General features: G+C 56.2%; 100 protein-coding genes and 5 tRNA genes (1 of these 105 only partly in view). 45 read left to right on the forward strand and 60 right to left on the reverse strand.

What is annotated here, in order from left to right; genetic code table 11:
- Positions 1-107 precede the first annotated feature (107 nt).
- A complete protein-coding gene (locus tag DBY66_RS02965) occupies positions 108-683 on the forward strand; it encodes a cytochrome b (RefSeq protein ID WP_108569232.1) in 576 nt (191 codons plus the stop codon).
- A complete protein-coding gene (locus DBY66_RS02970; protein ID WP_039383760.1) occupies positions 680-1,255 on the forward strand; it encodes a YceI family protein in 576 nt (191 codons plus the stop codon). Before DBY66_RS02965 ends, DBY66_RS02970 begins: the two co-directional genes overlap by 4 nt.
- A 43-nt stretch (positions 1,256-1,298) precedes the next feature.
- Here the strand turns inward: DBY66_RS02970 and DBY66_RS02975 are convergent, their stop codons facing one another.
- Positions 1,299-2,354 carry a rhodanese-related sulfurtransferase gene (locus DBY66_RS02975; protein ID WP_039383757.1) on the reverse strand — a complete coding sequence of 352 codons (1,056 nt, stop codon included), beginning with the start codon at positions 2,352-2,354 and terminating at the stop codon, positions 1,299-1,301.
- Between the two features lie 260 nt (positions 2,355-2,614).
- On the opposite strand from DBY66_RS02975, the gene DBY66_RS02980 reads away from it, so the two are divergent.
- The 3 genes from DBY66_RS02980 to DBY66_RS02990 all read left to right on the forward strand — a co-directional run bounded on the left by DBY66_RS02980 (position 2,615) and on the right by DBY66_RS02990 (position 4,822).
- Positions 2,615-3,538, forward strand: a complete 924-nt coding sequence (locus tag DBY66_RS02980) for a Kdo(2)-lipid IV(A) acyltransferase (RefSeq protein ID WP_039383756.1) — start codon at positions 2,615-2,617, stop codon at positions 3,536-3,538.
- Between the two features lie 499 nt (positions 3,539-4,037).
- Entirely contained in the window at positions 4,038-4,304 is a 267-nt protein-coding gene (locus DBY66_RS02985; protein WP_065649626.1) for a hypothetical protein, read from the forward strand.
- Positions 4,305-4,423: 119 nt separating this feature from the next.
- Positions 4,424-4,822: a MysB family protein gene (locus DBY66_RS02990; RefSeq protein WP_071668723.1), complete on the forward strand. Its 399-nt coding sequence runs from the start codon at positions 4,424-4,426 to the stop codon at positions 4,820-4,822.
- 2 nt (positions 4,823-4,824) lie between these two features.
- Here the strand turns inward: DBY66_RS02990 and DBY66_RS02995 are convergent, their stop codons facing one another.
- From DBY66_RS02995 to DBY66_RS03005, 3 genes are all read right to left on the reverse strand, one after another.
- On the reverse strand, positions 4,825-5,061 hold the full coding sequence (locus tag DBY66_RS02995; protein ID WP_039383751.1) for a YceK/YidQ family lipoprotein: 237 nt from the start codon (positions 5,059-5,061) through the stop codon (positions 4,825-4,827).
- Between the two features lie 106 nt (positions 5,062-5,167).
- Positions 5,168-7,720: a glucans biosynthesis glucosyltransferase MdoH gene (mdoH, locus tag DBY66_RS03000; RefSeq protein WP_108569231.1), complete on the reverse strand. Its 2,553-nt coding sequence runs from the start codon at positions 7,718-7,720 to the stop codon at positions 5,168-5,170.
- Positions 7,713-9,248: a glucan biosynthesis protein G gene (locus DBY66_RS03005; RefSeq protein ID WP_186368979.1), complete on the reverse strand. Its 1,536-nt coding sequence runs from the start codon at positions 9,246-9,248 to the stop codon at positions 7,713-7,715. The genes mdoH and DBY66_RS03005 overlap by 8 nt, the downstream gene beginning before the upstream one ends.
- Before the next feature lie 277 nt (positions 9,249-9,525).
- Between DBY66_RS03005 and mdoC the strand changes: the two genes are divergently transcribed.
- Complete coding sequence (mdoC, locus tag DBY66_RS03010; protein WP_108569412.1) at positions 9,526-10,656, forward strand: glucans biosynthesis protein MdoC; 1,131 nt, start codon at positions 9,526-9,528, stop codon at positions 10,654-10,656.
- A gap of 31 nt (positions 10,657-10,687) precedes the next feature.
- Here mdoC and DBY66_RS03015 read toward each other — a convergent pair whose 3' ends face one another.
- On the reverse strand, positions 10,688-12,148 hold the full coding sequence (locus tag DBY66_RS03015) for a phospholipase D family protein (protein ID WP_039383744.1): 1,461 nt from the start codon (positions 12,146-12,148) through the stop codon (positions 10,688-10,690).
- 148 nt (positions 12,149-12,296) lie between these two features.
- Between DBY66_RS03015 and DBY66_RS03020 the strand changes: the two genes are divergently transcribed.
- A complete protein-coding gene (locus DBY66_RS03020) occupies positions 12,297-13,439 on the forward strand; it encodes a beta-glucosidase (protein ID WP_108569229.1) in 1,143 nt (380 codons plus the stop codon).
- On the opposite strand, the gene DBY66_RS17900 is transcribed toward DBY66_RS03020, so the two are convergent.
- The 5 genes from DBY66_RS17900 to DBY66_RS03040 all read right to left on the reverse strand — a co-directional run bounded on the left by DBY66_RS17900 (position 13,427) and on the right by DBY66_RS03040 (position 18,504).
- Entirely contained in the window at positions 13,427-13,600 is a 174-nt protein-coding gene (locus DBY66_RS17900; RefSeq protein ID WP_158086437.1) for a hypothetical protein, read from the reverse strand. The genes DBY66_RS03020 and DBY66_RS17900 overlap by 13 nt on opposite strands.
- A 326-nt stretch (positions 13,601-13,926) precedes the next feature.
- Positions 13,927-15,300 carry an efflux transporter outer membrane subunit gene (locus DBY66_RS03025; RefSeq protein ID WP_039383739.1) on the reverse strand — a complete coding sequence of 458 codons (1,374 nt, stop codon included), beginning with the start codon at positions 15,298-15,300 and terminating at the stop codon, positions 13,927-13,929.
- Positions 15,297-16,388, reverse strand: a complete 1,092-nt coding sequence (locus DBY66_RS03030; protein ID WP_039383736.1) for an HlyD family secretion protein — start codon at positions 16,386-16,388, stop codon at positions 15,297-15,299. The genes DBY66_RS03025 and DBY66_RS03030 overlap by 4 nt, the downstream gene beginning before the upstream one ends.
- Positions 16,389-16,399: 11 nt before the next feature.
- Positions 16,400-18,070 carry an MFS transporter gene (locus DBY66_RS03035; RefSeq protein WP_108569228.1) on the reverse strand — a complete coding sequence of 557 codons (1,671 nt, stop codon included), beginning with the start codon at positions 18,068-18,070 and terminating at the stop codon, positions 16,400-16,402.
- Positions 18,071-18,072: 2 nt separating this feature from the next.
- Entirely contained in the window at positions 18,073-18,504 is a 432-nt protein-coding gene (locus DBY66_RS03040) for a MarR family transcriptional regulator (protein WP_039383731.1), read from the reverse strand.
- 430 nt (positions 18,505-18,934) lie between these two features.
- On the opposite strand from DBY66_RS03040, the gene DBY66_RS03045 reads away from it, so the two are divergent.
- Positions 18,935-20,434, forward strand: coding sequence for a SulP family inorganic anion transporter (locus DBY66_RS03045; protein ID WP_039383728.1), 1,500 nt, complete (start codon positions 18,935-18,937; stop codon positions 20,432-20,434).
- Between the two features lie 176 nt (positions 20,435-20,610).
- Entirely contained in the window at positions 20,611-20,781 is a 171-nt protein-coding gene (locus tag DBY66_RS17905) for a hypothetical protein (RefSeq protein WP_039383726.1), read from the forward strand.
- A gap of 102 nt (positions 20,782-20,883) precedes the next feature.
- On the opposite strand, the gene DBY66_RS03050 is transcribed toward DBY66_RS17905, so the two are convergent.
- From DBY66_RS03050 to uvrY, 7 genes are all read right to left on the reverse strand, one after another.
- Positions 20,884-23,679: a hypothetical protein gene (locus DBY66_RS03050; RefSeq protein ID WP_146745170.1), complete on the reverse strand. Its 2,796-nt coding sequence runs from the start codon at positions 23,677-23,679 to the stop codon at positions 20,884-20,886.
- A 461-nt stretch (positions 23,680-24,140) separates the two neighbouring features.
- Positions 24,141-24,226, reverse strand: a tRNA-Leu gene (locus DBY66_RS03055).
- An 11-nt stretch (positions 24,227-24,237) separates the two neighbouring features.
- A tRNA-Cys gene (locus DBY66_RS03060) sits at positions 24,238-24,311 on the reverse strand.
- A gap of 42 nt (positions 24,312-24,353) precedes the next feature.
- Positions 24,354-24,429 (reverse strand) — tRNA-Gly (locus tag DBY66_RS03065).
- Between the two features lie 149 nt (positions 24,430-24,578).
- Positions 24,579-25,127, reverse strand: a complete 549-nt coding sequence (gene pgsA / locus DBY66_RS03070; protein ID WP_039383718.1) for a CDP-diacylglycerol--glycerol-3-phosphate 3-phosphatidyltransferase — start codon at positions 25,125-25,127, stop codon at positions 24,579-24,581.
- A gap of 68 nt (positions 25,128-25,195) precedes the next feature.
- Complete coding sequence (gene uvrC / locus DBY66_RS03075) at positions 25,196-27,028, reverse strand: excinuclease ABC subunit UvrC (protein WP_108569226.1); 1,833 nt, start codon at positions 27,026-27,028, stop codon at positions 25,196-25,198.
- Positions 27,021-27,680 (reverse strand): UvrY/SirA/GacA family response regulator transcription factor, encoded by a 660-nt coding sequence (gene uvrY / locus DBY66_RS03080; RefSeq protein WP_039383715.1) that lies wholly within the window; start codon positions 27,678-27,680, stop codon positions 27,021-27,023. Before uvrY ends, uvrC begins: the two co-directional genes overlap by 8 nt.
- 401 nt (positions 27,681-28,081) lie before the next feature.
- Between uvrY and DBY66_RS03085 the strand changes: the two genes are divergently transcribed.
- On the forward strand, positions 28,082-28,309 hold the full coding sequence (locus tag DBY66_RS03085) for a DUF2594 family protein (protein ID WP_039383713.1): 228 nt from the start codon (positions 28,082-28,084) through the stop codon (positions 28,307-28,309).
- Positions 28,310-28,338: 29 nt separating this feature from the next.
- Here the strand turns inward: DBY66_RS03085 and DBY66_RS03090 are convergent, their stop codons facing one another.
- The 3 genes from DBY66_RS03090 to DBY66_RS03100 form a co-directional block, all read right to left on the reverse strand.
- Entirely contained in the window at positions 28,339-28,950 is a 612-nt protein-coding gene (locus DBY66_RS03090; protein WP_071668718.1) for an acyl-homoserine-lactone synthase, read from the reverse strand.
- A gap of 123 nt (positions 28,951-29,073) precedes the next feature.
- Positions 29,074-29,796 (reverse strand): transcriptional regulator SdiA, encoded by a 723-nt coding sequence (gene sdiA, locus DBY66_RS03095; RefSeq protein ID WP_104084758.1) that lies wholly within the window; start codon positions 29,794-29,796, stop codon positions 29,074-29,076.
- Positions 29,797-30,621: 825 nt separating this feature from the next.
- On the reverse strand, positions 30,622-31,320 hold the full coding sequence (locus DBY66_RS03100; protein ID WP_039385784.1) for an extensin family protein: 699 nt from the start codon (positions 31,318-31,320) through the stop codon (positions 30,622-30,624).
- Between the two features lie 286 nt (positions 31,321-31,606).
- Between DBY66_RS03100 and cycA the strand changes: the two genes are divergently transcribed.
- Positions 31,607-32,998 carry a D-serine/D-alanine/glycine transporter gene (gene cycA, locus DBY66_RS03105; RefSeq protein WP_108569225.1) on the forward strand — a complete coding sequence of 464 codons (1,392 nt, stop codon included), beginning with the start codon at positions 31,607-31,609 and terminating at the stop codon, positions 32,996-32,998.
- Between the two features lie 41 nt (positions 32,999-33,039).
- Here the strand turns inward: cycA and DBY66_RS03110 are convergent, their stop codons facing one another.
- Positions 33,040-34,014 (reverse strand): metal-dependent hydrolase, encoded by a 975-nt coding sequence (locus tag DBY66_RS03110; RefSeq protein ID WP_108569224.1) that lies wholly within the window; start codon positions 34,012-34,014, stop codon positions 33,040-33,042.
- Between the two features lie 19 nt (positions 34,015-34,033).
- On the reverse strand, positions 34,034-34,669 hold the full coding sequence (gene rutR / locus DBY66_RS03115) for an HTH-type transcriptional regulator RutR (RefSeq protein WP_108569223.1): 636 nt from the start codon (positions 34,667-34,669) through the stop codon (positions 34,034-34,036).
- Positions 34,670-34,961: 292 nt separating this feature from the next.
- On the opposite strand from rutR, the gene rutA reads away from it, so the two are divergent.
- From rutA to rutG, 6 genes are read left to right on the forward strand one after another with little or no spacing between them, the layout of a single operon-like run.
- On the forward strand, positions 34,962-36,053 hold the full coding sequence (rutA, locus tag DBY66_RS03120) for a pyrimidine utilization protein A (protein WP_094111354.1): 1,092 nt from the start codon (positions 34,962-34,964) through the stop codon (positions 36,051-36,053).
- A complete protein-coding gene (gene rutB / locus DBY66_RS03125; protein ID WP_039383697.1) occupies positions 36,053-36,766 on the forward strand; it encodes a pyrimidine utilization protein B in 714 nt (237 codons plus the stop codon). The genes rutA and rutB overlap by 1 nt, the downstream gene beginning before the upstream one ends.
- 25 nt (positions 36,767-36,791) lie before the next feature.
- Positions 36,792-37,187 (forward strand): pyrimidine utilization protein C, encoded by a 396-nt coding sequence (gene rutC / locus DBY66_RS03130; RefSeq protein ID WP_039383696.1) that lies wholly within the window; start codon positions 36,792-36,794, stop codon positions 37,185-37,187.
- The gene (gene rutD, locus DBY66_RS03135; RefSeq protein ID WP_104084753.1) at positions 37,187-37,990 is read left to right on the forward strand and encodes a pyrimidine utilization protein D; all 804 of its coding nucleotides are present in this window, start codon (positions 37,187-37,189) and stop codon (positions 37,988-37,990) included. The genes rutC and rutD overlap by 1 nt, the downstream gene beginning before the upstream one ends.
- A gap of 16 nt (positions 37,991-38,006) precedes the next feature.
- Positions 38,007-38,528, forward strand: coding sequence for an NADH-dependent FMN reductase RutF (rutF, locus tag DBY66_RS03140; RefSeq protein WP_104084752.1), 522 nt, complete (start codon positions 38,007-38,009; stop codon positions 38,526-38,528).
- A gap of 45 nt (positions 38,529-38,573) precedes the next feature.
- Complete coding sequence (gene rutG / locus DBY66_RS03145) at positions 38,574-39,899, forward strand: pyrimidine utilization transport protein G (RefSeq protein WP_104084751.1); 1,326 nt, start codon at positions 38,574-38,576, stop codon at positions 39,897-39,899.
- On the opposite strand, the gene DBY66_RS03150 is transcribed toward rutG, so the two are convergent.
- Positions 39,896-40,810 carry a DMT family transporter gene (locus tag DBY66_RS03150; RefSeq protein WP_104084750.1) on the reverse strand — a complete coding sequence of 305 codons (915 nt, stop codon included), beginning with the start codon at positions 40,808-40,810 and terminating at the stop codon, positions 39,896-39,898. The genes rutG and DBY66_RS03150 overlap by 4 nt on opposite strands.
- A gap of 269 nt (positions 40,811-41,079) precedes the next feature.
- Here DBY66_RS03150 and wrbA point away from each other — a divergent pair, with 269 nt between their 5' ends.
- Genes wrbA through DBY66_RS03165 form a run of 3 tightly spaced genes read left to right on the forward strand, consistent with a single transcriptional unit; the run spans position 41,080 to position 43,355 of the window.
- A complete protein-coding gene (gene wrbA, locus DBY66_RS03155) occupies positions 41,080-41,679 on the forward strand; it encodes an NAD(P)H:quinone oxidoreductase (protein WP_065649652.1) in 600 nt (199 codons plus the stop codon).
- A gap of 18 nt (positions 41,680-41,697) precedes the next feature.
- Positions 41,698-41,928, forward strand: a complete 231-nt coding sequence (locus DBY66_RS03160; RefSeq protein ID WP_039383674.1) for a YccJ family protein — start codon at positions 41,698-41,700, stop codon at positions 41,926-41,928.
- Between the two features lie 53 nt (positions 41,929-41,981).
- Positions 41,982-43,355: an NAD-dependent succinate-semialdehyde dehydrogenase gene (locus DBY66_RS03165; protein ID WP_071668715.1), complete on the forward strand. Its 1,374-nt coding sequence runs from the start codon at positions 41,982-41,984 to the stop codon at positions 43,353-43,355.
- A gap of 50 nt (positions 43,356-43,405) precedes the next feature.
- Here the strand turns inward: DBY66_RS03165 and agp are convergent, their stop codons facing one another.
- The 3 genes from agp to DBY66_RS03180 all read right to left on the reverse strand — a co-directional run bounded on the left by agp (position 43,406) and on the right by DBY66_RS03180 (position 45,476).
- Entirely contained in the window at positions 43,406-45,043 is a 1,638-nt protein-coding gene (gene agp / locus DBY66_RS03170) for a bifunctional glucose-1-phosphatase/inositol phosphatase (RefSeq protein WP_082032653.1), read from the reverse strand.
- Positions 45,044-45,266: 223 nt separating this feature from the next.
- A tRNA-Ser gene (locus DBY66_RS03175) sits at positions 45,267-45,354 on the reverse strand.
- A gap of 34 nt (positions 45,355-45,388) precedes the next feature.
- A tRNA-Ser gene (locus tag DBY66_RS03180) sits at positions 45,389-45,476 on the reverse strand.
- Between the two features lie 223 nt (positions 45,477-45,699).
- Here DBY66_RS03180 and yccA point away from each other — a divergent pair.
- Together yccA and DBY66_RS03190 are read left to right on the forward strand one after the other, a co-directional pair.
- On the forward strand, positions 45,700-46,356 hold the full coding sequence (yccA, locus tag DBY66_RS03185) for an FtsH protease modulator YccA (RefSeq protein ID WP_108569222.1): 657 nt from the start codon (positions 45,700-45,702) through the stop codon (positions 46,354-46,356).
- Between the two features lie 100 nt (positions 46,357-46,456).
- Positions 46,457-46,783 (forward strand): TusE/DsrC/DsvC family sulfur relay protein, encoded by a 327-nt coding sequence (locus tag DBY66_RS03190; protein WP_094111453.1) that lies wholly within the window; start codon positions 46,457-46,459, stop codon positions 46,781-46,783.
- On the opposite strand, the gene yccX is transcribed toward DBY66_RS03190, so the two are convergent.
- Positions 46,784-47,062, reverse strand: a complete 279-nt coding sequence (gene yccX / locus DBY66_RS03195) for an acylphosphatase (RefSeq protein WP_104084748.1) — start codon at positions 47,060-47,062, stop codon at positions 46,784-46,786. It abuts the gene before it with no gap.
- An 85-nt stretch (positions 47,063-47,147) separates the two neighbouring features.
- On the opposite strand from yccX, the gene rlmI reads away from it, so the two are divergent.
- Both rlmI and hspQ read left to right on the forward strand, forming a co-directional pair.
- Positions 47,148-48,338, forward strand: a complete 1,191-nt coding sequence (gene rlmI, locus DBY66_RS03200) for a 23S rRNA (cytosine(1962)-C(5))-methyltransferase RlmI (protein WP_039383665.1) — start codon at positions 47,148-47,150, stop codon at positions 48,336-48,338.
- 59 nt (positions 48,339-48,397) lie between these two features.
- Positions 48,398-48,715 carry a heat shock protein HspQ gene (hspQ, locus tag DBY66_RS03205; protein WP_039383664.1) on the forward strand — a complete coding sequence of 106 codons (318 nt, stop codon included), beginning with the start codon at positions 48,398-48,400 and terminating at the stop codon, positions 48,713-48,715.
- Between the two features lie 38 nt (positions 48,716-48,753).
- Here the strand turns inward: hspQ and DBY66_RS03210 are convergent, their stop codons facing one another.
- Positions 48,754-49,170 carry a CoA-binding protein gene (locus DBY66_RS03210; RefSeq protein ID WP_039383662.1) on the reverse strand — a complete coding sequence of 139 codons (417 nt, stop codon included), beginning with the start codon at positions 49,168-49,170 and terminating at the stop codon, positions 48,754-48,756.
- Positions 49,171-49,347: 177 nt separating this feature from the next.
- Here DBY66_RS03210 and DBY66_RS03215 point away from each other — a divergent pair, with 177 nt between their 5' ends.
- Entirely contained in the window at positions 49,348-49,968 is a 621-nt protein-coding gene (locus DBY66_RS03215) for a DUF2057 family protein (protein WP_039383659.1), read from the forward strand.
- A gap of 28 nt (positions 49,969-49,996) precedes the next feature.
- Here the strand turns inward: DBY66_RS03215 and helD are convergent, their stop codons facing one another.
- Positions 49,997-52,051 (reverse strand): DNA helicase IV, encoded by a 2,055-nt coding sequence (helD, locus tag DBY66_RS03220; RefSeq protein WP_108569221.1) that lies wholly within the window; start codon positions 52,049-52,051, stop codon positions 49,997-49,999.
- A gap of 123 nt (positions 52,052-52,174) precedes the next feature.
- On the opposite strand from helD, the gene DBY66_RS03225 reads away from it, so the two are divergent.
- Positions 52,175-52,618 (forward strand): YccF domain-containing protein, encoded by a 444-nt coding sequence (locus DBY66_RS03225; protein WP_094111457.1) that lies wholly within the window; start codon positions 52,175-52,177, stop codon positions 52,616-52,618.
- 11 nt (positions 52,619-52,629) lie between these two features.
- Complete coding sequence (gene yccS / locus DBY66_RS03230; protein WP_108569220.1) at positions 52,630-54,765, forward strand: YccS family putative transporter; 2,136 nt, start codon at positions 52,630-52,632, stop codon at positions 54,763-54,765.
- A gap of 23 nt (positions 54,766-54,788) precedes the next feature.
- Here yccS and DBY66_RS03235 read toward each other — a convergent pair whose 3' ends face one another.
- On the reverse strand, positions 54,789-55,391 hold the full coding sequence (locus DBY66_RS03235) for a TfoX/Sxy family DNA transformation protein (RefSeq protein WP_094111488.1): 603 nt from the start codon (positions 55,389-55,391) through the stop codon (positions 54,789-54,791).
- Between the two features lie 221 nt (positions 55,392-55,612).
- Between DBY66_RS03235 and sulA the strand changes: the two genes are divergently transcribed.
- Together sulA and ompA are read left to right on the forward strand one after the other, a co-directional pair.
- Positions 55,613-56,104, forward strand: coding sequence for an SOS-induced cell division inhibitor SulA (gene sulA / locus DBY66_RS03240; protein ID WP_108569219.1), 492 nt, complete (start codon positions 55,613-55,615; stop codon positions 56,102-56,104).
- Between the two features lie 349 nt (positions 56,105-56,453).
- On the forward strand, positions 56,454-57,527 hold the full coding sequence (ompA, locus tag DBY66_RS03245) for a porin OmpA (protein ID WP_039383647.1): 1,074 nt from the start codon (positions 56,454-56,456) through the stop codon (positions 57,525-57,527).
- A gap of 55 nt (positions 57,528-57,582) precedes the next feature.
- On the opposite strand, the gene matP is transcribed toward ompA, so the two are convergent.
- Positions 57,583-58,047 (reverse strand): macrodomain Ter protein MatP, encoded by a 465-nt coding sequence (gene matP, locus DBY66_RS03250; RefSeq protein ID WP_139074201.1) that lies wholly within the window; start codon positions 58,045-58,047, stop codon positions 57,583-57,585.
- 70 nt (positions 58,048-58,117) lie between these two features.
- Here matP and DBY66_RS03255 point away from each other — a divergent pair, with 70 nt between their 5' ends.
- Together DBY66_RS03255 and fabA are read left to right on the forward strand one after the other, a co-directional pair.
- Positions 58,118-59,962, forward strand: coding sequence for a Lon protease family protein (locus tag DBY66_RS03255; protein ID WP_108569218.1), 1,845 nt, complete (start codon positions 58,118-58,120; stop codon positions 59,960-59,962).
- A gap of 67 nt (positions 59,963-60,029) precedes the next feature.
- Positions 60,030-60,548 carry a bifunctional 3-hydroxydecanoyl-ACP dehydratase/trans-2-decenoyl-ACP isomerase gene (gene fabA, locus DBY66_RS03260; RefSeq protein WP_039383641.1) on the forward strand — a complete coding sequence of 173 codons (519 nt, stop codon included), beginning with the start codon at positions 60,030-60,032 and terminating at the stop codon, positions 60,546-60,548.
- Positions 60,549-60,608: 60 nt separating this feature from the next.
- Here the strand turns inward: fabA and rmf are convergent, their stop codons facing one another.
- From rmf to rlmKL, 6 genes are all read right to left on the reverse strand, one after another.
- Positions 60,609-60,776, reverse strand: a complete 168-nt coding sequence (gene rmf, locus DBY66_RS03265; RefSeq protein ID WP_071668711.1) for a ribosome modulation factor — start codon at positions 60,774-60,776, stop codon at positions 60,609-60,611.
- Between the two features lie 267 nt (positions 60,777-61,043).
- Positions 61,044-61,610 carry a membrane integrity-associated transporter subunit PqiC gene (pqiC, locus tag DBY66_RS03270; RefSeq protein WP_094111461.1) on the reverse strand — a complete coding sequence of 189 codons (567 nt, stop codon included), beginning with the start codon at positions 61,608-61,610 and terminating at the stop codon, positions 61,044-61,046.
- Positions 61,607-63,250 (reverse strand): intermembrane transport protein PqiB, encoded by a 1,644-nt coding sequence (gene pqiB, locus DBY66_RS03275; protein ID WP_039383639.1) that lies wholly within the window; start codon positions 63,248-63,250, stop codon positions 61,607-61,609. Before pqiB ends, pqiC begins: the two co-directional genes overlap by 4 nt.
- Positions 63,222-64,508 (reverse strand): membrane integrity-associated transporter subunit PqiA, encoded by a 1,287-nt coding sequence (gene pqiA, locus DBY66_RS03280; protein ID WP_108569217.1) that lies wholly within the window; start codon positions 64,506-64,508, stop codon positions 63,222-63,224. The genes pqiB and pqiA overlap by 29 nt, the downstream gene beginning before the upstream one ends.
- A gap of 16 nt (positions 64,509-64,524) precedes the next feature.
- Positions 64,525-66,432: an ABC transporter ATP-binding protein gene (locus DBY66_RS03285; protein WP_108569216.1), complete on the reverse strand. Its 1,908-nt coding sequence runs from the start codon at positions 66,430-66,432 to the stop codon at positions 64,525-64,527.
- A gap of 5 nt (positions 66,433-66,437) precedes the next feature.
- Positions 66,438-68,555, reverse strand: a complete 2,118-nt coding sequence (gene rlmKL / locus DBY66_RS03290; protein ID WP_108569215.1) for a bifunctional 23S rRNA (guanine(2069)-N(7))-methyltransferase RlmK/23S rRNA (guanine(2445)-N(2))-methyltransferase RlmL — start codon at positions 68,553-68,555, stop codon at positions 66,438-66,440.
- Positions 68,556-68,651: 96 nt separating this feature from the next.
- Between rlmKL and DBY66_RS03295 the strand changes: the two genes are divergently transcribed.
- A complete protein-coding gene (locus DBY66_RS03295) occupies positions 68,652-69,761 on the forward strand; it encodes a YcbX family protein (RefSeq protein WP_108569214.1) in 1,110 nt (369 codons plus the stop codon).
- A gap of 3 nt (positions 69,762-69,764) precedes the next feature.
- On the opposite strand, the gene DBY66_RS03300 is transcribed toward DBY66_RS03295, so the two are convergent.
- The 4 genes from DBY66_RS03300 to DBY66_RS03315 form a co-directional block, all read right to left on the reverse strand.
- Entirely contained in the window at positions 69,765-70,301 is a 537-nt protein-coding gene (locus DBY66_RS03300; protein WP_039383627.1) for a cell division protein ZapC, read from the reverse strand.
- Between the two features lie 151 nt (positions 70,302-70,452).
- The gene (gene pyrD, locus DBY66_RS03305; protein WP_108569213.1) at positions 70,453-71,463 is read right to left on the reverse strand and encodes a quinone-dependent dihydroorotate dehydrogenase; all 1,011 of its coding nucleotides are present in this window, start codon (positions 71,461-71,463) and stop codon (positions 70,453-70,455) included.
- A 120-nt stretch (positions 71,464-71,583) separates the two neighbouring features.
- Complete coding sequence (locus DBY66_RS03310; protein ID WP_108569212.1) at positions 71,584-72,582, reverse strand: glycosyltransferase; 999 nt, start codon at positions 72,580-72,582, stop codon at positions 71,584-71,586.
- Positions 72,583-72,584: 2 nt separating this feature from the next.
- A complete protein-coding gene (locus DBY66_RS03315; RefSeq protein WP_039383621.1) occupies positions 72,585-74,105 on the reverse strand; it encodes an oligosaccharide flippase family protein in 1,521 nt (506 codons plus the stop codon).
- Positions 74,106-74,462: 357 nt separating this feature from the next.
- On the opposite strand from DBY66_RS03315, the gene ssuE reads away from it, so the two are divergent.
- Genes ssuE through ssuB form a run of 5 tightly spaced genes read left to right on the forward strand, consistent with a single transcriptional unit; the run spans position 74,463 to position 78,726 of the window.
- Positions 74,463-75,014, forward strand: coding sequence for an NADPH-dependent FMN reductase (gene ssuE / locus DBY66_RS03320; protein WP_104084736.1), 552 nt, complete (start codon positions 74,463-74,465; stop codon positions 75,012-75,014).
- 12 nt (positions 75,015-75,026) lie between these two features.
- The gene (locus DBY66_RS03325; RefSeq protein ID WP_108569210.1) at positions 75,027-75,977 is read left to right on the forward strand and encodes a sulfonate ABC transporter substrate-binding protein; all 951 of its coding nucleotides are present in this window, start codon (positions 75,027-75,029) and stop codon (positions 75,975-75,977) included.
- A 14-nt stretch (positions 75,978-75,991) separates the two neighbouring features.
- The gene (ssuD, locus tag DBY66_RS03330; protein ID WP_071668708.1) at positions 75,992-77,137 is read left to right on the forward strand and encodes an FMNH2-dependent alkanesulfonate monooxygenase; all 1,146 of its coding nucleotides are present in this window, start codon (positions 75,992-75,994) and stop codon (positions 77,135-77,137) included.
- Between the two features lie 9 nt (positions 77,138-77,146).
- Positions 77,147-77,938 (forward strand): aliphatic sulfonate ABC transporter permease SsuC, encoded by a 792-nt coding sequence (gene ssuC / locus DBY66_RS03335; RefSeq protein ID WP_094111471.1) that lies wholly within the window; start codon positions 77,147-77,149, stop codon positions 77,936-77,938.
- Complete coding sequence (ssuB, locus tag DBY66_RS03340) at positions 77,935-78,726, forward strand: aliphatic sulfonates ABC transporter ATP-binding protein (RefSeq protein WP_104084734.1); 792 nt, start codon at positions 77,935-77,937, stop codon at positions 78,724-78,726. The genes ssuC and ssuB overlap by 4 nt, the downstream gene beginning before the upstream one ends.
- Positions 78,727-78,769: 43 nt before the next feature.
- Here ssuB and zinT read toward each other — a convergent pair whose 3' ends face one another.
- Positions 78,770-79,411, reverse strand: coding sequence for a metal-binding protein ZinT (gene zinT, locus DBY66_RS03345; RefSeq protein ID WP_108569209.1), 642 nt, complete (start codon positions 79,409-79,411; stop codon positions 78,770-78,772).
- A 181-nt stretch (positions 79,412-79,592) separates the two neighbouring features.
- Positions 79,593-82,208 (reverse strand): aminopeptidase N, encoded by a 2,616-nt coding sequence (gene pepN, locus DBY66_RS03350; RefSeq protein WP_039383602.1) that lies wholly within the window; start codon positions 82,206-82,208, stop codon positions 79,593-79,595.
- A 270-nt stretch (positions 82,209-82,478) separates the two neighbouring features.
- Between pepN and pncB the strand changes: the two genes are divergently transcribed.
- From pncB to DBY66_RS03370, 4 genes are all read left to right on the forward strand, one after another.
- Positions 82,479-83,684: a nicotinate phosphoribosyltransferase gene (gene pncB, locus DBY66_RS03355; protein WP_039385774.1), complete on the forward strand. Its 1,206-nt coding sequence runs from the start codon at positions 82,479-82,481 to the stop codon at positions 83,682-83,684.
- Between the two features lie 212 nt (positions 83,685-83,896).
- Entirely contained in the window at positions 83,897-85,297 is a 1,401-nt protein-coding gene (asnS, locus tag DBY66_RS03360; RefSeq protein WP_104084732.1) for an asparagine--tRNA ligase, read from the forward strand.
- Between the two features lie 300 nt (positions 85,298-85,597).
- Entirely contained in the window at positions 85,598-86,713 is a 1,116-nt protein-coding gene (gene ompC, locus DBY66_RS03365) for a porin OmpC (RefSeq protein ID WP_108569208.1), read from the forward strand.
- A gap of 200 nt (positions 86,714-86,913) precedes the next feature.
- Positions 86,914-88,104 carry an amino acid aminotransferase gene (locus tag DBY66_RS03370; RefSeq protein WP_094111475.1) on the forward strand — a complete coding sequence of 397 codons (1,191 nt, stop codon included), beginning with the start codon at positions 86,914-86,916 and terminating at the stop codon, positions 88,102-88,104.
- Between the two features lie 55 nt (positions 88,105-88,159).
- Here the strand turns inward: DBY66_RS03370 and DBY66_RS03375 are convergent, their stop codons facing one another.
- The 7 genes from DBY66_RS03375 to cmoM all read right to left on the reverse strand — a co-directional run bounded on the left by DBY66_RS03375 (position 88,160) and on the right by cmoM (position 98,810).
- Positions 88,160-88,789 carry an MBL fold metallo-hydrolase gene (locus DBY66_RS03375; RefSeq protein ID WP_108569207.1) on the reverse strand — a complete coding sequence of 210 codons (630 nt, stop codon included), beginning with the start codon at positions 88,787-88,789 and terminating at the stop codon, positions 88,160-88,162.
- Between the two features lie 36 nt (positions 88,790-88,825).
- Positions 88,826-89,377 carry a YcbK family protein gene (locus DBY66_RS03380; protein WP_108569206.1) on the reverse strand — a complete coding sequence of 184 codons (552 nt, stop codon included), beginning with the start codon at positions 89,375-89,377 and terminating at the stop codon, positions 88,826-88,828.
- A gap of 187 nt (positions 89,378-89,564) precedes the next feature.
- Entirely contained in the window at positions 89,565-91,367 is a 1,803-nt protein-coding gene (gene ldtD / locus DBY66_RS03385; protein ID WP_108569205.1) for a L,D-transpeptidase, read from the reverse strand.
- A gap of 154 nt (positions 91,368-91,521) precedes the next feature.
- Complete coding sequence (mukB, locus tag DBY66_RS03390; RefSeq protein ID WP_108569204.1) at positions 91,522-95,988, reverse strand: chromosome partition protein MukB; 4,467 nt, start codon at positions 95,986-95,988, stop codon at positions 91,522-91,524.
- Entirely contained in the window at positions 95,985-96,725 is a 741-nt protein-coding gene (gene mukE / locus DBY66_RS03395; protein WP_108569203.1) for a chromosome partition protein MukE, read from the reverse strand. The genes mukB and mukE overlap by 4 nt, the downstream gene beginning before the upstream one ends.
- On the reverse strand, positions 96,706-98,028 hold the full coding sequence (mukF, locus tag DBY66_RS03400; protein ID WP_039383581.1) for a chromosome partition protein MukF: 1,323 nt from the start codon (positions 98,026-98,028) through the stop codon (positions 96,706-96,708). Before mukF ends, mukE begins: the two co-directional genes overlap by 20 nt.
- Positions 98,029-98,039: 11 nt before the next feature.
- Positions 98,040-98,810, reverse strand: coding sequence for a tRNA uridine 5-oxyacetic acid(34) methyltransferase CmoM (gene cmoM, locus DBY66_RS03405; protein ID WP_039383578.1), 771 nt, complete (start codon positions 98,808-98,810; stop codon positions 98,040-98,042).
- A 124-nt stretch (positions 98,811-98,934) separates the two neighbouring features.
- Here cmoM and elyC point away from each other — a divergent pair, with 124 nt between their 5' ends.
- The gene (elyC, locus tag DBY66_RS03410) at positions 98,935-99,720 is read left to right on the forward strand and encodes an envelope biogenesis factor ElyC (RefSeq protein ID WP_071668702.1); all 786 of its coding nucleotides are present in this window, start codon (positions 98,935-98,937) and stop codon (positions 99,718-99,720) included.
- Between the two features lie 64 nt (positions 99,721-99,784).
- On the opposite strand, the gene kdsB is transcribed toward elyC, so the two are convergent.
- The 10 genes from kdsB to serC all read right to left on the reverse strand — a co-directional run bounded on the left by kdsB (position 99,785) and on the right by serC (position 111,498).
- Complete coding sequence (kdsB, locus tag DBY66_RS03415) at positions 99,785-100,534, reverse strand: 3-deoxy-manno-octulosonate cytidylyltransferase (protein ID WP_104084729.1); 750 nt, start codon at positions 100,532-100,534, stop codon at positions 99,785-99,787.
- The gene (locus DBY66_RS03420) at positions 100,531-100,713 is read right to left on the reverse strand and encodes a Trm112 family protein (protein ID WP_039383570.1); all 183 of its coding nucleotides are present in this window, start codon (positions 100,711-100,713) and stop codon (positions 100,531-100,533) included. Before DBY66_RS03420 ends, kdsB begins: the two co-directional genes overlap by 4 nt.
- 62 nt (positions 100,714-100,775) lie before the next feature.
- On the reverse strand, positions 100,776-101,759 hold the full coding sequence (gene lpxK / locus DBY66_RS03425; RefSeq protein WP_039383567.1) for a tetraacyldisaccharide 4'-kinase: 984 nt from the start codon (positions 101,757-101,759) through the stop codon (positions 100,776-100,778).
- Positions 101,756-103,504: a lipid A ABC transporter ATP-binding protein/permease MsbA gene (msbA, locus tag DBY66_RS03430; RefSeq protein WP_039383565.1), complete on the reverse strand. Its 1,749-nt coding sequence runs from the start codon at positions 103,502-103,504 to the stop codon at positions 101,756-101,758. The genes lpxK and msbA overlap by 4 nt, the downstream gene beginning before the upstream one ends.
- A gap of 34 nt (positions 103,505-103,538) precedes the next feature.
- Positions 103,539-105,797 (reverse strand): DNA internalization-related competence protein ComEC/Rec2, encoded by a 2,259-nt coding sequence (locus tag DBY66_RS03435; RefSeq protein WP_108569202.1) that lies wholly within the window; start codon positions 105,795-105,797, stop codon positions 103,539-103,541.
- Between the two features lie 202 nt (positions 105,798-105,999).
- Entirely contained in the window at positions 106,000-106,284 is a 285-nt protein-coding gene (gene ihfB, locus DBY66_RS03440; protein WP_010618275.1) for an integration host factor subunit beta, read from the reverse strand.
- 88 nt (positions 106,285-106,372) lie between these two features.
- A complete protein-coding gene (gene rpsA, locus DBY66_RS03445) occupies positions 106,373-108,046 on the reverse strand; it encodes a 30S ribosomal protein S1 (protein ID WP_052246478.1) in 1,674 nt (557 codons plus the stop codon).
- Positions 108,047-108,167: 121 nt separating this feature from the next.
- Complete coding sequence (gene cmk, locus DBY66_RS03450) at positions 108,168-108,848, reverse strand: (d)CMP kinase (RefSeq protein ID WP_071668700.1); 681 nt, start codon at positions 108,846-108,848, stop codon at positions 108,168-108,170.
- Positions 108,849-109,046: 198 nt separating this feature from the next.
- Positions 109,047-110,333, reverse strand: coding sequence for a 3-phosphoshikimate 1-carboxyvinyltransferase (gene aroA, locus DBY66_RS03455; RefSeq protein WP_094111481.1), 1,287 nt, complete (start codon positions 110,331-110,333; stop codon positions 109,047-109,049).
- A 79-nt stretch (positions 110,334-110,412) separates the two neighbouring features.
- Positions 110,413-111,498, reverse strand: a complete 1,086-nt coding sequence (serC, locus tag DBY66_RS03460) for a 3-phosphoserine/phosphohydroxythreonine transaminase (RefSeq protein ID WP_039383552.1) — start codon at positions 111,496-111,498, stop codon at positions 110,413-110,415.
- Positions 111,499-111,810: 312 nt separating this feature from the next.
- Between serC and ycaO the strand changes: the two genes are divergently transcribed.
- The 3 genes from ycaO to pflB all read left to right on the forward strand — a co-directional run.
- Complete coding sequence (gene ycaO / locus DBY66_RS03465; protein ID WP_108569201.1) at positions 111,811-113,574, forward strand: 30S ribosomal protein S12 methylthiotransferase accessory factor YcaO; 1,764 nt, start codon at positions 111,811-111,813, stop codon at positions 113,572-113,574.
- 256 nt (positions 113,575-113,830) lie between these two features.
- A complete protein-coding gene (gene focA / locus DBY66_RS03470; RefSeq protein WP_039383550.1) occupies positions 113,831-114,691 on the forward strand; it encodes a formate transporter FocA in 861 nt (286 codons plus the stop codon).
- Positions 114,692-114,752: 61 nt separating this feature from the next.
- Positions 114,753-115,343: the beginning of a formate C-acetyltransferase gene (gene pflB, locus DBY66_RS03475; RefSeq protein WP_108569200.1), read on the forward strand. It continues 1,692 nt past the right edge of the window; the window shows 591 of its 2,283 coding nt (coding positions 1-591); its start codon is at positions 114,753-114,755; the stop codon falls past the right edge of the window.

Raw genomic sequence — 115,343 nt, forward strand, 5'->3', positions numbered from 1 at the left:
AAATTTTGACAACGATCCGCTTTTTTATAGAAAAGTAAGGCTCATTGCTTTTAGTTAATGAATTAAGGATGCTTGCAGCACTTATTTCATGGACAGGAATAAAGGCTATGTGGCGCAACACTGCAGATCGATTCGGCCTGCTCTCAATTATTATCCACTGGAGCATGGCGGTTGCCCTCTATGCGATGTTTGCCCTGGGATTATGGATGACAGGCCTGGGCTATTATGACAGCTGGTATCATACTGCACCGGACATTCATAAAAGCGTCGGGATAATACTGTTTATTCTGCTGTTGCTGCGCCTGCTCTGGCGCTGGCACTCCCCTGTACCCGCCCCGCTCGCCAGCTATTCTGCCACGGTGCGCCGTACCGCCCGGGGTGTGCATGCCCTGCTTTATCTGCTTTTCCTCCTGCTGCTCGTTAGCGGCTATCTGATTTCGACCGCTGACGGTAAACCGGTCTCTGTATTTGGCTGGTTTAACCTGCCGGTAGTCGTTGCTGGCGGACCACAGCAGGCGGACCTGGCAGGCACGCTGCATTTGTGGCTGGCCTGGAGCCTGGTTCTGCTTTCAGCGCTGCATGCGCTGGGGGCGGTTAAACATCATATTATCGATCGGGACGCGACGCTCAGGCGCATGCTCGGTTTACGCTCACGTTCACTCTCTCAAAAGGATGTATCATGATCAGAAAAACGCTTCTGGCCGTCAGTGCCGCCGCGCTGTTTGCCACCAGCCTTAATGCCAGCGCCGCAGAGTATAAAATTGATAAAGAGGGGCAGCACGCATTTGTACAGTTTCGTATTCAGCACCTCGGCTATAGCTGGTTATATGGCACATTCAAAGATTTTGACGGCGGATTCACCTTTGACGATGCTAATCCGGCAGCCGATAAAGTGAATGTCACCATTAATACCGGAAGTCTGGATACCAATCATGCTGAGCGCGACAAACACCTGCGCAGCGCAGATTTCCTTAATACCAGCAAATATCCTCAGGCAACGTTCACCTCAACAGAGGTTAAAAAAGAGGGAGAGCGTTATAAAGTCACCGGCAATCTGACGCTGAACGGCGTAACAAAACCCATTACGCTGGATGCGCGCCTGATGGGTGAAGGTAAAGATCCGTGGGGCGGTTACCGGGCAGGTTTTGAAGCCAGCGGCGAGGTCGTTCTGAAAGAGTTTAATATCAGCAAGGATCTGGGCCCTGCCTCTCAAAAGGCTGAGCTGATTATCTCTGTAGAGGGAGTACGTCAGTAAGCGGCAAGCCGCCTGAGATCACTTCCTCAGGCGGCACCCGTCATTATGACTTATCGGGCGCGGGAATGGTCATCGTCATATTCAGCAGACCACGCGATTTGTTAAACACCTTATTGCCGTTTTCGCGTCCGGCACGACGTGCGCGCTGCTCTTCAGGCGACAGTTTTGCCTCTTCCATGCAGATTGGGCTGCAGCAGTTCTGATATTTTTCAGCGCAGGCGGGACACTGAATAAACAGCAGATGGCAACCGTCATTAACACAGTTAGTATGGCTGTCGCATGGCGTACCGCACTGATGGCAGCTGGAGAGAATATCATCAGAAATACGCTCGCCCATACGCTCATCAAAGACAAAATTTTTGCCTTTGAAACGCACCGGTAATCCCTGCTCGCGCGCGCGGCGCGTATATTCAATAATGCCGCCTTCAATGTGATAAACATCATCAAAGCCGTTATGCTTCATCCAGGCGCTCGCTTTTTCGCAGCGAATACCGCCGGTGCAGTACATCACAATTTTTTTATCTTTCTTATCCTGCAGCATATCGACTGCCATGGGCAGCTGATCGCGGAAGGTATCCGCAGGCACTTCCAGCGCATTATCAAAATGGCCCACTTCAAACTCATAGTGGTTACGCATGTCGACAAATACGGCATCAGGATCATCCAGCATCGCATTAACGTCTGCTGCCTTCAGGTAGCTGCCCACATCGCTGGCGTCAAAACTGCCATCGTCGATGCCATCGGCAACAATACGGTCGCGCACTTTCAGGCGCAGCACCCAGAATGATTTACCGTCATCGTCCAGCGCAATATTCATGCGCAGATTATTCAGCGCCGGATCAAAAGCGTACAGCATCGCTTTCATCGCTTCATATTTCCCGGCCGGCACGCTGATCTGCGCGTTAATCCCTTCCCGGGCCACATAGACACGACCAAATACGCTAAGCTGCGTCAGCGCAATATAGAGGCGATCGCGGAACGCTTTGGGATCGGCAATCTGGAAATATTTATAAAAAGAGACTGTCGTACGCGGCTCTGTTTCCGCCAGCATGCGATCTTTCAGCTCTTTATTGGAAACGAGGTTATGTAACACTGGCATGGTGAACACCTGTTAGCAATGAGAGAATTTCAGGGCGCACATGATACCTGAATTCACAGCTGTGCCTAGCCCCCGAACCGAATTGGTGGTGATACACGCGTGCCGATTTTCTGCGCTGTTCGTCTGTTAATGCGGCAAACACCAGCCTGACGGGTGTTGTGAACGCGGTGTGATTACAGTTAACGACAAAAAATGGCATAATTGCGTTAAATAACAGAAACCGGACTCTCTGGTACAGAACGCAGGATACTGATTCTTCCATGACCCAACTTCCGCAATTTACCCGTGAACTGCTTCATCCGCGCTACTGGCTCACCTGGCTGGGCATTGGATTTTTATACGTGCTGGTTTTACTTCCCTACCCGCTTCTGTATGCATTTGGTTGCGGCCTGGGGCGTATTGCCATGCGTTTTATGAAGCGCCGCACAGAGGTTGCGCGACGCAATCTGGAGCTCTGCTTTCCTGATATGCCCGTCAGCGACCGCGAGGCGATGGTTAAACACAACTTTGAATCAGTCGGAATGGGACTGATTGAAACCGGCATGGCCTGGTTCTGGCCCGACTGGCGTATCCGTAAATGGGTTAAGCCGGAAGGACTGGAGAATGTGACTCAGGCGCTGGCAGAAAAGCGCGGAATTCTGCTGATCGGTATGCATTTTCTGACGCTTGAGCTGGGCGCTCGCGTTTTCGGCATGTACAACCCGGGTATTGGTGTGTATCGCCCGAACGATAACAGACTGCTCGACTGGCTGCAGACCTGGGGCCGGATGCGCTCAAATAAAAGTATGCTGGATCGCAAAGATCTCAAAGGCATGATCCGGGCACTGAAGAGTAATGACATCATCTGGTACGCGCCGGATCACGACTACGGCCCGCGCAGCAGCGTGTTTGCCCCTTTCTTTGCCGTTAAGGAAGCAGCCACCACAACCGGAACCCATATGCTGATTCGGCTGGCTAATCCCAGCGTGGTGCCTTTCCTGGCACGTCGTCTGCCGGACGGACGCGGCTACGAGCTGAAACTGATGCCGGATATTCGCCATCAGTTCTCACTGGAGAGTGAGCTTGATACGGCAACGGTGATGAACCGCGTTGTTGAAGAGACGGTGTTACTCGCGCCTGAGCAATATATGTGGCTGCACCGCCGCTTTAAAACCCGTCCGGAAGGCCAGCCGTCGCGCTACTGATGCAGCACAGCGTTCAGGCTATCAGCGATATCTGATAGCCTGAACCGCACCTGATATGTCCATCAGATCCAGCATTATTTCTGGTTTCGTCTGAAAATCATTAGCTCCGGTAACAGGTTATGTTACCGGATTTGCCTGCACAGACGCTCTGCAGCAGGCAATCAGCCGTCTGACACCGGCTTTCTGGGCCACACTTATCAATTAAAAGAGTGCAATCTGGTCCTGATCATCTATAATTCCAGGCCTAATCCTATTTATTTTTTTCAAAATCGTTTGACTTACTTATCAATGCAGAAAAATTGACTTATTTTACAATGCGTTGTCGATAAAACAGGCTGCTTATTCCATATTGTCATTTTAAAAATTTTTTTAATTACTTTATTACACTGGTTCACTCTGCTGATTCCGGTTAATTTCAGTTGCAACAGTTAACCAATTAACTGTTCTCAGAAAAATAAAAAAGATTACACACAGCAAATCTCATGCAGGACAAAATAATATGAACAAAGGTCATTATTATTACGTTACGATCGGTACCGATCAGGAAGGCTATCATCTGCTGCATCGTAAAGAGTGCAAACGGATGCCGCTTAAAGAAGATATGGTGTTTATTGGCACCCTCTATAACCTGAATCAGGCGCTGGCCACCGCGCGTATTAACTTCAAAAAAGTAAAGCCGTGTATCAAATGCTGTATTCGCTACTCTGCACCGGTAATGCGCGAAACTGTCCGTCCGGTTCTGCACTTTCCGCAAAAAATGCTCTGATGCGTATGGGCGGGTGATTTTTTCCTCACCCGCCCGTACTGCTCGCCTGCCCGCCTGCGTTCTGCAAATTTTCGTCTATCCTTCTGTAAAATCCCCTTTTTACAGTCAAGGAGTCATCAATGGATCTGTTCAGCACCTTAGAAGAAGCAATTGAAGCCGCACGTGAAGAGTTTATGACCAGCCAGCAGGGCGTATCCGAAGAAGATGTCAACGTCAGCCAGTTTGGCCTGCAAAAATATGTCATGCAGGATGGCGACATCATGTGGCAGGCGGAGTTCTTTGCCAGTGAAGATGAACAGGGTGATTGCCTGCCGCTGCTTAGCGGTGAGGCGGCGCAGGCGGTATTTGACGGCGATTTCGACGAAATTGAGATGCGTCAGGAGTGGCAGTCTGAAAATACCCTGCACGAATGGGATGATGGCGAATTTCAGCTGGCGCCACAGCGCGATCTTGAAGAGGGTGAAGTGGCTGCTGAAGAGTGGGAAGATGACAACACGGATTCAGATAATCTGGCGTAATCTCACTCATAAGGCCCATGCTGCGCGTCAACCGGCAGCAGCAGCGTGTCCACTATCAGCGACAGCGGCAGATCGAGGATGGTGACGATGCGCCACGGGCCGTCGCGCACATCCCACTGCACGCCGGGATAATAGTGGTTACCGTGCCCCTGTCCGGGCACGGTACGGCTGATAATGCTGCCGCACCCGCTCAGCATCAGCACACTGCCTGCCAGTATGACCGCCAGAACGCTTTTCACATCGCTTATCCTCACTGATTGACCTGCTACTATACCTGCCCTGCCCGGCTTTAGCACCGGCAATAAAAAAGCGGCATCGCTGCCGCTTTTACTGTTTTACTGCTGCTCAGGCACGCGGTGGCAGTGCCTGCGGATTCAGCGTCAGCTTCTGATAGCTCTCCAGCCACTGATGATACTTATCCGCGTTTTCCCACAGCCGGGTATGCACGCGCGCCAGAACCACAGGATCGCTGATCAGCTGCAGACGCTGTTCGCGATTCAGTTTTTCCGGTGCATCGCTCAGCGCCTGATCGACATGCCGGTCACGGGCGTGATCCAGCAGCGTGCTCTGTTTATGACGCGACGTAGCCAGTGCGGTTGCCAGCGCATTGAACGCCGGGTTAAACAGCGCATGCATAAAGCCATGCTTCAGCGCCCGCTCGCGGTTGATCTGCAGATAGTGATCTGTATCAACCAGCTCTTTTGGCGGCTCATACTCTTCCGGGATCAGGAACAGTTTCGCCCGCCGGCTTTTCAGACCCACGGTCGCGCGGCTCGACATCACCGACACAAACGGCGACAGGATCAGCGAGAAGACAATAGGTGCCAGCCACCACAGGAAGTTGAGGTCCAGCACGCCCATGCCCACGGCCCAGACGATGCCAAGCAGCATCTGCGAACCGTGACGGCGGAACGCTTCGCTCCACGGAGTGGCATCATCATCACGCTGCGGTGAATTCCAGACCACCTCCCAGCCGAGGAAGGCGCTGACCACAAACACGGTGTGGAACAGCATGCGCACCGGCGCCAGCAGCACCGAGAACAGCATCTCCAGCATCAGCGAGATGAACAGACGCAGCGCGCCGCCATAAGCTTTAGCCCCTTTGCACCAAATCAGCACCACGCTCAGCAGCTTCGGCAGGAACAGCAGCACCAGCGTGGTGGAAAAGAGCGCAATAGCCAGATCGGGACGCCATTGCGGCCAGACCGGGAAGAGCTGACGCGGCTGCAGGAAGTAGGTCGGCTCCATCAGGGTATGGACCACCTGCAACGCCGTGGAAAGCGCAAGGAACATAAACCAGAGCGGCGCCGAGAGATAGGACATAACGCCGGTCAGGAAGACGGCACGGTGCACCGGATGCATCCCTTTTACCAGGAACAGGCGGAAGTTCATCAGGTTACCGTGACACCAGCGACGGTCGCGCTTTAGCTCATCCAGCAGGTTAGGCGGCAGCTCCTCATAAGAACCCGGCAAATCGTACGCGATCCAGACGCCCCAGCCGGCGCGGCGCATCAGCGCAGCTTCAACAAAGTCGTGCGAAAGAATTGAACCGGCAAATGAGCCTTCACCCGGCAGCGGCGCCAGCGCACAGTGCTCAATAAAGGGCTGTACGCGAATAATGGCGTTATGTCCCCAGTAGTGCGACTCGCCCAGCTGCCAGAAGTGCAGCCCTGCGGTAAACAGCGGCCCGTAAACGCGGGTGGCAAACTGCTGGCAGCGCGCATAGAGCGTATCCATACCGGAGGCTTTTGGCGAAGACTGGATAATCCCGGCATTCGGGTTCGCTTCCATCATACGTACCAGACCGGTCAGGCACTCACCGCTCATCACGCTGTCAGCGTCCAGCACCACCATGTAGCTGTAGTTGCTGCCCCAGCGGCGACAGAAGTCATCGATGTTACCGCTTTTACGCTTCACGCGGCGGCGGCGGCGGCGGTAAAAAATCTTGCCCGCTCCGCCCACGTCGCGTACCAGCTCCATCCACGCTTTTTGCTCGGCAATCGCGATATCCGCATCGTAGCTGTCGCTGAGAATGTAGACATCAAAATGCTCAGCATTCCCGGTGCGCTTTACCGACTCCCAGGTAGCGCGCAGTCCGGCAAAAACACGCTCCACATCTTCGTTACAGATGGGCATGATCAGCGCGGTGCGGTGCTCCGGGTTCAGCGGCTCATCACCCGTGGTTGAGTAAGAGATACTGTATTTATCGCGTCCAATCAGCAGCTGCAGGAACCCCATCAGCGCCGTCCAGAAGCCCGCCGATACCCAGCAGAACAGAATAGCGAACAGGAACAGAATGCCGGTCTGCAGAATATAAGGCAGGATCAGCTTCACCGACTCGATCCAGTTCTGCTGAAACAGCCCGACAGGATCGAGCAGCGTCCAGCCCTGATAAGGCAGAATGGTTTTCATATACCAGGTCGCGACCACGGTCTGCGCGATGGTCAGAATCAGCAGCGTATAGCGGCGCATTGAACCGACATGACGCCACTTATCCTCCGCGCGCTGCTCCTCTGCCGTTGCATAACGCGGATGCACTTTCTGCCCGCGCAGCGAGTTCCAGGCACGCGCCAGCGGATTGGTACGCCAGGCTTCCGGGAACATCAGCGAGCGTTTAACCGGCGGCATCGCTTTTAACGTCGTGCGATCGAGATAATCTTTACTGAACTGCTGGCCATCCGCTATCGCATCCGGCCACGTCATCGCTATACGTGATGAGACGGATTTCAGCGGCGCATCGTCAGGCCGATCGCTGGCTGCGTTATCCTGCCCCAGCACCGTATGGATGGCGTGGAAGGCGGGCGCATTTTGCAGCGATGTGCTGAGCCGCGCGCGACCTGCCGCATCAAGCGGCAGCGCCTCCACGTAAGATTGAGGTAAAAAAGTCGATTTATTCATTGGCAGGTAACTGATAGCTCCAGGTTTCCGTCAATGTCTTGTCACCGCTTACCAGCGCGGCGCGCATTTCGGTTGATTGCTTGCTGTCTTTCACGCGCAGACGCAGCACCAGACGCCAGCCTTTGGTCACCGGATTGTAGCGTACGCTCTGCTCAACCACTTCAGCGTTATCGCCAACGCTGACCTGCGGTGCTACCTGCGTATCCTCCGGCAGCATGCTCATCGCTTTACCGGTGAAGTCGAGGGTAAAGGCGACAGAACCGTCAGGCTGGCGGACCAGATTAGACTGTTTCACATCACCCGCAGAACGCAGAGTATCTTTGACCCAGGCAACATCATCCTGATGCAGCTGATTCTCATCGCGGGTGAAGTGCAGACGATAGTTGAAATTCATCTCTTTGCCCGCGTCAGGCAGTTTTTCCGGCGTCCAGAAGGCGACAATGTTGTCATTGGTCTCATCCGCAGTCGGGATCTCAACCAGCTCAACGCGCCCTTTACCCCAGTCACCCTGCGGCTCAACCCAGGCGCTTGGACGCTTATCATAGCGATCGTCCAGATCCTGATAGTGGCTGAAGTCGCGTCCGCGCTGCAGCAGGCCAAAACCTTTCGGATTCTCAATCGTAAAGGTGCTGACCGCCAGATGGCGTGGATTGTTCAGCGGGCGCCAGATCCATTCACCGTTACCGGCGTGAATCGAGAGGCCGTTGGAGTCGTGCAGCTCCTGACGGAAGTTGCTGACCGGCGAAGGCTGATTAGCACCAAACAGGAACATACTGGTCAGCGGTGCCACGCCCAGTTTACCCACGTTATCACGCAGATAGACTTTAGACTGCACATCCACCACCGAGGCTTTACCTGGCTTCAGCACAAAGCGGTAGGCTCCCGCAGCGCGAGGTGAATCAAGCAGCGCGTAAATAACCAGCTGCTTCGCCTGAGGTTTCGGGCGCTCGATCCAGAACTCTTTGAAGCGCGGGAACTCTTCACCAGAGGGCAGCGCGGTGTCAATTGCCAGACCGCGCGCGGAAAGACCATAGACCTGGTCTTCCCCGATTACGCGGAAGTAGCTGGCACCAAGGAAGCTGCTGATCTCATCCTGCTTGCCTTTGTTATTCAGCGGATAGAGCACTTTGAATCCGGCAAAACCGAGATTTTTTACCGCATCAGCGTCATGTTTGACGTTGCCGAAATTGAAATAAGCCGGATCGTATTTAATTTCACGCACCGATGAGGCGGTGACTTCATTAATCTTTACCGGCGTGTCGAAGTACATCCCCTGATGGTAAAACTCGAGCTTAAACGGCGTGCGCAGCTTGCCCCAGTATGCTTTGTCGTGGTTAAACTGGATCTGCTGATAATCCGCAAATTTCATTTCACGAAATTGAGAGGGTAAATTACTTTTTGGCGCTTCGAAACCTTTTCCTGCCAGTGCCTTAGCCTGTTTTGCCACATCATCAATGTTAAACGCCCAGCTATTATTTGCGTACAGCGCCAGCAGTACTGCTGCGCTGGTCCAGCGCATCTTCACCAGCCCGCTATTATTTTTCACTTTATTTAGCACATCCCCCCCTTTCGTGTGCTCAGATCAAACCCACTCATCTTAATGGATTATTCGGTTTTCCGACAGCTTATGTAAAACATTGTTCCGCGCAGCGCCAAGCCTCCAGAGCACTTTTCGGAATATTAAACCCGGCGGTTTAAGAAACAGAATCAACTGATAGTATAGGCTGTTAACCGGCAACAGAATGTTCTGCTGCACGATCTGGTTTCAGGGTGAAACCAGCCTGTATAGGATGAACCGGAAGCTTATGAGCGCTGTAAAACCTGAACGCGAATATTTTCTCGACTCGATTCGAGCTTATCTGATGCTGCTGGGGGTGCCGTTTCACGTCTCGCTGATCTACTCGACACAGCGCTGGTCCGTAAACAGCCAGGATGCCACGCTGTGGCTGACCATTTTTAACGATTTCATCCATGCATTTCGCATGCAGGTGTTTTTTGTTATCTCCGGCTATTTTTCCTACATGCTCTATCTGCGCTACCAGCCGGCACGCTGGCTGAAAGTCAGGCTGGAGCGCGTGGGTATTCCGCTGCTCGCCGCTATCCCGCTGATTACGCTGCCGCAGTTCTTTCTGCTGAAATATCTCACTCACAAGCTTGATGGCTGGGATCGCTTTTCAGCGTATGACAAATACAATGCTCTGGCGTGGGATCTGATCTCGCACCTCTGGTTTCTGCTGGTCCTGGTGATCCTGACGGCGCTGGGTATGCTGACATTTCGCTGGCTGCACAACCAGCAAAGCAGGCGTAACTATCAGCAGACAGGCTGGGGTAGCGTAACGCTGGCCCTGCTGGGCTACGCGCTACTATGGTGCCTGCTGCGTCGCACGCTGCTGCTGCTGACGCCGGGCATCATGATGGATGGACTCTTTACCATTGCGGTCATGCAGACGCTGACGTATCTGCCGTTCTTTATGCTGGGCGCGCTGAGCTGGAAACATCCGCCGCTGAAAGCGCTGTTTGTGCGGTTCAACCCGCTGATCTGCTTTGGCACCGTGCCGGTCTTTATCGCCTACTACCTGAATCAGCGCTATGGCAACGGCGACGGCTGGCTCTATGAGACCGATATGCTGCTCTCAACGCTGATGGGCGTGTGCATGCTGAACGTCTGCTATAGCGTCGGGCACCGCCTGCTGAACAGCCACTCTCCGCGTATCGTTTATCTGGTGAACGCCTCGCTGTTTATCTATCTCGTCCATCATCCGCTCACTATCCTGTATGGGATATATGTGACGCCGCACATCAGCAATAACACGCTGGGTTTCTTTGTTGGGCTGATAACGGTATTTGCCGCAGCGTTTGCGCTTTATGAGATCCACCTGCGTATCCCGCTGCTGCGCTTTCTGTTTTCCGGCAAAAAGGCGGCGCAGAAAGGGTGAGGCTGCACCGGCGGCGCGTTTCAGCGCGCCGCTACAGCAGCCACTCTACCGGCAGGCGCCACACCAGCCGCACCAGCAGGCGCTGCAGCAGCGTTGACTGCGGTTCATGTTTATGTACCACTTCTGCGCCCTGCTCATCCTGTTCTATCCAGTTCACCCGGCCCCACTTGTCCAGCCGCAGCGTCCAGGCCCGATGTTGCATACCGCGACTGAAGCGATCATGCGTCTGGCGCGCCAGGGCTTCACTCTCAATGACCAGTCCCATTTCAGTGTTCAGCACCGCAGAGCGGGGGTCAAAATTAAATGAACCCACAAAGACTTTGCGATTATCAACGGTAAACGTTTTTGCATGCAGGCTGGAACCAGAGTTACCCGTTAACCCGCGATCGTGCGGAGGTTCGCCGGCGTGTGCCTGAGGTTTCAGCTCATATAGCGCAATACCGTGGCGCAGCAACTTTTTTCGCCAGCGCGCATACCCGGCATGCACCACGGTGACATCATTGGCCGCCAGTGAGTTGGTCAGCACGGCGATACGCACGCCGCGCCGGCGCAGTGACAATAGCTGCGCCACCCCGGCGCGGGTCGGGACAAAATAGGCTGAGATAATATCGAACTGCTGCTGTGGCGTGCCGATGACCTCCAGCATCCGCTGCGGCAGCAGGCTGCTGCGTCTGGCTTTGCCCAGCCCTTTGCGCGGATCGTCGCTCAGCAGGCGCGCCTCAGCCCAGGTCATCGCCAGCGCGCCCTGCTCCAGCTGGCTGACAAAATCGGAGTGGTTAAGACGCGCCAGATAACGCTGCACCGCCTCGCTCTGCTGCCACTCCGGCGGCAGGCGCACCGCTTCGCCCTCATCGCTGCGCACGTCCACTACGCTGCGCAGCGGCGATACCGCCTGGCTATGCCAGTAGCGCTCGAAATCTGCGGTAACCTCATCGACAACCGGCCCGATGGCCAGCACGTCGAGATCGGTAAACAGGGGCTCATTGCCGGTACCAAAATATTCATCCCCGACGTTGCGCCCCCCCACCAGCGTTGCGGCGCCATCTACCGTCAGACTTTTATTATGCATCCGGCGATTGAGGCGCGCGAAGTCAGTCAGGTAGCCCAGCGCGCGCAGCGTGCGGAATGAAAAGGGGTTAAACAGCCTGACCGAAATGTTCGGATGACGCTCCAGCTCCGCCAGCGTGTTATCCAGCCCCGGCGTATTGTTATCATCCAGCAGTAAGCGCACCCTGATACCGCGCCCGGCAGCGTCCAGCAGCGCGCTGAACAGCAGGCGTCCGGACATGTCGTTATGCCAGATGTAGTACTGTACATCGATAGTGTGCCGCGCCATGCTCATCAGCAGGTAACGCGCAGCAAACGCGTCAAGCCCGTCGTTAAGCGGATGGATGCCACTCAGGCCGGGATGCTGCGCGCACTGCTGCGCCACGCTTTGCCGTAATTCATCGCCCGCGGCTAACTGGCCGGGCAGCGCTGCTGCTTCGCTCATACTGGATCCCTGAATACGTAATCACGCTTATTATTGGCATTGTCGCTGTGGCAGGCAACCTGCACGCCTGACCGGCAGAGCCGGCTGCTAATTTAGTCTAGACTTAGCCCGTGGTTCTGCATCGGGCGATTACCCTGAGGAGTGAAATATGACCGCGTTACTGCCTCATTATCAACCCCGGCTTTTTCGCAGTTTTTTTCAGGGCAGCTTTCCCTGCTCTACCGCCTGTCGCAGCGGCGGCCGCCGTCTGGATATGGTTGTCAGTAGCGGACACGATATGCTGCTGGATAAAGATTACGCCGCGCTGGTGCGGGAAGGTTTGCTCACGGCGCGCGACGGTGCGCGCTGGCATCTGATTGAAGCGACGCCTGACCACTACGACTGGCGCTCCTTTCTGCCGATGATCCATGCGGCCGCACGCCACAATATGCAGATTATCTGGGAGCTGGCGCATTTTGGCTATCCGGCGCACCTCAATATCTGGAAACCGGCGTTCGTTGAGCACTTTGCCCGCTATGCACGCGCTATGGCACAGCTGATGCGCGATGAGGGCGTGGAGCAGCCGTTTTTTACCCCGATTAATCAAATCTCATTCTGGGCCTGGGCCGGGGCGGATGTCTCATGGCTCGATCCTTACGCCAGCGAACGCGGACGCGATCTGAAGCGCCAGCTGGTGCGCGCCTCGCTGGCCGCGATGCATGCGATCCGCGATGTCTATCCTGAAGCTCGCTTTGTGCTGACCGATCCGCTGGTGCAGATCGCTGCGGACCCGGATAAGCCAGAGAGTGCCGGGCATGCTGCCCGGCAGCATGAGATGCAGTTTGAAGCGTGGGACTGGCTGGCCGGGCGCGCTGAACCGGGACTCGGCGGACAGGCGGACTTTCTCGATATTCTGGGCCTGAACTACTATCCCGACAACCACTGGTTCTGGTCAGGCGATACCCTGCCACCCGATCATCCGCAGCGTCAGCCCCTGCACCAGCTGCTGCTGGCGTGCTGGCAGCGCTATCAGCGTCCGCTGCTGCTGGCGGAAACGGGGGCTGAAGGCGATGCGCGCGCGCCATGGCTGCGGCACGTCAGTGCGGAAGCGCGGCTGGCGCTGGCTCAGGGCGTTGCGCTGGAGGGAATTTCACTCTATCCGGTGGTGGAGTATCCCGCCTGGGCGGACGATCGCCGCTCTCCCGGCGCCCTGTTCGGGCTGGGCGATCCTAACGGTAATCGTACTCTGCATGAGGGACTGGCCCTGGAGCTGCGCGGTCAGCAGATCAAATGGCAGCGTCAGGAGCGCTGAGCGTGACGGGAAGCGGGCGCACAGCTTCTGGCGTCCTGCAGCGTATCGGCAGGACGGCGCACATCGGTAAGCCAGGTCATGGTAACAAGAAAAATCACGCCAATCAGACAGGCACAGAGTAAGGCGATGATAGCGATCAGTTTATCGTCGCGAGCGTCCATTTAGCTCTCCTTGCAGGCGTTGATACTGCGTTGCAGGCGTTAGCTCATCCACAGAGTGAGCATCAGGACAAAGATTATAAGCGTTACCGAAGTGACCGCAAGAACCACGATAGCGAAGTGCGCATCATCAAGCGGTTGACGGTGAGACTCGTCGTTATCGTCAGGTGGGGCCGGCAAACTCATGAAAACTCAATAGCGTAAGCAGAATTAGGGCAAAATTGCGCGCTGAGTGTAATGGAAAGTGATAAATATTTCACGACTATTTCTGTGCGAAACAGATACCGCGCGTGACTTTATCACTTTCCTGCTACCGCCAGGATCCCGCTTCAGGCGGCGTGCCAGCCGCCACCCAGTGCCCGATAGAGATCGATTTGCGCCTGCAGCAGATTATTTTTCACCGAGACAATATTAAGCTGCGTGCTGAACAGCGTACGCTGTGCATCAAGCTCATCAAGATACGAAGCATAACCATTCTGATAGCGATTGCGGGCAATCCGGTACGCTTCCGCTACAAACTGCTCCTGCTTTTGCAGTTCCGCCAGCTGCTCCTGATTACGGCGGATCGCATCCAGCGCATCCTCTGTTTCTGAGAAAGCGTTACGCACCGTTTTTTCATAGCTGTAGAGCGCCTGATTGCGCGTAGCCATCTGCACGTCAACCTGTGCCGTCAGCGCTTCGCGATTAAGCAGCGGTGCCAGGATACTGCCCCCCAGACTCCAGAGACGAAACGGATTATCCAGTAGCGTGTGCAGCTCGCTGCTCTGCAGCGTGCCGCTGGCGGTGAGGTTAAGTGAAGGCAGCAGTCTGGCGCGTGCGGACGCCAGAGAAGCATCTGCCGCCAGCAGCTCACGCTGCGCCTGAACAATGTCGGGACGCCGGTTCAGCAGCTGCGACGGCAGCAGCGCGGGCAGAGCGTGCGGCCGGATGTTGTCAAAGCGATGGCTGCGTGCGATTTCACGCGGGTTCATGCCCGCCAGGACGCTTAATGCGTTCTCCTGCTGCGCGATCTGATGCTGCAGCTGCGGAATTTGCGCGCTGGCCGTCTGGTACTCTGACTCCGCCTGCATCCACTCCAGTCGCGACGTATAGCCGGTTTCAAACTGGCGCCGGGCAAGCTGGCGGGAGTTTTCGCGCGTTGCCAGCGTCGCCTGCGTCACGCGCAGCTGTTCATCCAGCGAGGCAAGCGTAACGTAGCCCGATGCCACTGAGCTGGCAACGGTAAGCTCAGCCGCCGCCGCCGCAGCGCGCTGCGCCTCCAGCGTCGCCTCCGCCGCGCGTATGCTGTTACTGCGGCTGCCCCAGAGATCGACCTCATAATTAGCCTGCAGTAAACCCTGAAACACTGCGCTTTCATAAGGCTGGCCGGTTGCCGCCGAGAGCGAACGCTGACGGCTGGCAGCCACACCGGCAGAGAGCGCCGGAAAGTTATCGCCCTGCGCTGCGCGCACCTGCGCCCGGTACTGATCGACCCGCGCCCGGGCAAGAAGAATATCGCTATTATATTTCAGTGCCTGACTGACCAGACGATTCAGATCGCTGTCGCCAAAGGTGCGCCACCATGCGGCTTCCGGCGGCGCCTGCGGTCCGGTCCGATCGCGCCACTGCTCCGGGATGGGCAGCGAAGCGGGCGCTTTTTCAACCTGGGTCGCACAGCCGCTGAGCAGCAACAGCGCAAGTGATAAAGGTAGCAGCGGCTTCACGGCGTCTCCTTCGCCGGCTCTGCGGCAGTATCGATGCTGACCTCCACTGACATGCCCGGACGCAGCAGCTGCTGCGCATCGGGATCAAGGCCGATCCGTACCGGAATGCGCTGCGCAATCTTCACAAAGTTTCCGGTGGCATTGTCGGGGGAGATGGCGCTGAACTCTGAGCCAGCCGCAGGAGAGATAAACTCTACTCTGCCGCTGAAGCGCCGGCCGTTAAGCGCATCAACGCTAAACGTCACCGGTAAGCCCGGGCGAATATGTGCCAGCTGCGTCTCTTTAAAATTGGCAATCACCCACTTTTTATCCGGCACCACCGAAGTGAGACGCGTACCGGCGGTAACATAGGTTCCTTTACGCACGGAGAGCTGTCCCAGCTGACCACTATCAGGCGCCACAATCCGGGTGTTAGCAAGGTCGATATTCGCCAGCTCCAGCGCCGCACGGGCGTTAGCCACGTCAGCTTCCAGCGAAGCGCGGTTTACTACCACCGTTTGCAGATTCTGTTGCGCTACGGCAACCTGCGCTTCGGCCTGCCGCATCTGCGCCTGCGCCTGCGCATCCGCGGCACGCGACGCATCACGCTCGCGCACCGAAAGCGACCCATCCGACGCCAGATTTTCCACCCGTTTCAGGTCGAGCCCGCTTTTCTGCCTCTGTGCCCGGGCATTCTCCAGCGCGGCTTTATTGCTGAGAATGGTCGCTTCAGCGCTTTTTCGCTGCTGCTGATTATTTTTCAGTGCCGCCACTTTCATCTCCAGCTGCGCCTGAGCCTGATGCACGCGCTGACGATAGATACGATCGTCAATGGTCATCAGCAGCTCGCCCTGCTTCACCGGCTGCAGATCCACAACTTCAACGCCGGTCAGATAGCCGCTGACCTGCGGACTGATAAAGGTGATCTGACCGCGCACATAGGCGTTTTCCGTGGTCTGTACGCTGCTGGTAAACGGCCAGAGCTGCCAGGCATAAAGAATTACCAGCACACCCACAATCACAATTCCCGCGCCAGCGGCGATAGAAAGCGTGCGGCGGCGATGCGCACGTTCGCGCTCAGCCACCTGCAGATCATCCTGTTGACTCATCTCTTCTCCGTTTAGTTCGCTGAGGGCGCTGTCTGACGCGGCTCATCATGATGATTTTTCGCCTGCCGCCACGCAAGATAACGCTGACGCGACAGCCGCCATAATACCCACAGCAGCGTGCACATCGCCAGGGCTGCCGTGAGCAGATAAGTGTCATTATACGCAAGGACGTTCGCCTGCAGCGTGGCGACGGTCTGCAGCTGGATGCTGCTCTGGGCGCCCAGCAGCACGCTATCGGTCAGCTGACTGCGAAACAGCGCGCTGTACTGATCCAGCCGTTCCGTCACGTTAGGATCGAGCTGCGAGAGTTTGTCGGCCAGCAGGCTGGAGTGATACTTCTCCCGCCAGGTCTGAAACGTTCCGAGAATGGCTGAACCAATCAGCCCGCCCAGATTCTGGCTCATACCAAACAGCACCACAAAGCTGACCAGGTTTTTCGGCTGCGTCACCACGCTGCCGATCCCCAGCAGCATCGCTGGCGCCAGGAAAAAGGCGCTGCTGAAGCCCAGCAGGAACTGGCTAAAATAGAGGTTGTGCGCGCGCGTCAGCGGATTTGACTGCGCGTCCATCAGCGAAGCCACAATCATAATCGCCAGCGAGGTCACAATTGGCCAGTTAAGCTGGCCAGGCTTGATGGTCAGCGCACTGGCGATGATGCCGCAGATGACGCCGGCAATAATGGCCAGCGCCAGGCCATGCAGCTGATCGTTAAGCAGCCCCAGCTGCTGCAAAAAGCCGATCGCCCCGGTGTTCTGCTCAGCCAGCACAATACGGATCATGATCAAGGCGATACCCAGCCGGACAATCATGCCGCTACTCAGCCAGCGGGTGTTGATCAGTGGATTGGTCCGGTTATGCTCCACCACAACGGCTGAAACAATCAGCACCAGCGCCAGCACCAGACAGACGCCCAGCCACGGCGTGGTAAACCACCATTCGATGCGTCCCAGTGACAGCACACCGCACAGCAGCGCCATACCCGGTGCCAGCAGCAGAAACGTGACAAAATCGAGTTTTTCAAACGCTTTAATGCGGTCTCCCGGGGGCAGCCTGACCACCAGCACGCAGCCGAGCGCAATCAGCGCCAGCCCAAGCTCAAACAGATAGAGACCACGCCACTCCTCCAGCTGCAGCAGCTCGGTAGAAAAGAGTCGCGCCAGCGGGATCGCCAGCTGGGAAGCCGTGATACCGATCACCAGCGCTTTCAGCCGGTGTTTTGCCGGCCACGCCTGTACCTGATAGTAGATCCCCAGCGAACTGAGCGCGGCAGCCACCATTCCGTGTGCGGTGCGCACAATGATGGCGGAACTGAGATCGTTGGCGAACAGATGAAAAAACGCCACGATGACATACAGCACCAGAAACGCTTCGGTAAACAGCCGCAGGCCAAACTGCTGGCGAAATTTTACCAGCAGCAGGTTAATTGAAATGTTTCCCATCACATAAACCGCCGGCAGCCAGGCGATCTCATTGCTGTAAGCGGCAAACGTCCCCTGCAGATTGGTCAGGTTTGCCGTGACCAGCGCGTTGCTGAGCGCGCCGGTCAGCGTGATCAGCAAGCCAATCAGGCCAAACGCGACGCGCTTGCCTGGCGAATGCAGCGGCGTGGAGGGGGAGCCTGGCAGCATCGGCTTTTCATGCGGCAGCCATTCCCGCTGCGCGTAGGGATTACGTCTGGCCATGCTCAGGCGCTACCCAGACGATCGAGCAGCTGCTGCAGCACCGTCTCCGTGACAGCCAGCGCAGCGGGATCGATATCAGCCAGCAGCTGACTGCGCAGATCGTCTGCCTGCGCTTTGACCTGAGTAAACGCCTGCTCGCCCTGCGTCGTCAGCACCAGCAGACGTTTACGCCGATCTTCGGGCGTTTGCAGACGAGCCAGCAGCTGCTGCTTCACAAGCCGATCCACCAGTGGCACCACGCTCGCGTCCTCCAGACCCAGCTGCTGCGCCAGCGCTTTCTGCGTCAGCGGCTGACTGGCGGTGGCGACGCTGGCAATCGCCATCCAGCTGCTCATACTCAAATCGCTCTCTTTCAGCCGGCGATCGACCGCCAGCCGCCATGCATGAGCCGTCTGATGTAAAAGCCGGGAAAAGGGCTGCGGGTAGTCGGTCAAGATTAGCCACCTAATGGTTAGATACCTAACTAAAAGAAGGCGTAATTATAATTCACGCCGCTATAAAAGGGAAAAGGTTGTATCGATTTGAGATAAAAACCTGTACATGTCAGACCACAGCCTGCCGTAACCCCCGCTAACCGGCTAATATCGCACAAAATGCTTAAGAAATTAGTTGTACACAAACCCTTTTTTTGTATAACTTTAGCGCCATGAATCGGCTGACGATTCAGTAACGAATGATGCTTTTGCGTCGCCTCTGCAGGTGTTTTTGGATTTCCACCTGCAGAGGTTATTTTTTTACCCTGCTGCTCTCTCTCTTTCGCTGGTCTGGGCCACCAATGACCGGTAACATTCGCACGCTAAACATCCTGTTTTTCTGCTGCCTCGCTGCCGCATACGCTTTATAACTTAAGAGTCCGCACACGTTATGAATTCACAAACCGATCGCAATAGTGCTGACGCGGGCGATTTAACGGTCGCCCGCGTTCTGCGTTCACCCGCCCTGCTTACCCGCGAATGCCTGGCCGGGGTGATCACCGCGCTGGCACTCATTCCTGAAGTTATCTCTTTCTCTGTTATTGCGGGCGTTGATCCTAAAGTCAGCCTGATCGCTTCGGTCGTGCTCTGTCTGACGCTCTCACTGCTGGGCGGGCGTCCGGCGATGGTGACCGCGGCGGCCGGTTCAGTGGCGCTGGTTATTGGCCCGATGGTTCATGCGCACGGCGTGGCCTATATTCTGCCTGCCGTGATTCTGGCGGGCATTATTCAGATTGTGTTTGGCGTCACCGGCCTTTCGCGCATGATGCGTTATATCCCGCGTTCGGTGATGCTGGGCTTTGTCAACGCGCTGGGCGTACTGATTTTCTTTGCGCAGGTGCCGCACGTCTGGGGCCACTCTGCGCTGGTCTGGGGCCTGTTTGCCGCCACGCTGGCCATTGTGCTGCTGCTGCCGCGCGTACTGAAAAGTGTTCCCTCACCGCTGGTTGCCATTGTCGTGGTTACCGCCGTCGCTCTGCTGCTCGGTTATCGCGTACCCAGCGTGGGCGATGAAGGTCCGATGAGCGCCGGGCTGCCCGGGTTTACCGAACTGCTGGTGCCGCTGAACCTGCAGACGCTGCAGATCGTCTGGCCCGCCGCGCTCTCCGTTGCGTTTGTTGGCCTGATGGAGTCGCTGCTGACGGCAAAGCTGGTGGACGATCTTACCGACACGCCATCAGGAAAACGGCGCGAATCCTGGGCGCTGGGCATTGGCAATATTCTCGCCGGTTTCTACGGCGGCATCGCCGGCTGCGCCATGATTGGGCAGACAATTGTCAACGTCGAGCTGGGCCGCGCGCGTACCCGGATTTCAACCATAGCGGCGGCACTGGTACTGCTGCTGCTGGTGACTGGCCTGAGCCATATCATGGCGCAGATCCCGATGGTGGTTCTGGCGGGCATTATGATGGTGGTGGCGGTGAAGACCGTTAACTGGCACAGCCTGCAACCCGCAACGCTGAAACGGATGCCGTGGTCAGAGACGCTGGTGATGGTGGTGACTGTCGCGATCACCGTCTGGACCAGCAACCTGGCGATTGGCGTGCTGCTCGGCGTGATTCTGGCCATGATGCTGTTTGCCCGGCGTATCGCCCATGTTATTCATGCCGAGCGCACGCTCAGCCCGGAAGGGGATCGGGTTCACTACACCGTACGCGGTCCGCTATTTTTCGCCAGCAGTAATGACCTGTTCGAGCACTTTGATTATGGCCACGATCCGAGCCAGGTCACTATCGATCTGACGCACGCTCAGATCTGGGACGCCTCCAGCGTCGCCGCGCTGGACGCAATCGAATACCGTTATCAGCGTCACGGTGCCACAGTTACCTTTACCGGTCTGGATAACCGCAGCAGCGATTTTCGCGATCGCCTGAGCGGCAACCTCGGTTAATCCGCCTGTCAGCAGGGCGCCTCTGAGCGCCCTGCCCGCGCGCTCCGCGCTGTTTCTGCCCGTCCTTATGTCTTAAATCTCCCGTTTCGCTTGCAAGTTAGCCCTTCAGCGGCTTTGCTTAACGGCGCAACGCGCTGATTGGCAGGCGTATAAAAGTAGTTTATTAAGGGGATTGTATGTCGTGGATTATGAAAGCAGGTCTGGTAGCGGTTACGCTTTTTTCACTGGCAGGCTGCATGCAGCATAGTGATGCCGTGGGTGCCGACGGTCGTCCGCACGCACCAAGTAACCAGCCGGTGCCAGGCGCCAGCGAAGGCGAAGGCCCGGTCGGCCAGCCGCAGGGTTAATTTTCGCTACCCGGCTGCGCCGGGTAGTTATTGCCCGTTCGGGGTATTGACAGGCTCTCTTTGCTGACATTCCGCGTATGAAATCGGGGTTAGCTGTTAGCTTTACTCTTTGCCGACTTTGTCATAAGCAGACCGCGCAAGGGCTATTTTTTGCGGCTCTCTCTCAGCTCTTCTCTCCGATGACAGGTCCTGAAGCCCGTGAGTCCGGTTAATATCAGGGAGACGCTCTGTCATGACTTCCTGAGCTAATTGGCCTAACAACGTATCTACTTCTCTCTCATCCGGTCGCGCTACGGATACCTTTTTTTCTATCAGGCCTGCTACCTGATTGAACAGGTGCTGCTCTTCAGCAACCAGCTTTTCAGTAACCCTCTCCATGTCAGTCAGACGTTGCTTTAGCTCTCCCTCAGTGAGATTTTTCTGCAGAGCCCAGGTGAAAGCCGTAATAGCAGCGTCAGCTTCATTTCTTAACCGGTCTGCCGTACTGATAATCGGCCCCAGATTAGCCGGCACACTCATCTTACGCGCTGCAGCCGTTCCGGATTTGGCTGCCAGCGCTTGCAGTATGGCCTGCATTTTCTTCCCCATCTCTTCTCTTGTACTCTGCCAGGCATCCATGCGGGCATGATAATCCCGGCTGACACGGGCATCGATTTCGCTTCTCTCACGGGCATGTCTGGCCCTGAGATCCTGCCCCCCGGCAACCATATTATCAACGTGGCGATTGAAGGCGTTCCACGCCTGGCGGTCCGCTTCCCTGCGTTTTGCCCGATCTGCTGCTGCCTTAAGTGTCAGCCTTTCTCTGTCCTGCTGAATATTCCTGTCTCGTCGCGAAAGAAGCCCGGTCAGCCTCTGCTCTTTCTGTATAAAACCTTCACGAGTGCTCAGCTGGGTCAACTTTTCTCTGATGCGCTCAGCTTCAGGCGATGGCGCTGCAGACGATCCGGGCTTCCATGCCGTGCCGATGTCAGGATCCCGCTCCAGCTCCGCAGATAATGCGCGCGCAGCTCGCTGAGCCTGCGCACCCTTTCCTGCCGTACTCAAAGTGCGGATCAACCCATCATTCCAGGGGTGCATATTTTGCTGACCACGGTTTTCCAGCAGATGATCCTTTAGCGGGTTGAGCATTGAGGCCAGGGGGGGGTCGCCTGTCGGGTTTTCTTCACTTTTAAGGGTATCGTCTAGTGTCTCAAAGTAATCCGTCGCCAGAGCCTGGCTGAACTCACTGCTCATTTGTGAATAGCCGGCAGGGGAAATATCTTTATCTAAAATAGTCTCAAGCATCTCTTTACCCGGATGGCGCGCCACATCAGCCAGCTGCGGACCCAATTTAAGCAGGGCATTGAGTTCGCGCTGCCGATCCTGGTTCGGCATTCCGTGCTGATGTTTCAGCGTTGTCAGGGTTCTGATTGAGCGTAATTTCTTTATTTCAGGTGAGGCGATCTCAGAAGAGGGGTTATCCGGCGCTGAAGCGAGAACAGCATCGCCGGCCGGCAGTGCATCGGACCAGGCTTTTTTCAGCTGAGAAGCGGTGACCGCAAAGCCAGCCTCTTTTAAATCCTTTAATACCTGTTCTTCACTGCGGCGGGAGGGTAAATCAGTTTCCTTTAGCCAGGCGCTCAGTGCTGAGCGCGTTACCGCACCACTGCTGCTGCTCGCCAGTGAGGCTAAGGGCGTCGGCCTGTCCGGCAAGACGGTTTCAGCGGATTTTGCGAAGGCTGACGCATCGGGACAATGGTTGCCGATAACTCTGAAGTTGCTTTCGTTTACGTACTCAAGGCTATTTTTACTGACCAGAATATGGGACAACCGTATATCGGAGGTGTCAACCAACCGGATTGACGTATCCGGAAAAATCCTGCCTATGATTTTTTTTAACTTTGAGCGGGTATTTAACTCTTTATCAGACACGCCGATTTTATAAACAGAAAATGGAGAAGCGACAATAATCTCAATGGGTTTATTCGGGTTAAGCGCTTTTATTTCTTTCAGTACATCTTTAAGGGCGTTCTTATCTGTGGCTATTGTTAAGTGCGCTCCTGCTAAAAAATTTTCATGTCTGAAAGTAATCGTAAGGCAGCTGCTGACTCCCGGATAGCAGATACGATCGCGGGCTACGCCGGTTTTATCTTCTCTGAGCACCACGGCTGCCGCAACAGGCTCCTGGTCACGGGCCGCAACATGCGTAGTAACCGGCTGCGCCGCTTCACCAAAAGCCAGTTTATACGGGGGTAATTCGCCATATCGATAGCCATGAGGTTTACCAATATAAAAAAATTCACGCTCTCTGTTGTTGAGCTGATCGAGAGCAGAAAGCAGCGTTAGCTTGTCTATCTTTCCTGCTTTGAGCAATCGCCCGCCATGCTGCAGTATCAGTTGTGGTACGGAAATAAACTCGTTTTTATCCGCCTCACTATCAGCATCTACTTTGAGGAGGAGTTTCCCTTCTGCCATAAATTTTTTAGCTGTTTTCTCATGGCTACTGAAAGATAATATGGCTCCCTGGCTGCTGTGCCCGGCAGTATGCTCAAACAACTTTGCCAGATAATCATCAAAACATTCCTCCTCGTTTTCCTGCGTATTGCGGGTTACCCCCGCGCTCGTCACAGTATGCGGATCCGCATAGTGGGCACGATACAGAAACCCATCTTTTATAGCGTAATCGGCGTCTCTTATTTTCTGTTCAGAATCAAAACAGACATCCCGCTTATTAAAAATATTGCTTAACAGCGTTCCCGACTGGTTTTTTTTCAGCGTTGCCGCCAGCGCCAGGTGCTCTATGACATAGGGATCGCTAAAGAATGAGTCCAGAGATACACAGCCCTCTGGTGCCGTGGCATCAGCCGGAGGCAGAGCAACAGGAACAGACTGCGCCGATGCTTTGTTAATAGTAAACATAATAATCTCCATATCTTTACTGGCTTCGCGCCGGGATCCCTTCCGGCAGCAGCAATCACATTTTAAAGCGCAGACTTCTGACGTGAAAACCCGGAAAAATTGGGTTTATCGATAAGGTGGATGACTGGTTTGCCCGAAATCCGCGATGCGGCAAAAAGTATAGATGCGGCTTTTGAAGAACAACTTTCATAAATCGACCATTAACTACGCTATGCAGCGTTGCCAGCACCTGCCCGGTGCTTTATCAATTAATCGCAGGAAAAACATGAATCATGTCACCTGCGCAGGTTCTGTTTTGCAGTGAAAGATCAAAAAGGCTGTTATCCAGGTATTATGATTTGGGATTGGTTATACAGGCACGCACGGTGGGGCGTCAGGAATGAAAAACAGCAGACACAAAAAAACCGCCTGAAGGCGGTTACGACATTACTTATAGCGCTTTTTTAATTCGGTGTTTTGTATGGTGCCCGGGGCGGGACTTGAACCCGCACGACCATAAGCCGAGGGATTTTAAATCCCTTGTGTCTACCGATTTCACCACCCGGGCAGGGTGTAAACTGGAGGCGCGTCCCGGAGTCGAACCGAGGTAGACGGATTTGCAATCCGTTGCATGGCCACTCTGCCAACGCGCCTTTATTCTGATGTGCAACCGGTCAGTGACCCATTGCTGAAACTGGAGCGGGAAACGAGACTCGAACTCGCGACCCCGACCTTGGCAAGGTCGTGCTCTACCAACTGAGCTATTCCCGCATAACTGCTGCTTTACCGAACTTGCTGTTTTTATTCAGCTTCTTGCAGCTGTGCTGCCGTTCGATGCGATGCATTCTACTTATCTCACGCAGTGAGTCAATAAAATTATCACCCACTGCGTCTGTTTGCTGCTTTTTGAATCGTATCGATCAGCTATCGAGCAGATCACCGCGTGCTGCGCTCAGATACTGAAACATCGACCAGAATGTCAGCACTGCCGCGATATAGAGTGCGACCACGCCAACGCCTACTACCGTAGCATCAGGACGCCACAGCAGCGCAACCAGTGAGAGCATCTGCGCCGTGGTTTTGACTTTACCAATCCATGAGACGGCAACGCTGCTGCGCTTGCCAATTTCCGCCATCCATTCACGCAGCGCAGAGATAATAATCTCGCGGGCGATCATGGTGGCAGCAGGCAGGGTTATCCACCACGCGTGGAAATATTCCGCAACCAGCACCAGCGCCATAGCGACCATGACCTTATCAGCCACCGGATCGAGAAATGCACCAAAGCGCGTGGTTTGTTTCCAGCGACGCGCCAGAAAGCCGTCAAACCAGTCCGTTATGGCGGCAATAACAAAAATCAGCGCTGTCGCAAAAGGCGCCCAGTAAAACGGCAGGTAGAACGCCAGTACAAAAAAAGGAATCAAAAAAACGCGAAACAGGGTAAGACACGTTGGGATGTTATATTGCATATGCCAGTAACTGTCTGGTGTGTGTAGGGTTTAACGTATGTTCCTACATTGCCCCCCCTGTTTCAATGTTAGTGTTTCAGCGAGTGGTATATTTTTTCAGCCAGGGCAAAGGAGATACCGGGCACGCGGGCGATTTCATCCACGCTGGCGTTCATCAGCGGCTGCAGGCCTCCCATATATTTCAGCAGCTGCTGACGCCGTTTAGGTCCGATGCCTTCAATACTTTCCAGCGCGCTGGTGTTCTTCACTTTGGCGCGTTTTTTACGGTGGCCTGAAATTGCATGATTGTGAGCATCATCACGAATATGCTGAATGACATGCAGGGCTGGCGAATCCGGCGGCAGAGAAACGCCCTCACCTTCCGCTTCAAAAAACAGCGTTTCCAGTCCCGCCTTGCGATCGCTGCCTTTAGCGACACCAAGCAGAATCGGGTGCTGTTTATCCCAGCTGACATCCAGTTCCGCAAATACCTCTTTCGCCTGCGTCAGCTGACCCTTACCGCCATCAATCAAAATGACATCCGGAATTTTATCCTGCTCCAGCGCTTTGCCATAACGGCGGCGCAGCACCTGATTCATCGCCGCGTAATCGTCGCCCGGCGTGATCCCTTCAATATTGTAACGCCGGTAATCAGAACGCAGCGGGCCATCCTGATTAAACACCACGCAGGAGGCGATAGTCTGCTCACCCATGGTATGGCTGATATCAAAACACTCCATGCGCTGAATGCTCTCCAGCTTCAGCCAGGAAGCCAGCGCGGCAAGCCGCTGCTGAATAGTGGAGTGCTGCGACAGCTTAGTGGTCAGCGCCGTTGCCGCGTTGGTGCGCGCCAGCTTGAGATAGCGTGCCCGATCGCCGCGCGGCTTGGTCTGTATATTGACTTTGCGACCAGCCAGCGTACTGAGTGATTCAGCCAGCAGGTTGCGTTCTGCCAGGTTAAAATCCAGCAGGATCTCTCCGGGCAGGGTGCGCGCCTCGCTTCCCTGCAGATAAAACTGCCCGACAAAGGTCTGCACCACTTCCGTCAGCTCAGTGTCAGGCGGGACTTTGGGGAAATAGCTGCGGCTTCCCAGTACTTTCCCCTGGCGGATAAACAGCACGTGCAGACAGGCCATGCCCGCATCATAGGCCACGCCCATGACATCAAGATCGTCACCCTGATTTGAGACAAACTGTTTTTCAGTAATGCGGCGTACGGCCTGAATCTGATCGCGCAGCCGCCCCGCCTCTTCAAAACGCAATCCCTGACTTGCCGCCTCCATATGCGCTACCAGCTGGTTGATGACCTGATCATCTTTACCGGCCAGAAACAGCCGCACATAGTCTGTCTGCCGGGCATACTCCTCTTCGCTGACCAGACCGGCTACGCACGGACCGAGGCAGCGTCCAATCTGATACTGCAAACAGGGACGCGAGCGATTGCGATAGACGCTGTTCTCACACTGGCGAATAGGAAAGACTTTCTGCAGCAGGCCCAGCGTCTCGCGTACCGCATAGCCATTTGGAAACGGACCGAAATATTCCCCTTTGGCGTGTTTGGCACCGCGATGCATCGCCAGCCGGGGGTGCGTATCGCCGCTAAGAAAAATATATGGATACGATTTATCATCGCGCAGCAGCACGTTATAGCGTGGCTGGTAAAGCTTGATGTAGTTATGCTCCAGCAGCAGCGCTTCTGTCTCAGTATGCGTGACCGTAACGTCGATATTGCAAATATTACTGACCAGCACATCCGTTTTACGGCTGCCAGTCTGCGCACGAAAGTAGCTGCTGAGGCGTTTTTTAAGGTCTTTGGCTTTACCGACATAGATCACCGTACCGGCCGCGTCATACATTCGGTAGACGCCAGGCTGGCTGGTTACGGTGCTGAGAAAGGCTTTGGGATTAAAGAGTTCACTCACTACTTATTAATGGCTCCGCGTTGAACAGACCATGACGAATGGCCAGATGCGTTAACTCTACATCACCGCTGATGTTTAGCTTACTGAACATACGATAGCGGTAGCTGTTAACGGTTTTCGGGCTCAGGTTCAACTGTTCGGATATCTCCGTAACTTTTTGTCCCCGGGTAATCATCAGCATAATCTGCAATTCCCGTTCCGACAAACAACTAAAGGGCGATTCCGCTTTCTGCGGCTCGATTTGGCTCAGCGCCATTTGCTGAGCGATATCTGAGGCGATATAGCGCTGTCCAGCGTGGACGGCGCGAATGGCGCTGACCACCTCCTGAGGCGCAGCGCCTTTGCTCAGATAGCCTGAGGCGCCCGCCTGCATTACCCGGGCCGGCAGCGGGTTTTCGGTGTGAATAGTCAGCATAATGATGCGAATATCGGGGTTGTAGCGGACAATTTTGCGCGTCGCTTCCAGTCCGCCGATACCCGGCATATTCATGTCCATCAGAACGACATTCACCGTGTGCTGACGGCACCATTTTACTGCATCCTCTCCGCACGCCGCTTCGCCGGCAATGACCAGTCCTTTGATATCTTCCAGAATGCGACGAATACCGGCACGTACCAGTTCATGGTCATCAACAAGCAGCAGGCTGATCAACGGGACATACTCCGCAGGTTAGAAAGGTAATTAAAAAAGAGCGTAATCTTAGCGTTTTTTATGCGCATTGAACATCAGACATACCAGAACAACCTGCGACGCAATGCTCTAAATCAAATAATTAAATCTTTTCAGAAAAAAATCCATTTTCTGCAAACTAAACAGCTTTTTTATTTAACATTTCATTGAATAACAGCATGTTGTAATAAATCTGCCTGTTTTCTTTTTTTAAGCCGAAAAAGTATCAGGCGAGCCAAAACGGTCTGCACTGCCCTGCCTTTAACTGGATCGAATAATGATTTTTCTGGCCTCTGAATGAGAAAGCAAACCTATGATATACTCTCTGTTTTATGCACGGAAAGACAGAATCTGTGTAAATCGATACCACCAGGGAGTTGAAGATGAGTGATGAAGATTTCGTAACGTCGCGTGACACTCAGGCACTGGCTGATGAAGTTGCCTGCCTCAAAATGATGATTACTCTGATTCTCAAAGGCATGGGACAGGCAGACGCCGGTAAAGTAATTATCAATATGGAACGCTATGTGCAAAATGCGCTGGCTGATAAGCCCCAGGCTGAAGTATTCAGCAACACGATCCGTCAGATCAAAACCGCTTACCGTCAGTAAGCGGCCAGCCCCGTGCGCTGCACGGGGTATTAATTGTGCGCCTGCCAGTTAACGGAGACGCCGAGCGAAGGCAGCACCTCTTCCGGACTAAAGCGCCGCGTGCCGCGATATTTTTCCGCCAGTGCCGGCTGTTCAACCGGGATACGGATAGCGAACAGATTATCTTCCGACTGGATCAACCCTGGCGTCAGCGGTTCATAAACCACATTATGCTGTGCAAACATCTTCTCCAGCATCGGCGTGGCCGAGCTAATCAGATACTCCATGCCGCTCAGCTCTGCCAGCTGCACCGAGTGCCACAGGATATTCAGCGGTAATTCCGCATCCACCTCCAGCCGTGCTGAGTAGCGTGACATCTCCCAAACCTTATCCTGCGCAAACGGCAGAATAATACCTTCAGCCACTTCCGGTTCATGCCACGGCAGTAATCGCGCGCAGCCACAAATGCCTTTACGTGCATTCCAGGCGATAAGCCAGGTCACGTCTGAACGGTCGTAGCGATCGTACTCCTGCCCCGGTGTGCTCAGCCGCGGAGGAATTGACCAGCCTTCGCCACGCGCAAACACGCTATAACGATAGGTACCCAGTTCGGCTAGCAGTGAGGAAGGCATATCCTTTAGCTGTGTTTGAATTATTTTCATCATGCGCCTCTGACATCCCCATGTGTGCAATGATTTTTATCGTGCCAGCCTGGCTAAGTTTCCGGCGCAGGGTAGACAACTCAATACGGATAGGGAACTACCAGTATTAGTAGTTGCCTTTTGCTATATCAGACCTGTCGCTGCGGCATAACACGCTATCTGCGTTTTATTTGAAACGTTAAAACGTTTTTGCATGTTTTTTTGGTGAAAATTCACCGTATGTTCTGATATTGCCAAAATAAGCGAAATCTCTGCCGAGGTTTTTCCTTCAGCTGTCCATTTCAAAATTTCCAGCTCCCGCTCGCTAAATCCCTTAGCCAGCACCACCATTGAGCTATCTTTTAAGCGCTCAAGAACCCGTAAGCTCAGGTCCGCCAGAAAGTTTATCTGTACCTCAAGCTCAACGGTGCGGTGCCTGGAGCGTCCGGGCTGACGTGATGCTATTGATAATATACCAATGGCACGATTTGATGCCATCGCTGAGCAAGAAAAGCCGCTCAGGAGTCCCGCTGCCTGCGCATCTGGCCAAAGATTAGCCGCCCCGGTGAAAATCTCAGCACACCACTCAATCCCTTTTCCGGGCTGCTGACAAAGCCGCAGTACAGGATCGACGGCATAGTAGTTATGCCGCTCATAATGCAGGATCCAGGATTCAGGGTAGGTGCTGAACAGGAAAAAACGCGGTCGGGTGAAGGGAACCGGCTGCTGCACAAAAAAGGCAAAGAAGTCGAATCCCAGAGCGACGATTTGCTTTTGCAACAGTGCTTTTAATTGCACCACCTCCGTCAACCCCTGAAACGCTTTTGCTGTTTCGGCTCGCCAGACAAAATAATTATCGGTAGTCATTATTATCCTGACGTATTTAACGTCTTTTATTAACCTGATGCTTGTCCGATTATATCGGTGAGACGTAATCTGAACAGAATGAATAAAAGGCTCCTGCTGTAGATTGCGTTATACAGCCGGAAAGTTATCGAATTGTTGCCATAAAGCGAGCGCCGCAGTGACCTGACTGCCAGGCCTCAGGCGCATAAAGATACGTGAAACCAGCATAGGATTTTTCTGATAAAGTTTCAATCTTCCACCCATTAAAATTAATTATTAGATGGATAAAAGTTTAGCATCGATTTTAAGTAAAATAATGATTAGCAGAGACATTCACCTTCAGTTAAAAGCGCTAAATGATTTAGTCATGGACGGTTTTTAATTCCACTGATAAATAAAGTTACCTCCGGCAATCGGCAACCCTGAGCTATCTGTATCCGCACCACGCTGATGCCTGCGCCATGCGCGACTACGCATTTTATCGGCATAAACTGCCTGCCGCAGTTGCATACGCTGTCATCAGCCGCTGGAATGAAAACAGAGTGAGGCGGATAACCAATATAATTCTGTTTTAACGCGATGATGTCCGCTGCAGATAGCCTGAACAATCTGACGCTGGCACCCGATTTTTCTTTTGGAGAGTAAATAAATTCACCGGAGATATCTCATTATTAAAACAGATGAGTGTTATTTAAGGCAGACTTATTTCAAACATAAAAATTAGTCGGGTAATGGTTCTCATTTGTAATCACGCCTTCTGCGTCTTTGAGGGACTGGATCTAAAATAGCGTTGGCGCAAATTAACTATTAAGCCTGCCCGGCTTTTAAAATTAACAGCCTGCCGCATCAGCGGCAGAATCCACCGCCGCGCATGCCCAGATGAAAGTGTGTGGTATGAGCTGCGTTGTAGTCTGGTCCCAGTGCGTTTCCAAAGCTGGCACAGCCGTTGCGCCAGAGTGCATGCAAACCCGCCGCGCTGCTGGCGGGCTGCTGCCAGTTTCTGGCGACCCGTAACCAGCGGCCATCGGCCAGCTGAAAAGCGGTGACATCCCACGCCTCTGCCGTAGCGTGTTCGCTGCGGCGTCCCTCCTGGCGATGATAGACGTTGCGGCAGGCGTAGCTGCCAACATGCTCAATACGCCGCAGCGGACTGGTGATACCCGCCTGCTGTAATGCAGCATTACTGCGCGTGACATACATCGTACTTGCCACGGCCATCGGACAGCTGGCAAGAAAACTGCTGCTGAGCGTAACCGGCCCAAACTGGCTGATACGAACCGGCTGTTCAATTGTGCAGTTACCCCGCACCGGAGGCGTCGTGCGAAAACTTACCCGTCCCTGCGCACTGGCGCGCTCCAGCACCGCCAGACAGGCGGCTGGATCGTGACGCAGTTTCTCCAGCTTGTAACGTGTTATCCAGCCTGGCGCATCCGTGACGTTAAGCGGAATAAACGGATTCCACTGCGCCGGAAGCTGCGATTTCAGCCAGGGCAAACTCCACCACCCCACCAGAGCAATTATTCCTGTCGCAATGAGTGCGCGCACCATCTCTGCCTTATCACTTTGTAAACCTGTGACTAAGTGTAGCTGGCTTGCCTCATCTGCCTGTTCTTCCGGGAAAAAGTGCTGCTTATTTACGCAAAGTGACTAAAAGAGCAACCATGTAAATATTTGCTGACAGAGCAAAAAACGCAAAAGGTCACAAAGGTTAAAAAACAATTACCAGACCCGGTGGCCTTTCCTCTATCTTATGCGCTCTTGCCCTGTGCAAAGGCACGTATTTCAACAGCCATCAGAGCTGACACAACATCAAGACAGGAAAGCTATCTTTATGGTTGATCAATCCAAAACAGCCCTCAGTGAGGCTGAACAGCCGGAAAAACTCCGGCGCAACCTGCATAACCGTCATATTCAGCTTATTGCGATTGGCGGCGCTATCGGAACCGGGCTCTTTATGGGGTCAGGCAAAACCATCAGCCTGGCGGGGCCGTCGATCGTTTTTGTTTATATGATCATCGGCTTCATGCTGTTTTTTGTTATGCGCGCAATGGGAGAGCTGCTGCTCTCTAATCTGGAATATAAATCGTTCAGCGATTTCGCGGCCGATCTGCTCGGCCCGTGGGCGGGCTATTTTACCGGCTGGACCTACTGGTTCTGCTGGGTCGTTACCGGCATCGCTGACGTGGTCGCCATCAGCGCCTATTTTCAGCTCTGGTTCCCCGGATTCTCTATCTGGATGAGCGCGCTGCTGTGCGTCTTTGTCTTTCTGGCGCTGAATATTGCCACGGTCAAACTCTTCGGGGAAATGGAGTTCTGGTTCGCAATTATCAAAATTGTCGCCATTGTTGCCCTGATTATTACCGGTATTGTGCTGGTCAGTACGCACTACCCTTCACCCGGCGGCAGCACGGCATCGCTCAGCAATATCTGGCAGCATGGCGGGATGTTCCCGAAAGGGCTGAGCGGCTTTTTCGCCGGCTTCCAGATTGCCGTGTTCGCTTTTGTCGGTATTGAGCTGGTAGGCACCGCCGCGGCAGAGACCAAAGATCCGCACAAGGTCCTGCCCCGCGCCATCAATGCCATACCGCTGCGCATTATTATGTTTTACGTTCTGGCGCTGCTGGTGATTATGGCCGTTACGCCATGGAATCAGGTGATGCCGGATCGCAGCCCGTTTGTAGAGATGTTTGTGCTGATTGGCCTGCCCGCTGCTGCGAGCATCGTTAACTTTGTGGTACTGACCTCAGCGGCCTCGTCAGCCAACAGCGGCATCTTCTCTACCAGCCGCATGCTGTATGGCCTGGCAGAACAGGGGGTAGCGCATAAGGCGTTTGGTCGTCTCTCCGCGCGCGCCGTGCCCACCACCGGCCTGTTCTTCTCCTGTCTCTGTCTGCTGGGCGGCGTCGCGCTGATCTACCTGATCCCGGACGTGATGACGGTGTTTACCATGGTGACCACGGTATCCGCCATTCTGTTTATGTTTGTCTGGACCATCATTCTCTGCAGCTACCTGGCCTACCGTAAACAGCATCCGCAGCGTCACGCGTCGTCAACGTTTAAGATGCCGCTGGGCAAAATTATGTGCTGGGTCTGCATGGCATTTTTTGCTTTCGTGCTGGTGCTGCTGACGCTGCAGGAGGATACCCGTCAGGCGCTGATGGTTACGCCGCTGTGGTTTATGCTGCTCACTATGGGCTGGCTGCTGCGACGCCGTAAAGCCTGATCCCGTTCTGTTTAAGGCCCGCATCAGCGGGCCTTTTTCATTTATAACCGCTGCCAGAACTGATGCCAGGCACGCTGGAGTGACGGGCGTGCGGCCGCCTCACGCTGCGGCGCCGCTGCTGGCGCTTCCGGCCTGCCAAGATTAAAAGTAAAGGTGTAATCGGGCGCCTCACCCATACGCAAATCGCTAATCAGCGTATTGCCCGCCTGCTGACGCAGCGCGTAAAAACCGTGACTGAACCAGACAACGCGCTCCGCATGCCACTGCCCTTTAAAAGGTGTCAGCAGCGCCATCTGACGATCGTGCCACGCAATCTGTAACGGCCGCCGGGGTGAAAACAGCGACCAGTACGCTTCGCCATAGCGATCCGGCGTAATAATGACCGTACGCCAGACCAGCGTGTTGAACGCCGTCGGCGTGACCAGCAGCCGCTGTGATACAACGTGTTGCTGCGCCAGCTGCTGTTCAATCTGCCGCGTGGCGACGCCCTGTATCACCATGCTCCAGCCCAGATAAAGCGTGCTGATTAACAGGCCCAGGCGGGTCCAGCGCACGCCGGTGGCATCACGCCGCCATAGCGCTACGCCCAGTGCGATAAGCAGCGGCAGCGTATAGAGCGGATCGACAATAAACATACTGCCGATGGCAAACGGATAGTCAGTGAGCGGCAGCCCAAGCTGCGTACCATACACGGTAGTGAGATCGAGCAGCGGATGGGTGATCAGCGCCAGCCAGAGGGCCAGGCACCAGCTGCGCCAGTGCGCTTTGCTGCGGGTGATCCCGGCGGCCAGCCAGCCGGCCAGCGGCGCCAGCAGCGTCAGGATCAGCAGCGCATGGCTCTCGGTGCGATGCAGCGTCATATTGCGTATTGCGTCGCCGTGATCGACGAACACATCCAGATCCGGCAGCGTGCCGGCGACTGCCCCCGCCAGGGCCGCCTGCCATACCGGTACCCGGCGGTTCATGACGGCAATGGTAACTGCAGCGCCCAGCGCCAGTTGCGACAGCGAATCCATGCTTCTCCTCCCTCAATCGTTAGCGCACGCGAATGCCTTCGATAATCATCCGCTCTACGTTCTGCAACGTCTGTGCAAAAAAGTCGGGATCCTGCAGCGTCTGCCCGGTGACCGCCTCAACCTGCGAGGCAAAGTCAGCATAGTGCTGCGTGGTGGCCCAGAGCATAAAAAAGAGATGCTGCGGCTGAATGGCAGCCAGCTGTCCGGCGCTGATCCACTGCTCGACTATTGCCGCCTTACTCTCTACCAGCGCTTTCAGGTCGCCCGCCAGTTCACCACGCAGCAGTGGTGCGCCCTGCAGCATCTCCAGACAGAACAGCCGCGATGCCTGAGGATGATCGCGGGAGACCTCAAGCTTCAGGCGAATATAGTGGCGAATGGCCGTCAGGGGATCCTGGTCGGCGCGCAGCGCGCGCAGCGGTGCCAGCCAGACATCCAGAATCTCTTTCAGCACGGCGACATACAACACTTCCTTTGAAGGGTAATAGTAGAGCAGATTCGTTTTTGACACCTCTGCTCCCTCAGCCACCCGGTCAAGGCTGGTGCCATGAATACCGAACTGGGAAAACAGCGCCAGCGCCGCCTGCAGGATAGCGGCGCGTTTTGCGGTCGCCGCCTGCGAACGACGGCGCGGTTTTTTCTCATCATTTTTCATGCTGTTACCTCTCCCTGTCGTGAATTCACATCATAACACAGCTGGCAGATATGGCGGGCTGCACCTTTTTTGCCCGACGGCTGCCTGATTGCTGTGCATTTGTTTTGACCAAATGGTCTGAAAATCGCGGTGCCGTCCCGGCTGGCCGATCGGCGGTTCATATCCTGATGATAAATATAAAAATTATTTATGTGGCACGCGACTTGCAATCAAGAGAGAGCGCCGCCCGCAGGATGCGTGCAGGAAGCAGCGCAGCGCGTGAAACCGTCCTATCAATGCAAAGAGGTGACATATGAAAATTGGTGTCTTTGTTCCGATTGGCAATAACGGCTGGCTGATCTCTACGCATGCGCCGCAGTACATGCCTACTTTTGAACTCAATAAAGCGATTGTGCAGCGCGCTGAGCACTATCACTTCGATTTTGCACTCTCAATGATCAAGCTGCGCGGCTTCGGCGGCAAAACGGAGTTCTGGGATCACAATATGGAGTCCTTTACGCTGATGGCCGGCCTGGCGGCGGTCACCTCGCGGATTGAGATCTACGCCACGGCTGCCACGCTGACGCTGCCACCCGCCATCGTGGCGCGTATGGCTGCGACCATCGACTCAATTTCTGGCGGACGCTTTGGCGTAAACCTCGTCACCGGCTGGCAGAAACCAGAGTATGAGCAGATGGGGATCTGGCCGGGCGATGACTATTTTGCCAGCCGTTATCAATACCTGACTGAGTATGTCACGGTGCTGCGCGATTTATGGGGAACCGGCCAGAGCGACTTCAAAGGTGATTTTTTCACGATGAACGACTGTCGCGTCAGTCCACGGCCGCAGAAGCCGATGAAGGTGATATGCGCCGGACAGAGTGATGCGGGCATGGCATTTTCAGCTCAGCATGCCGACTATAACTTTTGCTTTGGTAAGGGCGTTAATACGCCAGCCGCCTTTGCACCGACCGCAGCCCGCATGAAGCTTGCTGCTGAGCAGGCGGGCCGCGACGTCGGCTCCTACGTTCTGTTTATGATCATCGCCGCCGAGAGCGACGAAGCGGCCCGCGCAAAATGGGAGCACTACAAAGCTGGCGCCGACGAAGAGGCACTCGCGTGGCTCACGACTCAGAGCCAGCAGGATACCCGTTCAGGCAGCGATACTAACGTGCGTCAGATGGCTGACCCGACCTCCGCCGTTAACATCAATATGGGCACGTTAGTTGGCTCCTTTGCCAGCGTGGCACGCATGCTGGATGAAGTGGCTCAGGTTGATGGTACGCACGGCGTGCTGCTGACCTTTGATGATTTCCTGGAGGGTATTGAAGCGTTCGGCCAGCGCATACAGCCGCTGATGCAGTGCCGTCGCAACGTGATCGCTGCGGCGCAGGAGGTAGCATAATGAAAACCGTCACCTGCGCACACACCGGCACCACACCGCATATCACTCTGCCCGCCCGTCCGGAGGCGATCGCCCTGCCTCCGGCTCAGAGCGCGCTGATTGTCGTCGACATGCAGAATGCCTACGCCACTAAAGGCGGCTATCTCGACCTGGCGGGATTTGATGTCTCTGCCACCGAGCCGGTTATCGCCAGAATTCATCAGGCGGTCACCGCGGCACGCGCTGCCGGCGTACAGATTATCTGGTTCCAGAACGGCTGGGACAGCGATTACACTGAGGCGGGCGATGCGGGCTCCCCCAATTTTCACAAATCTAATGCGCTGAAAACCATGCGCCGCCAGCCTGAGCTGCAGGGCACCCTGCTGGCGAAAGGCACCTGGGATTATGCGCTGGTGGATGCGCTGACGCCCGAACCGGGCGATATCGTGCTGCCAAAACCGCGCTACAGCGGCTTTTTCAATACGCCGCTCGACAGCATGCTGCGCAGCCGCGGGATCCGTCATCTGATTTTTACCGGCATCGCCACCAACGTCTGCGTCGAGTCCACGCTGCGTGACGGCTTCTTTCTGGAATATTTCGGTGTGGTACTGGCTGACGCCACGCATCAGGCCGGACCTGATTTTGCGCAGCAGGCCGCGCTGTTCAATATCGAAACGTTTTTCGGCTGGGTCAGCGATACACAAACGTTCTGCGAAGCCCTGCAGGGTCAGTAACTTTTCGCTATCAGGAGATCAGACTATGCCCAAACGCGTCATTATCCCGGCTGGCAGCAGTACGCCGATCGCCCCGTTCGTACCCGGAACGCTGGCTGACGGCGTGGTGTACGTTTCCGGCACCCTGCCGTTCGATGCGGACAATAACGTGGTTCACGTCGGCGATGCGGCCGCGCAAACCCGCCACGTGCTGGAGACCATCAAAAACGTCATTGAAACCGCCGGCGGCTGCATGGCTGATGTCACGTTCAACTCTATTTTCATTACCGACTGGCAGCACTACGCCGCCGTGAATCAGGTCTATGCCGACTATTTTCCCGGCGATAAGCCCGCGCGCTTCTGTATTCAGTGCGGTCTGGTAAAACCTGACGCGCTGGTTGAGATTGCGTCTGTGGCGCACATCGGACAGGCGGAGGCGTAATGAAGCTGGATATCCACGGGTTGACCACTGCCGATGCGCCCACGCTGGTCCTCGCATCAGGCCTTGGTGGCGTTGCCGGATTCTGGCAGCCACAGCTGGCGGCGCTCAGCACCCGCTACCGCGTTGTCACATACGATCAGCGCGGCACCGGGCGCAGTGCAGCGCCGCTGCCTGAGGGTTACAGCCTGGCAATGATGGCAGCCGAGCTGGCGGAGGCGCTGGAACAGCATCAGATCGCGCGCTACAGCGTGGCTGGCCATGCGCTTGGGGGGCTGATTGGTTTGCAAATGGCGCTGGATCACCCCGATCGGGTTGAGCGCGTGGCGGTCATTAACGGCTGGCTGACGCTCAGCCCCCATACCGCGCGCTGTTTTAAGGTCAGAGAGGATCTGCTGCTGCAGGCGGGTACCGAAGCCTTTGTACGCGCTCAGCCGCTGTTTCTCTATCCTGCCGAATGGCTGGCGCAGCATCAGGCGCGCGCTGAGGCAGAAGAGAGGCATCACCAGCAGCACTTTCAGGGCGCACAGAATCTGTTGCGTCGTCTGCACGCGCTGAAAACGGCAGATTTTCGTGCCTGCGCCGCGCGCATCACCCAGCCGGTGCTGGCGATCTGCAGCCAGGACGATCTGCTGGTGCCGTGGAGCTGTTCAGCACAGCTGGCGGCAGCGCTGCCGCAGGGCCAGCTGCTGACCATGCCGTGGGGCGGCCACGCCATGAGCGTGACCGATAGCGATAATTTTAACACGCTGCTGCTGCGCTGGCTGGCTGAGACCGCTCAGCCCGCCTGTCTGGCAGCGGGCTGAGATCAGGAGTCTGAACATGAGCCTACATGCCCTTCCGGATTTACCCACAGTCGATCGCGACACCTTTCGCAACGCTATGGCGCAGCTGGGTGCAGCCGTTAATGTTATCACCACCGATGGCCCGGCAGGCGTGGCTGGCTTTACCGCCTCCGCCGTCTGCAGCGTGACCGACTCCCCGCCGACGCTGCTGGTCTGCCTGAACCGCTCCGCCTCAGCCTGGCCGGCGTTTCGCGATAACCGTGCACTCTGCGTCAATACCCTCTCGGCAGACCAGCACGCCCTTTCCACGCTGTTCGGGGGCAAAACCGCGATGGCGGATCGCTTTGCCGCCGCGCAGTGGCAGACGCTTGCCAGCGGTGCTCCGCTGCTGGAGGCCGCGCTGATCTCCTTTGACTGCGAGATAACACAGCGGGTCAGCGTTGGCACACACGATATTCTGTTCTGTACGGTGCTGGCCGTGGCCCAGGGCGAGGCGCGCCAGGGGCTCGCCTGGTTCGATCGCGGTTATCACACCTTCTCCCGGCAGGATGCCCGCTGATACCGCATAACGCGGCCTGTTCTACTCACTCTCAGGAGATGATCTATGGCGAGTACCTGGTTTCCACGCTGGCGCGTTAAGTCAGCAATGACCGACGACGGCTTGATTGCCCCGGACGAGACGCTGCCGCTCGGGCAGACGCTGGTGCTTGGGCTGCAGCATGCGGTCGCAATGTTTGGCGCAACGGTACTGATGCCGCTGCTGATGGGGCTGGATGCCAATCTCGCTGTGTTACTCTCCGGGATCGGTACGCTGCTGTTCTTTTTTATTACCGGCGGGCGCGTACCGAGCTATCTCGGTTCCAGCGCCGCTTTTGTGGGCGTAGTGATTGCGGTCACCGGTTTCACCGGCCAGGGCCTTAACACTCACCTCTCCGTGGCGCTGGGCGGCATTATCGCCTGCGGCGCGCTCTATACCCTGATTGGTCTGATTGTGATGAAAGTGGGTACCGGCTGGATTGAGCGCCTGATGCCGCCGGTCGTCACCGGCGCCGTCGTTATGGCGATTGGCCTGAACCTGGCGCCGATTGCGGTGCACAGTGTTTCTGCCACCCTGTTCGACAGCTGGATGGCGGTGCTGACGGTGCTCTGTATCGGACTGGTGGCGGTCATGACGCGCGGGCTGGTACAGCGCCTGTTGATCCTGGTAGGGCTGATCGTGGCCTGGGCGTTCTATGCGCTGCTGACCAATGGCTTCGGCCTCGGTAAACCGGTGGATTTCAGCGGCGTGGCGCACGCCGCCTGGTTTGGCGTGCCGCATACGACCGCCCCTGTGTTCGACCTGCAGGCGATAGTGATGATTGCGCCGGTCGCCATTATTCTGGTCGCTGAAAATCTGGGGCATATTAAAGCGGTAGCAGCTATGACCGGACGCAATCTCGATCCGTGGATGGGCCGGGCGTTTGTTGGCGACGGTCTGGCCACTATGCTCTCTGGCTCTGCCGGCGGCAGCGGCGTGACAACCTATGCCGAAAACATAGGCGTCATGGCGGTTACGCGCGTCTACTCTACGCTGGCGTTCGTCGCCGCGGCCCTGATCGCAATACTGCTGGGTTTTTCACCGAAATTTGGCGCACTCATCCATACCGTGCCAGCACCGGTCATAGGCGGCGCGTCTATCGTGGTATTTGGCCTGATTGCGGTGGCCGGTGCCCGTATCTGGCTGCAGAATCAGGTCGATCTCGGGCAGAACGGTAATCTGATCATGGTCGCTACCACGCTGGTTCTGGGCGCCGGCGATTTTGCGCTTAAGATCGGCAGCTTCACGCTCGGCGGTATCGGCACCGCGACCTTTGGCGCCATTATCCTGAACGCAATTCTGCAGCACCGTAGCCGCGCGCCGGCCGGTTCAGCTGCACAGCCACACGGTTAAGGCTTCTGCGGTGCCTCATCGGGCACCGCTTTCTTACGCCGCAGCCGCAGCTCACTGACAATCACGCCACAGACAATCAGCGCACCGCCCAGCAGCGCGGCCGCAGGCAGTCGCTCCCCCGCGAGACGCCCGACAATTCCCGCCCAGACCGGCTCTCCGGCATAAATTACCGTAGCGCGTACCGGTGACACACTGCGCTGGGCCCAGTTCATCGTCACCTGAATCAGGGCGCTGGCGGCGCCCAGGCCTGCAGCGCTCAGCACCAGCGGCAGAGAAAACGACGGCAGCGCTTCACCGTTCGGGATCATAAACAGAAAGGCGCAAGCGGAGGCGACCAGCAGCTGCACCAGCGTTACCCGCCGCACATCCACCTGTCCGGCATAGCGGCTAATCAGAATGATCTCGGCAGCAATCGCCAGCGTGCTCAGCAGGGTCGCGCTCTCCCCGGCGCTGAGGGCGATGCCGCTCTGCTGCGGCCCCGCCACCAGCACCAGGCCGCTGAACGCCAGCGCAATGCCCAGCCATGCCATAATGCCAGGCGGCCGGCGCAGCACCAGCCACTGCAGCAGCGGCACCACCGGAACATAGAGCGCCGTCAGAAAGGCAGACTGGCTGCTGGAGATAGTCTGCATCCCCCAGGTTTGCAGGCCATAACCGCCCGCAATAGCCAGGCCAATCATTGTGCCCGCTCTGATTTCAAGCCAGGTCAGCGCGCGCAGATAGCGCCAGAAAAAACAGGCCAGCAGCAGTGACGCCGTGGCAAATCGCAGTCCGACAAAAAAAAACGGACCGGAGTATGCCATGGCGCGGTGCACCACCAGAAACGTGCCGCCCCAGACCATGGTGATGAAAATCAGCACCAGTTCCTGACGGGTAATGCGCAGATAAGGACGTGCAGGTAACGCAGACATAGAACACCTGATAAGTAGCCAGGCGTCATTCTGGCGTAACCCGGCCCGCAGGCGCAACAGCCGGCCGGGGTTATCTGCTCAGCGTGCAGCAATGTGATTCGCGTTCAGAATTACGACTCATCTGAAAAAATGCCATTTTAATACTAAAAATCATAACGTTAAATTTTTAAGCGTGCTAAATCTCAGCGGGCAGCAGCGCCATTTCCCGGCAGCCCGCGCATGCTCTTCTATACTCTTTTTACTTATCTTACCGGGAGGTTAGAACCACAATGGCAAAAGTTCTGGTGCTCTATTACTCAATGTATGGACATGTGGAAACCATGGCGCAGGCGGTTGCAGAAGGCGTGCAGCGCGTCAGCGGAGCCGAAGTGACTATTTTGCGCGTGCCGGAGAGTATGGATGCGGCGCGTTTTGCTGAGGTTGGCGGCAAGGTCGATCAGCAGGCAGCTGAGGCAACGCCGGACGATCTGACGCAGTATGATGCCATTATCGTTGGCACGCCGACCCGCTTTGGCAACATGTCAGGCCAGATGCGCAACTTCTGGGATCGTACCGGCGGGCTGTGGGCCTCGGGCGCACTGCACGGAAAACTGGCCAGCGTGTTTACTTCTACCGGTACCGGCGGGGGCCAGGAACTGACGATAACGTCAGTATGGACTACGCTTGCCCATCACGGCATGGTCATTATTCCAATCGGCTACGGCACTAAAGAGATGTTTGATATCTCACAGGTGCGCGGCGGAACGCCTTATGGTGCGTCGACGCTGGCAGGCGGCGATGGTTCACGCCAGCCCACGCCTGAAGAGCTGCAAATTGCCCGCTATCAGGGTGAACATGTCGCCACTCTGGCGGTAAAACTCAAAGGATAAACTCAACAGGAGATCATTATGTCTACAGACCAGTCCAGAGCACATCGCGTCGGCGAATGGGCGAAAATTCGTCAGACGTCCCCGGAAATTGCAGAAGCGATCTTTGAAGTTGCCAATTACGATGAAAAACTGGCAGAGCAGATCTGGGAGCAGCAGGGCAATGATGATGTGCTGATGCGCGCGTTTGATAAAACCGATCAGGATGTTCTGACATGGGACAACGTCCCTGTCGAGCGCAAAAACGTGTGAGAACCGGCGGGCATGGCCCGCCTTTTTTATGGCAACACCAACAGGGGGACGCGATGACGGCTTACCAGAGCATCAATCCGGCAAATAATCAGCTGCTGAAAAACTGGGAGACACATGATGACGCCCGCGTGTACCAGGCGCTCGAAACCGCAGATGCGCTCTACCACTCAGCCTGGAGCAAAGGTGATATCCAGCCACGCCTCCAGGTGCTGAGCCGCCTGGCCGATCTCATGGAGCAGCGCAAAGAGGAGCTGGCCACCATAGCGAGTCGCGAAATGGGCAAGCTGATTGGTCAGAGCCGTGGTGAAGTCAGCATCTGCATCAGCATTGCGCGATATTACGCTGAGCATGCCGCTGCTTTTCTGCAGCCTCAGCCCTACGCCAGCGAAATCGGGGAAGCCTGGGTGGAATATCATCCGATTGGCGTTATCGTTGCGGTTGAACCATGGAACTTCCCTTATTATCAGCTGATGCGTGTTCTGGCACCTAATCTGGCGCTGGGTAATCCGGTGCTGGCAAAACATGCCAATATTGTGCCGCACTGCGCGGATATCTTTGAGCAACTGGTACGTGAAGCGGGTGCACCAGAAGGTGCCTGGAGTAACCTGTTTATCTCCAATGAGCAGGTGGCGGATCTTATCGCTGACGATCGCGTTCAGGGCGTGGCGCTGACCGGCTCCGAACGCGCCGGCAGTGCGGTTGCACAGCAGGCGGGCAAACACCTGAAAAAATCCACCCTTGAACTGGGTGGCAATGACGTCTTTATTGTTCTGGACGATGCTGACCTGGATGAAGCGGTACGCCAGGGCGTGCAGGCACGTCTGAGCAACTGCGGACAGGTCTGCACCGCTGCTAAACGGTTTATTGTGCACGCGCAGATCGCCGAGGCGTTCATGAGCAAATTCAGCGCCGCGCTGCAGTCCGCTGTGCCGGGCGATCCGCTGGATGAAAAAACCACGCTCGGACCGCTCTCGTCCCTTGATGCGCGTGACCGGCTGGCGCGACAGGTTGAAGAGGCGGTAGAGCATGGCGCAGAGCTGCGCTTTGGCGGGCGCATTATTGAAGGCGTCGGATGCTATTATCAGCCCACTCTGCTGACCGGGCTGACGCCCGATAATCCCGCTTATTATCAGGAGTTTTTTGGCCCGGTTGCGCAGCTCTATATTGCAGAGAGTGATGAGGCTGCCGTGGCGCTGGCGAACGATTCGCACTATGGCCTTGGCGGATCTATCTGGACGCGGGATATTGCGCGCGCGCGCCGGCTGGCGTCACAGATTGAGACCGGCATGGTGTTTATCAATTCACAGAGTGACACCGCAGCTGAGCTCCCCTTTGGCGGGATAAAACGCTCCGGTTACGGGCGTGAACTTTCCGATCTCGGTCTGAAAGAGTTTGCCAATCAGAAGCTGGTGGTTATTGCCGGCTGACGACCAAAAAAAACCCCGCCAGAGCGGGGTTTTTTATAGCCTGCTGCCGGTTAACCTGCGGTAGCAGGTTGCTGAGCTGGCTTTGCCTCAGCGGCGGGTTTACCGGATGCCGCCTCCGGCTGCGCGTTTTGCGCTGCAGCAGCATCAGCTTTCGCTTTATCTTCTGCTGCTTTGTCCGCTTTCGCTTTATCAGCCGCCGCTTTATCAGCGGCTGCTTTGTCCGCTTTCGCCTTATCAGCAGCGGTTTTCTCTGCGGCAGCGTCTGCTTTCGCCTTATCTGCGGCGGCGTCTGCTTTCGCTTTATCAGCAGCCGCCTGTTCAGCTTTATCTTTAGCTTTAGCGTTATCGTCAGCCGGTTTCTCTGCGGCAGCTTTCGCGTCCGGCGCACTATCTGCAGCCTGCTGCGGCTTCGCTTCCTGCACGGCCGCAGGCTGCATAGGCGTCCCCTGCAGTGCGCTGTTCAGTGCCGCAGAGAACTGCTCCCAGCTGCAATAGCCATTGGCATCAGTATCACAGCCGGCAAGCTGCAGCGTGACACGTTTTGGCGGGTTTTTGAGGCTCAGCACATCTGCGTTACGCAGCTGATCGGCGGTCTGATAGACATACTCTATTTTCAGCAAATCTTTGTTATTTTTGCCATCGTGCCAGCGTTCAAATACAACCTGTCCGCCGATAGGGGTTTTCTCATCGTTGCCCGGCAGAGTGTAAGGCTTCACCTGCAGCGCGCTGAGCAGCGAGGCGATATTTGAATCATGCCCTACCATCAGCGTTACTTTAGGTGCGCTGGCCTTATCTTCATCAACCAGCTGGCTGCGGATGTAATCCACCAGCGGTGCAGCAACTTCACGCGCAACCTCTGGCGAGCTGAAGAGCGCATCCTGATAACCGTTTTTGACTGACGCCAGCTCTTTCCACTGCTCAGGCGTTTTAATCTGCCCCCAGGCAACCTGCTCTGCCGGGAAACCTTCGTAATATTGCAGCGTGAACGCATCAACAAGGGAATTACCGATTTTCAGCGGACCGCTGACGCCTGGCTCTTTGCCATTATCTGCGCTGAAAGTGTTATCACCGCTGTCCAGCGTGCACTGCTTTTTACCATTGCAGGCAGGCGACGATTTATAATCAACAATCTTTTCCAGACGCTGCAGCGCAGGCTTCAGTGCCAGCTTCTCATTCTCTGCCGTCATCGCCGCCAGCGCTTTTTTGTTAAACGCTTCGCTGTCATCGGTAATCACCGGATTAAAGATGGGATCCATCGTTCCCATGGCATCCTGATGCGTTACTGCAACGTCACAGCCAGGAAAGGCACCCGCAGCAAAAAACTGTGCGGTCGCAACGGTGCGCTGAAGGCTATTTGCATAAATGAAAACATCGCTGGTATCCGGGCAATTGCCGCCAGCCAGCAGCCCCTGCTGCGTCAGCCACTGACGGGTATATTTACCCATATAGACTTCCAGCACGCCGCCTTTGGTGGTGAGTTCACCGCCCGGCACATCCCATTGCGGCCAGCTCTTTTTAGTGGATTGCTCCAGTGCGCTGCCGTTTGTCGCCAGCGGCGCACGCAGATTGTGACGGCTCAGCATCAGCACCTGCTGCAGCTGCATATCCCCTTCTGCTGCGGTCGCTGACAGGCTTACCGGAAGCGCCGCAACAACTGACAACGCGCAAAGACTCAGTTTTTTGATCATTGTGCCCATTCCATAATTCATCAGTGAAACACTCTGGCATTCAAACGATTAGCCCGCCAAAGAGCGAATTACCGCACAGTGTAACTCAGCTTGCTGACGAAAATCGCCCGCTGTTTATAAAAACTGTGAATGGACTATAGCAGCAAACGTCAGGGTTAGAGCAGCAGGAAGAGTCGGGGCGGGAAAAGCAAAAAGCCCGCATCGCTGCGGGCTTCTTTAAATTTGGCGGAGGAAGAGAGATTCGAACTCTCGGATGGTTTCCCATCGGCGGTTTTCAAGACCGCTGCCTTAAGCCACTCGGCCATCCCTCCGGATACAGATTGTACTTTATCTGCAGAGATAAAGTGGCGGAGGAGGAGAGATTCGAACTCTCGGATGGTTTCCCATCGGCGGTTTTCAAGACCGCTGCCTTAAGCCACTCGGCCACCCCTCCGCAATGAGGCGCACTATAAACATCCCCCAGGATGATGTAAAGCGATGAATGAATCGTTCGCCTGAAAAACAGCCAAATTTGTTTTTTTCGCCGTCAAAAACAGCATTCTGCTTACTGAAACAGCAATTTATCGCGTAAAGATGGGTAAAACGCCTTTGCTGTTCTGACCCCGCTGCGTATTCTCAGCGCATGTAAGGTGTCCTCTCTCTTTAAGGAGTAAATGATGGACAAAATTATCAGCTCATCACAGCAACAATCTCTGATCGGCACTCACAAAGTTCTGCGTAACACCTATTTTCTGCTCGGCCTGACGCTGGCGTTTTCTGCAGTGACCGCCACGCTGAGCACGGTCTATGCACTCCCCTCACCCGGCCTGATCCTGATGCTGGTAGGTTTTTATGGTTTGATGTTTCTGACATACCGTCTGGCAAATAGTCCGGCCGGAATAGCAGCAGCGTTCGCCTTCACCGGCTTCCTCGGCTACTGCCTGGGGCCTATCCTCAGTTCGTTTCTGAGCGCGGGCATGGGCGATGTTATCGCCATGGCGCTGGGCGGCACGGCGCTGGTCTTCTTCTGCTGTTCAGCCTATGTACTGACTACCCGGCGCGACATGTCATTCCTTGGCGGTATGATGATGGCAGGCTTTGTCGTTCTGCTGGTTGCAGTCGTAGCAAACCTGTTCCTGCAGCTGCCGGCCCTGCATCTGGCTATCAGCGCGCTTTTCATCCTCTTCTCTGCAGGGGCCATTCTGTGGGAGACCAGTAACATTATTCAGGGTGGCGAGACCAACTACATCCGCGCGACCGTTGGACTCTACGTCTCTCTCTATAACATCTTTGTCAGCCTGCTGAGCCTGCTGGGTTTCGCTAACCGCGACTAACGCTGCAGCGCACAAAAAGCAAACCCCGCTCTGGCGGGGTTTTTGCTTTTCCAGGCGGCGGGAATTTACAATAAGCGCAGATAACAGATGAGGAAAACGCGTGATTGTTAACGGCAGTGAGATTGTAACGGATGCAGAAGGCTATCTGACTAACCACGCAGACTGGTGTGAAGAGGTAGCGCTGGCGATCGCCCGGCAGGAAAACATTGAGATGAGCGAGGCTCACTGGGAGGTCGTCCACTTTGTACGCGACTTCTACCAGGAATTTAACACCTCGCCTGCAGTGCGCATGCTGGTAAAGGCGATGGCGAAAAAGTATGGCGAGGAAAAAGGCAACAGCCGCTATCTGTTCCGCCTCTTTCCGGACGGCCCGGCAAAGCAGGCGACAAAAATTGCCGGCCTGCCTAAACCCGCAAAGTGTCTCTGATCAGCCAGTGGTAAAGCTGGCCGGTCGTTCGGCCGGATCACAGGGCCTGGTCACGACGTTGTCCACCCGCGCACTGCGCGGCCCGCCTGCCTGAAGCCAGCTGATTAGCGTTTCGACCTGCCGTTCCGGACCGCAGGCCAGCACTTCGACGCTGCCATCGGACTGATTACGGGCGTAACCGGTCAGGCCCAGCGCTTTCGCCTGCTGCTGGGTGTGATAACGAAAGCCCACGCCCTGTACCATGCCATATACCCGGATTGTGCAGCTGCGTTCAGCCATAGTGCCTTTCCCCTATTCCGCGTTGCAATTTGGCGCCATCCGCCGGAAAATAGCGCCTCATTTTTTCAGGTAAGCATAGCAAACTATGACCGTTCGATTGATTCTCACCAAGGGACGTGAAAAATCCCTGCTCCGCCGTCATCCCTGGGTCTTTTCCGGCGCCGTTGCGCGCATGGAAGGAAAAGCGCAGTCTGGCGAAACTATTGATATCTGCGACAGCTCTGGCAAATGGCTGGCACGTGCCGCTTATTCACCGGAGTCGCAAATTCGCGCACGCGTCTGGAGCTGGCAACAGGATGAATCAATCGATATCGCCTTCTTTGTTCGCCGTTTAGAGCAGGCGCAACAGTGGCGTGACTGGCTGGCGACCCGCGACGGACTCGATAGCTATCGCCTGATCGCTGGCGAATCAGATGGTATGCCCGGCGTAACCATCGATCGCTTTGGTCATTTTCTGGTATTGCAGCTTCTGTCCGCAGGGGCAGAGTATCAGCGGCCTGCCATTGTCTCTGCGCTGCAGCAGTGCTATCCGGAGTGCGCTATCTACGATCGTTCCGACGTCGCCGTGCGTAAGAAAGAGGGGCTGCCGCTGGCACAGGGCCCGGTGAGCGGCGAACTGCCGCCTGCCCTGCTGCCTATTACCGAGCACGGTATGAAACTGCTGGTAGATATTCAGGGCGGCCATAAGACCGGCTACTATCTTGATCAGCGCGACAGCCGTTATGCCACCCGTCGCTATGCGCAGGACGCGCGCGTGCTTAACTGCTTCTCTTATACCGGCGGATTTGCCATTTCGGCGCTGCTCGGTGGCTGTCGCGAAGTGCTGAGCGTGGATACCTCACAGGATGCGCTGGACGTAGCAAAACAGAACGTTGAGCTGAACGGGCTCGACGTGTCGCGGGCACAGTTCCTGCGGGATGACGTTTTTAAACTGCTGCGCCGCTATCGTGATGCAGGCGAAAAGTTTGATCTGATTATTATGGATCCGCCTAAATTCGTTGAGAACAAAAACCAGCTGATGGGCGCCTGCCGTGGCTATAAAGATATCAATATGCTGGCGATGCAGCTGCTTAACCCAGGCGGTATTCTGCTGACGTTCTCCTGCTCCGGCCTGATGGCTACGGATTTATTTCAGAAGATTGTGGCCGATGCGGCGCTGGATGCCGGACGTGATGTACAATTTATAGAGCAGTTCCGTCAGGCGGCCGATCACCCGGTAATAGCCAGCTATCCGGAAGGTCTCTATCTGAAAGGTTTTGCCTGCCGCGTACTGTGACTTGAAAACCTGATCCCTGCCCCCATATTTAGTGGCAGGTAAAGTTTTGGGAGGTCGCAATGATTGCCAGTAAATTTGGAATTGGACAGCAGGTCCGGCATCGTCTTTCTGGCGTGCTGGGTGTCATCGTCGATGTTGACCCTGAGTATTCGCTGGATGAGCCGGAACTGGATGAAGTTGGTGCAACGGAAACGCTGCGTGCCGCCCCCTGGTATCATGTGGTGATGGAAGATGAAGAGGGCGAACAGGTGCACACCTACGTTGCAGAAGTGCAGCTGGCGGGTGAAACGCTGTTCGAGCACCCAGAGCAGCCCTCTATGGATGAGCTGGCCGCCTCTATCCGGCAGCAGCTGCAGGCACCCAGCCTGCGACATTAATTATATCGGCGACGCAGGTCGCCGTTTTATTGTCTGATTCAGGCTGGCGTAATATTCAGACGCGGGATTTCAATCTTCGGACAGCGGTCCATAATCACCGTCAGGCCAGCATCACTTGCCAGCACTGCCGCCTGCTCATTGATAACGCCGAGCTGCAGCCACAGCGTTTTCGCGCCAATCGCAATAGCGTCCTGTGCCACCTCCCATGCCGCCTCAGCATTACGGAATACATCTACCATATCGACTTTACCGGGGATTTCTGCCAGTGAAGCGTAGGCGGTCTGCCCCATCAGCTGCTGCCCGGCCAGTTTAGGGCTCACCGGAATCACCTCATATCCCTGATCCAGTAAGTAACGCATCACGCCATAGCTGGGACGAGCCGGTTTGTCGCTGGCCCCCACCAGTGCGATACGACGGGTATTCATCAGCACATCACGAATTGTTTGATCGTTCATTCATTTCCCCTTCTCTTTATTGCCAGAGTGTAGCTGCCCTTTCCGCTCGCGGCGCAAGCCGCAAAGATGAAATGTTTGCGCCAGGGCACGAATAAATATGTTTAAATGTAAATTTAGTGCCATAATGAAATACTTTGCTACACATCACTGATTACCCGCCATATTTCGGGAGTAGAAATGAAGCTGTCACCGGCTGTCACAGGCATTATTGCGCTGCTTGTCACAGCATCCTGCCCCGCCATTACGCTTAAACTCGATCCGCAGATTGATTTGCTGGTGCTGGACGGGCGGAAAATTGCCGGCTCACTATTAAAAGGCGCAGACAGCCTTGAACTGGAACAGGGGCAGCATCAGTTTCTGTTTCGCGTTGAGAAACCCTGTCCTGACGCAACCCATTTCCAGTCAGTGCCGATGATTGTCACATTTACCGCGGAAGCACACTCTGTGGCGATCCACCTGCCCTCGCTGAACAGCCGGCGTGAACGCAGCACGTTTAATAAGCTCCTGAACTTCAGGCTGATTGATGAGCGGGGCACAGAAATTGCCAGCCTGCGCGATCGTCTGCCGCAGAGCAGCAGCGGTGACATGATGCAGGCGATGATGGCTTATAACCGCGCAGCACAGACGGCATCCGTACTGCGCTTTGCTGCTCCTTCGGCGACAGCAGTAAGCGAAAACCCCGATTTTGCCTGGCAGGATGCCAGCGATTTGCCCTCAATACAGCGCTGGTTTAAACGCTTTGATGCAGCAACCCGGCAAAAGTTACTGAGCTGGATGAAAACGTTACGCACCAGCTAGCGCCTCACTTTTCCTGGCGCTGCCTGGCTCAGGATTTACGCGCTACCGGTACACCCAGCTCACGCAGCTGTTCAACAAAGCGCGACGGACAGGCTTTATTAAACAGCAGCCACACCTGTTCACGTGCCCGCGTCATAGCCACATAAGCGAGGCGCCGCTCTTCCGCATCGGGAAAATCTTCCACGGGTGGCAGCAGCCCCTCCTCCAGCACCGACTCACGCGCCGGAGCCGGAAAGCCATCGGCTCCCTGATGGAGGCCGGTCAGGATGACGTACTCCGCCTCCTGACCTTTACTGGCATGGATTGTCATAAACTCCAGCTGTAATCCGGGCCAGCGCGTTTTTGCCCGGTCCAGCAGCGCCGGACGCAGATGATGGTAGCGCGCCAGCAGCAAAATCCTCTCTTCCGGTTTCGCAAATCCGCTGAGTTTGTCCAGCAGCCCCTCCAGCTGATCGTCCGGCAGCAGCGTTACCGCCTTTTTACTTCCTTTGCTCAGACTGGTGAGCGTTTTTTTCAGCTGGTGCGGATTTTGCTGGATAAAACTATTGGCAATGTCAGCAATGCGGCTATTGAAGCGATAGGTGGTATCCAGCACGCAGCTGTCGCCGTCGCCAAAATAGTGGTGAAAAGCGGTGGTCAGATTGAGCTTAGCGCCGCTAAAACGGTAGATTGCCTGCCAGTCATCGCCTGCAGCAAACAGGCTGGTATGAGCATTCTGCGCGCGCAACGCCTTTAAAAGTGCGGCACGCTGCGGCGAGATATCCTGAAACTCATCGACCAGAATATGCTTCCAGGGGCTGATAAAACGTCTTTTTTCCAGCACCTCTGTCGCCTGCTGGATCAGGCCGGCAAAATCAACGGCGCCCTCCGCTTTAAGCACACTTTTCCAGGCTTTCAGCAGCGGAGCCATCAGTTTTATCCGCTTACTGAAGCTATCGCGCCATGCTTCCGGAACGGCCGCGATTGTTTCCGCCTGATTACCGCTCTGCATCCGCAGCAGGCCCAGCCACTGCTCAAGACGCGGCGCCAGCCGCTGCGCGATAGCGCTATCCTGCCAGAATGCGCCGTCCGGCAACGTCCACGCCAGATCCTCCTCCAGCCACTGACGCCAGCCGCTGGCCTGCGCCTTTTTAGCCGCGCACTGCTCGCGCCAGCTCTCCAGCAGCAGCTGGCGACGGGCAGCGCTGTCACTCTCCAGCTGGCTGATAACCGGCGACTTGCGGCCACTCTCGCGAATAATATGCAGCGCCAGCGCATGAAAGGTACGCGCCTGCAACGCCTTTACGTTAAGTTGCGTGTCCAGGCGTTGATTTATCTCTTCTGCAGCCTCCCGGCCAAATGCCAGCAGCAGTATCTGGTCAGGATGAGCCAGTCGCCGCTGCAGCAGCCAGCCAGCACGTGCCACCAGCACGGCGGTTTTACCGCTGCCTGCACCCGCCAGGACCAGCAACGTCTCTTCACCATTAACCACCGCTTCTGCCTGCGCACGATTAAGCGGTGAGCGCTCAACCGTGGCGAAAAAATCCGGATTTGCCTGAATCACCTGCTCGCTCCAGCGACGGTTACGCTGGCGAATTGTGGCTTCGCCCTGCTCCAGCCACTGCCGGCAGCGATGCCAGCGTTCACGACAGTTATCCAGCGCCTCCAGGCGCGCCAGCGGCAGCGGCAGTGCCGCAATCGTCTCGTTAACCCGGGCCAGGATAGCAGCCAGCTCACTTCGCTTTAGCCAGCGATCCTCTGCGGTCAGCTGCGAAATATGCTGCAGCAGCTCATCCAGCACGCCCGTACTGATATGGCTCATTTCAGCGCTCCACTGCTGCCAGGCGTGCTGCAGATAGTGATAAAAACGCTGCGTCTCCTGCCACTCGGTACCATGCAGCCGCACCACCTGATTCTCCGCCAGCAAAAACTCCAGCTCGCCCCATACCAGACCGCGTTTGCAGCTGATATCCAGCAGCTGATTAAACGGAATAAGGTATTCATGACGATCGCCGCTGACTTCAACACCGGCGGTCAGCAAACGCACCCGGTTGTAAGGATGCTGCGCCAGACGTTTACCCATTGCTGTTGCTTTCAGTTCCATGTCCGCATCATCAGGTGAAATTCAGTTATTGCGCAGTTTACCTGTCAGACACTTGGCGCTCCAGCCTTAAAACAGGCTAAACTTGGCGGCACATATTGCGGATTGCAAAAGGAAAAACGCGTTATGCGCACCGTACTTAATATTCTGAATTTTATCCTTGGCGGCTTTCTCACTACGCTTGGCTGGCTCTTTGCCACGCTGGTCAGCATTGTGCTGATTTTTACGCTACCGCTGACGCGCTCCTGCTGGGAAATCACAAAACTTTCGCTGGTTCCGTTCGGCAATGAAGCGGTTCACGTTGATGTACTGCGTCCTGACAGCAAAAGTGCGTTTCTCAACGCTGGCGGTACATTTCTGAACATCTTCTGGCTTATTTTCTTTGGCTGGTGGCTTTGCGTAATGCATATCTCAACCGGAATCGTGCAGTGTCTGAGCATTATCGGTATTCCCACCGGGCTGGCGCACTTTAAGCTGGCTGCGATTTCACTCTGGCCGGTTGGCCGTCGGGTGGTCAGCGTGGAAGAGGCACAGGCAGCGCGTGAAGCTAACGCGCGCCGCCGCTACTGAGGATCCGGTTTATGTCCGACGCTATGCCCGCCTGGCGCCGCTATCTGTTTAACAGCAGCCTGCGCTATCTGCTGCGTATTTTTCTGGCGCTGTCGGGCTGCGCTGCGTTTCCCTGGTGGCTGCAGCAGGTAGAGTGGACCATTCCGCTTACGCTGGGGGTGGTCGCTGCCGCGCTGGCCGATCTTGACGACCGCTGGACAGGCCGTCTGCGCAATCTGATCATCACCCTGTGCTGCTTCTGTATCGCGTCGGTCTCCGTTGAGCTGCTTTTCCCCAGACCCTGGGCGTTCACTGCCGGCCTGGCGCTCTCAAGCTGGGGATTTATCCTGCTGGGCGCGCTTGGCCAGCGTTACGCGACCATCGCGTTTGGTGCCCTGCTGATTGCGGTATATACCATGCTGGGTATCGGGCTCTTTCCACAGTGGTGGATGCAGCCCGCGCTGCTGCTGACGGGAGCACTCTGGTACAACCTGCTGACCTTTATTGGCCACCTGATGTTTCCGGTGCGACCCGTTCAGGAGCAGCTGGCGGCCAGCTTTTCCCAGCTGGCACGTTATCTTGAGGCGAAAGCAAACCTGTTTGATCCGGACGGCGGTGAGCAGGATGATGCCGCTCTGATTGCCACCGCAATGGCTAACAGCCAGTTAGTCGCGCAGCTGAATCAGACTAAAAATACCATTCAGAGCCGGCTGCGCGGCGATCGGGGTTCGCGCAGTACCCGCCGCAGCCTGCATTACTATTTTGTGGCGCAGGATATTCATGAGCGCGCCAGCTCTTCGCACATACAGTATCATCAGCTGCGAAATAACTGGCGTTACAACGAAATCCTGTTCCGTTTTCAGCGTCTGCTGAATATGCAGGCGCAGGCGTGTCGCCAGCTGGCTGAAACGATCGTACTGCGCCAGCGCTGGCATCACAGCAGCCATTTCGAGCGTGCTTTTGCGCGCCTTGAGACGGCCCTTGAGCGCCTGCAGCAAAGCGACCCGGATGCCGGACATACCGCCCCGCTCTCCTGGTTACTGCGTAATCTGCGCGCCATTGATGCGCAACTTGCTTCGCTTGCTTCAGAACAGCAGCTGTTTGAGACGCCGCTGCAGAGTGAGCACCATCTTTCGCGTGACACGCTGCGTGGCTGGTCCGATATACGTCTGCGTCTGAGCCGTCATCTTACGCCCGCGTCCCCGCTGTTTCGCCACGCTATCCGAATGTCGCTGGTGCTCTGTATAGGTTATGCCTTTGTTCAGATTACCGGGCTGCAGCGCGGTTACTGGATACTGCTTACCAGCCTGTTTGTCTGTCAGCCCAACTATAACGCCACGCGTCGCCGGCTGGCGCTGCGTATCGGGGGGACGCTGGCAGGTGTGGCAATCGGGCTGCCGGTGCTGTGGCTGGTGCCCTCGGTGGAGGGGCAGCTGCTGCTGATCGTCCTCAGCGGCGTGCTGTTTTTTGCTTTCCGTCAGATTCAGTATGCGCAGGCCACGCTGTTTATTACCCTGCTGGTACTGCTCTGCTTCAATTTACTGGGTGAAGGCTTTGACGTGGCCCTGCCGCGTATTGTTGATACGCTTCTGGGATGCGGACTCGCCTGGCTGGCGGTGGCGTTTGTCTGGCCTGACTGGCGTTTTCGCAAGCTCACCACAATAGCCGATCGCGCGCTGAATGCTAACTGCCGCTATCTGGATGCCATCATGGAACAGTATCATCAGGGCAAAGATAACCGACTGGCTTACCGGGTCGTACGCCGGGATGCGCACAACGCTGACGCCGAACTCGCCTCTGTGGTATCGAATATAAATAGTGAACGCCGGGCAGATCAGACGCTGCGGGAGCACGCCTTCAGACTGCTCTGTCTTAATCACTCGTTTCTGAGCTATATCTCAGCGCTGGGTGCACATCGCACCCGCTTATCACCGGGGAAACTGCTCACGCTGCTTGATGACGCCGTCTGTTTTGTTGAGGATGTTTTACAGATTGAGTGCGTGACAAACGATCGGGTAGCCGCGATGCAACATACGCTCCAGCAACGCATCGGCGAACTGAAAACCAGCTCTGAAGCCCAGGCACCTCTGATTTTGCAGCAGCTCGATTTACTGATCACGCTGCTGCCTGAGATCGCCCGCCTGCGCCGCGCCCTGGCGCAGGCCTGAAACAGTAACAGCGGCTCCCGGGTTTACCGGCGTAGCCGCTCCTGGTACCAGCTGCTCAGCGCCTCTTTTACGTCTGCCGGAAGCGCCGCCTGATGATGGCCAGAGATCGCTCCTTCCAGTGCCAGCAGCGTTTTCAACCCGACATGCTTGTTGACGCTGCGCAGCTTAAGCCAGCTCTGTCGTGACCCCATCTCCTGCAGTGATTCCACCGAGCTGATCCCCGCTTTATGCAGCATCAGCTCCATACGCAAACTGAGATTAGGAAGATCTTTGAGCCGCAGCGAAATATGTTTTACTGCGGCATCAGCCTGTGCCGCCTGCAGGGAGCTGGCTGACAAACTGATCAGCTGTCTCCTGTCCTGCCATAGCTGCTGATCCACTTTGAAGTAGCTCAGGGTGACAGGGATACCGCGCTTGCGGTAAACCAGCGGCTCCAGCGGCCGCTGAACGGCATAAAGCCGCAGCGCCTCACTGGCGCGCAGGTAGAGCGTGTCATTATCAATATAGGCGAACACCACGCGCTCAATGGCCAGCGCATAGCCGCCAAACTGCGTACGCGACTCTATATCTCCCAGAACCGACAGGGCGTCGATCGATTGTTCCACTACCTCATTTTTTCGCTTCATCATGTCCCTTTTCCTCATTCCTTGTGCAGGGTATTTCCTATAAAACAGTGACTATTCATTTAGTTAGAAGATAAAAAAAACGATTTACTGATTCAACGAATAAAACGCTTTTGGTGCCATCTTCTGCCAGTTTTGAGAGACATTTTCAGAAAATGAAGTTGATCTCTGTTAATTTAAACAGTACTGTACATTCATCCAGTTCACTACTGAGCGAGTATATTATGCGCACGCATTTCTCTGGCCCTGTTGATCGTTCCTCCTGGTTAGCGCCTTCCACTGCAGTTCAGCCGTCAATGGGCGGTATAACGGAATTACGCTACAGTGAGCATCCTGGCATGATGCAATTGCTTCTGCTTCCGGTGCTCAAACAGCTGAGCGAACAGTCACGCTGGCAGCTCTGGCTGACGCCAGCGCATAAAGTCAGCCGCCGCTGGATCCAGCAGTCTGGTCTGCCGCTTGAGAAAAGTATGCATATTACTGAATCAAACCGGATCAGTACGGTTGAGAACATGGCGAAAGCGCTGCGTACCGGAAATTACAGCGTAGTGCTGGCCTGGATACCCTGTGAACTGCATGAGAATGAGCGTCAGATGCTGCAGCAGGCAGCAGAAGAAGGCGAAGCTTTGGGTCTGATTATGCGCCCGGAAGAAGCTGATATCATTTCTGCCAGACAACCCGGAAGCACAAAAATTCCCTCGGATTTGTTTCATTAAGTAAAAAGTGAGATTTATCTCAGCTTTTTTTTCCGGCCTGTTGCCGCTAAGCTACTGATAATGTTCCCGCCAGTCAGGACAAGGGCTTAGCTGCAATTCTCTATTTACAGACCGAAAATTTTGCCCCGTCAATTGTTAAAATGTGTGTATTTACACCTGTTTTTTTACCTGCTCACCTCACATCATACTTGTAAGTTTTCAATCTCGTTGTAGACTTTAGCTCGCCAGGGTGCTCAATAACCTCCGTTTTTTCGGTAGAGTCATAAGCGAGCGTTCAGACCCGGCGAAGGATTACAACCAAGAGCAACCTTTTTGCTCATTGCCTATTTGGATGATAACGAGGCGCAAAATGAAAAAGACAGCTATCGCAATTGCAGTGGCACTGGCTGGCTTCGCTACCGTAGCGCAGGCCGCTCCTAAAGATGACACCTGGTACACCGGTGCTAAACTGGGCTGGTCTCAGTATCACGATACTGGTTACTACGGTAACGGTTACGCGAACAACGACGGTCCAACTCACGAATCTCAGCTGGGCGCAGGTGCTTTCCTGGGCTATCAGGCGAACCCATACCTGGGCTTCGAGCTGGGCTATGACTGGCTGGGCCGTATGCCTAACAAAGGCGACAACATCAACGGCGCATTCAAAGCGCAGGGCGTTCAGCTGGCAGCTAAACTGAGCTACCCGATTGCTGATGACCTTGACGTGTACACCCGTCTGGGTGGCATGGTATGGCGTGCAGATTCTACCCAGAACAACACTCTGACCGGCGAACGCCGCAGCGACCACGACACCGGCGTTTCTCCGCTGGCTGCAGTGGGTGTTGAATACGCAGTGACCAAGAACTGGGCAACCCGTCTGGATTACCAGTGGGTTAACAACATTGGTGATGCAGGTACCGTTGGCGCGCGTCCAGACAACGGCATGCTGAGCGTAGGCGTTGCATACCGCTTCGGTCAGGATGAAGCTGCTGCACCAATCGCTGCACCAGCTCCGGCACCAGCTCCGGTTGTTGAAACCAAGCGTTTCACTCTGAAATCTGACGTGCTGTTCACCTTCAACAAATCTACCCTGAAGCCAGAAGGCCAGCAGGCTCTGGATCAGCTGTACAGCCAGCTGAGCTCAATGGATCCTAAAGATGGTTCCGTTGTAGTTCTGGGCTTTACCGATCGCATCGGTTCAGACCAGTACAACCAGAAACTGTCTGAGAAACGTGCTCAGTCTGTTGTCGACTACCTGGTATCTAAAGGTATCCCGGCTAACAAAATCTCTGCACGTGGCATGGGCGAATCCAACCCGGTTACTGGCAACACCTGTGACAGCGTGAAAGGCCGTAATGCCCTGATCGACTGCCTGGGTCCAGACCGTCGCGTTGAGATCGACGTGAAAGGCATCAAGGACGTTGTAACTCAGCCACAGGCTTAAGTTATCGCGTAAAAAAAACCCCGCTCCGGCGGGGTTTTTTGTTTCTGCTATCTGCTTACTTTTTGTTCTCTTCGCTGCCTAAGATGGCCTGCAGATCCTGCTTTAACGTAGACATCTGGCTGGCATATTTCTCTTTCCGTTCGGCATCTTCAATCAGCTGTACAATTGTCTCAGAGAGCGTGCAGTGGCGACGCTGCGCCAGGCCCGCCAGCCGTTGCCACACAAGATATTCTAAATCGATAGATTTTTTACGCGTATGCTGGTGTTCAGCATTGAAGTGACGCTTGCGGCGGGCACGTATGGTTTGCTTCAGGCGATTTTCCAGACCCGGATGAATATGCTGCGCAATCCACTGGTTCACCTCAACCGGCGTATTTTCCAGCGCAAGCAGCGCGTCAACCGCAGCCTGTGCCGCGCTGAGCTCCAGATAGCGGGTGATTAGCTCCCCCTCCCGATGTTTTTTCACCAGGTATTTCCATTTCCATCCACTTTCCAGATTTTCAAGCTGCTGGTATTTCATCGGAATCCCACCGTGACCACGTAACAACTTAAGAATAACAGCTTTTTTGCGCGATGCAGCAACGAAAAACATGTTGCTCCTGTCACATTCACTACCGGAACTCGCCGTGATAAACCCGGTTGTATCCTGTATAATCACGCTTTTCCTAAATCAGACTAATGCGAATATTTTGACCAGCAACCAACTTACGTGGCAAGCCCTGCAGCCAGATAGCACCCCCTGGCAGACCCTCTTTTCAACGGTTTCACTGAAAGATAGCGATAGCCTTGCCGCGGTTCAGCCGCGTTTGCTGAATGCGCTGGCGCATTTACACCATCAGTCTGCGGGTTTTCCGCTGCTACTGTTACGCAGCCAGGAAAATAGCGACTATCTCGCCTGGATTGCCGGGGCCGCACGGCGTTTTCAGCCTGATGCCGGGCAGCTCTATGGCGGTGACTATCATGTGATGGGCGATACCGTTACGCTGCTGCCGCCTTCAGACATCAACCGTCCTTTTACCAGCAGCGGCGGCGTATTTTATGCTGACTGGATCGAAGCAGAGCAGCTGTTTGGCTGCGTGCGTCAGTATAAAGATCGCGTGATGCCTGAGCCCGGGCTGCTGCATCGCGCCAACGGCGGCACGCTGATCCTCTCCATTAATACGCTGCTGGCACAGCCCCTGCTCTGGCTGCGTCTGCGCCGGTGTATTGAACTGCAGCGGTTTGAGTGGTATTCGCAGGATGAGCGACAGCCCCTGCCGGTAACAATTCCAGCTCTGCCGCTCAGCGTCCGGCTGGTTCTGTGCGGCGATCGCGATGCGCTGGCCAGCTTTCAGGAGCTGGATGCCGAAGTGCACAAAATGGCTCTCTACAGTGAGTTTGAAGAGAATCTGCAGATTGCCGATGAGAGCGATATGCTCAACTGGTGTCAGTGGGTTCTGACGCAGGCAGCACGGGCAGACCTTAATGCTCCGGAGGCTGATTTCTGGCCACCGCTGCTGACGGAAGCGGTACGTTTTACCGGCGATCAGGATACGCTGCCGCTCTGTCCGCGCTGGCTGAGGCGACAGCTGCATGAGGCCGCCCTGCACGGCGACATCATTAATGGTGAAGCGCTGACGGAGGCGCTTGAAGCACGCCAGTGGCGGGAAAACTACCTTACTGAACGCATGCGCGATGAGATCCTGCTAAATCAGATCATGATTGAAACAGATGGCGAGGTTATCGGACAGATCAATGGCCTGTCGGTTATTGAGTTTCCGGGGCACCCGCGTGCCTGGGGTGAGCCGTCACGTATTACCTGTGTGGTGCACCCAGGCGATGGTGAACTCAACGACGTGGAGCGTAAAGCTGAGCTGGGCGGTAATATTCATGCCAAAGGCATGATGATTATGCAGGCCTATCTGATTGCTGAGCTGGAACTCGATCAGCCGCTGCCCTTCTCCGCTTCGATGGTGTTTGAGCAATCTTACTCTGAAGTGGATGGTGACAGCGCCTCGCTGGCAGAGCTGTGCGCATTAATCAGCGCGCTGGCTAATCAGCCGCTGAGCCAGCAGATTGCGGTGACCGGCTCTGTTGATCAGTTTGGCAATGTGCAGCCGGTCGGTGGCCTCAACGAAAAAATCGAAGGCTTTTTTCATGTCTGCCAGGCGCGTGAGCTGACCGGTAAGCAGGGCGTCATTCTGCCTGCCTCTAACGTGCGTCATCTCAGTCTTAGTCAGGAGATCGTTGACGCGGTGAAAGCAGGAGAGTTTCATCTGTGGGCAATTGACCGTATCGATGAAGCCCTGCCGCTGCTGACCGGCGTGGCGTGGCAGAGCGAGAGCGGTGAATCGCTGCTGACTATGATTCAGACCCGCATTACGCAGTTTAACCAGCAGGAATCTGCACCCCGCCCGTGGCCGTTACGCTGGCTTAACTGGTTTAACCACAAATAGGGGCATTGCCCGGCGTACAACTGTTCGCTAATATTTGGGCTTCACTAAAAGAAGGCATATTGAGAACATGGTAGATAAACGCGAATCCTATAGCAAAGAAGACCTGGTTGCCTCAGGTCGCGGCGAACTGTTCGGCGAAAATGGGCCACCGCTGCCCTCTGACAACATGTTGATGATGGACCGTGTGGTCAAAATGACCGAAGATGGCGGTAACTTCGACAAAGGTTTTGTTGAAGCTGAACTGGATATCCGCCCCGACCTCTGGTTCTTCGATTGCCATTTCAAAGGCGATCCGGTTATGCCTGGCTGTCTGGGCCTGGATGCCATGTGGCAGCTGGTTGGTTTCTATCTCGGCTGGTTAGGCGCGGAAGGCAAAGGCCGTGCGCTGGGCGTGGGCGAAGTGAAGTTTACCGGTCAGGTGCTGCCAACAGCGAAAAAAGTGACCTATAAAATTCACTTCAAGCGCGTAATCAACCGCAAGCTGGTGATGGGTGTTGCAGATGGTGAAGTCTTTGTTGACGGTAATCTGATCTACACCGCTACCGATCTGAAAGTCGGTCTGTTTAAAGATACTTCTGCGTTCTGATCCTGCTTAACAAAACCTCCGCCGCGGCGGAGGTTTTCCCTTTGCTGACATCCGGCAGGGCTACGCCACCGCCGACCTGTCCTCCATGGCCTGACGCCAGCCTCCCAGCCAGTGAGACCGCGCATCGATCAGTTGATAGGGGCACAGCTCCTTAGAGCGGCCAGTAATGCCGGCCTGATAACCGCGTGAATGTGCACGTTCTAAACGGTCTCTCTTCTGTCTCTTCATACCGCGTTTCCCTCATTTCAGGTCTGGTGGAATCTGGTGGAAAGAAAGAGTGGCGAATTAATGTTCAGCCACAGTAAAGTTCTAACCCCAATGCGCAGAAAAAGCAATGCGCAAAATTCACGCCAGCGTCACGGTTTTGCCGTTAAAACGACATAAAGAAATGTCAAAGCAGTGTCTATGTTTCTGATTAGGCAAAAAAAAGCCCCCGATCTCCGGTGCAACGTTGCTACGAAGAATCAGGGACTTAGCAGTTATCTAAACCAATTCCTAATTTAGCGAAGCCACACTGTCTGCGATCTGCTGTGCGGTCTGCTGCCAGCCTGCAGCCAGCGTGCGGACCAGCGCATCATAACCATCCTCATTTTGCGGCAACGTCACACTAAAGCTGCGCTTGATAAGCTGATCCTGATGCTGCAGCAGCCATTCACCGCTGACCACGACCCGCCCGTCGTAACGTCCCTGAAACCCACTTACGCTGACGTTAAGCGTATCGTAGCCCTCTCCATGCGGTGACGCGGCGACCACGCGGCCCGGCAGCGCCTGGCTTAGATTAGTAATCAGCGTCTGCTGCAGCTGCTGATCGAGCGGGCTGGCCCAGAGATTGTTGGTGGCAATGACATATTTAACATCGCTGGTCTGATAAACCAGTCCGTTGCCTGCCAGATAATCAGGCACGTTCACATGTTCCACCCAGAGCATCGGCTGGCTGCTGCCCGCGCTGCTGGCGACGCGTACCGTACTGCTGCCTGCCGGCAGCTGATAGTAGGTGGTGTCGATGGTTGTGCTGCACCCTGCCAGCAGCAACATAGCTCCTGCGATGATGGCTTTTTTCACTGTTTCGCCCTCTTTGGCTGCGGATCCTGGCCTGGCTTCGCTTCAAATACCAGGGCATTGCTTTTCGCATTCAGCGTTTTCAGCACTGGCTGCAGCTCACGCAGCACCTGATCAAGCCGCTGCATATCTCCCACCAGTTTATTGTACGCTGGCGATCCCGGCTGCAGCCCTTTCATGCTGCGGTTGAGTTCACGCAGCGTCTGCTGCATATCAGCAGGCAATGTTTTCATTGCCGGACTGCCGGTAAGCTGGTTCAGATTATTCAGCGTATTCTGCAGCTGACGCAGCGTGCGCTGACTCTCTTTCAGCGTGCCGGTCGCCTCATTAATCATCGGATTAAGCGGCAGCGCGTTGATCTTATCCAGCGCCGCCATCAGCTTCTGCTGGATCTGGCTGAGACCACCGCTGACGGTAGGGATCACCTCAAGACCTGCTACGCTGTTCGGTCCTTTATAGGCTGGCGCTTTATCGTAGAAATCGAGATCGACAAACAGCGCGCCGGAGAGCAGGTTGCCGGTTTTCAGCGTGCCGCGCAGGCCACGTTTCTTCCCATCCTGCAGATGCTGCTCCAGATTAAAATCACTGCCCAGTCGTGCGGTAAAGCGATCGGGTTCGATGCGAATCAGCACCGGCACGCGATAATCTGTGTTCAGCGCCTGGTCCATACCCGGGATCATATAAGGCACCTGCGCGACGGTTCCCAGACGAATACCGCGGAACTCAACCGGTGCACCCACCTGCAGGCCGCGAATCGAATCACTGAAGAACATCAGGAAATCAGTGTGTCGGGTATAGAGTGAATCCTGAATGCTGCGCTGATCGTCATACAGATGATAATCCGCTTTGTTCTGTGCGACCTCACCCAGATCCCAGCCATCCGGTACGTCAAAGCTGACGCCGCCGCTAAACAGCGTGGTCAGTGAACCCATCTCCACGCGCATCCCCGAAGCAGACATATCAACGGCAATGCCGCTGTCTTTCCAGAAACGCACATTCGTGGTCACCAGCCGGTCATAAGGCGCAGTGACAAACAGCTGATAGGTCATCATACGTTTGTCAGTATCAAAGGTGCTGGTTTCCACCGTGCCGACGCGGTAACCGCGGAACAGCACCGGATCGCCCGGATTGAGCTGACCCGCTTTGTTGCTGTCGAGCACAATGCGGACCCCTTTCGCATCCGGCGGCGCCAGCGGCGGTGAATCGAGCAGCTGATAATGCTCCGGCTGTTCGCCTTTTGCACCGGGCTGCAGCTCGATATAGGCGCCTGAAAGCAGTGTGCCAAGACCGGTGATCCCTTCGCGTCCAATCTGCGGTTTAACCACCCAGAACACGCTGTCTTTATAAAGCAGCTTCTCCATGCCGGCGTTCAGACGGGCTGTGATCTCGACGTGATGCAAATCGTCAGTCAGCACCGCACTCTCTACGGTGCCCACATCCACACTGCGGCTTTTGATAGTGGTTTTACCCGCCACGATGCCTTCGGCGTTTTCGGTGATCAGCGTCACCAGCGGCCCCTGGTGGCTGAAGTGATAAAAAAGGATCCACCCGCCGATCAACAGCGTAACGATGGGTACGATCCAGACTGGCGACCAGCGTTTGATCTGATCGACCTTAGCAGTCCCGTGATTGTTGTCCGTCAAGACGCGACTCCTTACGTTCAGTTTCCTGTTGGCGATCCCAAATCAGACGCGGATCGAATGTAATAGCGGCAAACATGGTCAATATCACCACCAGGGCAAAGAGCAGCGCGCCCGGCGCGGGATAGACGTTCATCAGCTGTCCCATGCGCACCAGCGCAGAGAGCACGGCGATAACAAACACATCGATCATCGACCAGCGACCAACAAACTCCACCACTTCGTAGATCAGATGCATTTTTTCGCCATCCCGCTGGCCGCGCCCGCTGGCGTGCCAGCAGAGCCAGCCAATAGCGACCATTTTCAGCGAGGGCACCATAATACTGGCGATAAAAATCACCAGTGCAACGGGCCAGGAACCATCGCTCATCAGCAGGATAACGCCGCCCATGATCGTTGAGGGATACTGGGAACCCAGCGTCTCAGTCACCATGATCGGCATAATATTAGACGGGATATAAAGCATAACGGAAGTCAGCAGCAGCGCCAGCGTCCACTGCAGGCTATGTCTGCGGCGCGGTGCCGCGGCTACCCCGCAGCGATCGCAGCGCGGCTGCGTCGCCGGCAGAATAGCTGTACAGCAGGGGCAGCTGCGCAGCCCCTGCTGCAGACCACTTTTTCCCGCCTGCGGCGTAAACGGCAGCGCGGGCAGCGCGTCGATTTGTTGCCAGACCCAGCGCCGATCCACACACTGAAACGCGCGCAGCTGCAGCAGGCAGAACAGGCACCATGGCCAGAAGCTGCTGCCTAAGCCGATCTCGCCATACGCCATCAGCTTGACGAAGCTCACCAGCACGCCGGCCATAAAGATCTCTGCCATGCCCCAGCTGCGCAGCTGAAAAAGGATACGCGCCAGTCCCCGCCGCAGCGGGTGCGGCAGAGCAATCCGGTTGACCAGCAGCACAATCGTCACCATGCAGAAAGCCGGAATACCCTGTACAAACAGCAGAAACAGGGAAGCCAGGCTGCGGTAATCCTCCCGCACCATGACGCGCGGGATCTCCGGCAGCGTAATGCGGCTGGAGAGACCGGCGACGTGCATATCGATAAACGGAAACAGATTGGCCAGCACCAGCATAAACAGCGCCGCCAGCGCATAACCGGTTGGACGCTTGCGCGGTTCATGCCAGTTAGCCAGCAGCTGCGTATGGCAGCGCGGGCAGCGGGCACGGCTGCCCGCCGGCACAGCGGGCAGCCTGACGGTTAAATCACACTGTGGACAGAGCATCCACTGCTGCGCCTGCGGCGACGTTGCGCACATGCCCTTTTCCTCTGTGTTATGCGCCGTTTTTCAGCGCTTCCAGCTCTTCCCAGCGGGCAAAGGCGGTTTCCAGCTCCTGCTCCGTCTGCGCCAGCGTATCCAGCACCGGCTGCGTTTTTTCATGCGGCTGACTGAAGAAATCGGGATGGCTCATCTGCGCCTGCAGCTCACCAATCCGCGCTTCCAGCTGCTCCAGCTTTTGCGGCAGCTGTTCCAGTTCACGCGTCAGGTTATAGCTTAGCTTGCCTGCGCTGCGTTTGGCGGTTTCATTTTTTTCAGCTGTTTTCACCGGTGCGGAAACCGTCGAGGCAACACGCGTCTGTTTGTACGCCGCGCGCTGCTGCTGCGCATCATGATAGCCGCCCACAAACGCGCCTACTTCGCCGTTGCCTTCAAATATCCAGCATTCGGTAACGGTGTTATCCACAAACTGACGATCGTGGCTAACCAGCAGTACGGTGCCCTGATATCCGTCGACCAGCTCTTCCAGCAGCTCCAGCGTTTCAACGTCCAGATCGTTGGTCGGTTCATCGAGGATCAGCAGGTTGCTGGGCTTCAGGAACAGCCGCGCCAGCAGCAGGCGATTGCGCTCTCCGCCCGACAGCGCGCGTACCGGCGTCATGGCACGTTTCGGATGGAACAGAAAGTCCTGCAGGTAACCCAGCACGTGACGGGGTTTGCCGTTGACCATCACTTCCTGTTTGCCTTCCGCGAGGTTATCCATCACGGTCCGGTCCGGATCGAGTTCAGCGCGATGCTGATCGAAATAGGCAATTTCAAGCTTGGTGCCGCAGTGCACCCGCCCGCTGTCCGCTTTCAGCTGCCCCAGCATCAGGCGCAGCAGCGTGGTTTTTCCGCAGCCGTTAGGCCCAATCAGCGCAATCTTATCGCCGCGCTGGACCTGGGCTGAAAAGTCTTTAACCAGCGTTTTGCCTTCCACGCCGTAGTTTACGTTCTCCAGCTCAAAGACAATTTTACCGGAGCGGGCCGCTTCGCCGACCTGCATATTGGCTTTGCCCATCACGTCACGACGCTCGGAACGTTCGCGACGCAGCGCTTTCAGTGCCCGCACGCGGCCTTCATTGCGGGTACGACGCGCCTTGATCCCCTGACGGATCCACACCTCTTCCTGCGCCAGCTTGCGGTCAAATTCAGCATTCTGCATCTCCTCAACCCGCAGCGCCTCCTCTTTACCCACCAGGAACTGATCGTAATCTCCCGGCCAGGAGACCAGCTTACCGCGATCGAGATCGACAATGCGCGTCGCCATATTGCGGATAAACGAGCGGTCATGCGAAATAAACACGATGCTGCCGGTAAAGGTTTTCAGGAACGTTTCCAGCCAGTCGATGGTTTCAATATCGAGGTGGTTAGTAGGCTCATCCAGCATCAGCACGCGTGGGTTACTGACCAGCGCACGGCCCAGGGCCGCTTTACGCAGCCAGCCGCCGGAGAGCGAAGAGAGTTCTGTATCAGCCTGCAGGCCAATCTGCTGCAGAACATCGTTGATACGGCTGTCGAGCTGCCAGAGATTCTGGTGATCGAGAATCGTCTGCAGCCGGCCCATTTCATTGAGGTTTTTCTCGCTCGGATCCTCCATCACTTTGTGCGAAATGGCGTGATAGGCTTTGAGATGCTCCGCCTGCTCGGCCACGCCCTCAGCGACAAAGTCATACACCGAACCGGTAATGTTACGCGGCGGATCCTGCTGCAGGCGCGAAACGATCAGGTCCTGCTCATAGATGATACGCCCATCATCCAGCGGCTGTTCGCCGTTGATGATTTTCATTAATGTGGATTTACCGGCACCGTTACGGCCCACCAGACAGACGCGTTCGCCCTCTTCGATGTGCAGTTCGGTATTATCCAGCAGCGGTGCGTCACTGAATGAGAGGTAGGCACCATGGATACTGATCAACGACATATAAATTATTCCTTACCGGCGTGGCTGACCAGCCAGCAGTTGTGAATTTGACGATTACGGGCAAAGTCCTGTGACAGGGTTTTTTGCGTGATCTCCTGCGCCTGCAGACCGAGCCGTTGCAGGCCCTCCAGATCCATTTTGAAGCCGCGCTTGTTGTTGGAGAACATAATGGTGCCGCCGCGACGCAGCATGCGCTTCAGGTTTTGCAACAGCATCAGATGATCGCGCTGCACATCAAAATCCGCCTCCATACGCTTGGAGTTGGAGAAGGTCGGCGGATCGATAAAAATCAGGTCAAACTGCTCGTCGCTTTCACGCAGCCAGCTCAGGCAGTCGGCGTGCAGCAGGCGATGCTGACGGCCGGTCAGACCATTAATACGCAGGTTGCGCTCCGCCCACTCAAGGTAGGTGCGCGACATATCAACCGTAGTGGTGGATTTTGCCCCGCCCAGCCCGGCGTGCACGCTGGCGCTGCCGGTGTAAGAGAACAGGTTCAGGAAGTCTTTACCTTTACTCATCTGGCCGAGCATCTGCCGCGCGATACGGTGATCGAGGAACAGGCCGGTATCAAGGTAGTCAGTAAGATTAACCAGCAGCCGGGCATTGAACTCCTGCACTTCAAAGAATTCGCCCTTTTCTCCCAGCTTCTGATACTGATTTTTGCCCTTTTGCCGCTCGCGGGTTTTCAGCACCAGCCTGTTAGCCGGGATCTCCAGCACGCTGAGCGTGGCGCTGATAACATCAAACAGCCGCTGGCGCGCTTTGGTCGCGTCGATGGTTTTTGGTGGCGCGTATTCCTGCACCACCACCCAGTCGGCGTAGCGATCCACTGCGACATTGTATTCCGGCAGATCGGCATCATAGAGGCGATAGCACTCAATGCCCGACTGACGCGCCCATTTCTCCAGCTTCTTCAGGTTTTTGCGCAGGCGGTTTGCGAAATCTTCCGCAATCTGCGCGCTGCCAGCCGCACCGGACGCCGCCAGCTGATAATTTTTCTGCACGCACTCCAGCGGGCCATTTTTCGCTTTAAACTGGCGCTCCGCGCGCAGCTGCAGGCAGCTCAGCAGATCGGGTGAGGCGCTGAACAGCGACAGATTCCAGCCGCCAAACTGCTGCTTCATAATGCGGCCCAGCTGGCTGTGCAGCGCAATCAGCGCCGGCTCGCTCTCCAGACGCTCACCATAAGGCGGGTTACTCAGCACCGTTCCGGTCACGCTTTTATCGTCAAGCGGATTACTCAGCTTCAGCACATCCTGCTGCGCAAAGGTAAAAAGCTCAAAGACGCCGGCACGACGCGCGTTAGCGCGCGCCCACTCCAGCACGCGGCCATCGTTATCATAACCAAAGAAGCGAGCCTGGGCGGCTGCGGTGCCAGCCCGCGCGCGCTGCAGCGCTTCGCTGCGCAGCTCCTGCCACAGCGCTGCGTTATGCTGCTTCCAGCGGCTAAAGCCCCAGTGGCTGCGCAGCAGACCCGGCGCGCGATCGCAGGCAATTAAGGCCGCCTCAATCAGCAGCGTGCCGGAACCGCACATGGGATCCAGCAGCGGCGTTTCCGGCTGCCAGCCGGAACGCATAACAATGGCAGCCGCCAGATTCTCTTTCAGCGGCGCCTGACCGGTCTGCTGACGATAGCCGCGCTGATGCAGCGCGGTGCCGCTGAGATCCAGTGCGATGCTGACGCGATCTTTATTCAGCCAGGCGTTAATGCGAATACCCGGCTGCTCGCGATCCACGCTGGGGCGCGGCAGATCCTGACGGGTAAAGCAGTCAACGATCGCATCTTTAATTCGCAGCGCGCCAAACTGGCTGTTGCGGATGACGTCGTTGGTGCCGCTGAAATGGATGGCAAAGGTGGTTTCGCTGTCAAACAGCTCAGCCCAGGGGATACTCTGCGCGCCGACATAGAGATCGAGGTCACTCCAGACACCGAATTCTCCCAGCGGCAGCAAAATACGTGAAGCCAGACGGCTCCACAGCAGGCTTTGATACATTACGCGATCGTCGGCACGGAAGTGGACGCCGCCCTGCACCACCTGCAAATCCTGCGCGCCCAGCGCGTCCAGCTCAGTTTTCAACAGCTCTTCGAGCCCACGCGCCGTACTGGCAAACAGAGAATTCATATCGTCACTTATACTCTTGCTAAAATTGCTGCGCATTATAGCGAATCAGCGTCCTATGTCATAAAGTTAGCTTCTTTTTGTCTGCAAGGAGCGATGATGATTACCTTATCCCGTCTTTATATTCACCCGGTCAAATCGATGCGCGGCCTGCAGCAGTCGCATGCACAGGTGCTGCAGAGCGGTCTGGCATTTGATCGCATCTTTATGATCACCGAGCCTGACGGAACGTTCATCACCGCCCGGCAGTTTCCGCAACTGGTGCGTTTTACGCCGGTTGTGCTGCCGGATGGCCTGCTGATTAACGCGCCGGACGGTCAGCAGGCGCTGATCCGCTATGCCGACTTTGCAGCAGAAGAGAGCGAAACCGTTGTCTGGGGCAACACCTTTACTGCCCGCATCGCGCCGGAAACGATTAACCGCTGGCTGAGCGACTATTTTCCGCGCCCGGTACAGCTGCGCTGGACAGGTGAGACGCCGACGCGGCGCGTAAAGCGCTTTGACGCCGTGCCGCTCGGCTTTGCCGACGGCTATCCGTTTCTGCTGGTCAATATGGCGTCGATGCAGGATCTGCAGCAGCGCTGCCCGGCTGGCGTACGCGTAGAGCAGTTTCGCCCTAACCTGGTGGTCAGCGGTGCCCCCGCCTGGGATGAAGATAGCTGGAAGCGGCTGCAAATCGGTGACGTTGAGTTTGTCGTGCCGAAACCGTGCAGCCGCTGCGTATTTACTACTATCGGGACGGAGAACGGAGAGAAACATCCGGCGGGTGAGCCGCTGACCACGCTGCAGGGCTTTCGCAGCGCGCAGGATAGCAGCGGTGATATCGATTTTGGCCTGAATCTGATCGCCCTGAACAGCGGGCTGATCCGTAGCGGCGACAGCGTGACGATTCTGGAACGCCATACCCCGCGCGCCTACGGTGCCGGCAAGAGTGAAGCTCTGCTGACAGCAGAGACAGGCGCGCCTGCCAGCGTCACCATTACCTGTCAGGGCCGGCGTTTTGAGGGAGATAATCAGCAGGTATTACTGGAGCAGCTGGAGATGGCCGGGTTTCGTATTCCCTACTCCTGCCGGGCCGGGCTGTGCGGCAGCTGCAGAGTCACGCTGGTCGCCGGCACCGTCAGGCCGTTAAAGCAGAGCGCCGTACGTGCTGACGGCACTATTCTGAGCTGCAGCTGTATTCCAGACAGTGATATTGAGCTGGGATAAAATCTAAACCGCGCGCGCGTACCAGGTCGCCAGCTGCAGCGGCTGCAGGCGATCGTTCATGATTTTGATCGCATCGCCAAGCTGCATGCTTTTTCCCGCCATGCTCAGTGCCGGCTGCGCCACCAGACAGAGCGCCGCGTTTTCACTGCTTTCTACTACCAGCAGCTGTGCCTGCTCACCGCTCTCGGCCAGCGTAGCCGTGACCATATCGCCTGCTACCGGCTGCCAGCTATGTTTGTGGCTGATGAAGTGCCAGCTTTTTGGCATCAGCGGCTTGAGGAAGCGGCTTGCCACCAGCGCATTCAGGATCAGCTCGGCACGCTGATGAGCAGATAATTCACTCTCACGACAGCGGTCGTCGAAACTAAAATAGAGTGCGGCATCATCGACGCAAAATCCGCTGCTGTTAAAAGCGTCGGGCGTCAGCATTTTGCGGGAGAAGCGGGAGCGGAAGAGTGTGCCATCAGCCAAATCAAGCATCATACGGTCATGCTCGGCGTCATAATACCAGCGCCAGTTGTCATCGGGTTTGATTTTCATGATGTGCCTTGTGGGATTCTGCTGCGCTAAATGGCGCCTAAAAAATAAAATATCGCTTTAAGCAAAAAGCTGAAAAATAGAACAACAGGGGAAAATATAAACGAGCCAGAGGGAGAAATAAACCCCCTGGCCGGGGAAAGTGAGATATGTCTTAGAGGTGGGTCACGATATCTTTAATTAAAGCCGGTCCCTGATAAATAAATCCGGAGTATATCTGCACCAGGGTGGCGCCCGCGGCAATTTTTTCCCGTGCGGCGATGAGTGAATCTATTCCACCGGCACCAATAACAGGTAAGCGCCCCTGCAGCTCCTGCGCCAGCCGGCGGATTACCTCTGTGCTGCGCGTCTGCACCGGGCGTCCGCTCAGGCCGCCCGCTTCATCTGCATGTTTAAGTCCGCTGACCAGCGTACGATCCAGCGTGGTATTGGTTGCAATCACACCATCAATCTGGTGACGCACCAGGCTGTCAGCAACCTGGATTAATTCCTCCTCAGACAGATCCGGCGCAATCTTTACGGCCACCGGAACATATTTAAGGTGTCGCTGCTGTAGTTCCTGCTGTTTTAATTTAATCGCCGCCAGCAAATCGTCCAGCGCATCGCCATATTGCAGCGTACGCAGACCCGGCGTGTTAGGTGAAGAGATATTTATCGCAATATAACCCGCATGGGCGTAGACCTTCTCCATGCAGATCAGGTAATCCTCTTTCCCCTGCTCAACCGGGGTATCTTTATTCTTGCCAATATTGATCCCCAGTACGCCTTTAAATCGCGCTTTTTTGACGTTCTCTACCAGATGATCAACCCCGTGGTTATTAAATCCCATGCGGTTAATGATGCCGCCCGCCTCAACCAGACGGAACATACGCGGTTTATCATTTCCGGGCTGCGCACGCGGCGTTACCGTACCGACTTCAATAAAACCAAACCCCATTGCGCCAAACGCATCAATGCACTCCGCGTTTTTATCCAGCCCGGCCGCCAGACCCAGCGGGTTGGGAAACGTCAGGCCCATACAGCTTACCGGACGCGCCGGCAGCGACTGCCGAATCAGCCCCTCCAGCGGCGTACCGCTGATAAAACGCAGCTGCTGGAAAGTGAGTTCATGCGCGCGCTCGGGATCGAGTTTAAACAGGGCGGGCCGGACGATGGGATATAACATGCACTCTCCTGAATGGCAGTAAAGGAAGAAACAGCGGGTGCACGGGAATACGTGCGCCAGAATGGTAAGGTGCTCTGGCGCAAAAGTAAATTAGTGACGAACCTCAGAACAGGATCGCGATCAACGGCGGGATGAATAACGACTCAGGCGATTACGGCACGCCTGCAGACCGTGATAGAGCGGCGGACAATACCAGAGCAGTTTCAGCCGGGTATTATGCCGTAATACGCGCCGCACCAGACTGTTTACCCGCGGCTGCCACTCGGCAGGTACTTTAATGCGGTGTTTACGGATCTGTGCCAGGCAGCCATGCATAATGGTCTGATAGTAGTCATCCAGTAATGCCTCATCCTGCGGCAGCTGATGCTCTCGTAAAAACGCTTCACTGCTGTCGCGGGCGATAAAGTAATTTTTTATCCAGGAGAAATCGCGGGTGCTTTGCGACAGCGAACTCTGCATAAAGCGCTTGTAGTAGTAGCTCTCGCCGGTGCAGTAGAAACTGTGCGCCTGCATATAGAGCGCGAACATAAAAGGCGCATCTTCATGATTCTGAATCGGCAGGAAACTCAGCCCCAGCCGCTCAATCAGCTGCCGGGAAATGATGCTGCTCCAGATCACCCGGTGCGCCGACTGATGCTGGATCAGCGTGCGCAGGCTGTCGCTGCCGCCGGAGAAAAGGCCGCTGACGTGACGCTGATGGATCGTCTGATAGTGGCGCTGCGGTTCCGGGACGTCGAAAAACATTTTTGCGCCGAAGCAGAACAGCTCGAGCCCGGTATGTTGCGCCTGTACGCGCCGGAAATCGGCAAACAGAGTGGCGGAGATAAAGTCATCGGCATCCATAAAATAGAGGAAATCGCCGGTGGCGACCGCCAGCCCTTTCATCCGCGCTGCGCTGACGCCGCCGCGGTTGCCGCTCAGCAAAGTGACCTGCGGATGCGCCTCAGCGAACGCCGTAAGCCAGCTCACGCTCTCATCCGTTGAGCCGTCGTCAATGATAATAATCTCATCTGCCGGCGACGTCTGCTGCAGCAGCGACTGCATCGTCTCCGGCAGCCACGGGGCGCAGTTCCAGTTCGGAATAATGACCGATATAGTCGGGACGGAGCGCGACGTCATACTTATCCTCTTTCTTCAGCATTAACAACGGGTGTACGGCGCAGGCGCTTCAGCACCAGGCTATGCAGCAGACAGCAGACGCCGAGATTCACGGCACCAATCAATGCCAGCCAGAGCAGATTAATCCAGCGATTCTGATTCCACTCAATAGGCAGCAACGTGCTCAGGCCGGCAATCAGGCCCGATACCGCCCAGATCAGCGCCACGTCGCGCGTCAGCCAGCTGAAGTGGATACCCGGCGCAAAACGACGGTGTACCAGCCATGCCCAGCCAACCAGGTAGAAAATGTTTTGCGCCAGCCACAGCCAGCCGGTTCCCAGCGCGCCGTAGTGAATCGCACACCAGATGTTAAGCGGCACCAGCAGAATGGCAAACAGGGTAAAGCCCTGCATATGGAGTTTTAGGTTGCCATTCACGTACTGCAGGTGATAGAGCAAGCCACAGATCGCCTGAATTCCGCTGCCTAAGGCGTAAAGCGTCAGGACAAAAGCCATCTCATCGACAATCTGCGTTTTTTGCGTCCACGCCCAGAGCAGCGGACCAGAATAGCAGGCGATAGTGATACTGAGCGGGGCCATAAAAATGGCGACTGCCTGCGTGGTGTAACGGTAGAGACGCAGAGATTCCGCATCGCCCTGCTGCCGGGTTTTCATGCCGGTCATGCGCGGCACAATCGCCTGCATAATCGGGCTGCTGAGCAGCAGGATACCGGTCGCCGCCGTTGCCACGACGGTAAAGGATCCGTACTCGCTCAGCGGCAGGGTTTTAGACAGCACCAGACGGTCAATCTGCGAGATAAACGTCCAGATTGCGCTGGAGAACGCGGCGCTCAGCGCAAAGCGAATAAAAGGCCTCAGCACCTCTTTCAGGTCGCTGCGCTTCTCTTTGCGCGCAGCGCGCGGGATAAGCTGATACGCCTTCCAGATGCAGCAGCCCGCCTCGGCGATGGAGACCAGCAGCTGCCAGATAAAGAATGTCAGCACGGCGTTGGCGAAGAGCTGGATCACCAGCACCGCACCAAAGGTGCGCAGCGTGGTAATAGTCAGGTTAACGCCATTCAGCCAGACCTGATGTTCAAAGCCGATGATCACGCTGCGATAGGGACTGGTGCGCCAGCGAATGGCCGCGGTGATCACCATAATTGCCACGGCGATAACCACATCGCCGGCCGGCAAATGACGCGCATCCAGCCAGTGTGTCGCTATCCAGGGCGTTGCCAGCCAGCCCAGCACCACCAGCACCAGCGTGGAAAAAAGGAAAAAGCGCGTCAGGGTGGTAAACAGCGCCGGAAACCAGACAAATTCTTCCTGATTAGCGCGGTAGCGCGCCGCTTCACGCATCAGCGTGGTGGAGACGCCCGCATCCAGCAGCTGCAGCCAGGTCAGTAATATAGAAAAGAAGCCAACCAGGCCATACGCTTCCATCCCCAGATTCTGAATATAGAGCGGCACCACTAAAATACCTGACAGCGTCAGGTAGATCTGCCCGACATAGTTGGCAATCGCATTACGTTTGATAGACATAAAAGTATGGGGGTCTGGGTATTTTTCTCAATGTCTTCAAGCGTGACACAAAAATGTGACAGCGCCCACAGGAGTAATTCTTAAAAACCACCTGGCATTCACGCCGCAGCTTTTTCTTAAATTCATCAATAAAAAACAGAGATCGGGCCATTTTATCCGCCGCTGCTCTGTGGGCCCGGCTGGCAACGCAGGCAGTAGCGTTTCGCAGGCAGCAGATCGGCAGCAGGATCCGTTTGCCGTTTTAAAGCTTTTGATTGCCGGATAAATCATTTACCCCTTTTCCGGCGCTCTGGCAGGATTAAGACAATCAGTTCTCAATTAAACATTATCGATAACTTTTTGTTATAAGGAGCAGGTATGCGGATCCTAACGCTGGCGGGCAGCCCCCGTTTCCCTTCACGTTCGACGGCGCTGCTGACGCTTTGCCAGCGCCAGCTGGAAGCCCGGGGCGCCGAAGTTATTGCGTGGAATATTCACAATTTTCCGCCGGAAGATTTGATCCATGCCCGTTTCGACTCCCCTGCCCTGAATGCGTTTAAAGCTGACATCGCCAGCGCGACCGGCGTCATTATTTCTACTCCTGTCTATAAAGCGTCATTTGCAGGTGCGCTAAAAACTGTCCTGGATCTGCTGCCGGAGCGGGCGCTGGAAGAAAAAGTCGTACTGCCGCTGGCAAGTGGCGGCAGCGTGGCACATATGCTGGCGCTTGATTACGGGCTTAAACCGGTACTGAGCGCGCTGAAAGCGCAGGAGGTGTTACAGGGAGTATTTGCGCAGGATCTGCAGATTACGCATTACGACCGCCAGCCGGAATTTGCCAGCGATCTCACTTCCCGTATTGATGATGCGCTGGAGAACTTCTGGCTTGCGCTGCAGCGCCGTCATCTGCCTTTTGCCCGGGCTGTCTGAGGAGAGACTATCGTGAAACGACTTATAACGGCTCTGCTGCTCCCGGCGCTGGCTGCCCTGTTTACCCTGACGGCCAGCGCAGCGGACGCGCCTTCTCAGATCCGTATCGGCTACCAGAAAGGCTCGGTCAGCATGGTGCTGGCAAAATCGCACCGGCTGCTGGAGCAGCGTTTTCCGGCGATGGCAATTAAGTGGATTGAGTTTCCTGCCGGCCCGCAAATGCTGGAAGCGCTTAACATCGGCAGTATCGATTTAGGCAGCACCGGGGATATTCCTCCGCTCTTTGCGCAGGCCGCCGGGGCCGATCTGCTTTATGTCGGATCGGAACCCGCGAAACCTAAAGCAGAAGTGATCCTGGTACCGCAGAACAGCCCCATCCGCAGCGTGGCCGATCTGAAAGGCCGCAAAGTTGCTTTTCAGAAAGGCTCCAGCTCGCACAATCTGCTGCTGCGCGCGCTGCAGCAGGCGGGCCTGAGTTTCGCTGATATTCAGCCGGTCTATCTGACGCCAGCCGATGCCCGCGCGGCGTTTCAGCAGGGTAACGTTGACGCCTGGGCGATCTGGGATCCTTATTACTCAGCCGCTCTGCAGCAGGGCAACGTGCGCGTCCTCACTGACGGCAGCACGCTGAACCTGACCGGCTCTTTCTATCTGGCGACCCGACAGTTTGCTGAAGCCAGTCCCGACACCCTCAGCCAGGTGCTGGCCACCTTCAGCGAGGCGGATGCGCTGACGCAGAGCCAGCGAACGCAGAGTATCGACCTGCTGGCGCAGGCGATGGGCCTGCCAAAACCGGTCCTGGCGAGCTATCTCGACCATCGTCCGCCCACCACGATTACCCCCGTCAGTGCACGCACCGCCGCCGCGCAGCAGCACACTGCCGATCTGTTTTACGCCAGCCATCTGTTGCCGGTAAAACTCACCATCGCTGACCGCATCTGGCAACCCCGGACGGCCCATTAATAAGGAACAACACAATGAGCATATCTGTTTTCTGGTTTCTTCCCACGCACGGCGATGGTCACTATCTGGGAACCGCCGAAGGCGCCCGTCCGGTGGATCACGGTTATCTGCAGCAGATAGCACAGGCCGCTGACCGGCTGGGCTTTGGCGGCGTGCTGATCCCGACCGGCCGCTCCTGCGAAGATGCCTGGCTGGTCGCTGCCTCACTGATTCCGGTAACGCAGCGCCTGCGCTTTCTGGTGGCACTGCGTCCTGGCGTGATCTCACCGACCCAGGCAGCGCGTCAGGCGGCAACGCTGGATCGCCTCTCTAACGGTCGTGCGCTGTTTAATCTGGTTACCGGTGGCGATCCGGAAGAGCTGGCGGGCGATGGCGTCTTTCTCGACCATCGCGAGCGCTATGCAGAATCGGCGGAATTTACCCGCATCTGGCGACGTGTTTCTGAAGGCGAAACGGTGGACTATGAGGGCAAACACGTCAAAGTGCGCGGTGCGCGCCTGATGTTCCGTTCAGTACAGCAGCCGCGTCCGCCACTCTGGTTCGGTGGCTCTTCTGATGCCGCGCAGGATCTGGCTGCTGAACAGGTTGACGTCTATCTCACCTGGGGAGAGCCGCCCGCGCTGGTTAAAGAGAAGATTGAGCAAGTGCGCGCCAAGGCCGCAGCGCAGGGGCGCACGGTGCGCTTCGGTATTCGTCTGCACGTGATTGTGCGCGAAACGAATGAGGAGGCGTGGCAGGCCGCGGATCGGCTTATTTCACATCTGGATGATGCCACAATTGCCAAAGCACAGGCGGCGTTTGCGCGCACGGATTCGGTCGGACAGCAGCGGATGGCTGCCCTGCACGGCGGCCAGCGCGATAAGCTGGAGATCAGTCCGAACCTCTGGGCTGGGGTTGGCCTGGTACGCGGCGGAGCCGGTACTGCGCTGGTCGGCGACGGGCCAACTGTCGCAGAACGCATGCGCGAATATCAGGCGCTGGGCATTGAGACCTTTATCCTTTCTGGCTATCCGCATCTGGAAGAAGCGTACCGCGTCGGCGAGCTGCTGTTTCCCCATCTTGACCTGGCCGTGCCGGAAGTGCCAAAACCGCGCGTCGTGCAGGCGCATGGCGAAGCTGTGGCCAATGATTTTACGCCACAGAAAGTTGCGCAAAGCTAAGGAGTCACCATGTCTGAGCAGATAAAAACGCTGCGCAATGCGCTGCTGCCCTGGCTGCTGCCGGTGGGAATAGTGGCGATATGGCAGCTCGCTTCGTCGCAGGGCTGGCTCTCCACGCGTATTTTACCGGCGCCGGAGAAAATTGTGACCGCCTTCTGGCAGCTGACCGCCAGCGGTGAACTGTGGCAGCACCTGGCCATCAGCAGCTGGCGCGCACTAATCGGTTTTGCTATCGGCGGCACGATCGGGCTGGCGCTCGGACTCATCACCGGTACATCGCGCACCGGTGAGCGTCTGCTGGATACCTCGCTACAGATGCTGCGCAACGTGCCGCATCTGGCGCTGATCCCGCTGGTGATCCTCTGGTTTGGCATTGATGAATCGGCCAAAATTTTCCTGGTCGCACTCGGTACGCTGTTTCCGATCTACCTCAATACCTATCACGGGATCCGCAATATCGATCGCGGGCTGATAGAGATGGCGCGCAGCTATGGCCTCTCCGGCTGGTCGCTGTTTGCGCAGGTTATCCTGCCTGGCGCCCTGCCCGGCATCATGGTCGGGGTGCGCTTTGCGCTGGGTCTGATGTGGCTGACGCTGATTGTAGCTGAAACCATCTCGGCCAACTCCGGTATCGGCTATCTGGCGATGAACGCGCGCGAATTTTTGCAAACTGACGTGGTCGTGGTGGCCATTATTCTTTATGCCCTGCTGGGCAAACTGGCAGACGTGGCGGCGCAGCTGCTGGAGCGTATCTGGCTGCGCTGGCACCCGGCCTGGCAACTGAAGGAGAGCAACGCATGAGCAATGCCGTACAGAACCCGGCGCGCCTGATCAGCGGCACGCCGGTCGCCATCAGTAACCTCTCTAAGCACTATGGCAATCGTACTATTCTTGACCAGGTCAGCCTGCATATTCCGGCCGGGCAGTTTGTTGCCGTGGTCGGGCGCAGCGGCTGCGGTAAAAGCACCCTGCTGCGGCTGCTGGCCGGACTGGAAGTCGCCAGTCAGGGTGAGCTGCTGGCAGGCAACGCGCCGCTGGCCGCGGCGCGCGACGATACGCGACTGATGTTCCAGGATGCGCGTCTGCTGCCGTGGAAAAAAGTGATCGATAACGTCGGACTCGGCTTACGCGGCCGCGAATGGCGCAGCGCCGCGCTGGAGGCACTGGAGGCCGTGGGGCTTGCCGATCGCGCAAATGAGTGGCCTGCTGCCCTCTCAGGTGGACAGAAGCAGCGCGTGGCGCTGGCGCGGGCGCTGATCCACCGTCCTGGCTTACTGCTGCTCGATGAACCGCTGGGCGCGCTGGATGCCTTAACCCGCATTGAGATGCAGGGGCTGATCGAATCACTCTGGCAGCAGCACAATTTTACGGTACTGCTGGTGACGCATGATGTCAGCGAGGCGGTGGCGCTGGCCGATCGGGTGTTACTGATTGAAGAGGGTAAAATCGGGCTCGACCTGTCGATCGATTTGCCGCGTCCGCGCCGCAAAGGCTCGGCGCGGCTGGCGGAGCTGGAAGCGAGCGTACTGGATCGGGTGATGACGCGCAGCGCCGCTGAGCAGCCGCTGCGCTTTGCCCGGCAGCGTTAACTGCCCTGCCCGCTGGCGGGTCTGTCCGCCAGCGGGCTGTGCATCAGTGATGCAGCAGGTCATCCACCACCTGCGCTTTACTCAGCTGGTAAGGGAAGAACGTGGGCCAGTTTTCCAGTTCATCAAACAGCGCAGCCTGCGAGACATTACCCGTAAAAATGTGGAAGTGGGATGACTTACGCGGGCTGATAATGTGATCGCTGAACTGTACAAAGTGCGGCGCTTTACTGGCTTTATCAGTGCATTCAAACAGATAACGTACCCCTCTTTTACCGGAAACGTAGTTGAGCACCTTGTAACCTTTATAGGCATATTTACAGCTGCTGACCGCGCCTTTTTCGGTAAATTCCATCACGTCGTTTTCAATGCCGATGTCAGTGATATCGCTGGCATAGCCGGTGAGATAGTAGTGTTTAATGTCGCTGAACGAGCGCGTTTTATCGGCTGCCGCTTTTTTTTGAAATACCGGATCCAGTGAGCCATCTCTGGCATAGGGATAAACGGACTGCCATACCCCTTCCCAGTCGGAAAGCGGCCGATCTTTCACATCGCCATCGGCAAAGATGCCGCTGGCCGCACGCACCTCTTTTTCACTCAGTGGAGCACCGTGCGAATGACCGCCGTGTGCAAACGCTGCTGAACTGCAGGCCAGCCCCAGAAATAGTGTCCAGTACGCTACTTTCATCTTAATATACTCACGCCTCGTTTTATTGATGTTATAACATAACATATAAATTAGCGTAACGCACCCTGCCGGATTAGCGGCCAAAGTGGTGATTTATGAGAAGGTTTGGCACGCCATACTGTAGTGGCCGCATGGCCGCAAAAGGGCAGCCGCAACCGGTGACGGTTGCGGCTGCGGAGGATTACGCGTTCAGCGCTTTGGTGATTTTCTCATAGAGATCGCCGGAAAGATTATCCAGCCCCTTTAGCTGCTGCAGTGCCTGGCGCATTAACGCCTGACGTCCTGCATCATAGCGCTTCAGGCGGATTAGGGGTTCAATCATGCGTGCGGCCACCTGCGGGTTACGCGTGTTGAGATCGGTCAGCATTTCAACCAGGAACTGATAACCGCTGCCATCCTGCGCGTGAAACGCCGCCGGGTTACCCGCCGCGAATGCGCCAATCAGCGCCCGGATGCGGTTAGGGTTACCCATGGTGAAGGAGCGATGGTTCAGCAGCGCACGCACGTTGCGTAACACTTCTGGCGCCGGGCTGGTCGCCTGCAGCATAAACCATTTATCCATGACCAGACCGTCCTGATGCCAGCGCTCATCCCAGGCGGCCAGCAGCGCGTCGCGGCACGGCAGCTGTGCCATCACCGCTGCCGAGAGCGCCGCCAGCGCATCAGTCATATTCGTGGCGTGCGCATACTGCGCCTGAACCAGACGATCGGCCTGCGTCGTATCCCCCAGAGCCAGATAGCTCAGGCAGACATTCTTCAGCGCGCGCCGGCCAATTTCCGCATGATCAACGCGATATTCGCTGCTCTGGCTGGCCAGATAGAGCGCATAGCACTCGTCGTTCAGCTCGTTTGCCAGCGTGCGCATCAGCGCATGGCGTACGGCGGCAATCGCCTGTGGATCGATGATATCGAACAGCTCTGCTATCTCATTTTCTGATGGCAGGGTCAGGATCAGCGCCATCAGCGCCGGATCGCCCTGCTCATCCAGCAGCACCGCCCGGAAAGCGTCAGCAACGTGCAGAGGCAGCGACAGCGGCTGGCCCTGCTGGTAGCGCGCGACGTTGAGACGAATATAGGTTGCGAGCAGACTCTGCGCCGCATCCCAGCGGGAAAACTCATTGCTCGCGTGACGCATCAGGAAGGTGAGCTGTGCGTCGCTCCACTTATAATCGAGTTTTACCGGTGCAGAGAATTCACGCAGCAGTGACGGCACCGGCTGAAAATAGACGTTATCAAAGACAAACGTCTGGAACGCCTGCGTCACGTTCAGCACGTGATGTACCGGCTGGCCGTTATGCTGCAGCGGGATCACTTTGCCTTCGTTATCGTAGAGTTCGATATCCAGCGGAATGTGCAGCGGCAGCTTCTCCTGACCATCTGCGGTTGGCGGCGTATGCTGGGTCACGTGCAGGGTATACTGCTCCAGCTCCGGATTATAGTCATCGCGCACGCTCACGACCGGCGTGCCTGACTGGCTGTACCAGCGACGGAACTGGGTTAAATCGACGCCAGAGGCATCTTCCATCGCCTGGACAAAATCGTCGCAGGTTGCCGCACTGCCGTCGTGACGTTCAAAGTAGCACTGCATGCCCTGCTGAAACTTCTCTTCACCCAGCAGCGTGTGCATCATGCGGATCACTTCCGATCCCTTCTCATACACCGTCAGGGTATAGAAGTTATTCATCTCTATAACCTGATCCGGCCGGATCGGGTGCGCCATCGGGCTGGCATCTTCGGCAAACTGCGCACCGCGCATCACCCGCACGTTATCAATACGATTCACCGCGCGGGAGCCGAGATCGGAGCTGAACTCCTGATCGCGGAATACCGTCAGACCCTCTTTCAGGCTGAGCTGGAACCAGTCGCGACAGGTGACGCGGTTACCGGTCCAGTTATGGAAATATTCATGGCCGATCACCGCCTCGATGCCGAGATAATCTTTATCCGTCGCGGTTTCCGCTTTTGCCAGCACATATTTGGAGTTAAAGACGTTGAGGCCTTTGTTCTCCATCGCGCCCATATTGAAGAAATCCACGGCGACAATCATAAAGATATCGAGGTCATATTCGAGACCAAAACGCTCTTCATCCCACTTCATGCTGGCTTTCAGCGAGGTCATTGCCCAGTCGGCACGATCGAGATTACCGCGGTCAACAAAGATCTCCAGCGCGACGTCGCGCCCTGAACGGGTGGTAAAACTGTCGCGCAGCACATCAAAATCACCTGCCACCAGCGCAAACAGATAGCAGGGTTTCGGGAACGGATCCTGCCACGTCACCCAGTGACGCCCGTCGTCCAGCTCGCCGCTCTTTAGCTTGTTACCGTTGGAGAGCAGATACGGGTAGCGCACCGGGTCGGCCCGGAGCGTGGTGGTAAAGCGCGCCAGAACGTCAGGACGATCCAGGTACCAGGTGATGTGCCGGAAACCCTCCGCCTCACACTGAGTGCAGAGCGCCTCGCCCGACTGATACAGCCCTTCCAGCGCGCTGTTTTTAGCCGGATGGATCAGGTTTACAATGCGCAGCGTGAAGTTGTCAGGCAGCTGACTGAGGATCAGCGCCCCCGCCTCTTCGCGATAGTGCGGCCAGGGCGCGCCATCTACCGTCAGCTCAACCAGCGTTAACGCTTCACCATCAAGATGCAGATCGGCGTCTGCTGCGCCGAGACGTTTCACCTGGCTGATGGCCGTTACGCGTGTTTCTGTTGCATCCAGATCAAACGTCAGGTCGATATCCGTAATGGTGTAATCAGGCGCCCGGTAGTCGTGGCGATATTTAATGTGCGGCTGTTGCGTCATATATCCTTCTCGCATCGTTGTTATGTTGAGGCCATCCTGTTGCGGTGGCGCAAATATCTCAAAGTCTAAGCGGCCTGACGGCGAGTTGCCATGCGCAATGCGCGCTGGCGCAGAAAAGGCTACAATTCAGTAACAATGGCACAATTGCCCCTCGACCCGCCACCTGCAAATGTGGTGTGATCGCAGAGATTACTGTTTTATACTCCTGCGTCTTTAGGATTTTGTTAAACACCGGGCTCTGCTCCGCGGAAGAGGATGCTGAAACGCACCATGACTGGACACGCTTCCCCGATTTTGACCACGCTGCTTGATACCGATGCGTACAAGCTTCATATGCAGCAGGCCGTATATCATCGTTACTACGATGTCCCGGTTACCGCAGAATTTCGCTGTCGCAGCGATGAACAGCTTGGCCGGTATGCCAGCGAGATTCGCGCGCAAATTGATACTCTGCAAGATCTGACCCTGAGCGACGATGAGTTTGCCTGGCTCAGTAACCTGCCTTTTTTCCAGCACGACTATCTGACCTGGCTACGCGCCTTTCGCTTCAATCCGGCGCAGGTTGAGGTACGGGACGAGCGGGGCCAGCTGCGCATCCAGATCCGCGGCCCGTGGCGTGAGGTCATTCTGTGGGAAGTGCCGCTGCTGGCGCTGATCAGTGAAGTGGTACATCGCCACCGCACGCCGCAGATCGCCGCAGAGCAGGCGGTCGCGCATCTGCAGCAAAAACTTTCAGCCTTTCAGACGCAGGTTGCCGATCTCGATATGTCACGCTTTCAGCTGATGGATTTCGGCACGCGCCGCCGCTATTCACAGGAGGTGCAGGAAGCGATTGTCAGTACGCTGAAAGCGGAGTTTCCATGGCTGGTGGGCACCAGTAATTACGATCTGGCGCGTCGTCTGCAGCTGACGCCGGTTGGCACCCAGGCCCATGAGTGGTTTCAGGCGCATCAGCAGATCAGCCCGGTGCTGGCCAACAGCCAGCGCGCGGCGCTGCAGTCGTGGCTGGATGAGTATGATAACCAGCTGGGCATTGCGCTCACGGACTGCATCACCATGGACGCCTTTTTGCGCGATTTTGGTCCCGGCTTTGCCCATCGCTATCAGGGACTGCGCCACGACTCCGGCGATCCGGTTGAGTGGGGCGAGAAAGCCGTTGCGCACTATGAGCGGCTCGGTATCGATCCGCGCAGCAAAACGCTGGTGTTCTCTGACAATCTCAACCTGGATAAAGCGCTGGCGCTCTATCGTCACTTTGGTCAGCGTGCCAACGTGGTGTTTGGTATTGGCACGCGCCTGACCTGCGACATTCCGGGCGTAACGCCGCTTAACATCGTGATTAAACTGGTCAGCTGCAATGGCAAACCGGTCGCTAAACTCTCTGACAGTCCGGGTAAAACGATTTGTCAGGATAAAGCCTTTGTGCGTGCGCTGCGCAAAGCATTTGACCTGCCGCTGGTTAAACGCGCCAGCTGACCTGCCCCGGGCAGGGTTCACTCCCCTGCCCGCCGCCATTAAAATCACTCACTTCCCGCAATTTTGCTTGTTTCCTGATGGCTCGCAAGTAACATAGCAACACCCCTGAACGTGGGAGAATTGGCTGTTTCTGTCAGCACCGTACGTCACCTGTGACGATAGCGAGATGCGACGGGACACCCGTTATTTCATCTATATATAGAGAGATTTTTATGAGCGTAGTGCCTGTAGCGGATGTACTGCACGGCCGGGTCGCGGTTGACAGTGAAGTCACCGTACGCGGCTGGGTGCGTACCCGAAGAGATTCCAAAGCCGGTCTTTCCTTTATCGCCGTTTATGACGGCTCCTGCTTTAATCCCGTTCAGGCTGTCGTCAATAATTCTCTGAATAATTATCAGGATGAAGTGCTGCGTCTGACCACCGGCTGCTCGGTCATTGTCACCGGCACCGTGGTGGAATCACCGGGCCAGGGCCAGGCATTTGAGCTGCAGGCCACCCGTGTTGAAGTGACCGGCTGGGTTGACGATCCTGACACTTACCCGATGGCTGCCAAACGTCACAGCATCGAGTATCTGCGCGAAGTGGCTCACCTGCGCCCGCGTACTAACCTGGTTGGCGCCGTCGCGCGCGTGCGTCATACCCTGGCGCAGGCGCTGCATCGCTTTTTCCATGAGAACGGCTATTTCTGGGTTTCCACGCCGCTGATCACCGCATCAGATACGGAAGGCGCAGGCGAAATGTTCCGCGTATCGACGCTGGATATGGAAAACCTGCCGCGCGATCCGCAGGGTAAAGTGGATTATGACAAAGATTTCTTCGGTAAAGAGGCGTTCCTGACCGTATCAGGCCAGCTGAATGCTGAAACGTATGCCTGTGCGTTGTCAAAAGTCTACACCTTTGGCCCAACGTTCCGTGCGGAAAACTCCAACACCAGCCGTCACCTGGCGGAATTCTGGATGCTGGAGCCGGAAGTGGCGTTTGCCACGCTGGATGACGCCGCAGCGCTGGCTGAAGCGATGCTGAAATATGTCTTCAAAGCTGTACTGAATGAACGTGCCGATGACATGGCGTTCTTCGCCGAGCGCGTGGATAAAGATGCCGTTGCGCGCCTTGAGCGTTTTGTTACCACCGATTTTGCACAGGTAGACTATACCGACGCAGTTGACATATTGCTGAAGAGCGGCCAGAGCTTTGAAAACCCGGTTGCATGGGGTGTGGATCTCTCTTCTGAACATGAGCGCTATCTGGCCGAAAAACACTTCAAGGCGCCGGTGGTGGTGAAGAACTACCCGAAAGATATTAAAGCGTTCTACATGCGTATGAATGATGACGGTAAAACCGTAGCGGCAATGGACGTACTGGCACCGGGCATTGGTGAAATCATTGGTGGATCGCAGCGTGAAGAGCGGCTGGATGTGCTGGATGCCCGTCTGGCAGAGATGGGGCTGAATAAAGAGGATTACTGGTGGTATCGCGACCTGCGTCGTTACGGCACCGTACCGCACGCCGGCTTTGGTTTAGGGTTTGAACGTTTGATCGCCTATGTCACCGGCGTACAAAATGTAAGGGACGTTATCCCCTTCCCGCGTACCCCGCGCAACGCGAATTTCTGATTTCTGCAATTAAATATAAGAAATTCATATATATACCGAGGTCGGCACTGCCGGCCTTTTTTTATTTTTGTAAATCTTGAGATATCTCACAAAGTTCCGTAATTATTACAAATTGTCACACAATTTTTCTTTTTGATACTCAATTAGGAGATTTGAATCATTTTCGGGCTAGAAATAGCAACTGCGGAGTGAAAAGATGCGTGCAGACATATGAGACACCAAACTTCTTTCAGGGTTCCTGTAAAGTTTTCCTGACGGCAGTGGCAGGTGTCCAGATAACTCCAATGAGGGTAATAAATAATGATGAAGCGCAACATTCTTGCAGTGGTTATCCCTGCTCTGTTAGCTGCCGGTGCAGCAAATGCAGCAGAAATCTATAACAAAGATGGCAACAAACTGGACCTCTACGGAAAAGTTGACGCACGCCACACATTCTCTGACGACGCTGGCAACGATGGCGACGCCTCTTATGTGCGCTTTGGTTTCAAGGGTGAAACGCAGATTACCGACCAGCTGACCGGCTACGGCCAGTGGGAATACAACATCCAGGCAAACGTTGCTGAATCTCAGGGTACCTCAGGTTCCAAAACCCGTCTGGGCTTTGCCGGTCTGAAATTTGGCGACTACGGCTCATTCGACTACGGTCGTAACTACGGTGTAGGCTACGATCCACTGGCGTGGACCGACGTTCTGCCAGTATTCGGCGGCGACTCTGGCCGTTCTGACAACTTTATGCTGGGTCGTTCTAACGGTCTGGCGACCTACCGCAACAGCAACTTCTTTGGCCTGGTTGATGGCCTGGCGTTCGCTGCTCAGTATCAGGGTAAAAACGACGAAGCTGATACCGGACGTGATATTAGTAATGCGAACGGCGACGGCTGGGGTACTTCTTTAACCTATACCTCTGAGATCGGCGTAGGCATCTCTGCTGCGTATACCTCTTCTGACCGTACCAACGGCCAGCAGGCTAACTTCTACGGTAACGGCAGCGAGAAAGCTGACGCCTGGTCAACCGCGCTGAAATATGACGCGAACAACGTGTACCTGGCTGCGATGTACGGTGAGAGCCGTAACTCAACCTGGATCAGTACTTCTGTTGCTACTCCAGCTGGCGACCTTGATCGTGCAGGCGCAGTAAACAAAGAGCAGAAGTTTGAAGCCGTTGCTCAGTACCAGTTCGACTTCGGTCTGCGTCCTTCCCTGGCTTACGTCCAGTCTAAAGGCAAGGACATCGAGACCTGGGGCGATCAGGACCTGTATAAGTACGTTTCAGTGGGTACTTACTACTACTTCAACAAAAACATGTCTACCTATGTTGACTACCAAATCAACCTGATGGATGAAAATGACTTTACCCGCGCAGCTGGCATCACTACTGATGACACCGTTGGCGTAGGCCTGGTTTACCAGTTCTGATCCTGCGGATCAGCACGGTTTAACCACGTAAAACGGAGCCTGATGGCTCCGTTTTTCTTTTCAGTGATCCACCTCGCAATTAGCAGTGCTTATATCCGCCACCGGCACAATTCTTTTTGAGATGGGCGGTTGGCAAGCCCCGCGTCTGACGTTAACCTGATAGCTCATTTCGCTAAAGTTCACCCAAACGGAACTGACTCATGTTTGAATCTATCTCTGCCGCACCTGCCGACCCTATTCTGGGGCTGGCCGATCTGTTTCGCGCTGATGACCGTCCGCATAAAATTAATCTGGGCATTGGCGTATACAAAGATGAAACCGGAAAAACGCCGGTGCTGACCAGCGTGAAAAAAGCTGAGCAGTATCTGCTGGAAAATGAGACGACCAAAAACTATCTGAGCATTGACGGCCTGCCCGATTTTGCCCGCTGCACTCAGGCGCTGCTGTTTGGCAACGACAGCCCGCTTATCGCCGCAGGCCGCGCCTGCACGGCGCAGACGCCAGGCGGCACCGGTGCCCTGCGCGTGGCGGCGGATTTTCTCGCCACGCAGACCAGCGTTAAACGCGTCTGGGTAAGCAATCCAAGCTGGCCAAACCATAAAAACGTGTTTAACGCTGCCGGCCTCGAGGTGTGTGAATATCAGTACTACGACGCCGCAAACCACACGCTCGATTTCGACGGCATGCTGGCAGCGCTGCAGCAGGCGCAGGCGGGCGACGTGGTGCTGTTCCACGGCTGCTGCCATAACCCGACCGGCATCGACCCGACGCGCGAGCAGTGGCAACAGCTCGCAACGCTGTCACAGGAAAAGGGCTGGCTGCCGCTGTTTGACTTCGCCTATCAGGGTTTTGCACGCGGTCTGGACGAAGATGCTGAAGGCCTGCGCATTTTTGCCGCAGCCCACCAGGAGCTGCTGGTTGCCAGCTCCTACTCTAAGAACTTTGGTCTCTATAACGAGCGCGTCGGCGCCCTGACGCTGGTAGCGGCCAGCAGCGACGCGGCTAAAACCGCGTTCAGCCAGGTGAAATACAGCATCCGTGCCAACTACTCCAATCCGCCGTCGCACGGCGCTGCCGTTGTCGCCACTATCCTCAGCAATGAGGCGCTGCGGACTATCTGGGTACAGGAGCTGACCGATATGCGTCAGCGTATTCAGCGTATGCGTCAGCTGTTTGTGAACACGCTGGCAGAAAAAGGCGCGCGCCAGGATTTCAGCTTCATCATCAAACAGAACGGCATGTTCTCATTCAGCGGCCTGACCAAAGATCAGGTCGTGCGTCTGCGTGATGAATTCGGCGTGTACGCGGTAAACTCAGGTCGCGTTAACGTGGCAGGCATGACGCCGGATAATATGTCGGCGCTGTGTGAAGCGATAGTCGCAGTACTCTAAGCGAAATGCGTGAACAGGCGGCGGGTGAGGCTATCACCCGCCGCTTTTTTTATGGCTACTGCAGGAAAGGATTAGTCAGACGCTCACGTCCCAGCGTGGATACCGGCCCGTGCCCGGGTACAAACGCAATGTCGTCGCCCAGCGGCAGCAGTTTGGTTTTGATGGCGTTGATCAGATCGCTGTGGCTGCCCTGCGGGAAGTCGGTGCGCCCGACGCCGCCGCTAAAGATCACGTCTCCTGAGATAAGCAGCTTTCCGGCGCGATCGAAAAAGACAATGTGCCCCGGGGTATGACCCGGACAGTGCAGCACCTCCAGCGCCACGTTGCCCAGCTCTACCACATCACCCTCTTCCAGCCAGCGATCCGGCGTCAGCGGTGCACACTCCGGCAGCCCAAACATCCGGCTCTGCGTGGGCAGATTATCGAGCCAGACTTTGTCCAGCTGATGCGGGCCGGTCACCGGTATCTGGAAATGGGCCGCCAGCTCAGCCGCCGCGCCGGCATGGTCGAGGTGGCCGTGCGTCAGCAAAATCTGCGACGGCTTCAGGCCGCGCTCCGCCAGCGCCGCTTTGATGGTTTCCGCATCGCCGCCAGGATCGACCAGGGCTGCAATGCCCGTATCTTCATCCCAGATAGCTGAACAGTTTTGCGAAAAGGCGGTAACCGGAATAATGTGATAATTCATAACGCTCCATGACCGGCACACGCAGCGCTGCCGGCGTCAGGACCAGTGCCTTGCAGGCCCGGTATCTATGTGTACGAAGTTGCTGCGTGGATAATATCCTACACCACCCGCGCGCATAGATAACGCCGCTTTACGCACGTTACTCAGGGCAATGCCCTCAATATGGAAATCCATCGCCTGGCCTTTGGTGTGGTAGCTATGCTTCGCCACGCCAGGGCCCGATTCGCGCAGCATGTTGTTGGTCGACAGCGTACGATAACCTGAGATGAGCTGTACCGGTTTACGGGTATCCAGCAGCGCCTGCAGGCGGTAGAGCTGATCAAACAGATGGGGATCGATACTTTTCACTTTATTTGCGCGGTAGTCGCGGAAAAAGTGATTAAGACGCGCCAGTTCGTCGCGATCGTAGCTTTTACCGTTGAAAAACTCGGTTTTGAGGGTTTCACCGGTATGCATGTTGTTGAGCGTCAGAATACGCGGACGTGAGGTCGACACAGAGGCCAGCGCTGAGCCGGGGAGCAGGGAGAGGCCTGCTGCTGCGCCGCCAAGCAGCAGTAAGCGGCGGCGCTGAGAATCGATATTAGCCATGAAACGAGGTTACCTGAATAAAACACATTGAATGTGTAAAAAGTACACAAGGCCGCACAGTAACGGCAGCATGGATATCAGTCAACCCGGAATCTGTCTCAGAATGTGCAAAACCCGACCAGAAGCAAATTTCTGGCCGGATTTCAGGGGCGTTTCGCTTATCAACAATCTGGCGAAAATCAGCACGCTACAGCAGGAGCTGTCCTGCCCGGGCCAGCACCTGGCTGCCGGAGCGCGCCGTATTATCATAATTGTAAATATCTGTACGATATTGCGCCTGCCCGTCATCGCTGACCCAGGCGGTCAGATAGTACAGATTGACCGGGATACGATGCCGAATCGGCACATAGCGCGTGTCACCCTGCTTCAGCGTGCTGGAAATACGGCTGTCGTTCCAGCCAGCATCCTGCAGCAGCAGGTTAGCCAGATCGGAGGCTTTATTTACGCGTACGCAGCCGGAGCTGAGTGCGCGAATATCGCGCTGAAACAGGCCGTGGTTTGGCGTATCGTGCAGATAGATGGCGTCTGAACTGGGCATATTAAACTTATAACGTCCCAGTGAATTGGTGGCGCCCGGTGCCTGACGGATGCGATACGGGAAGCTGGCAGCAGAAACCATCTGCCAGTTGATCATCGTCGGGTCGATCACTTCAGCGTCAGCGCTCCAGCCTGACAGCAGCGTATAGCCGTGCCGGTAGAGATAACCAGGATCCTGTTTCACCTTCGGCACAATATCCTGACGCACCAGCGTGGTTGGCACGTTCCACGGCGGATTGAGCACCACGTTGTTGAGCGCGCTGCGCATCAGCGGCGTTTTGCGATCGGGCCGTCCGACAATAACCCGCGATGAGAGCACCGTGCTGCCGTTGTTATAGTAGGTCAGCGAATAGTTGGGAATATTCACCATTATCCCGTTATGCATATCATCCGGCAGCAGCCGCAGACGCTGAATGTTCAGCGCCAGCAGTGAGGCGCGCATCTGCGGTGAGACATTCAGCCACTCGCGGGTGCGCGGGCCAATTGCGCCGTCATCCGCCAGCCCCTGCCAGTGCTGAAAGCGCTTCACGCCCTCAACCAGCGCAGTGTCATAGATATTGCCGGCTGCAGAAGGCGATCCGGCCAGTATATTTCCTGCCGGCTGCGGCGTCGGGGCCGGGAGATTGGTGACGCTGGTGGCGGAAGGACTTACTGCCACCGGCTGGCTTTCAGCAACCGGCACGGCACCCGCCGGCACCGCATCTTCATCCGGTGCAGGCGTAGTGGCGTGTTCAGAGGCGGTCAGCATACCGGTGCGCTGAAGAATTTCCCGCAGCGCCGGCACATCATCGCTGACCTGCCCCGGACGCAGCGTCGCTTTGTCACGCAGCTGCGGCCAGGGACGATTATCCGTCAGCAGCGTTTTCAGCGCCGCATGCATCGGCTGATACTGCGGATGCTGCGGCTGCAGTGAGAGCACAAACGCGCGGCTGCCGCCAGCGTTGACCGCGTTTTGCCACTGATTGATCGCTGACAGCGACGGCATGGTAAGCCGGTAGGGCACGTTACTGTAAAGCCAGGTTTCGCCCTGCGCCGGTACGCCCGCCACAAACTGCAGATAACCCAGCATGGCATCGCTCAGCACCACGTCACGCGCAAAACCTTTAATATCGGGATCGGTCAGTCGCTCAACCCAGCGGCTGAACTGCGGCTGCACGCCTGAAAGGGCTACCTCAGCCAGCTGCTGCTGAAACGCCTGTACCGCATCGCGGTCCTGCCAGAGCGGCGCCATCCCGCGGGCTGCATAGAGACCCGCCAGGCCCGGCAGGTAAAAAGGGCGATCGCTGGCGCTGAACGCCTGCAGGATCTGCTGCTGGCTGGCCGCCACCGAGGTCGTGCCGTGCCCGCTGGCTGTCATGCTGGCGGTCTGTGCTGCGGCCAGCGGCGCGCCTGCCAGTACCATACTGAACACCAGCGCCACGCGATTAAATCTGAACGTTTTACTCAGCAACATCCCTGCCCCCTGTTACCTGAGACGCAGCCTGCCCTGTGCGCTGCGTACAACCTGACTTTCATGATGAGTATATAAAGAAAAAACGGCATTCGCCTCTCAGGGCCAATGCCGTTTACAGATTAACGCTGGTTGCGCGGTTTAACCAGACAGGCGCTTAGCTATTTTGCGTTTCCAGCCCCTGCTCGCTTTGCGCCGTTTTTACCGGTGCCGGATCGGCGGAAAAACCACGCAGGCCCACCACGTGCACATGCTCCGTATTGTTAAATACTTTACGAACCAGTTTATAAGTGGTGCCTTTTTCCGGACTGATATTTTCCGGCGCGGCGATCACCAGCTGCATCTCCAGACGCTCGCAGAGTTCAAACAGCGTCGCGATTGAGCGGGCATCCAGACGCGCCGCTTCATCAAGGAACAGCAGACGGCACGGTGAGATATCTTTGCCGCGCAGACGACGCGACTCCTCTTCCCAGCTCTGCACCACCATCACCAGAATTGACATCCCGGTACCAATCGCCTCGCCGGTTGAGAGCGCCCCGCTTTCCGCGCGCAGCCAGCCGTCGGAGCCGCGATTTACTTCAACTTCCATTTCCAGATAGTTGCGGTAATCCAGCAGCTCCTCACCGATGGTCTGCGGCGTACGCTGGCCCATATCAATCTGCGGGTTAAGACGCTGATAAAGTTTGGCCAGCGCTTCCGAGAATGTCAGCCGGTTACTGGTAAAGAGATCCTGATGCTGTTCGTGCTCTTCGGAGAGCGTATCCAGCAGCGTGGCGTGTGTCTCACGCACGTTGACGTTAAGCCGTACGCTCTTCACCTGACCAAAACTCACCGTCTGCAGCCCCTGGTTCAGCTGCCGGATGCGGTTCTGTTCGCGCTGAATAGTCTTGCGAATAATATTGGCCGCACTGCGTGAGCTGATCGCCAGCGTCTGCTCACGCGCCGTCAGCTCTTCAGTCAGACGGTTCAGCTCAATCTCCATCTGCTCAATCGCCTCGACCGGATCGTCAGTGCGGATAATATCCTGACGGATACGCTCGCGCAGATGCTGATAAACGGCGATAAAGAACTGAATTTTACGCTCCGGGCGCTTGGGATCTTCCGACATGCGCAGAACATCACGCAGATGCTCATTATCCGCCACCGCAAGGCGCAGCGCGCCCAGGGCTTTATCGGACATTGAGCGCAGCTCGTCACCGCTCATATAGGCCAGCTCGCGCCGGTGCAGCCGTCGTTCCACGCCGTTGTCTTTCACCAGACGCAGTACGGAGCACCAGCCCGCCTTGGCACTGACCACCTGCTCACGCAGGATGCGATAATCGCGCTCCAGCTTACGCAGCTTTTTCTGCAGGCTGTCCATTTCTGCTTCGCAGAACGTCAGCTGTTTCTCCAGCTGGTTACGCCGCGCCCGGTTATGGCTGAGCGCGGTATAGAGTTCATCGCGCCGGATACGCGCCCGCTCTTCCGCGCTGGCATCGGCGTGAACGCCGATATCCTGCATCTCCTGCTGCAGCTCTTTCAGCATGTCGCGTTTGGCATCGTGCGAACTGCGCAGCGAGGCCAGCACCTGCGAGTACTGCGTCAGCTGCGCCTGATGTTCACGCAGGCGTTCGCGAGCGCGGCTGCGCTCGCCTTCAGCCTGCTCCAGGCGCTGCCGCAGCTTATCAGAGAGATCGCTGTTGCCGGTCAGCATTCCGGCTGAATCGGCATAGCTGAAGTGGGCGCGGCGCTGCACCACTTCCGTCAGCGCAAACGCCTGCTGGCGCGCGCTGAGCTGCTGCGCCTGCGCCTGCTGATAGTCGCGCTGCAGCTGATCGTGCTGCTGCGGATCGTTCTGCAGCACCGCCACCAGCGACTCCAGCTTGCTGAGTTTGCTGCCGTGCTGGTGCAGGAAGCGCGCCGCCTCCTGCGCCTCTTCCACCCGCTCACGGATCTCTTCGCAGCGATCCGGCAGGGTGTCATCCAGCAGCAGATTTACGCGCGGCAGCAGGCGGTTAAGCTGAGCGACGCCGTCGCGCGCCTGTTCAAACTGCGCACGCTGCTGCTGATTATTACTCTCATGCTGCGCCAGCCCGCGCTCCAGCTCACTGCGCCGGCCGTTAAGCTGACGGATTTGCGCTTCCGGATCCTCATCAAACGCCACCGCCAGATGGCTGCCGATAAAGCGGCTGAAAGACTGATGCAGACGCTGCGTTTTCTGTACGTCAAATGAGAGCGTCGCGTAGCGTTCTGCCAGCCTGTCGCGTTCGATGCCCAGCAGCTCAAGCTGATTTTCACGTGCGGCGCGGCCAAACAGCGGCACCTTAGGAAAACGCGAATAGCGCCACTGACGCTCGGCGACTTTGACCACGACAGCTTTATCCAGCTCATCTACGCTGAAGACGCTGTCATCAAAGGATTGCGGATCGCCCTCAATCAGATAGAGATCTTCCGGGCACTCTTCCAGCCCTTCAAGCTGTTCGCGTATCAGAGACAGATCCGGCACCACAATGGCGTGGCGGGAAGGCCCATAGAGCGCGGAAAAATAGGGTGCATCATCCAGCGTGACATCGTCATAAATTTCGGAGAGCAGCACGCCGCCAAAGCGTTCTGCCAGCTGCGTGAGGCGCGCATCTTCTGCGCCGCCTGGCTGGCTGAGGCGTTCAATCTGCTGCTCAACGTCGCGTTTACGCGCCGCAATTTCATCTCGCTCTACGGTGGTTTCACGCTCGCGCTCCAGCAGCAGCTGCATAAAGGCGGTCACCTGCTGACTGCTGCTCAGCTGCTCACCGGTCTGTTCGCTCAGCTGCGTCAGGATCTCCTGAGCGGCCAGCCAGTGCGGTGCGCGTGACGTCAGCGTTGCGATACGTTCGCGCAGCTGTTCCAGCTCCTGACGCATCTGCATGCGCTGTTCACCGGCATCGGCAACGGTGGCGCTGAGCTGCTCAATCTGCGCTTCCAGCTCGCGCTGCAGCCCTTCCAGCGCGTCTGCTTCATAGTGCTGGCCCTGACGTTTACAGAACTCTGCCAGCAGGCGTTCAGCCTCATGCTGCTCGCGCAGGCGACCTTCTGATTCGTTAAGACGCAGCCGCAGTGACGCCAGCTGATCGGCATAGTGACGCTGATTCGCGGCGTCGCGCAGCAGCTGGCGGCCCACCTGCCAGGCGTCCTGACGGCTGACCTCACCGGCAATGCTGGTCACCAGCGCCAGCGCCTGCTCAAACTGGCTGTGTGCGGCTTCCGCCATGCTCAGTTTCTGCTCCAGCCGCAGCAGCTGGCCGGTCGCCTCTTCGTCGCGTGCCTGGAACGTCTCCAGCCAGTCAGCGGCGTTATCAATCGTCAGATCCGGCAGCTGGCAGCGCGTACGGGCTTTCTCCAGCGCCTGCAGCGCCTGCTGATACTGAATAGAGCGCGTCTGCTGAACATCCAGCGCCTGCTGGAAATCGGCCAGCTGACTTTTCAGCTCATCCACTTCAATTTCAGCGGCTTCGGCGCGCGCCTCATTCTCTTCCTGGATCTCACGCGCTTCAGCTACGACCTCATTCTGCTCTTCCAGCCGGTAGCTCAGCTCTTCGAGATCGGCATCATAACGCGCGATTTTCTCCTGCTGGCGCATTGCGGTCTGCACCAGATTAAGATGATCGCTGGCCGCCTGATAATCGATCTCCAGATCGCTTTCAGCGGCGCTGTGCTCAGCCAGCTCACGCGCCATTTCCACGTGACGATACTGCTCCGACACCAGCTGGTTGCGGCTGCTGAACAGCTCATTGCGCAGCTGCAGCGCCGCGTCCAGATGTACCCGCCGTTCGTTTGCATGACGCATATAATCAGCGGAGACGTAGCTGGTCGCCTCAGAGATCAGATGCTTGAACAGATCGCGATCGGACTGCGTCACGCGAATCGCTTCCAGCGTCATGCGGTTCTCACGCAGTGCCGCTTCCATATCCTGAAACGCTTTACGCACGCCGCCGTTTTCCGGCAGCAGATAGTCGCGCAGCGAACGGGTGATGGCGCTGGAAATACCGCCGTAGAGCGACGCCTCAATCAGCCGGTAGAATTTACTACGATCGCTGGCTGAACGCAGGCGACGCGGCACCACGCCGAGTTCAAACAGCATGGCGTGATAGTCAGTAATGGAGCTGTACTGGCGGAACTGCACGCCTTGCTGTGCTTCAACGCGATCTTTAACCTCTGTCAGCGGCAGTACACGCGCCTGACGGCTGTTAAGGATCTCGGTCAGCATGTCCGTGGGCAGCGCATCTGCGGGCAGGCCATGAATACTGAAGGGTTTGATATCCACTTTCTTATCGCGCCCGGCCACCTGCTGCAGACGCACCCCGACTACAACGCGCTGATGGCGTGAGTTGACGACATCCAGCACTGAATAGCAGACGCCAGCGCGCAGTTTACCGTGAAGACCCTTGTCGCGGGAGCCTGACGTGGCGCCTGCTTCCGTTGTATTACGGAAGTGCAGCAGGGTTAAATCGGGGATCATCGCCGTAACAAAAGCGGCCATGGTGGTGGATTTACCGGCACCGTTACCGCCTGAAAGCGTGGTGACCAGTTCATCGAGATCAAAGGTGCGGGCAAAAAAGCCATTCCAGTTGATCAGTGTCAGCGAACGAAACTTACCGCGTTCAATCATACCTGCTTCTCCTCCGCGTTATCAGTCGCATCACCGCTCTCTGAATGTTCACTCTCCTGCTCCGCCTCATCGGCTGTGGCAGAAACGGCAGCCTCTTCGGGTGTCATCGCTTCACCCACGCGGATCAGGCGCAGCTGCGCTTCACGCGGATCGTCGCCGCTGCGCACGTCAGCACCAAAGCGAAAGACTGATTCCATAATGCGAAATTTGCTGCTGTCGTTACCCATAAACCACACCATTCCCAGGCGGCGCAGACGGCTCAGTGAGGCGCGCATCTTCTCCTGCAGGCGGGTGCGATCGAGATCGGAACCGGTTGAGCGCTGATTGACCAGCTTAAGCAGCTTGTGTTCATCCGCCAGCGACAGCAGCTCATCATAGAGCTCCTGCTGGGTAAAAATACCCTCGTTTGCCAGACGCTCCGGGCTCAGATAGAGGTAGCAGAGAATTTTGCCTACCATCATATCCAGCTCAGAGAGCACCGAGCGTGGGATCAGCGTGGTTGAGCGCGGCCGCAGGTAGAAAAAGCCTTCTGGTGCGCGGATCAGCTCCACGTTATAGCGGGCATAAAACTCTTCAAGATAGGTTTGGTAGTCCATCAGAAAAGCGTGATTATCCAGCTCTTCAATACCGATATGCCGGCCCGCGCGCAGCTGACTGTCGAGCGCCGGAAAAAGGGGATTGGCCAGCGCCAGTGCCAGTTTAACCGGCATCACTTGTTCAATATTTGTCGATGACATGCGCCTGCACCTTGGCTCCGTAATCATTAATGGTCTGCCATTCTGCTGGCAAACCGGCTAAATCTGCTTCAGCAACGCCCAGCCGCACCGCCTGATCGATCACGATACGCGCCAGATCGAAATGGCGCGCGCGCGGATATTGCGCCAGGTATTCGCGCATGACGGTGGCAAGGTGCAGCGGTTTTTGCTCGCGACGATACACAGCCAGCGCCTCTTCAATCATGGCGGCCAGCTGCTCGCGGATCTCGTTAAACTCTTCATACTCCATTTCCGGCGGAAGCTCGCCCATGACCTCATCGTTACGCAGCGTCATCTCTTCATCGCGCATATCGAGCAAACGGTCAGCGCTGGCGTAAGTCAGCATCCACGGCTGATCAAAATAGTTCTGTACCGACTGACGCAGCCGCTGTGCAAAGACCCGGTTCTTATCCATATCAATCGCGGTACGGATAAACTTGTGTACATGACGGTCATAGCCGATCCACAGATCAATCGCCTGCTGGCCCCAGCTGATAATGCGATCGAGTTTGTTCTGCAGGTCATAAACCAGTTTGTCGACGAAACCGAGATCGGGACTGCTCAGCGTGGCATCCTGAATGCGCAGCAGGTTAGCCTGCAGCTTATCCCCCGCCGCTTCCAGCGTATCCTGCAGTTCACGCAGCGTGCCGGAGGTCTCAGAGAGCAGCAGTTCACAGCTGGAGATCGCGGCGCGCCAGTCTTTGTTGAGCAGCGCGGCGATATCATTTTTTACCGTCTGCTGCTGCTCATCCATCAGGCGCTGCGTCATATCGATGCTGTCAAAAATCTCAGCAACCGAATATTTCAGCGGAGCAAATACGTTGCGGTGCCAGTGAAACTCATCGCCATCTTCTTCAGCGGCGTCAGCAGCGCGCTTCAGCTCCTGACCCACAATTGAGAGCTGCATTGAGAGGCGCAGCGTGGAGAATTCGCGCTGGCGGATATAGTAGTCGGTGATGCCAATTCCCAGCGGCGTCAGGCGGTAGATAGCGTGCCCTTCAGACACCTCGCTGGTAAACCGGTTAAGCAGTCGCTGCCGTACCAGGTCGTTAATCGCATTGTTCGCACGCACCTGTACGGTTTCATGCGTCTGTTCAAACGCTTTGCTGACGTGACGAAAGGCGTCGGTCAGCTCACCTTCACTCATTTCACCGTCCATGCGCTCACCGTTAAGGGTAGCGATGGCCAGCAAAAAGGCCAGACGTTCTACCGGCAGCGCAAGCGAGAAATCGTTTTTGCGTGCCCAGGCCACCAGTTCTGGCACCGTCTGGGAAAAATCGCTCATAGTTGATCCTTTTACCTGGGTTTGCGCGCCGTCACATGGATATAACGCCCTAAGCTTAAAAAGGGCTCCTGACGACAGTAGCGCCGCTCCATTTCAATAATCTCTTCCACGCTCTTACCTGCACCGGGCTGCGGTTTCATGTAATCACTGAACACGCGAACACCGGTGCGCTGCTCAATCACAAAACCGCACTGCGTCAGCCACTGATAGACGTCCTGCGGTTCGCGCGGAAAATCGGGCGACAGGGTACGCTTTTTGCGTTTGGTCATATTGGCGCGCAGGTAGCCGAAATTACCCAGCGTAAGCGTGCGAAACGTCAGCCCGTGCGCGTTGTAAAACATCAGCGACAGCACACCGCCTGGTTTCAGCGTCTGCCACAGCGCCTGCAGCACGGCCAGCGGATCGGCCACCCACTCCAGTACCGCGTGAAACAATACCAGATCGACTGGCGTATCCAAATGCTCGCCTACCTGCTGAGCGCTGACTTGCCGGAACTGCATATTGTGGCTGACGCCGGTTTCCCGTGCGTGGTCCGCCGCCAGTTTCAGCATTTCACCGGAGAGATCGCAGAGCGTGACCTGATGCCCGCGGGCAGCGAGTCCGCTGGAGATTTGCCCCACGCCGCCGCCAGCATCCAGCACAGAGAGCGGTCCGGCAGGCAGTGACGGCAGCAGCGCCTCCAGCTCATCCCACAGAATGGCCTGACGCACCAGCCCTTTGCGGGTGCCGTAAATGTTTTGCGAGAATTTATCCGCCAGATCGTCGAAATTACGATCCTGCATGGTGTGCGCTCCGGTTTGCGGCAGTTAACTTGTGCTATTTTGTCACAGGCTCACCAGGAATGAACCTTTCACGCTGCAGTAACTGTCTGGCTGCTGTTTTTTCAGACAAAAGGAGTAAAAAAGGATGTTATTTGCCTTAAAAAAAGTCATTGGCGGCTTGCTTCTGCCTTTGCCGCTGCTGTTACTGCTGATGGCAGCCGGACTTTTGCTGCTCTGGCTGACGCGCTGGCAAAAAAGCGCCAAAGTTTTACTCTCCGTCAGCTGGCTGCTGCTGCTGCTGCTGAGCCTGCAGCCGGTGGCCGACCGCCTGCTGCTGCCGCTGGAAAACCGCTACCCGACGTGGAACGGTACAACGCCGGTGGCCTGGATTGTGGTGCTGGGCGGCGGTTATACCTGGAACCCGGACTGGGCGCCCGGCTCTAACCTGATTGGTAACAGCCTGCCGCGCGTGACGGAGGGCGTAAGGCAGTGGCGACGCAACCCGCAGGCCAAAATGATTTTTACCGGTGCGGCGGCAGGCCAGAATCCGCGCAGCAACGCCGCGGTTGCCGCTGACGTCGCGATGAGCCTCGGCGTACCGCATAGCGCCATCATTACGCTTGATTCGCCGAAAGATACCGCTGAAGAGGCGCAGGCGGTAAAACAGATGACGGGCAATAGCGCATTTCTGCTGGTCACCTCCGCCAATCATCTGCCGCGTGCGATGGCTTTTTTTCACCACGCCGGACTGGCACCGATCCCCGCGCCCGCCAATCAGATGGCGATCGTCTCGCCGCTTAACGGCTGGGAGCGTGCGCTGCCCTCGCCACTCTGGCTGAGCCACAGTGAACGGGCTATCTATGAGACGCTGGGACAGATCTGGCAGCATCTGCGCGGTCAGTCGGGCAGCCGTGACGACGCTGCGCCCTGATGTCAGAAACAGAAAGTGTCAGACAGAGCCAGCGGCGTTGCGCCTGCTGGCCTGACAGAGAGAGTTAACGCTGCATCGCCGCGCGTACGCGCGCCAGATCTTCTGGTGTATCCACGCCCACGCTCGGGATAGTTGTGGCAACTGCCACATGAATTTTTTCGCCATACCAGAGCACGCGCAGCTGCTCCAGTAGCTCAATCTGCTCCAGCGCGCAGGGTTGCCAGGCGACATAGCGGCGAATAAAGCCGGCGCGGTAGGCATAAATACCGATATGCCTCAGCAGCGTATCTCCCGCCTGCTCGCGCGACTGCGCATAGCGCTCGCGATCCCAGGGAATGGTGGCCCGCGAGAAATAGAGCGCGTAGCCCTGCCGGTCGGTTACCACTTTAACCGCGTTCGGATTAAACGCCTCATCGGCATCAGCGATCGGCACCGCCAGCGTGGCCATGCCAGCCTCTGCCGCGGCGAGATTGTCCGCCACCTGACGCACGATACCGGCCGGGATCATCGGCTCATCGCCCTGCACGTTGACAATGATAGTGTCATCGTCAAAGTTGCAGGCTTCAATGACTTCAGCCAGCCGCTCGGTGCCGGACTGATGATCGGCCCGCGTCATACAGACTTCACCGCCGGCCGCAGTTACTGCTGCAGCGACTTCGGGGTGATCGGTTGCGACGATTACGCGATCGGCTCCCGACTCCCGCGCACGCTCCATGACGTGCACGACCATGGGCTTACCGTGGATATCGACCAGCGGTTTACCCGGCAGACGCGTCGAAGCGTAGCGCGCCGGAATGATAGCAACAAAACTCATGGATGGATCTCTTCAGCCGTCAGCGTTCGCGCCTCGGTTTCCAGCAGCACCGGAATGCCATCCCGCACCGGGAATGCCAGTCCGTCAGGTTTGCAGATAAGCTCCTGCTGCGCCTTGTTGAAGTAGAGTTTTCCGTTACAAACCGGACAGGCCACAATCTCAAGTAAACGGTGATCCATACTTTTCTCCTTTCAGGATCGGGGTCAGTTAGTCAGCATACCATAGCGGTTGCCAGACTCTATTACGCGCCGCGGGCCAGCCGGGTGATATCGTCGAGCAGCGGTGCCACTGCCGCACCGGAAAGCTGCGCCTCTACCGGCAGATACCACCAGTTGTCGCGCGCAAACTTACGGCACTTCACCGCATCTTTCTCCGTCATCAGCAGACATTGTCCGCTCAGCGTCAGGCCGGCAAGCTCCGGCTCGCTGTAAGCGTGATGATCGGCAAACGCGATTTCCGCTACCGTTTTAATGCCCTGCTGCTGCAGCGTGGTGAAAAAGCGCGGCGGATGGCCAATACCGGCCATCGCCACAATATCTGGCAGCGCACTGAGCGCAGCGGTTTCGCCCGATAGCAGGTTAACCGCCCGACCCGGCTGCAGCGTCATGGCAATTTCCGGACTGGTGGCATTGCCACCATTAACGATCACTGCATCCACCTGCTGCAGCCGGTGCGCACGCTCCCGCATAGGCCCGGCGGGTAACCACCAGCCGTTGCCAAAGCGGCGCACGCCATCCACCACCACAATTTCGCGATCGCGCTGCAATGCATAGTGCTGCAGTCCATCATCCGTGATGATGATGTCCAGCGAATGCGCCGCCAGCAGCGCTTCGATAGCCTGACGGCGCCGGGGCGCCACGGCAACCGGTACGCCGGTGCGTTGTGCAATCAGCACGGGTTCATCCCCTGCCTCGGCCGTTGAGGTTTCCCCGGTCACCAGCAGCGGATAGTGTGCCGCTTTCCCCCCGTAGCCGCGTGACACCACGCCCGGACGCAGCCCGCGCGCCTGCAGCGCTTCTGTCAGCCAGATCACCACCGGCGTCTTACCGTTGCCGCCTGCCGTCAGGTTACCGACCACCACCACCGGACACGGTGCCCGCCAGCTCTGCTGCCAGCCACGCTGATAGCTCAGGCGAATCAGCCAGGTGATAGCACCATACAGCAGGCTAAGCGGCCACAGCAGCAGCCACAGCGGCGAGCGCCCGCTCCAGATGCGTTCAATCATTGACCGAACTGTAACTTATGCAGCTGTGCATAAGCCCCTTTCTCCGCCAGCAGCAGTTCATGCGTACCGCGTTCAACAATACGGCCATCCTCGACCACAACAATCTCATCTGCTTTTTCAATGGTAGAGAGACGGTGTGCGATCACCAGCGAGGTCCGGTTTTTCTGCAGCTCATCCAGCGCCGACTGAATGGCGCGTTCTGACTCCGTATCCAGCGCAGATGTCGCCTCATCCAGAATCAGAATCGGGCAGTCGCGCAGCAGCGCGCGCGCAATCGCAATACGCTGGCGCTGACCACCGGAGAGCAGTACGCCGTTTTCACCGATAACCGTATCCAGGCCTTTATCCATTTTGTTAATGAAATCCATAGCGTGCGCCATGGTGGCGGCCTGTTCAATCTGTGCCCGGCTATAGTCACCGTTACGCGCATAAGCGATGTTATTGGCGATGGTGTCATTAAACAGATGCACATTCTGCGATACCAGCGCTACCTGATTACGCAATGAGCGCAGGGTATATTCACGCAGATCGTGCCCATCCAGCAGAATTTCGCCGGAATCGATATCATAAAAGCGCGTCAGCAGGCTGGCCATGGTCGATTTGCCCGAGCCGGAGCGGCCGACCAGTGCAACCGTTTTACCCGCCGGCAGCGTCAGGTTAATATCGCGCAGCGCCGGGATCTCACGCCCCGGATAGGTAAAGGTCACGTTGCGAAACTCAACGTCGCCTTTAGCCCGTTCAACCGTGCGCGTGCCGTTATCCACTTCCTGCTCACTGTCGAGGATGGAGAACAGCGTCTGGCAGGCTGCCATACCGCGCTGAAACTGGGCGTTAACGTTAGTCAGCGATTTCAGCGGACGCATCAGGGCAATCATGGAAGAGAAGACCACGGTAATGGTACCGGCGGTCAGCGTTTCCATCACGCTGGGGAAGCTGGCGGCATAGAGTACAAACGCCAGCGCCAGTGAAGCGATAAGCTGGATCACCGGATCGGAGATGGAAGAGGCAGAAACCAGTTTCATCCCCTGCTGACGCATTTTATTGCTGACCTGAGAGAAACGTTCCGCTTCCACTTCCTGACCGCCAAAAATCAGCACTTCTTTGTGCCCTTTCAGCATCTGTTCTGCGCTGGTGGTGACCTGTCCCATGGTGTTCTGCATGTTTCGGCTGATGTTGCGGAAGCGCTTTGAAACGGTGCGGATAGCGAACGAGACCAGCGGTGCCAGCAGGATCAAAATCAGTGAGAGCTGCCAGCTGTAGTAGAACATCATGATAAACAGGCCGATGATCGAGGCGCCCTCGCGCACCACGGTTACCAGAGCACTGGATGAGGAGGAGGCCACCTGTTCTGAGTCATAGGTAATACGCGACAGTAGCGTGCCGGTAGACTGCTGATCAAAGAACGCCACCGGCATTCCCATCATGTGTCCGAACAGACGACGACGCATGTTCATCACCACATTACCTGACACCCAAGAGATGCAGTAGCTGGAGATATAGCTGGTGACGCCACGTATCAGCATCAGGCCCATGACAGCCAGCGGCATCCACAGCAGAACAGATTTGTCCGCTTTACCGAAACCATCATCCAGTAAAGGTTTCAACAGGGAGAGCATTAGGGTGTCGCCTGCCGCATTCAGCACCAGTGCCACGGCGGAGACGATAAGGCCAGCCTTGTGCGGCGCAATCATTGGCCAGAGCCGGCGGAATGTCTGCCAGGTTGAGAGATCTTTGTCTTGATGCATTATTTATTCACGCTGTTTGAAATAGCCGCTCATTCTACCTGGAATCATCTTTTACGCCAAACCACTGATGATACCAGCGCGGCTTTATTTGCTCGCGCAGCCCCTGCATCTGCCAGCGGCCCTGGCTGACACGAATGCGAACCTGCCCCGAGCGTGCGGTATCTGCCCAGCGATAGCCCTGCTCCTGGTAACGCTTTACCACTGAGCGGGCGGGCATACGCCAGGCGTTATAGCGCGCCACAGAAGCCACCGCCGCTTCGCCCGCTATATGCCGGAGAAACAGGGGCGTAGAGGAGGTCCGGCTGCCGTGGTGCGGCACCTGAAGCAGTGTAGCCTGCAACTGACCCTTTTCCAGCGCTGCCAGTTTGCGTTCCCCCGCCTGCTCCAGATCGCCAGTCAGCAGCAAACTGACCTGGCCATCATCCACCCGCACCACGCACGAATCATTATTGTGCCCCGCTACCGGCAGTGCTGGCGGCCACAGGGCGGTAAAACGCAGCCGCCCCCACTGCCACTGCTGGCCACGCACACAAGGCAGATGGCCGGGTTCTCCCAGCGCGCTGCGGATCGCCGGCGCCGGGCGGGCACGTAGCAGCGCGTTCAGCCCGCCACGGTGATCGAGATGCCGGTGACTCAGTATGACGCCCTGCAGCGTGCGTCCGGTGTAGTTCAGCCAGGGCAAAATCGTGCGCTCGCCGGCATCGCCCTGCTGCCACGCCGGCCCGGTGTCATACAGTACCACCTCCCTTCCCTGCGTGATCGCAACCGCCAGACCATGACCAATATCGAGAAAATCGATTTGCCAGTCGCTCTGCTGCGCGTCAGTGCGCCCCAGCAGCAGTGCCAGCAGCAGGCTGGCGAAACGGACCGACGTACGGGCAATCAGCCCGCTGCGCCACAACAGCAATCCGCCCCAGACCACTATGACAGCGGGCAGCGTCTGATGCAGGCTCAGCCAGCCGGCGGGCAGCCACTGGAGCGCCTGCACCAGATAGTCCACTGAACGATCGGCTAACCACCACAGCGGCTGTGCCGCCTGTTGCAGTGGCACCAGCAGCGCCAGCAGCAGCAGCGGCACCGTAATAAATGAGATAACCGGCACGGCCAGCAGGTTGGCCAGCAGCGCAGTCAGGCTGATGCCCTGAAACAGAAAGATCTGCAGCGGCGCCATCAGAATCATCATGCCGAGCTGCAGGTGCAGTAGCTGCAGCGGCAGCCAGCGACGTTGCGTACGATAAGGATATGGCAGGGCAAACCAGCTGAACCAGATAATCAGCATCGCTACCGCCAGGGCCGAGAGCCAGAAGCTCTCCGACAGGACCGCCAGCGGATCAAACAGAAGCAGTGTGCCCACGCACAGCAGCCAGATTTGCCAGGCGCTGAGCTGCCAGCCCGCTGCGCGTATAGCGCTCCAGAGCGTCAGCGCGAGCATGGCCCGCTGCGCGGGCGCATGGCTGCCGGCGATCCAGCAGTAGAGAGCAGCGGTCAGCCAGCTGACGATCAGCGGAAATCGCCAGCTGATATAGCGGGCAGGTAACGCAAACTGTATCGCACGCGCCAGCAGCCAGCCACCAGTGGCCGCCAGCGCAATGTGCATTCCGGAAATGGCCATCAGGTGCGCGGTGCCGGTATCGCGCAGAAGCTGTCGCAGCGGCGCCAGCATCTGCGATCGATCGCCAAAAGCCAGCGCCTGCAGAATTGCCGGCTGCTTAAGCTCCGCGAGCGCGGCCTGATAGCGAGCCACCAGGGTTGCCCGCAGGCTGCAGCGTTCTGACATCTGCTGCTGATGCATGATACGCCCCTGCAGCGGCATATGATTTGCAACCCGCACGCGCTGCAGATCGTATCCGCCTTCATTCAGGCGACCATGTACTGCCCGCAGCCGCAGCCGCATGTGCCAGCGCTGCCCTGCGCACCAGTTTTCTGTGTTATTTACATTACTGATTTGTACAAACAGCGGCGGAAACTGCAGCCGCCCGTCAACGCGGATAAGCCTGACCAGCAGCAGGTTTTGCCGGGTGTCGACCGCGCTGACGCTGACCATGGCGTCGACCGGCCGTCGGGTGAGCAGCTCCATCGCATTCAGCAGGCTGCGCGCTTCACCCTGTGCCCAGCACGCCACCAGCAGCGCTATCCCTGCCAGCACGGCAGCTTTATGCGACCAATGCAGTAAAAAAATAGCGATGAGAGTCAGTACGGCCAGCGTGATGCCGGATGGGATCTGCGGCAGCAGCAGCAGAGGCAGGGTGGCAAGAATGGCGATACCTGCGCCAGTGGTCCATGTAATGTGCATATTTCTCTCCGTCAGACAGCACCATTGTGCGGCAGTCAGTGAGAGAAAAAAGCTTACGTCATATGGATTTGCGTCAGCGCGCCGGTACTTTTTCAGGTGCAGTGATAGGCATTACAGCGCGGCGGGATCGCGCTCGCAAATCACAGAGTGGCAGCAAAAAAAAACGACACCCGGAGGTGTCGCTTTATGGTTCGGTAACGGCTTAGCCGTAGATATTTGCACGGTCACGCAGTTCTTTGCCTGGTTTAAAGTGGGGAACGTATTTACCTTCCAGTTCCACTTTGTCACCCGTTTTCGGGTTACGACCAGTGCGCGGTGCGCGGTAGTGCAAAGAAAAGCTGCCGAATCCCCGGATTTCGATGCGCTCACCCTGTGCCAGCGTAGTGGCCATGTGCTCGAGCATCTCTTTGACCGCATCCTCAACGACTTTCGCCGGAATATGAGTATGCTGGCCAGCAAGTCTTTCAATCAGTTCTGACTTGGTCATGAATCCTCCGGTTAATCCCTGTTTGGAAAGGTATGACAGCTTTTACCGAAACCGGACGATATGACTATCGTCCGGTGCTTCGGGTCGATTACTCGCCTTTAGCCGCTTTGAACGCTTCAGCCATTGCGTTAGAGAAGTTGCTCTCATCCTGTTTGGTGTTAACAGTGTTGATAGCTTCTTTCTCGTCAGCCTGGTCTTTTGCACGTACAGACAGGCTCACAACGCGGTTCTTACGGTCAACGCCAGTGAATTTAGCTTCAACGTCGTCGCCTACGCTCAGAACCTGAGTCGCGTCTTCGATGCGATCCAGTGAAGCTTCAGAAGCGCGCAGGTAACCCTCTACGCCATCAGCTAATTCTACTGTAGCACCTTTCGCGTCAACTGCAGTGACTTTACCCGTCACGATAGCGCCTTTCTTGTTCAGGGTGATGTAGTTGTTGAATGGATCTTCAGCCAACTGCTTCACGCCCAGAGAGATGCGCTCGCGCTCTGCATCAACCTGCAGTACAACGGCAGCGATTTCGTCGCCTTTCTTGTACTCGCGTACGGCTTCTTCGCCGGTTGCGTTCCAGGAGATGTCAGACAGGTGAACCAGACCGTCGATGCCACCGTCCAGGCCGATGAAGATACCGAAGTCAGTGATTGACTTGATTTTACCTTCAACGCGATCGCCTTTGTTGTGGGTCTCTGCGAACTGCTGCCATGGGTTAGATTTGCACTGCTTCAGACCCAGGGAGATACGACGACGCTCTTCGTCGATGTCCAGAACCATAACTTCAACAACATCGCCCACGTTAACAACTTTAGATGGGTGAATGTTCTTGTTGGTCCAGTCCATTTCAGAAACGTGTACCAGACCTTCAACGCCCTCTTCGATTTCTACGAAGCAGCCGTAATCAGTCAGGTTGGTTACACGACCGGTCAGGCGGGTGCCTTCCGGATAGCGCTTAGCGATAGCAACCCATGGATCTTCGCCCAGCTGTTTCAGGCCCAGAGATACGCGGGTACGCTCGCGGTCGAACTTCAGCACTTTAACAGTGATTTCGTCGCCCACGTTGACAATTTCGCTTGGATGCTTAACGCGTTTCCATGCCATGTCGGTGATGTGCAGCAGGCCGTCAACGCCGCCCAGGTCAACGAATGCGCCGTAGTCAGTGAGGTTCTTAACGATACCTTTGACTTCCATGCCTTCCTGCAGGTTTTCCAGCAGCTGATCGCGCTCAGCGCTGTTTTCAGATTCGATAACGGCACGACGTGAAACCACGACGTTGTTACGTTTCTGATCAAGCTTGATTACTTTGAATTCAAGCTCTTTGCCTTCCAGATGCAGAGTATCGCGAACCGGACGCACGTCAACCAGTGAACCTGGCAGGAACGCACGAATACCGTTCAGCTCAACTGTGAAGCCACCTTTAACTTTGCCGTTGATAACACCGGTAACAGTTTCAGCGTCTTCGTAAGCTTTTTCCAGCGTGATCCAAGCTTCATGACGTTTAGCTTTCTCACGGGACAGCAGGGTTTCACCGAAGCCGTCTTCTACTGCGTCCAGAGCAACGTCAACTTCGTCGCCCACCTGGATTTCCAGTTCGCCAGCTGCGTTCTTGAACTGCTCTGCAGGAATTGCAGATTCAGATTTCAGACCCGCATCAACCAGCACGACGTCTTTGTCGATAGAGACAACAACGCCACGAACAATGGAACCCGGACGGGTTTCGATTTCTTTCAGGGACTCTTCAAAGAGTTGAGCAAAAGATTCAGTCATATTGATAATCTTAGGATTCTTCAATTTAACGTCCACCTGACGTCACTGTCGGATGGGGTTGTTTCACATGCCCTGCACCGGTTCCGTGGTACAGGGTTACAGCAATTCTGTCACCGAAAGATTATACACCCAGTTTCTGCCGGGCGTAATCAAGCGCCTGCTCAATCACCTGCTCAATCGACATGCTGGTTGAATCCAGCACCAGAGCATCAGCGGCAGGCACTAAAGGGGCGATAGCGCGATTACGATCGCGGTCGTCGCGTTCCTTTATCTCGGATAAAAGGCGCTCAAAGTTAACATCAATGCCGCTTTTCTGCAACTGCAGCATACGTCGCTGAGCACGTTCTTCCGGGCTGGCATCAAGGAAAATCTTCACTGGCGCATCGGGGAAAACCACCGTGCCCATATCACGCCCGTCGGCAATCAGGCCAGGTTCTTCACGGAAAGCGCGCTGGCGACGCAGCAGCGCTTCGCGCACGCGCGGAAAGGCTGCAACGCGTGAGGCGGTGTTGCTTACCTCCTGCGTGCGGATCGCGCTGGTCACGTCCTCACCTTCCAGCACCACCTGCATCTCGCCGTCAGCCGAAAGAAAACGCACGTCAAGATGAGCGGCAATAGGTACCAGCGCCTCTTCAGATTCAATATCTACCTGGTGATGCAGCGCGGCGAGCGCCAGCACGCGGTAGATCGCGCCAGAATCGAGCAGGTGCCACTGCAATGACTCCGCCATCGCTTTGCATAATGTCCCTTTGCCTGCGCCGCTTGGGCCATCGATAGTAATTACCGGGGCGATTACCGTCATTGTTCTCTCCTGTTACAGCCTGCTTATTAACAGTCTCTTAGACTATCTGAATTGCGCAGTAGTATACGCTGCCTGCGGCCGGTTAGTTACCCCCGCACACCGACAGCGGTGACAGTTTGCGCTTTTTCAGATGAATTTCTGTGCAGAAAGACCAGCGGAGTACAAAGCGATCCGGCGCCAGCGCGCCGGATCGGGCTATCAGGAGGCGTGGCTGACTTTTGCCAGCTGCTGGAAATAGTCCGGAAACGTTTTGGCCGTGCAGCCGGGATCGAGAATTGTTACCGGCGTATCGGACAGCGCGACCAGCGAAAAGCACATCGCCATACGGTGATCGTTATAGGTGCCGATATCCGCATGCCGGAGCTGCGCAGGTGGTGTAATCCGGATAAAATCGTGGCCCTCTTCGACTTCTGCACCCACTTTACGCAGCTCAGTTGCCATCGCCGCCAGCCGATCGGTTTCTTTCACGCGCCAGTTGTAAATATTACGCATCAGCGTTGTGCCCTGCGCAAACAGCGCCGTCGTCGCGATAGTCATCGCAGCATCCGGAATGTGGTTCATATCCATGTCGATGGCGTTCAGTTCGCCACGCGTACAGGCGATATAGTCATCCCCCCACTCGATAACCGCACCCATGCTTTCCAGCACGTCAGCAAAGCGAATATCGCCCTGTACGCTGTTGCGGCCAATGCCGGTAACCCGAACGGTGCCGCCACGAATGGCTGCTGCGGCGAGAAAATAGGAGGCTGAAGAGGCGTCACCTTCCACCAGATAATCGCCCGGTGACTGGTACTGCTGCTGGCCTTTCACAATAAAGCGCTGATAATTCTGGTTTTCAACCTCTACGCCAAAGCAGCGCATCAGATGCAGCGTGATATCAATATACGGTTTAGAGACCAGCTCGCCTTTGATCGTGATACAGGTATCCTGCTGCGCCAGCGGTGCCGTCATCAGCAGCGCAGTCAGGAACTGGCTGGAGACGCTGCCGTCTACGCTGACGTCGCCACCACTGAATCCACCGTTCAGGCGCAGCGGTGGGTAATCACTCTGTTCCAGATAATCAATTCTGGCACCGCCCTGACGTAGCGCATCGACCAGGTGACCGATAGGACGCTCTTTCATGCGCGGCTCACCGGTTAATACCACGTCGTGATCGCCCAGGCAGAGTGCAGCAGCCAGTGGACGCATAGCGGTACCCGCGTTGCCGAGAAACAGCTCCAGCGGCTGTTGCGCATGAAGGGCGCCACCGTTGCCTGTGACTTCGCATACGGTGCGGTCAGGAGAAAGCGTGTAGCTGACGCCCAGCGCCTGCAGCGCAGTAAGCATGTGCTTTACATCATCGCTATCCAGCAGGTTAGTCAGACGCGTTGTGCCGTTAGCCAGCGCGGCCAGCAGCAGTGCACGGTTTGAAACGCTTTTTGAACCCGGCAGGTTGACCGTGCCGTCGATGCGGGCAATCGGTTGAAGAGTGAGGGAGTCCTGCATGTGAAACGAAATCTCCAAAAATACGAAACCCCGTCTGGTGACGGGGCCTGATACCAGACAAGCTGGCGTGAAACACAGATTAGCCGTGGCGACGCTCGAACTCTGTCATAAATTCAGTCAGCGCCTTAACGCCTTCCAGCGGCATGGCATTGTAGATAGACGCGCGCATACCGCCTACGACACGATGGCCCTTCAGCGCATGCAGGCCTGCTTTCAGCGACTCTTCCAGGAACAGTGCATCAAGTGAGGCATCCGCCAGCTGGAACGGCACATTCATACGCGAGCGGTTTGCGCTGGCAACCTCATTACGATAAAAACTGCTGTTATCAATGGTGCCATAGAGCAGTTCAGCCTTTGCCTGATTCAGCTTATCCATCTCACCAATACCGCCCTGCTCCTTCAGCCATTTAAAGACCAGACCAGAAAGATACCAGGCGAAGGTGGGCGGCGTGTTAAACATTGAGTCGTTTTCTGCCAGCACGCTGTAGTCAAGAATGGAAGGAACATGGCGCTGTGCTTTGCCCAGTAGATCCTCACGTACCACCACCAGCGTCAGTCCTGCCGGACCAATATTTTTCTGCGCACCGGCATAAATTACGCCATAGCGGCTGACGTCGATCGGCCGGGAAAGAATGGTAGAAGAGAGATCGGCAACCACAATTTTGTCGCCAAAATCGGGCTCTTCATCAATCGCCAGACCATCAATGGTTTCGTTAGGGCAGAAATGCACGTAAGCAGCACTGTCGCTCAGCTGCCAGTCGCGCATCGGCAGCAGCGCGCGCTTGCCGTCCAGCGTGGTTTTGATGTCGATCGCGTTTGGCGTGCAATATTTTTCTGCTTCTTTAATTGCACTGTGTGCCCAGTAGCCGCCATCGATATAATCAGCAGTGGTCGCTTCACCCAGCAGGTTACCCGGGACAGCCGCAAACTGCGCGCGGGCGCCACCGTGACAGAATAAAACTTTGTAGTTGGCCGGGATTTTAAGCAGATCGCGAAAATCCTGTTCCGCCGCTTCCGCCACGGCCATAAACTCTTTACTGCGGTGGCTAATCTCCATCACTGACGTGCCTAAACCATGCCAGTTGGTCAGCTCCTGCTCTGCGCGACGAAGTACTTCCACCGGCAGCATTGCCGGGCCGGAGCTAAAATTGTAAACCTGCGTCATGTCCCCTCACCACTCTCAGCTTGAACGGTTATGAATCTCTCCCCGGTTTTATCATTGCCTCCGGGCGGCTGCAATCATTTATCCGGTCGCGATCACATTTCTGGCGCCCGCTCCGCCGCAGCTTATATTACAAATGTAACGCACTGCGGGATATTGTGAGGCGGGCTGCACCAGGCCTGCGCGGCAGCGGCCCGCTGCTGTCCGTACCGGCGTCATGCAGAGAGAAAATGCCGGCGATGATAGCGCCACTGCGGTAAAACCCGTATTATTGCGCGCTTTACGCCCACCTTATCGACTTGAGAGAGCGCCACTATGACGCAAACGTTTATTCCAGGAAAAGATGCTGCGCTGGAAGACTCCATCGCCCGTTTCCAGCAGAAGCTGCAGGATCTGGGTTTTAATATTGAAGAGGCTTCATGGCTGAATCCGGTTCCGCACGTCTGGTCCGTACATATTCGCGATCGCGATTGCCCGCTCTGCTTTACCAATGGCAAGGGCGCGAGTAAAAAAGCGGCGCTGGCTTCCGCGCTGGGTGAATATTTTGAGCGTCTCTCAACCAACTACTTTTTCGCAGACTTCTGGCTGGGCAAATCCATCGCGAATGGCGATTTTGTTCACTATCCCAATGAGAAGTGGTTTCCTCTGCCGGCTGATGAAAGCCTGCCTGAAGGCATTCTTGATGCGCGCCTGCGTAAGTTCTACGATCCGGACGACAGCCTGAGCGCCGCTGATTTAATCGATCTGCAGTCCGGTAATACAGAGCGCGGCATTTGCGGCCTGCCGTTTACGCGCCAGTCCGATCAGCAGACTGTTTATATCCCGATGAACATTATCGGCAACCTCTATGTCTCCAACGGCATGTCCGCAGGCAATACCGCTAATGAAGCGCGCGTACAGGGGCTGTCTGAGGTTTTTGAGCGTCATATTAAAAACCGTATTATCGCTGAATCTATCAGCCTGCCGGAAATTCCGGCTGAGGTGATGCAGCGTTATCCTGATGTCATTGAAGCTATCGGACGCCTGGAAGCGGAAGGCTTTCCTATCTTCGCTTATGACGCCTCTCTGGGTGGCAACTATCCGGTTATCTGCGTGGTGCTGTTCAATCCGGCCAATGGCACCTGCTTCGCCTCATTTGGTGCCCATCCTGACTTTGGCGTGGCGCTGGAGCGTACCGTTACCGAACTTCTGCAGGGTCGGGGTCTCAAGGATCTCGATGTCTTCACGCCACCGACTTTTGACGATGAAGAAGTGGCTGAACATGCCAACCTGGAGACGCACTTTATCGATTCCAGCGGTCTGATCTCCTGGGATATGTTTAAAGATGAGGCAGACTATCCATTTGTGGACTGGAGCTTTGCCGGCACGACCCAGGAGGAGTTCGCTACGCTGATGGCGATCTTCGCTGCGGAAGATAAAGAAGTCTATATCGCAGATTACGAACATCTGGACGTGTATGCCTGCCGCATTATCGTACCGGGCATGTCTGATATCTATCCGGCTGAAGATCTGCTGCTGGCGAATAACAACATGGGTGCTTCACTGCGCGAAACCCTGCTGGCGCTGCCGGCCAGTGAGTGGCAGCCTGAGGAGTATCTGGCACTCATTGAACAGCTGGATGAAGAGGGTCATGACGACTTTACCCGCGTGCGTGAGCTGCTGGGCCTTGCCACCGGTAAAGATAATGGCTGGTACACGCTGCGTATTGGCGAGCTGAAAGCGATGCTGGCGCTGGCGGGAGGCGATCTCGATCAGGCGCTGATCTGGACGGAGTGGACCATGGAGTTCAACCAGTCTATTTTCAGCGCGGAGCGTGCTAATTACTACCGCTGTCTGCAGACGCTGCTGCTGCTGGCTATGGAAGACGAGCGTGAACCGGTGCAGTATCATCGTGCGTTTGTCCGCATGTATGGTCAGGCGACAGTTGATGCCGCATCCGCTGCGCTGAGCGGTGAAGCGCCGTTTTATGGTCTGCAGGCCATTGATGAAGATCTCCATGCGCTGCCTGCCCATCAGGCGCTGCTGGCCGCCTATGAAAAACTGCAGGCGGCAAAACGTCGCTACTGGTCCGCTGCATAACCGCTGCGCCAGGTGGTTTGATGACTCATCTGAAACCGGTATGGCCAGGCGGTCATACCGGTTTTTTTAACCGTATGAAATGCTGATTAAAATAATAATGTAAAGTTTAAAATTATTTTTTTATAATATATTCATTAGTTTAAATGATTTTAACGCTGCATTCCTTCTCCTCTTCCGCTCAAAGATGATCCATATCAATTCCGCTGCTCACCCGCTTTGTTAGCATCTCCTCAGACCTGTTACGGAGAGCGTAAGCGTGAAAGCTGACAACCCCTTTAATGCTTTACTGCCTGCGGCAATGGCTAAAGTTGCTGAAGAAGCGGGTGTCTATAAAGCGACTAAACATCCCCTGACAACCTTTTTTCTTGCCATTACCGCCGGCGTCTTTATCTCAATCGCATTTGTGTTCTATATCACTGCAACCACCGGCAGCGCGCCGCTGCCCTGGGGCATAGCCAGGCTGATCGGGGGCATCTGCTTTTCACTGGGTCTGATGCTGGTAGTGGTATGCGGGGCCGATCTTTTTACCTCAACGGTGCTCATCGTCGTGGCTAAAGCCAGCGGGCGTATCAGCTGGCTGCAGCTGGCCCGTCACTGGCTCAATGTCTACATCGGTAATCTGTGCGGCGCGCTCTTTTTCGTCATGCTGATCTGGCTGGCGGGTGAGCATATGGTTGCCGGGGGTGCCTGGGGTCTTAATCTGCTGCAAACCGCCGATCACAAGATGCATCACAGTTTTATACAGGCCGTTGCGCTGGGTACGCTGGCCAATCTGCTGGTCTGCCTGGCCGTCTGGATGAGCTATTCCGGCCGCAGCCTGACTGACAAGATGATTGCCATGATTCTGCCGGTGGCGATGTTTGTTGGCAGCGGCTTCGAGCACAGCATCGCCAACATGTTTCTGATCCCGATGGCCATCCTGATCCGCGATTTTGCCGCACCGGAATTCTGGCAGCTCACCGGCGCCACTGCCGCTCAGTTTCCGGCACTCAATCTCAGCGACTTCGTTTTCAACAATCTGATCCCGGTTACGCTCGGCAATATTATTGGCGGTGGTGTGCTGGTTGGATTGACTTACTGGGTTATTTATCTGCGCGGCTCCGCGCCGGCAGCGTGATTGCGGCCGGGGGCAGCGATGCGTCCGGCAAGAAAGTCTCCTTACATAAGGCAGGTATATCATGTCCGAACTGAATGAAAAAATGGCAGCAGCCTGGAAAGGATTTAAGGCCGGCGAGTGGAAAACCCGCGTCAACGTACGCGACTTTATCCAGCTGAACTATACGCCGTATGAAGGCGATGAAGCATTTCTCGCGGGTGCCACCCCCGCCACAACGGCACTGTGGAACCGCGTGCTGGAAGGGATCAAAATTGAAAACCGCACGCATGCACCGGTGGACTTTGATACCGATCTGGCTTCAACCATTACCTCGCACGACGCAGGTTATATCGATAAATCTCTGGAAACCATCGTTGGGCTGCAGACTGAAGCACCGCTGAAACGCGCCATTATTCCCTTTGGCGGCATCAAAATGGTGGAAGGCTCTTGTAAGGTCTACGGTCGCGAACTCGATCCGGCGCTGAAAAAAATCTTTACGGATTACCGTAAAACCCATAACCAGGGGGTATTTGATGTCTATACGCCCGATATTCTGCGCTGCCGTAAATCAGGCGTCCTGACCGGCCTGCCTGACGCCTACGGCCGTGGTCGTATCATCGGCGATTACCGTCGCGTTGCGCTCTACGGCATTGACTATCTGATGCAGGACAAA

The sequence above is a fragment of the Pantoea sp. RIT413 genome, from assembly GCF_003057675.2.
Classification (GTDB): domain Bacteria; phylum Pseudomonadota; class Gammaproteobacteria; order Enterobacterales; family Enterobacteriaceae; genus Pantoea; species Pantoea eucrina.

Bases quoted from the DNA above. Each gene is read 5' to 3' on its own strand.
- DBY66_RS02965 (WP_108569232.1), top strand. From the start codon at position 108: ATGTGGCGCAACACTGCAGATCGATTCGGCCTGCTCTCAATTATTATC.
- DBY66_RS02970 (WP_039383760.1), top strand. From the start codon at position 680: ATGATCAGAAAAACGCTTCTGGCCGTCAGTGCCGCCGCGCTGTTTGCC.
- DBY66_RS02975 (WP_039383757.1), bottom strand. From the start codon at position 2,354: ATGCCAGTGTTACATAACCTCGTTTCCAATAAAGAGCTGAAAGATCGC.
- DBY66_RS02980 (WP_039383756.1), top strand. From the start codon at position 2,615: ATGACCCAACTTCCGCAATTTACCCGTGAACTGCTTCATCCGCGCTAC.
- DBY66_RS02985 (WP_065649626.1), top strand. From the start codon at position 4,038: ATGAACAAAGGTCATTATTATTACGTTACGATCGGTACCGATCAGGAA.
- DBY66_RS02990 (WP_071668723.1), top strand. From the start codon at position 4,424: ATGGATCTGTTCAGCACCTTAGAAGAAGCAATTGAAGCCGCACGTGAA.
- mdoH (WP_108569231.1), bottom strand. From the start codon at position 7,720: ATGAATAAATCGACTTTTTTACCTCAATCTTACGTGGAGGCGCTGCCG.
- mdoC (WP_108569412.1), top strand. From the start codon at position 9,526: ATGAGCGCTGTAAAACCTGAACGCGAATATTTTCTCGACTCGATTCGA.
- DBY66_RS03015 (WP_039383744.1), bottom strand. From the start codon at position 12,148: ATGAGCGAAGCAGCAGCGCTGCCCGGCCAGTTAGCCGCGGGCGATGAA.
- DBY66_RS03020 (WP_108569229.1), top strand. From the start codon at position 12,297: ATGACCGCGTTACTGCCTCATTATCAACCCCGGCTTTTTCGCAGTTTT.
- DBY66_RS17900 (WP_158086437.1), bottom strand. From the start codon at position 13,600: ATGGACGCTCGCGACGATAAACTGATCGCTATCATCGCCTTACTCTGT.
- DBY66_RS03030 (WP_039383736.1), bottom strand. From the start codon at position 16,388: ATGAGTCAACAGGATGATCTGCAGGTGGCTGAGCGCGAACGTGCGCAT.
- DBY66_RS03035 (WP_108569228.1), bottom strand. From the start codon at position 18,070: ATGGCCAGACGTAATCCCTACGCGCAGCGGGAATGGCTGCCGCATGAA.
- DBY66_RS03045 (WP_039383728.1), top strand. From the start codon at position 18,935: ATGAATTCACAAACCGATCGCAATAGTGCTGACGCGGGCGATTTAACG.
- DBY66_RS17905 (WP_039383726.1), top strand. From the start codon at position 20,611: ATGTCGTGGATTATGAAAGCAGGTCTGGTAGCGGTTACGCTTTTTTCA.
- DBY66_RS03050 (WP_146745170.1), bottom strand. From the start codon at position 23,679: ATGTTTACTATTAACAAAGCATCGGCGCAGTCTGTTCCTGTTGCTCTG.
- pgsA (WP_039383718.1), bottom strand. From the start codon at position 25,127: ATGCAATATAACATCCCAACGTGTCTTACCCTGTTTCGCGTTTTTTTG.
- DBY66_RS03085 (WP_039383713.1), top strand. From the start codon at position 28,082: ATGAGTGATGAAGATTTCGTAACGTCGCGTGACACTCAGGCACTGGCT.
- DBY66_RS03090 (WP_071668718.1), bottom strand. From the start codon at position 28,950: ATGAAAATAATTCAAACACAGCTAAAGGATATGCCTTCCTCACTGCTA.
- sdiA (WP_104084758.1), bottom strand. From the start codon at position 29,796: ATGACTACCGATAATTATTTTGTCTGGCGAGCCGAAACAGCAAAAGCG.
- cycA (WP_108569225.1), top strand. From the start codon at position 31,607: ATGGTTGATCAATCCAAAACAGCCCTCAGTGAGGCTGAACAGCCGGAA.
- DBY66_RS03110 (WP_108569224.1), bottom strand. From the start codon at position 34,014: ATGGATTCGCTGTCGCAACTGGCGCTGGGCGCTGCAGTTACCATTGCC.
- rutR (WP_108569223.1), bottom strand. From the start codon at position 34,669: ATGAAAAATGATGAGAAAAAACCGCGCCGTCGTTCGCAGGCGGCGACC.
- rutA (WP_094111354.1), top strand. From the start codon at position 34,962: ATGAAAATTGGTGTCTTTGTTCCGATTGGCAATAACGGCTGGCTGATC.
- rutB (WP_039383697.1), top strand. From the start codon at position 36,053: ATGAAAACCGTCACCTGCGCACACACCGGCACCACACCGCATATCACT.
- rutC (WP_039383696.1), top strand. From the start codon at position 36,792: ATGCCCAAACGCGTCATTATCCCGGCTGGCAGCAGTACGCCGATCGCC.
- rutD (WP_104084753.1), top strand. From the start codon at position 37,187: ATGAAGCTGGATATCCACGGGTTGACCACTGCCGATGCGCCCACGCTG.
- rutF (WP_104084752.1), top strand. From the start codon at position 38,007: ATGAGCCTACATGCCCTTCCGGATTTACCCACAGTCGATCGCGACACC.
- rutG (WP_104084751.1), top strand. From the start codon at position 38,574: ATGGCGAGTACCTGGTTTCCACGCTGGCGCGTTAAGTCAGCAATGACC.
- DBY66_RS03150 (WP_104084750.1), bottom strand. From the start codon at position 40,810: ATGTCTGCGTTACCTGCACGTCCTTATCTGCGCATTACCCGTCAGGAA.
- wrbA (WP_065649652.1), top strand. From the start codon at position 41,080: ATGGCAAAAGTTCTGGTGCTCTATTACTCAATGTATGGACATGTGGAA.
- DBY66_RS03160 (WP_039383674.1), top strand. From the start codon at position 41,698: ATGTCTACAGACCAGTCCAGAGCACATCGCGTCGGCGAATGGGCGAAA.
- DBY66_RS03165 (WP_071668715.1), top strand. From the start codon at position 41,982: ATGACGGCTTACCAGAGCATCAATCCGGCAAATAATCAGCTGCTGAAA.
- agp (WP_082032653.1), bottom strand. From the start codon at position 45,043: ATGATCAAAAAACTGAGTCTTTGCGCGTTGTCAGTTGTTGCGGCGCTT.
- yccA (WP_108569222.1), top strand. From the start codon at position 45,700: ATGGACAAAATTATCAGCTCATCACAGCAACAATCTCTGATCGGCACT.
- yccX (WP_104084748.1), bottom strand. From the start codon at position 47,062: ATGGCTGAACGCAGCTGCACAATCCGGGTATATGGCATGGTACAGGGC.
- rlmI (WP_039383665.1), top strand. From the start codon at position 47,148: ATGACCGTTCGATTGATTCTCACCAAGGGACGTGAAAAATCCCTGCTC.
- hspQ (WP_039383664.1), top strand. From the start codon at position 48,398: ATGATTGCCAGTAAATTTGGAATTGGACAGCAGGTCCGGCATCGTCTT.
- DBY66_RS03210 (WP_039383662.1), bottom strand. From the start codon at position 49,170: ATGAACGATCAAACAATTCGTGATGTGCTGATGAATACCCGTCGTATC.
- DBY66_RS03215 (WP_039383659.1), top strand. From the start codon at position 49,348: ATGAAGCTGTCACCGGCTGTCACAGGCATTATTGCGCTGCTTGTCACA.
- helD (WP_108569221.1), bottom strand. From the start codon at position 52,051: ATGGAACTGAAAGCAACAGCAATGGGTAAACGTCTGGCGCAGCATCCT.
- DBY66_RS03225 (WP_094111457.1), top strand. From the start codon at position 52,175: ATGCGCACCGTACTTAATATTCTGAATTTTATCCTTGGCGGCTTTCTC.
- yccS (WP_108569220.1), top strand. From the start codon at position 52,630: ATGTCCGACGCTATGCCCGCCTGGCGCCGCTATCTGTTTAACAGCAGC.
- DBY66_RS03235 (WP_094111488.1), bottom strand. From the start codon at position 55,391: ATGAAGCGAAAAAATGAGGTAGTGGAACAATCGATCGACGCCCTGTCG.
- sulA (WP_108569219.1), top strand. From the start codon at position 55,613: ATGCGCACGCATTTCTCTGGCCCTGTTGATCGTTCCTCCTGGTTAGCG.
- ompA (WP_039383647.1), top strand. From the start codon at position 56,454: ATGAAAAAGACAGCTATCGCAATTGCAGTGGCACTGGCTGGCTTCGCT.
- matP (WP_139074201.1), bottom strand. From the start codon at position 58,047: ATGAAATACCAGCAGCTTGAAAATCTGGAAAGTGGATGGAAATGGAAA.
- DBY66_RS03255 (WP_108569218.1), top strand. From the start codon at position 58,118: ATGTTGCTCCTGTCACATTCACTACCGGAACTCGCCGTGATAAACCCG.
- fabA (WP_039383641.1), top strand. From the start codon at position 60,030: ATGGTAGATAAACGCGAATCCTATAGCAAAGAAGACCTGGTTGCCTCA.
- rmf (WP_071668711.1), bottom strand. From the start codon at position 60,776: ATGAAGAGACAGAAGAGAGACCGTTTAGAACGTGCACATTCACGCGGT.
- pqiA (WP_108569217.1), bottom strand. From the start codon at position 64,508: ATGTGCGCAACGTCGCCGCAGGCGCAGCAGTGGATGCTCTGTCCACAG.
- DBY66_RS03285 (WP_108569216.1), bottom strand. From the start codon at position 66,432: ATGTCGTTGATCAGTATCCATGGTGCCTACCTCTCATTCAGTGACGCA.
- rlmKL (WP_108569215.1), bottom strand. From the start codon at position 68,555: ATGAATTCTCTGTTTGCCAGTACGGCGCGTGGGCTCGAAGAGCTGTTG.
- DBY66_RS03295 (WP_108569214.1), top strand. From the start codon at position 68,652: ATGATTACCTTATCCCGTCTTTATATTCACCCGGTCAAATCGATGCGC.
- DBY66_RS03300 (WP_039383627.1), bottom strand. From the start codon at position 70,301: ATGAAAATCAAACCCGATGACAACTGGCGCTGGTATTATGACGCCGAG.
- pyrD (WP_108569213.1), bottom strand. From the start codon at position 71,463: ATGTTATATCCCATCGTCCGGCCCGCCCTGTTTAAACTCGATCCCGAG.
- DBY66_RS03310 (WP_108569212.1), bottom strand. From the start codon at position 72,582: ATGACGTCGCGCTCCGTCCCGACTATATCGGTCATTATTCCGAACTGG.
- DBY66_RS03315 (WP_039383621.1), bottom strand. From the start codon at position 74,105: ATGTCTATCAAACGTAATGCGATTGCCAACTATGTCGGGCAGATCTAC.
- ssuE (WP_104084736.1), top strand. From the start codon at position 74,463: ATGCGGATCCTAACGCTGGCGGGCAGCCCCCGTTTCCCTTCACGTTCG.
- ssuD (WP_071668708.1), top strand. From the start codon at position 75,992: ATGAGCATATCTGTTTTCTGGTTTCTTCCCACGCACGGCGATGGTCAC.
- ssuC (WP_094111471.1), top strand. From the start codon at position 77,147: ATGTCTGAGCAGATAAAAACGCTGCGCAATGCGCTGCTGCCCTGGCTG.
- ssuB (WP_104084734.1), top strand. From the start codon at position 77,935: ATGAGCAATGCCGTACAGAACCCGGCGCGCCTGATCAGCGGCACGCCG.
- zinT (WP_108569209.1), bottom strand. From the start codon at position 79,411: ATGAAAGTAGCGTACTGGACACTATTTCTGGGGCTGGCCTGCAGTTCA.
- pepN (WP_039383602.1), bottom strand. From the start codon at position 82,208: ATGACGCAACAGCCGCACATTAAATATCGCCACGACTACCGGGCGCCT.
- pncB (WP_039385774.1), top strand. From the start codon at position 82,479: ATGACTGGACACGCTTCCCCGATTTTGACCACGCTGCTTGATACCGAT.
- asnS (WP_104084732.1), top strand. From the start codon at position 83,897: ATGAGCGTAGTGCCTGTAGCGGATGTACTGCACGGCCGGGTCGCGGTT.
- ompC (WP_108569208.1), top strand. From the start codon at position 85,598: ATGATGAAGCGCAACATTCTTGCAGTGGTTATCCCTGCTCTGTTAGCT.
- DBY66_RS03370 (WP_094111475.1), top strand. From the start codon at position 86,914: ATGTTTGAATCTATCTCTGCCGCACCTGCCGACCCTATTCTGGGGCTG.
- DBY66_RS03375 (WP_108569207.1), bottom strand. From the start codon at position 88,789: ATGAATTATCACATTATTCCGGTTACCGCCTTTTCGCAAAACTGTTCA.
- DBY66_RS03380 (WP_108569206.1), bottom strand. From the start codon at position 89,377: ATGGCTAATATCGATTCTCAGCGCCGCCGCTTACTGCTGCTTGGCGGC.
- ldtD (WP_108569205.1), bottom strand. From the start codon at position 91,367: ATGTTGCTGAGTAAAACGTTCAGATTTAATCGCGTGGCGCTGGTGTTC.
- mukB (WP_108569204.1), bottom strand. From the start codon at position 95,988: ATGATTGAACGCGGTAAGTTTCGTTCGCTGACACTGATCAACTGGAAT.
- mukE (WP_108569203.1), bottom strand. From the start codon at position 96,725: ATGTCATCGACAAATATTGAACAAGTGATGCCGGTTAAACTGGCACTG.
- mukF (WP_039383581.1), bottom strand. From the start codon at position 98,028: ATGAGCGATTTTTCCCAGACGGTGCCAGAACTGGTGGCCTGGGCACGC.
- cmoM (WP_039383578.1), bottom strand. From the start codon at position 98,810: ATGCAGGATCGTAATTTCGACGATCTGGCGGATAAATTCTCGCAAAAC.
- elyC (WP_071668702.1), top strand. From the start codon at position 98,935: ATGTTATTTGCCTTAAAAAAAGTCATTGGCGGCTTGCTTCTGCCTTTG.
- kdsB (WP_104084729.1), bottom strand. From the start codon at position 100,534: ATGAGTTTTGTTGCTATCATTCCGGCGCGCTACGCTTCGACGCGTCTG.
- DBY66_RS03420 (WP_039383570.1), bottom strand. From the start codon at position 100,713: ATGGATCACCGTTTACTTGAGATTGTGGCCTGTCCGGTTTGTAACGGA.
- lpxK (WP_039383567.1), bottom strand. From the start codon at position 101,759: ATGATTGAACGCATCTGGAGCGGGCGCTCGCCGCTGTGGCTGCTGCTG.
- msbA (WP_039383565.1), bottom strand. From the start codon at position 103,504: ATGCATCAAGACAAAGATCTCTCAACCTGGCAGACATTCCGCCGGCTC.
- DBY66_RS03435 (WP_108569202.1), bottom strand. From the start codon at position 105,797: ATGCACATTACATGGACCACTGGCGCAGGTATCGCCATTCTTGCCACC.
- ihfB (WP_010618275.1), bottom strand. From the start codon at position 106,284: ATGACCAAGTCAGAACTGATTGAAAGACTTGCTGGCCAGCATACTCAT.
- rpsA (WP_052246478.1), bottom strand. From the start codon at position 108,046: ATGACTGAATCTTTTGCTCAACTCTTTGAAGAGTCCCTGAAAGAAATC.
- cmk (WP_071668700.1), bottom strand. From the start codon at position 108,848: ATGACGGTAATCGCCCCGGTAATTACTATCGATGGCCCAAGCGGCGCA.
- aroA (WP_094111481.1), bottom strand. From the start codon at position 110,333: ATGCAGGACTCCCTCACTCTTCAACCGATTGCCCGCATCGACGGCACG.
- serC (WP_039383552.1), bottom strand. From the start codon at position 111,498: ATGACGCAGGTTTACAATTTTAGCTCCGGCCCGGCAATGCTGCCGGTG.
- ycaO (WP_108569201.1), top strand. From the start codon at position 111,811: ATGACGCAAACGTTTATTCCAGGAAAAGATGCTGCGCTGGAAGACTCC.